This window comes from Bacillus pinisoli (genome assembly GCF_023036475.1).
Taxonomy (GTDB): Bacteria; Bacillota; Bacilli; order Bacillales; family SA4; genus Bacillus_BS; species Bacillus_BS pinisoli.
Window position 1 is genome coordinate 57,672 of sequence record NZ_JAJQKI010000005.1, and the last position, 115,343, is coordinate 173,014.

Here is a 115,343-nt window from a genome sequence, read left to right on the forward strand (position 1 = left end):
CTTGAGGAGAATAGGCTGAGACTAATTCGAACTGCTCTGTCACTCGGGAAGCCTCCTATCGATTCTTTTCTGTTTTCTATTGTAACAATTTACAAGTAAAAAACCAAGAAATATGCGAACGAATATTCGTTTTTATTTTTAATCGGGAATTGTGTTTTGTGCAATTATTTCTTAGTTGTGTGCGATTCTTCTCAGTTTGTGTGCAATAAACTCGACTTACTGTGCAATATCTCTTCGTTACTGTGCAATTCACTATTATCTGGACATAAAAAAACTCGCCTACCCTTAAGGATAGGCGTAAAACTACTTATTTATAGATTCTTTCGCTAAAAATTTGTTTCTTATTTTATCGCTCTGTTAAACCTTGTTGTTGATTTTCGTTCCAGGACACTCGCTTTCCGTGGGCGAGTCCGGGAGCCTCCTCGGCGAAAACCGTGCCTGTGGGGTCTCCCGCGACCCGCTCTCCCACAGGAGTCTCGCGTCCTTCCACTTCAATCAACTCTACTAAAAATCAACACTGTACTCTAACACAGCCTATTTTATAAAAAACTGCCTATTTAAACCTATATTGCTTCTTCTGCCTGAATTTAATGATGAAGAAGAGTGAAATCATGCCGATTAGGGTAAGCGGTAAAATCAGTGAGGCTGAACGTGAATCTTCATTCCCCTTCTGTTCACTTTCTATGCGTTCCATGTTCTGAGTTTCTATTTCTTGTTTCATATCCTCTGGCAAAGTTTGATTGACGTCAACATACAGTGACTCAGGTATACGGCTTGTATCAAAATGTTTAAAACCGTAATCAAATAACGTTTTCGTGTCTTGATAAGGCTGCTTCTTTCCCGTTGCCTTCATGGTCACAGCAATGAGTTGAGTTTCACCTCTTTGCGCAACGGTGACTAACGTAAACCCTGATTTTTGTACATATCCGTTTTTACCACCAATGACTCCTTCATATGGTAGATCTAGCATCATGCGGTGGTGAGTATAGAGAACCGTTTCCCAGCTCTGACCTTTCCAGGGCATTGATTTGATACTAATCAATTTCTTAAATTCTTCATTTTTCATCCCGTACCTCATGATTTGAGCCATATCATAAGCTGTTGTATAATGCTCTTCGTGAAATAAACCATGAGGATTTTTGAAAGAGGTATCTGTGACAACGACCTTTTCCTGAACAAAAGCATTCATATGTTCAGCAAAACCTTCTACTGTTCCATGCATATGCTCGGCGATTGCCACCCCGGCATCATTTCCAGAATTAATCATGAGTCCTTGAAGGAGCTTGTCTACCGTAACAATCTCGCCTTCCTCCAGATACACGCGAGTACCTTCTACGTTTCTAGCATTCTCACTAACTACGACTTCATCGCTAAGATTGCTTTCCTCTATTGCAACGATTGCCGTGACAAGCTTCGTAATACTAGCCGGATACATCTGAACATGACTATTTTTTTCATATAAAACTAAACCGGTTTTGGCATCCAGTAAAATGGCACTTTCACTATGAAGACTTAACTCTTCGGCTTTTGTCGAGACAGGAAATAGGAGCAAGCATTGAAATAATGAAACGATGGTGATAGTTAGTTTAATTGTCTTCATTACAGCCTCCAAATTCAAACAGCACATACTATATATTTCGGTAGAACGGCCCTTTTTTTGAGGACCGCTTTCAAAAAGTAAACAGACTCCTACACGCTGAGTCTGTTTACGTTTCTCTTAATGGTCATCTTTTTACTTAGTAAACTATGAAATACCATTCCCATCACGACAAGCACGACACCCATGAGTGAAATAAACGAAGGCAGTGGAATTGATAAAAAGATCATTTCACCGAGAATAACAAATAATATTTGAGAAGATTGCGTAGCCTCGACTGCTGCTAGTTTTCCTGTATCATCTTTCACCAGTTCTGTGGCAAAAAAGAATAAAAGCGTGGCAATCACACCAGATGAAATCGCAACTAAGAATGTTTGGATTACCTGACTAGTACTTGGTGCTCCTTCTGTCGTATACCCGACTATAGCTAACATAAGCCATAACGGCATCGAAGCAAGTGTCATACCGAGAACACGTTGAAACGTATCAAGCTTCCTAGAGTATAGCTCCATCATTTTCCGATTACCTAACGGATAAGCAAAGGAGGCAATGATGACAGGCAAGACTCCTGTTAAAAGAAGATTCCATGTTAATCCATTTTCAGCATTCTCTAGCTGTATAATGAGGATTCCAAGAAAAATTAAACTTGAAAATAGTAGACTTTTTACCGGAATGGTTCTCCGTAACCCGGTTGAATCGACGAATAGGGGAGTTAATAAAATCCCCGCAATAATGGTAAATTGCCAGGTCCCTGCTACTAACCATCCTGGACCAGAGGAAGCGGCATAGGTGATTGGTCCATAAAATAAGCCAAACCCGATAAAACTCCAGACTAACCAAACGACTGGTTGTTCTTTAAGCTCTTTCCATAATTCCTTTAGATTTCCTCTTAGCGCAACAATGAGAACTAAAAAAGGGACCATAAAAAAGTAACGAAGAGAAGCACTCCAAAGCCAGCTCCCACCTGATAGTTCCATCGCTCTGTTTAAAATAAACGTAAACGCAAAAAAGCACGAAGACAGAATTCCAATCAAGAATGCTTTCATTGATATCGCCCCCCGCTTCCATTTTTCTTTATCATACACTCTGATTCATAAATGTGCGATAGGAAGCAGAGGAGAACTCTATAAAACTAGGTTTCTATCTGGATATATTTGCTGCAGATGGTGTCAAACGGAACCGGTCTTTGATAATAAAAACCTTGACCAATGTGACAACCACTTTCCCTTAAGTATTCATGTTGCTGTTCATTCTCAATTCCTTCTGCCACCACTCCAACTCCAAGCTCATTACTTAATGTAATCATTGCTTTTACGATTGCTTGATCACCCTTGCTCTCTAGTATTTCATTAATGAACACTCTGTCAATCTTTAAGCAATCGATTGGGAGATGCTTGATGTAACTTAGTGACGAATAGCCCGTGCCAAAGTCATCAAGAGCCGTCCATAACCCAGTCTCCTTTAAGCGCGTGATAATCTGTACAGCAATATCCATGTTATTCATGAAGATAGATTCCGTAATTTCAAATTTCAACATACTTGGTTCAAATCCAGATTTCTTAATAATGGCTTGTACTCTCTCAACAAATCGTTTTGATTTAATTTGTTCAGAAGAGATATTGAGGGAAAAATGAACAGGTTGTCCGCCTCTTTCCAACCATTTTACCCCATCTTCACACACTTGTTTTATGACCCATTCCCCAAGCGGAACAATTAAGCCTGTTTCTTCTGCGACGGGAATAAATTCCCCAGGTGAGATCCATCCGTATAGAGGGTGATCCCAGCGAATTAAGGCTTCAAATCCCTTCAGTTTACCTGTTTGCAAATCATATTGAGATTGATAGTGTAAGGTAAACTGATTTCTTTCTAACGCTTTTCGCATCTCATTCTCAATCATTAGCTGCCTCGCTAACGTCTTGCCTTGATGTCGGTCGTACACTTCAATTTTTGTTCCATTTCTTTTCGCTTTGTACATCGCCATATCTGCATTTTTCAACAGTGTTATCATATCTTTTGCATGAAGTGGATAAAGAGAAATTCCTATGCTAACTGAAACCGATAATTCAATCTCCTGAATAAGTATAGGCTCTGAAATAATCGTAATGAATTCCTCAGCCAGCCTTTCCACCTCATAAAGATACTCATTTACGGATAGAGATGCTGCTTTGGGATGGATAATCAACAATTCATCTCCACCCATCCTACACGCAATCCCTTCAGGACCTAGCCTTCTCTCGATTCTCTCTGCGATTTTTACAATAACCTGATCTCCCATATGATGACCATAACTATCATTAATTAGTTTAAAACGGTCAATATCCATATAGATAAGTGCAAAGATTTCATTCTTTTCGTATTCCAGATAGGAAGAAGCAAAATGACGATTGTATAAATTTGTAAGTGTATCCTTTATCAATAATCCTTCCATGATAATGGTCTGTGAGAGAAGATGCCCAAGTGACATTGCCAGACCCATTTGATGTTCTGTAAAAGCATAAGGCTTAGTATCTAAACCACATAACGTTCCAATAATTCGATTATGCTGATCATATAAAGCAATACCAAAAAAACAACCTTCTCCTCCAAGCTTTTGCTTAATTGACTCAAAGGCTGGAGCATTAAACTCAGAAAGCTTTGTAATCATAAGTGGTTCCCGACCACCTTTTGTAACTAAACTTCAGAAAACTGCGTCAAAGGGAAGCGTGGAACCGGCTTCCACTAACGTCTCTTTTTGATTAAAGGTTTCAATAAAGTAATTCGTTTTTCTATCATTAATTGCAATGAAAAAAGTATTAATTTGAATCGTATTCTCTAATAGCTGAAAAACCAATTTAGCGCTTTGCTTCAATGTTTGAAAGTGGGTAACATCTCTTGGATGTAAGAACACTAGGACTTCCTCCTCTCATAAAAACGTATAGTAACTCTATACTATCATTTTGTGTCAAAAGTAAGGGTATGCCTATCACCCTCGCTTCCTATTTTCATAAAAAAATATGATTATTATAGGAATAAATTCCTAGAGAAGGCTACCTAACAATTCGTTTTTTACAACAGATCATAAAAAAAACTTGTGTCAGCGGTTTCCCTACCTACACAAGCTTTTACATTACTTTAGAAAAAGTATTTTCGGTTTTATCTTTTATATTCATTTGGTAGTCTACAAATTGTGGGTAGACCGCTTCAAAGATTGAGCTAAATTCCGCGTTAAATTGCGTACCCATACTATCTAGTACGATCGCTTTCGCCTCTTCAGCACTAAAGGCTTTTCGGTAAGAACGATTGCTCGTTAACGCATCAAAGGTATCTGCAATCGCAATGATTTTGGCATTTAGAGGAGTCTCCTCATCTGTAATGCCTTTTGGATATCCTCTTCCATCAAATCTTTCATGATGATGAAGGATACTTTCAACGATATAACGGGGATAGCCTAGTTCCTTGGCTAGATCCGCTCCATATTGCGAATGCAATTTAATCGTATTATATTCCTCTTCCGTCAGCTTCCCCTCTTTTGACAGAATCTCTTGAGGAATATTTAATTTCCCAATATCATGTAGAATCGAACTAATCCGGAGAGATTCTAGATCAACTTGATAACCAATTGAACTCATATGCTCACCTAACAGCATGGAGTAATCGGAAACCCTGATTGAATGTCCACGAGTATAATCATCCTTCGCTTCTACCGCTAAGATTAACGTGTTTACCGTTTTATCATAAATATAGGAGTTTCTCGTGTAGTTCGTATTGGCTCTTACTACGAAATCAAGAATAATAAGATAGGTAATTAAGAAACTTAGATCTATCACTCCTTGTATCGGAAGAACTTCTACATAATAGTTACGGAAGAACAGTCCATAAATAGTAACCAGAATCGTGAAGACACTACCTATGTAAAATAACCGTTTACTATTGAAAAGAATAGATAGTAAAGGTAGGAAAATCATGCAGAAATAATTATAAAAAGGTAGCAATAGACTTAATGCTGTTATAACAAAACATACACTTAAAAAAAGAAAGTCGCCTCGATATTTCTTCTTTACATAGCGATGGACAATCGTATATGGCAAGAAACCAAGCGTCAAAGTAAAGAGCATATAGAAATATGGTTGAGAAAATTCATCCATAAAAAATACATAGATGGCGTGTAGCATACATGCACCCATCAATGACATCAGCCATAGTATTTTTAAGATCTTCTCAACCCTAAGTTCCATGATGCATCTCCCGTTTTCAGAATATTTAAACTCTACAAATTTCGACATATTTATGTAACTATTTTATACAAAAAAATAGTTTAGAGAAAGGCTTGATTTTTTGTAAACTTACATAATTTAAGAGTTTACTTTTATTCTTCATACATCATTTTAATCGTCATTCCACCATCCACTACCAAATTAATACCTGTGATAAAATCATTTTCCTTAGAAGAGAGGTATAGACACGCTCTCGCAATATCTTCTGGTGTACCAACTCGCTTGGCTGGATGTTGCTCATGATCAATTTTACGTAAATTTTTATAATTACCCGTTTCAATCCACCCCGGGGAAATAGCATTAACCGTAATACGGTCTTCGCCGAGTGAGGTAGCCAGCGCATGTGTAATGGATACAATTCCACCCTTTGTCGCCGCATATGCCTCTGATGAAGGCTCTGACATGATCGCACGAGTTGACGCAATGTTAATAATCGCGCCACCATCCTGATTCTCTCTCATATACTTCGCTGCCTCACGTGAACCGAGAAAAACACTACGTAGATTGGTGTTAATCATATCATCCCACTCGTCTACCGTTAGCTCATAAGGAGAGGTAAACACACTTTTCCCAGCATTGTTAATGAGTACATTAATTTGTTGATAGGTAGCCTTTGCTTTCTTCATAAGCGTAATAATATCTTCTTCTTTTCGTACATCGGTTTTCACAAATATAGCTTCGCCGCCATCGTCTTTTATTTGTTGAACCACTTCTGTTCCAGCAGTTTCATTTATATCGGCGAGAACGACCTTTGCCCCCTTTTTTGCATACATAAGGGTAACTGCCTTTCCAATTCCGTTTGCAGCACCTGTTACAACGACGACCTGGTCAGTAAAAGACATGCTAATCACTCCTTTTTACTTATACGCTAACAGGTTTTAAGGGGTTTCACAAATGATTGAAGTGTGTTTTGGGGTTATTAGGGTGATTTTTTTAGCTTTTCCAGGCCAATTGAGATCGAATTGCACAGTAAATGAAGAAAATCGCACAGTAGTTTGGGATAATTGCACAGTACTTCGAGCGAATTGCACACAAACTCCGATTAATTGCACAAACGTAAAAAATCCCACAGCCAAACCTAGCCGTGGGAGTATCTTATTTTTCATCAGGAGTAGTCGCGTAACTCTGTTCTTGCTCCAGCTCTTTCATATAAGCGTATTTTTGCTCTGCCTTCCACTTTAACTGCTTTGCCATGTATTCAATGACCGGCTTTTTCCATTTCTGTACCCAATCAATTTCAAAAAATAATGCACCCGTTCGCCTAATAAAAAAATCAACCGGTTTATAAGCCATCTCGGACCTGAGACTATATTCGACTTGGACATACACTTCTAAAGGCAATCTGGATTCATGACGATTGTAAGTTGTCGCGATCTCCAGCAGCTCTTCTATATTGGAACCATAACGACGGGCCAGTAACAAGTATTGCTCTTCCGTAAAACCCATCTCTATGGCTTTTTCTACATGGGAAGCAATATAAGTATTTAAATTTTTCGACCCGTTTACATGTCCGCCTGAAATCGGCAGTTGTTTGGTCTGGCACGTTTTTTTTAACGTTGATCTATACTTAAATACAGAGCTTTCCACAATGAGGTCTACTATCATCTCAGCCATTTTTCGATAGCCCGTTAGCTTTCCTCCTGCGATCGTAATAAGACCTGATTCCGACTCCCATACCTCATCCTTACGTGAGATTTCCGACGGGTCTTTCCCTTCTTCATATATAAGAGGCCGAACACCTGCCCAGCTGGACTCCACATCAACTGGACTCACGTCTACTTCAGGAAACATAAAACGAATCGCATCAATGATATAGCATGCATCCTCCTGGGTCATTTTTGGATATCTCGGCTCTTCATCAAAAAAAGTATCTGTTGTTCCGACATACGTTTTCCCATCTCTAGGAATCGCAAAAACCATTCGACCATCAGGTGTGTCAAAATAAACGGCCTGCTTCAGTGGAAATTTCGACTGATCAAAGACAAGATGAACCCCCTTCGTTAGACGAAGGTGTTTACCGTTGTTCGACCGGTCCTGTTTCCTTAACGTATCTACCCACGGTCCCGTTGCATTCACCACTTTTTTCGCACGTATTTCATACCGTTTCTTTGTAATTTGATCTTCAACCTCAGCACCAATGACCTTGCCATTCTTATATAACAACTCAACTACCCGCGCATAATTAATGGCCTGTGCACCGTGGTGAACAGCTTCTTTTAATACCTCGATTGTTAACCTAGCATCATCTGTTCGATACTCCACATAGTATCCGGCACCCTTTAAGCCCTCTTTTTTAATGAGCGGCTCATTCACCAGCGTTTCTTTCACACCTAACATACGTCTACGTTCACTTCTTTTTACACCAGCTAAAAAATCATAGACTCTTAGACCAAGAGAAGTAGACAATCTACCAAACGTCCCTCCTTTATGAAGAGGAAGAAGCATCCACTCGGGTGTTGTCACATGTGGTCCATTTTCATACACGATCTCTCGTTCTTTCCCTACCTCTGCAACCATCTTTACTTCAAACTGCTTTAAGTAACGTAAGCCGCCATGTACGAGCTTCGTCGAACGACTTGACGTACCTGCGGCAAAATCCTGCATGTCGACTAGACCTGTTTTGAAACCACGAGTCGTTGCGTCTAACGCAATTCCACAACCCGTAATTCCTCCACCAACGACTAATACATCAAGCTTGGTTTGAGATAAGCTTTCTAAGGTAAGCTGTCGATCTCGGCTAGAAAAATTCATACGATTACCTCCTATTTCATTTCTACGCGGTAAACGCAAAAAGAGACCAAAACAAACGAACGCGGCATGACTGCCACGTGTTGCGATAGCAGCCTAAATAAAAAACCAACAGCCTAATGCAAGACTGTCGGTTTCGCTTTTAACATGATTTCTAGCTCATCCATGGCTACAGGTCTACTAAAGTAATAGCCTTGCATCTGATCGCAGTTGATAGTTCTCAAGATGTCCTGTTGCTCTTTCGTTTCAACACCCTCGGCAATAACAACCATATCCAAACTGTGGGCAACCTCAATTAATGCTTTGACAATAATCATATCATCGTCATCTTGATCAATTTCCTGAATAAATGCACGGTCTATTTTTAACACATCAACAGGAAGTCGTTTTAAGTAATTTAAAGAAGAATACCCTGTTCCAAAATCATCAAGTGCCAACTCAAGTCCAAGTTCCTTTAATTCCTCAAGCTTGTTAATGACCTGATCTGGCTGTGACATTGCCACACTTTCTGTAATCTCAAGCTTTAGTTGACGAGGAGAAATGCCACTACTGTTAATCGCCTCCGCAACTGACTGTAATAGCTTGCTGTGGAGGAACTGACTCATAGATATATTAACTGACATCGTTAGTTGATCTCCGCCTGTTTGTTGGAAGGTTTTCAAATCTCTACAAGCCTTGTTTAGGATCCATTCCCCGATTGGAATGATTAATCCTGTTTCTTCAGCAATAGGAATAAACGAGCCTGGAGATACAAAACCAAGGGTAGGATGGAACCATCGAACGAGAGCCTCTACTCCTTCAATTTTGCCTGTTTCTAAGTTCACCTGCGGTTGATAATACAGTTCAAGTTGATTTTTCTCAATCGCCTGTCTTAACTCATTTTCAACTTCGACTTTAGAAATAATCTCCAGGTTAATCTCTGAATTATAAAACTTATAATTATTTTTCCCAGATTCCTTCGCTGTGTACATAGCGATATCCGCATTTTTAATTAATGTATTGAGTTGCTTACCATTTTCCGGATAAAGACTAATTCCAATACTTGCCGATAAGAAATATTCACTACCCTTTAGCTTATAAGGTTCACACAAGGATGATGTTATTTGCTTAGCTTTCGATTCAATTTCAGCAAGATCCTGATAATCAGGGATCAGAATGATAAATTCATCTCCACCCATTCTTGATACAATATATTCTTTATTGCTCATTGCCTTGATTCGTTCTGACACTTCGAGTAGTAATACATCTCCTGATTCATGACCTAATGTGTCATTGACAATCTTAAACCGGTCTAGGTCGATAAAAAACAAAGCCATTCTTTGAAACGATTGCTTTTCTTCATTTTCAGAGAAATAATGTTGCAGAAAAGTTTTATTATAAAGCTTGGTTAATTGATCATAATGCGCCAAAAACTCAAGCTTTTGTTTCGCTTCATATACTTCCGTAAACATGTTTCTTAGCTTATGTTCAGTTGTTTTAAAATTACTAACAATATCTCCTAGCTCCATCGTATGCATAGTAGGCCATGTTATGGAATCACTTTCCATAATCTTAGAAGGTAAATTAGTGGTCAAATCGGCTATTTTGGCAAAAGACCGTTGAATCCACTTACTTAATACGAAAGAGATGATTACAGTAACGCCTGAAACGATGAAAACTAAAATAAATAAATTGATAAATTGGTTATACAAATTAGAAACATACTTAGTTAGGGGAACTTTCACATGTATACTCCAAGGAATTTCCTTACTTATCTGTGTTACCTTACTATAAGACAGTGCCGCCCACTCTTGTGGAAAGTTAACTGCGTCTTCAAGGCTAGATCCCTGTTCCGTATTATAAAAGACTTCATTACTACTTATTAGCAGTTTTTGAGAGTCTCTTTGATCATTGTCCTTATTCGTTGCAACAATTTGCTCAAATCGATCAATAATGGTGATATCTACTAGGTCCTTTTTCATGTCAAGAATGGCTTTTTTAAATATGGATGGTTTAATAACCCCAACAACATATCCTTTGATTTGATTTCCATTGAAAACAATAGGTACTGTTAAGGAAACAGTCGGATGTGATGGACTTAACATAAATACATTTGAAAGATAGGGACGTCCTTGTTCATCTGCACTTCCAAAACTATTATTGAAATCAAATTCATAAAAATTATAGGCATTCTTTCCATAGCTTTGGATAACATTACCATTAATATCACTAACATAAATAGCTTCATACATAGGATTTGAGCTCACTATGCCCATTAATTCCGTATATATGTCAGATTTACTCTCTAAACCGTATACATTGATTTTATTCGCGGCCGTATATAAAGAAGTAAGAGAATTTGCGTGGATTTGTTCAATTCTTGTTTTTAACAAATTCGTCGTTTCGTCAATCTCATATTTTATATGTTGTTTTGTCTCTTGTAGCTCATCTTTACCAATGAGTATTAACGCAGAAACAACTGGTATTAAAAAGAAGATGAGTAGCATATTCAGGGTTATTTCTTGAAGAGAGATCCTTCTTCTGGTGTTCGCGATTTTTGTCATTTCTAAAGTAATAATTGCTAGGTTAGCAAGGACAACATTTAGAATTGCGTTAATTCCCTGTTTCAACATAATCATTGTTGAATTCATGTAGTCAAGATGTAGAAAAACCATATTCGTTAAATAAGAAAATGGTATGCCAATTGCTACAAAATACAATAAAGCACATATAACTAAATTTTTTCTAAATTTGTAGTAGAGCATACCCACAATTAAAGCTTCCATAACATAATAAAGCATGCCAAAAAGATGGTCCCACAAAAATATAGTGTAAACCCCTGAAAGAAAGGCTGAAAGAATCGCCCATCTATAGCCGTAATAATGAACGATTAATAGGACAAACACCGAACCGAAGATAAAGTGAATGCCTAGAAAAAGTTCTATATTAAAATAATTCCCTATAATGGCAAGAATGGTAAGAGAAAGATAACCTATCAATTTTCGAGCTCTACTGCCAGAACTAAACATGTCTTAATACCCCACGATGTCTTCTTTCAAGTTTCGACATTATTTGTTTTTTTATTATACATGCTTTAACCGAAGATTTGAGAACTTTTACAAATATTTTACACTCCATATTTAGGCAGTAGCGCTCTCTCGCTTACTATTCTTGTATAGATTTTGCTTTAACCTCCTACCTATTAAAATACCTTTCCGAAAACAGAACGCCCATTTTTCTGTACAGTGGGCAAACACCCACCCGGTACAGGCCAGAGGCACATAGAGTATAACAAACGTACTTGGAGGTGTAATCATGAGTGCAGTTGGTGGATACGGTGCAGGTTTTGCACTAATCGTTGTATTGTTCATTCTGTTAATCATTGTTGGTTCAGCTTACGTTGGATACTAATTTGATTTTTTCACAATAAATTGAAGGAGGAATTTTCATGCACGGATATGGTCATGGTTTCGGTGGTTGTGGTTATACAGCTCCAGTAGCAGGTGCTTATCATGGAGGTAGCACTTTCACATTAATCGTTGTTTTATTCATCTTGTTAATCATTGTTGGTGCCGCTTGGTGCTAATGGTTAGATCATAGAAAAGACTGCTCCCCGGGCAGTCTTTTTTCTAGGTATAAGGAAAACCACGCTAGAAAAACTAGCGTGGTTGCTTTATGTTGCCATACAACTCTTGCATCTTATAGTACGATTTCTTCAATCTCTCTTTAAACTGTGGTACATCCCACTTTTCCCATTGATACATCTTATAGGAACTCTCATCTGTTAGAGTGTTTGGATACCTTTGTAAGACCTCATTGTCGCTTGTGGTATGGACAACTCCTACTCTAATTCCCTCAATAAAGGTACTTGGAATGTCCAAGGCAGTGTTTGAATACAGATCACCAATGATCTCATGTTGAGACGGATCTTTAAAGTTCAACATCATCCAAGGGATTCTGACTTCCACTGTTTTTTGATCGTCGCTTACGGCCAAATCAGTTAGTGAATTGTAGTCATCGTCTTCAGGGTTTGCGTTTCCGAACTGTAGTTTTCCAGTTTCGACATACTCTAATGGAATCACCTTCTTAGTCCCATCACCTTGAGTTCTAACGGTTTCAAAATTTAGGACTAATCGAATTGGGGAGTAGATTCCGTTGTTCTTCATTTCAATGGCTGGATTCTCTTCAAGCATATTGGATTCAACAGCGAATTCATGATAAAAAGGATCATAATAGCTGTCCACTACAAGTCTTGAGATATCCTCACCAGTCAACTCTAATACAAAATCAACACCTGTTGCTTCCTGCTCTACTCCATTTGCAACGGAAGATTGCCCTTGATTCGGTATCGTATTTAATAAAACGTATGAGCGTTCTTTCTTCCAATCCATTGGATTTTCATATTCAAGTTTTACATACACATAACGCTCATCGTGATCCATCGCCACACTGTTGATAGGCCCTTTCCCTTCATTCTCGTATAGAAAGCCAGAAGTATTAACCCATTCTTCTGAATTTCCGTCCACCCTAATTTTAAAGCCTTTTTCACTAGGGTCAAAGCTCAGTAGCCCATAATTCTGCTCACTAGTCTGGATATTAGACCAGAAAGGACGACGATCTGGATTATCATATCGCATGGTGTTCCATGTTCGTTTAAACCATTCATCTTGCCAAATAAATACCATTCCACCCGCTAACTTCTCTTGAACGATATCTTCGAATAATTCAACTACCATTTCCCCCTGTTCCTGCTCAGAATGTCCACCTTGATCCTTGCCATGTACATTTAGATGGGTAATGCCTCGTGAGCCAGGTACACCGAATTCGGCCACAACTAGTGGCATCGAATGAACACGTTTCATTTCATTTAGATAGCCAGCATAATTGTTTTTTTCGCCTCGATGATCCACATAATTGACATAGTTCTCTTGATGATTGAGGAACTCAGGATAGTAAGGGTAAATATGATAAGAAGCAAATTGGCCAGCCTTAAACTGATCCGTTGAATGAATAACATTTGGATTAATCGACACCATATCTTCTGTCAAATCTGTCTCACTCGGATGTTTAAGCAAATCAGTTGTTACCCAGTTTGTAAAGCTCATCGAATGCTGCCAGTCATATTTCTCCATCTCATATGCAATGGTAAACTCCATCATTTCAGCAAGCCAAATCTCAAAAGGATTAGCAAGTTGGGTGTATATATATTTACCAGTGAAATCCTTTTTAGATGGATGTTTCTCGTTCGTACTCAAAACAAATTGAGGATCCCACTCAACCCCTAATATATAACCAAGGACATACGGAGATAGATCAAAATGATATTCTCCACTAGCATGACCTGATTTTTCAGGCAGAGTGGCTTGACCATGTAATAAATCAACAGTACGTTCTATTTCCTCCTTGAAAGATTTCACAGTGGTTTCTAGATATGCGTCTCCCGTCTTAAAAACTTCCTCATTCAGCCAAACACCATGAAATAAGTAAATAGGTTCATCCGCCGTTTGGTTATACTCATATAAGGCTTCGTAAAATCCAGGTGGATGAACGGTGTAAACACGAATTGAGTTAGCATTCATATCACCGATTTGCTTGAACCATCTTGCATATTCCTGCTTGGTAATAGCGGCTTCGCCAGGGAACGTACCGGGTTTTGCAATCCCCATATTTACCCCTTTAATTAAGAGGTCCTCCCATTTTCCGTCACGATAAACCTGTAAATATTGTTCACCGGATTTCCCAACTAGTTTTACACCTTCGTCGTTCTTCACTTCTTGGCTTGGCTTGGCTTTTGCTTCCTCTGACGACTTGTTGATCATTTGCTGTAGAATACCGTCCATCATCGGCACGTATACCTTCCAATAAAAAGGCACGGTACTTCCTTCAGGGTCTGAGGAGAAATGTTCTCGCCATTTCTTTAGTCCGATTGTCTGATATAAAGACGGAACCTCATCTTGATCAGCATAATCTCCGGCAAAATAGTACGTCTGAATACTGGAATTTTGATGGATAACAGCCGGAAACACTTCAGGTATATTATAGTCCTGTAGCTGCTTTTTCCCTTCACCGTTTAATGGGAGGGTATAAGTAGCTAGCACCTCCTCTTCATTGTAGGCTGTCACAATATCAAACCAGTAATTATACGTCTCTTCTCCTTTACCCTTTAACTGCTTATAGCCATTTTCTGTATAGTTAAAAAGCACGCCGCCTTCTTGTAGACCGTTTTGATCAATGACCACGATTTTATCTTTTTCATCGGCAAATACTAAGCCACTTCCAGTGTAGTCCCAAGTCCGGTCATTTTGGGTTTGATAGTTCGTCTTCACCCAAACAGGTACCTCTTCATTACTTAAATCTACAAAATAACGACCGATCCAACCGCTCCATCTCAGATTTAGTAATTCATAGAATTCCTCTCTAACCTTTGGCTCGGTAGGATTAGCAAATGTATTAAACTCGACGATTAATGGCGTATTATGTTTTGTCACAGCATTTTTTATCGCGGCCACTTCGTCACTCGTCATACCTCCATATAAGCTTTCAGACCGAGCTCCTTGCTGATTGGAGCCATAAAACTCTTCTTCATACACGCCATATCCATCTGTAATATACAAAAGATCATAGCCTGACATGTCTTCTGGCAATTCTTTAATGTCATATGCTTGTCCTTCTTTTGGATGAAAGCCGACATAATCTGTTGAATAATCATAGTTCGTTTGATCTGCTTGCTGATACTTATTTTGATTTAAAACCCAAGTAAATCCTTTATGTTCACGATGTGAAAAATCAGGAACTGTCTTATCTACAATTAACACATTAAATTCTGTTTCTGCTTTTATGTACCACAGCCAAAAAGGCGAGGTAATAACCGCAACAATTCCAAACATCACGAAAAAATAAATATAAAGCCGTATTCTACTTTTCACGTTCTCTTCCATTTCAACACCCTTTATCTATGTAACATTTCGAGAGTGACAATCGAGAATTCTTTTGTCAAATTTCTCTCTTATTCTACTTCTTATCATCCCATATTGCACGTGGATTTTCCAACGTAATATATTGCCACGCGGTGCTTGCAACTGCTGGCCAGACATAGAACTGGTATGGTGTTTCAGCAATCCTTTCGTTACTGTAAACAATCCCTCCAAATGGATCTGCCTCTTGCATGGCAAACATGGAATGTAGTAGGTCATCGACGGGCTGATTTTCCCTCATGAGAAGGTTAATCACTCCCCATGTCCCCTCAGTCCAGACGATGCTCGGTGGTTGATCGTAGCCTTTACCATATGGTTTGTACCCCATTAAGGGATGATTGGTTGAATAGGCCCTATTATAGGTGGATAGGTTGGAACTAGACAACATTGTGGCATTTTCAACCTTAAAGGTATCTATGTAATTTATAGCTAATTCTACTAAGTCTTCCCTACCAATAGCTTGTAAAAAGATAGCACCCCATGAGTTGGCATCAAGTGCTTCAGCCAAATCATCAATCCCTTGATTAAATCTCTCTTCGTCTTCATTCCAATGGTGTTGTAATAGTGCCTGTTTAATGTCCTTTGCGATTTCAGCATATTGATTCTCTCCGGTTAAGCTGGCGAAATCTCTAAAGAAGAAATAGGCATCAATATTATGCTCGGTTGAATACCAATCTGTATCAGGACCACCCTTTATACTTCCTGTCTCAGGATTCTGTTGAGTATATAGAAACGCAGCAATCGCCTCTGCCATATGGCGATAAGAGGAATCTCCAAAAGCTGCTTCATACTTAACTACCGCATCACCCATCCACGCAATCGATCCACTTCGCTTCGTTTCATCCAAGACACCATCATACACATCAAAAGCAAACCCAAAAGAACCATCCGCATTCTGTAACTTCTCTAAGCTTTTTAGAATAGACTCGGCTCGTTCCTGGTCAGCCGCTAACGAAAAAGAAATGACAGCCAAGGCATTATCATAAAGCCAGCTTCTTCGCGCAATTCCCGTTCTACTCATCGGGTCATCTGTAGGAACAAAATAAGAACGGATTAATGGATAAAGTGTGACCTCAGTCGTCCCTACCATCAAGCCACTCTTCTTTTCCACCACTCTCGCAATCTTCTTTCCTTTGGCAGACCAACCCGATTCGAAGGTGCCATCTTGCCGTATCGACAGCTTTTCTTGAAGCTCCGGCAAAACAGGTTCAAGCGCTTGTTTAGAAGCCAAAGAATAAATCCACACCTCATAATCAGCAAGATTCACCTCAGCAGAGTCTTCCTTACTAGCAAACAGAGACTCAAGTGCCACCCTTCCTTCTATACGACCTGAATAATCTACATCATATCTATCAATAAACTCAATCTGCACCGGATAAACAATAGGATCCAACTGCCGCGCCAACCAACTCAACGCCAGCTCCCTTCGTTCCTCCAACTCAGCCTCCGAATAACTACTTCTCACACTGCCATCCCAGCTAGAACTAAAACCAATAACACACCCCAAAACCAACAAACCAAACATCCCCCACACAAACCTAGCTCTCATAAACGCACCTATTTTTCATCAGTTACTTTATCCCTTCACCGCACCGGGGGCCTGGCCCCCACTCCTTTAATGTGTTGAAGCATTTTTGTTTCTTTATGCATTTTTGTTTCCTTATGCATTATTTTTTCCTTTTGCATCTTGTTTCCTTATTCATAGAGTTACCTCTCTAGAGGGTGATTAAACGTTGGAGTGTAATTGAGCACATCTCAAATGGTGCAAAAGGGGGCTTTTTAGGAAAAAAATGATGAAAAGTCGTAAAAAATGATAGTTAAGTGATGTTTTTTTGAGGTAAGTTTCCCAATAAACAATTTTGTCGAATTATGCTACTGTTACTATATAACTATTTTTCAGATAAGAATTGTCAAAAACAGGACAAAACTCCTAACGAGGTACTTCGGTTGCTCTTTTATTAAGGCTCTTTTCTGTGAAAAAAATCTTCATTTAAGAAGGTAGCTAATTTTCATATATGGGTTGAGAGCAGTTGCTCATGAATGTTTTCTAAGACTTTGTTGTTTTCTAACCTACCTGTTCTGAGATATAACTCTCCGGCTTTTGGAATTTTTACGAAAGCAACAATAATACGAAATAAGATTTTATAAAAGAGAATTTCTGCAAATGTAAATGTAAAATTAATGGGGTCCAGACTATGAAGATAGGCGAAATTGTCGTTTATAATGATAAACTTTATAAGATTGTTTTTATTTATGATTCAGGGAATGTTGAGCTATACCCGCTTGAAGCATTGGACGGTAGGTTTGCAAAAGTCATTTTGGCTCGATTGGATGATGTGAAAAAGCAAAATTGAAGTCCTGCCATCCTATAATAGGTGGTATTTACGACCTACTTCAATGCTAGTTCTCTTCCATTAATTCCTTAACATACATGAAAAAACCTATGAACAGTTCGTCCATAGGTTGTGAGTATTTAGTTTGTACAAGCGGAAACTAGTAAGTTGCGGTTTCACTCGGTCGCGTCTCTACAGAATATGACTACCTACAACATACGACGATTTCGCGACAGCTGACACTTCTTTATTAATGGTGTAATGAAAACGCTCAAGCATATCACGATCGTAGTAAATCCCACTATATCGCTTTAACTCTCCAATAGCATCCTCTTTCGTTAACGGTTTTCTATAAGGTCTAATTCCCGTCATTGCCTCATAGCTATCTATAATCCTAATAAGCTTTGTGTTATATGAAATGTTGGTAGATTTTAAACCGACTGGATAACCTGTCCCATCTTCATTTTCATGATGATGTCGGATCATTTGAAAATCTATTTCATCTGGTGAGAAAAGTGAATGAAGAATATCGAAGCTATCACTTGCATGATTCTTCATCAGTGTCCATTCTTCCTCATTTAACTTAGCGTTTTTATCCAAGATATGAGTAGGAATTCTGAGTTTACCAATATCGTGTAATAATGCCGAACGAGTTATCAATTCAACATTAGGTAGCTCCCATTCTACGCATATAAAATGGACAATGTTTGCAACACGGACTGAATGCCTGTAGGTAACCAAATCTTTTTCCCTCAAAATGAGCAGTAAGTTTTTTACCCGCTTATCTAATTTTAAAGAATCAATCAAGCTCCCTCCGCCTCCATCCTCTACTTTCGTCGATTATGCTGCTCCTTATATAATAATTGAAACTACACCATTACAGTTTATTACAGATGGAAATGTAATGATGTGCACATGAATTGTCGAATTTTAGTTACTAACGGTTAACCAAGAACACTTGCTTTTCGGAATAAGAGCTCAAACTCTTTAACCATTGCCATCTTAGCTCTTTACTTCTGATTCAGAACCGACAACACTGTCTTAATAGAGGTTCGTGAAACCGGGATTCTTGTATCTTGATCCTCTCTTAACACAATATTGTAAGCTCCGTTCATCCATGGTCTAATCTCATTAATATGGTCAATATTAACCAAGTAGCTACGATGAGGTTTTAAAAACTGTTGATTTTTATTGAAGGAATCCTCAAATTGTTGAATAGACATTCTGGTTTTTACTTTTCGCTTACCTGTATGAATAATGAGATGTTTTTCATCCTTTTCAGCAAAAATAATATCCTTTGGTTCAAGAATAATAATATTTTCTCCTTCTTCCACCACAATTCGATCAATCCCAGGTGCTGGACTAGTTTGCGCGTGAATGGAATGGTATCGTTCTCTTACACGTTTTAAACATTCTTTTAGTCTTAATACCTCATAAGGCTTTAAAAGATAATCGACGGCATTTAATCCAAATGCCTCTAGAGCGAATTGTTCAAAAGCCGTACAAAACACGATTAAGGGGCCACCACCTGGTTTAGAGCTAAGCAGCGCTGCCGCTTTTGTTCCTTCCATTTCCGGCATACGAACGTCCATAAAAATAACATCAGGATGATGCTCATCGACTAAAGCTAAAAGCTCTTTCCCATCACCCGCACTTGGTAACAACTGAAGATCAGATTCTTGTTTAAGTAAGTACTCCAACTCATCACGTGCCAGTCTCTCATCCTCGGCAATCATGACCTTAATCATACTGCTTCCATCCTTTCGTTTTTTATTGGTAAAAAGAAGGTAATTGAAGTACCGCGACCTTCCTCAGACGATATAGCTAGCCCCGATTCTCCTCCAAGCAGCATGACCAAACGCTGATTGACGTTGTATACTCCGACTCCGTTACCATCTTTACTTGACACCCTAACATGTCCTAACTGCTTTATTATTTCGTCCTTTATTCCAGTTCCGTTATCCTTAATTGAAGCCTCTATTCCTCCATTTTTAGGAGTTAACGAGATGGAAATGACTCCTCCCTCACGCCTTGTCGATAATCCATGTTCAATACTATTTTCAACAAGTGGCTGAAGGGTAAACGGCGGTATAAAAACATCTTTGTAGTCATCTGGACTCAGCCCATCCACCACAATCTTAATTTTTTCTCCAAAACGAATAGTAATGATTTCTAAATACGCTTGAAGATGCTCGAGTTCCTTTGATAATGGAACTAAATCTACTTCTGTATGCTGCACATTTAGTCTCATATAGTTAGCGAGTTGTACGGTAATATGCCTTGCACAATCTGGTTGGACACGAATTAAACTAACAATGGAGTTCAACGTGTTAAATAAGAAATGAGGGTGAATCTGAGATTGTAATACTCGTAGTTCGGCATCCTTCAATAAGTGTGAAATCTCCATCTCTCTTGCTTTCGTCGTGTCTTCCGCAATACAAAGAATATAAGGTTCCGCATCACTTTCGGAAAGTGAGATCAAGGAAATCGTCAGCTTCCCCCATCTTGGTGAACCATCTTTATGACTAAACTGTTGTTCAATTTGGAAAAATTGACCTTTAGGAAGCAATTTTTTCATCGCTGCAGGAAATACCTTTTTAAAAAAGTACTTTTGACTTTTCTCATTGAGTTCTTCAATAGAAAATCCAAGCATCTCCTCAATAACTGGATTGGCCTCCAATATAGTAGCCTGAAAATCTAATAACAAAATGCCAAATGAAGTATTTTTGTACATCGCTTCAATCTTGCTTTTTTTCTCAAAAAGCTCAATCTCCTGGCTCCGCTTCTCGGTAATATCCGAAAATGAAATGATTACTTCTTGCACCTCACCAGCTTTATTAAAATAAGGAGAGCCGTTCATTGTTAGTAATACAGGATGTTGGAACTTTTTCTGATAAATTAATTCATAATTAGAAATGGAGCGCTTCGTTTGCTTAATTAAATTATATAGCCGTTGATCAAATGCTACCGGTTCTCCATTTGGCAAATAAAAGTCCCATAGTGGTGAGTGAAACTTTTTCCCGGCGATTTCTTTGTCTGATAATGATAGAATTTTTTTCCCTAATTCATTAATAAACGTAATATCACCATTTGCACTAAATACAGCTATTCCGTTTTGAATGGATTCGAGTATGGTGGTGAGGTGAGCATTTGCTTCTTCTACAGTCGTATTTTCTGCTACCTTCTCTGCATATTTCCGGTCAAGGTAAGCAACGTATAATAAAACCATCATTAAAATTAAAATAATCGAGTAAATAATCCCGAGCACTACTGCTGTACTTTCCGTAATGTCAGAATCATTAGTAATAAACTGATGGGCATGAATGGATGCCATACTGTAGTAATGAAGAGTAATCGTACCAATCGAAAATAATAGACTCCCTACTAAACTACGCTTAATGACAGTTCCCGCCCTTTGTCCATAAAAAACAAGTCCCGTCAAAGTAAAAGGAAGCAAGGCTCCAAAAAATAACGTCGTACCATTTATGTGGTATAGGATCGTAACGGGGGCAATCGCTTCTAATGCCATTACATGAAGCGCATAAACACCTAATCCTAATGTCAATCCTCCTAATACCAAAACAAACTTTCTCTCTTTTCCTATCTTTATTAAAAATAAACCTACATACGAAAATAGAATGGAAGTGATGATAGAAAGGTGCAAGTAATCTACATTGTAGGTAATATCGTGGTTATGAATCGTCAGCATCCCCACAAAGTGCATGCAGGTGATACTTAATCCCTGTGTAACAGAAGCCGCTATCAACCAAATCTTAGAATGTTGTGCACGTCTAAAAAGTAAAAAGGCAGCAAAAACACCCAAAAATATAATAATAAAAGATATAAGTATAAAACTATTAGACGACAACCCAGCCACCCCATAAAACCATTATTTCTACTATTATCGACAAATTTCGCACCTTTTTAATGGAATCACCGTAGTAATATTTGGCTATTTAATTACATATAGGTACAAAAAATAAATACAAAGAAAAAATACAAAGAAAGAGTTAGGTTCATGAACCTAACTCTTTCTATATACTCGTGGAACAATTACTGTGAAACAAGAAAATTCGGGTGGTGACAGGCACCACCCGAATTTATTTTAACGTAGTGAAACGACTTCTTCTGTCTCCGGGTAAAAAATGTAAGTGTCATAAATAGAAACACGACCTGTATCCACTACTTTAGATACTTGATAGAGTAGCCCTCCATCTTCCTCGTATGCATAATGGATTTCGTATCCTTCTTCCCAGTCAGGTTCATCTCCTATTGTTTCTCTTACTCTCTGCTTACCCAATTCGATTAGGTCCTCATCAATAGCAAGCTCCTGTGACGCACCTGCATAGACTTTGGACAAAGAATAAAAATCACCTTCGTAATCAGCTGATTCATTCGAAAAATAATCGGGATGAAGTATTAATCCTAGACCTGAGATATATGTTTTAGAGGGTCCAAACATTCCTGTTGCTTTATATACTTTTGAGATGGACACATTCTTAGAGAACATGTCGTTTTTCTCATTCAATAGTGTCTCGTCTACTTCTATATATGAAAAGAAATCTGGTTCTTGGTCCAAGCTGGTAATTTCATATGAGTTCCCGTATGAATCATCCCATTTACTCCCAACCTCTAATGGATATCTTATTAATAAAATTCGGTCTTTTTCTTTTACAGCCTCAATCCTGTTCTCTAAGTGCTCTCCATCCGTATACATTACTTGATAAAATCCATCTTCGTCTTCATAGTAAAATTCGGTACTTTTTTCTCCATTTGGATCAGTAACTAGGATTTGCGTAAATCCATCTTCTTCAAATAAAACTTCTCTCACAATCTTCTCGTTCAGCCAGGTTCCTTCTGAACTGTATTTTTCATATACATAGGTGTAGCCTGTTCGAGGTGAGTAAACCTTTTCTATTACCGCTTGTTTTGTTTTCTTTTCTTCTCGTTCAAGTTCTTTTTTACCTACTGCATTTTCATTCTCTGTCTGATTAGATTTCTTAGATTCCTCACCTAAACTACTTGTATCAGATGTGTCAGTTTCCTTTTCATGAGTACCTGTACCACAAGCAGCGGTAAAAAATATAGATAAACCCATTAAAGCATATAAGATTTTTTTCATTACCGTTCACTCCTCTCAACATTTTAACTCTATTAAAGACATAAATACGTTCAAATTAAATAGAAAGTCACTACATCTAAGTAATGACTTTCATTATCGTTAGTTATGACGCGGTTCCCAGCATGGTGACTCTAAATAACAGACGTCCTACTCGTAAAATCAACACCCGGATAATACAAATTCTTCACGAGTATATTAGGACCTAAACACTTAACAGATGGACAATGACAATTTAGAGATTTAGCAATGTCTGTCTGTTGCCATTTGTCATATGAATCTAGTAAACGGTCATTCTGGATATTACCTAATGGCGGGGTATCTCCGAAGTCGGTGACAATTACATCACCCGTGAACACATTAACATTTAATCTCGTGCGTCCGTCTGGGTCATTTCGTACGGTAACGTTTTTAGCATTTCTTAATCGATGTAAGAAATCAATGTCTTCTTTATCTTGATTACAAGGATAAAAAGGCAACGTACCAAACAGCATCCACGTATCCTCATTTCGAGTTGTAAGTAAGCGATCAATACCCTCGCGTATCTCATTCAATGTTAAAGATTCTAGTGAACTCGCGTAGTCACTTGGGTACATAGGATGAACTTCGTGTCGCCCGCACTCCATCTCATCGACAATTTGCTTATGAATCGACTCTAAATAAGGAAAGGTTCTCTTATTTAACATCGTTTCTGCAGATACCATGACCCCTGAACGAGATAATGCCTTGCTATTTTCTATCATTCTAGTAAATAGCCTTTCCCTTTGGACCAAGGACGGCTTTTTATCCATCTTTGCAAAGCCCACTTCCATAAAATCCTCAACTGTACCCCAGTTATGAGAAATATGTAATACATCTAAATAAGGTATTAGCTTCTCATATTTTTCAAGCTCGATTGTTAAATTGGAATTCATTTGCGTGTACACATCACGTTCATGTGCGTATTTTAACAAAGGCATGACATACTCTTTTACCGAGCTCTTTGACAGCATGGGTTCTCCACCTGTAATGCTGATACATCGCAGATTCGGTATTTCATCTAGCCTTTTAAGAATCAAGTCTATTGGCAATCCTTTACTTTCCTTCGTTGTTAGCGTATATCCAACTGCACAATGCTCACAGCGCATATTGCATAAGGTTGTTGTGGTAAACTCGACATTTGTTAATTGCAGAGCCCCTCTTTCTTCCAATTCAAGATAGCCTTCCCACGGGTCAAACATGGGTGTAATTTTCTTTTTCATATAAAACTTCCTTTTTTTGAATTTCAACCACCATTATACTATTCATCTATCAATATTTATACTCTAGAAAATGGCTATCCATATCCGAATAACAACAAAAAAGACAATATTAATAAAAATTAACATTGTCTTCAACCTATATGTTCATAACGCAAGTAGTATTCCGAAAAAACATCAACCTACCTGCTCTACCTTACCAACCTTCTCATCCTGTACAAACAACATCCCTAACTCATGATGTTCACCGTCGTATAGTGCACGTTGTACGAGGCGGAGCTCTCCGTTATGGTCCACGACTTCTAGCTTAACGAAGGCTGCATTCTTTTGTAAGGCGTAGTAAAACTCTTCTACACTTTTTACTTGGCTTCCGTTCACTTTTGTAATGAATTCTCCTACTTGTAGAGCCATTTTTTCAGCTGGTGATTTAGGGATAATTCCGAGAATAACCAATCCTTGATCTCGTCTTGAAAAGTAATGGTGATCGTCATCTTGCACGCGCTGTTGAATCGTGAGAAGCTCTCTACCAATCATCGCTAATAACGCAACAGCAATGGACATCATAGGAAGCCAATACGTGGTGACGGCAAGGATCGCCATAAACATTCCTAAAGCCATAACTCGCTTACCTGTATAGACAATGGCTCCTTTTGGTAAACTTCCACGTGTCTTCTGGAAGAATCCAATTCCAAATGGCAACAGGCAGAGTGCAAAAGATTGCTGACCTACTGACAATAATGGCCACCAAGGGAACACAGATGTAACGGGTGCGCCAGGTAATAGGATAAAAACAGGTAGCATCCATAATAAATTAGATAGATGCGAACCGATCATTCTTCCCCGCTTACTTGTTTCAAGTCTAGGTGTACTAATCCGTGAACCATCTTTCATAATCAAGAACCCTTCAGCAATGAGAAGAAGCGCGAGCAATCCACTTAGCGTAGTAGGATGAATTATCTCAAGCTCCGCAATAAGTACATCTACTATAGCATGTCCTGTTTGCCACTCAGGAAGAATCATCGACAGTAAAATCACAAGTCCCATAACATAGGCAGGGGATAGTAACCGTAGACGGAATGTTAATCCGAGCACTAGTGTAACAGCGGCAATCAGGACCACTCCACCGACTGGAAGAACAAACCCAACACCAATCGTCAAAAGCGAGATGACTAATCCAGCAAATAACCCGGCTGTTAGCATGAGCTTCGTTTCACTAATCGTATCAAAAATACGTACATGAAAAAAACTACGTTCCTTTTTCACCCGTCGATACCCCATTACCACTGTAAGCAAAAGAAAGAAGTAAAATAAGGGATGTACGAAAAATACACCAATCCCCTTCAAAATATCCACCAACCAGTTTTCCACGTTTCCCACCACCTTGTCCATTACCGACCTATATAATATTTTATTTTATCAAATTATTGACAAATAGTAATTGTTTTTTATTGCCATAAGACCAAAAGGCGCAAGCGCCCCGTTTAGCCCCGAAAAACAAATGTTCCTTTGACAAAGAAAAGGCGGTGTTTCCTTTTATTTGTCAAAGGGTTATTTGACTCGAGGGGCTGAGTGCTGGAGCCGGATTAATATGCACAAGCCCCTTATGTTTTCCTATTAAAGAAGGCTGTTTTCGTATAGATTGTTATAAAAATCCCAAAAGCCGATTTTTACTTATTAGTATAAAATCTCTGCTTTAAATTTAGAGAGTTCCTCTTTTCTAAGCTTTAAAAAATCAGTGTAGTCATATTAAATATGGCGAAATTGCTAAAATTTAAGAATGAAAAGCAACAAAGTTTTAGAAAAGAGCCTTAAAAAAAGTATACCCCGATTGAGGTATACTTTCGACAATTTTCTATGAAAATCCTGCTATTATTTGAATAAGACTTTTAAAGCTGTCTCTAACTGACGATCGTTTTCTGGTTCACGCACTTTTTCAACAAGTGTCTGTTGAAGCTTTCCTGCCGTCTCTTTAGAAATAACGCCCGTTTGCTCTAAGCCAACAGATTGTTGGAACGCCTTAACAGCTGTCTCTGTTTCCTTGCTGAAGTATCCGTCCTCACGACCTGGCTCAAATCCTAGTCCTTTTAACATCACTTGAGCGTTCTTCACTTGCTCGTTATTCATATCAAATGTTAATTCTTTTTCAATCGAAATTGGATTTGCATAGAAATACGATGGTTGATCAACTGGAATCGTTGGCTCAATTCCTGTTTCATGAATCCAGTTTCCATCAGACGTTAACCATTTGAAGTAGGTCAGCTTAATATTACTTCCATCCCCCATTGGTACCGCTTGTTGAACTGTTCCCTTACCAAACGTCTTCTTACCAACGAGTTCATAGCCTCCCGCTTCCTTCATCGCGCCCGCCAAAATTTCTGAAGCAGATGCACTACCTTCATCAATTAAGACCGAAATTGGATAAGGTTTCTTTTCAGTAATAGAAGAGAAATAACGCTCTTTTTCACCATTTCGTTGTTCAATTTGAACGTAAGGCTTATCTTTTGTGATGAACATCTTCAACATTTGTTCAACACTTTGTAAATAACCACCTGGGTTACCACGTACGTCAATAACTAGCCCTTCCATTCCTTTATCTTCAAGGTCTTCCACAGCCTTTTCAAAATCAGGAGCCGTGTCTTCACCGAAGGATGTTACTTCAATATAACCAATCTTTTTACCTTGAAACTCCTTCATTTCCGGATATACGGTTTCAAGTGGAATCTCGTCTCTAATCACATCTATTGAGATTACTTCCGTTGAGCCTGGACGAAGGATATCAAGCTTAACTGTCGTCCCTTTTTCACCACGGATTTTCAAAACCGCTTCATACAAGTCTAGGCCTTCAATACTCTCACCATCAACTTTAATGACTTGGTCATTCGGTTTTAAACCTGCTTTTTCAGCTGGTGAATCTTTAAACGGCGCCACAATCGTTACTTTACCATCCATCATACTAACTTCAGCACCAATTCCTTCAAAGGAGGATTCTAATGTTTGGTTGAACTGATCAGCTGTTTCCTTATCCATATAAACTGAATACGGATCCTTTAAAGTGCTAATCATCCCTTGGATGGCACCTTCAATCAGCTCAGTACTATCCACTTCTTCCACATAATTATCTGAGATCAAATCATAGGCTTGCTTTACTTTTTCAAGACCCGCAGCAGATGTAGCCTCACCTTGAACACCTTCACTTGCTTCCTCTTTCCCCAGCTGGATGCTTGTTTGACTAGGCTGTCCAAACTGATCTAGGACAAAATAAGTGGCTCCACTGCCGACAATTAGAGATATTGCCATCAATAATGCTGTAATTCGTTTATTCATCTAAATCCTCCTCACCCATGATCCAAGATACACGTTATGTATTATTTTAAGCTTTTTAGAAAAACTTGGCTAGCATCAAGTCATTTTGCTTAGAAAAAGCGAGCTAGCAGAAGTTTTTCCAAGCTAAACTTACATGTAGGCTGTCTATGTATAGATTATACAAGTATATGTAAAAAAGAGCTTTCTTGTAAAATTCACCTACTTCAGTATTCTTATGCAAAGCTTGTACTGAATATGAGTCTGTTATCAAAATTATGTCCGGACTATGAAAATAGCACTGCCTCTACAGACAGTGCCAATCCATTAGGATACGGTAAACTTTTGGATTTCGGTGTTCATTTCTCTTGCATGATTTTCTAGTTCAAAGGCTAGCTGATTAAGCTGTTCCATTGATGCCGTAGTCTCCTCAATTGAAGCAGATACTTGTTGTGTTCCTGCTGCCGTCTCTTGGCTAATGGATGATAACTCGCTTGCATGGACGACTAGCGTGTCTTTATCCTTCACCATTTCTCCCATTGATTCCAAAATTGAAGCGACAAATGTTCGACTCGCTGAAATAGCTGCTGAAATAGAGGTAAAGGCATTCTCCGTTTCCGTCACCGCTTTTCCTTGTTGTTGCATAGAGTCATTCGTTTGAGTGATCAGGGTTACTGTTTTTCTCGTCTCAGTCTGCATCTTTTCTATTATAGTAGAAATATCTTTAAGAGACCCTTCCGTTTGTTCTGCTAGCTTTCGTACCTCTTCTGCTACAACGGCAAATCCCTTACCAGCTTCACCGGCACGTGCGGCTTCAATAGCTGCATTTAACGCAAGTAAATTCGTTTGAGAGGCAATCTTAGCAATACTCTTTACAATCTCACTAATCGAGCTTGAATTTTCATCTAGTGAACGTACTGCATCTACCATCTCATTAGAACGCTTTGTCGTTTCATCAAATTGTTCCTTTAATAGTTGCACTCTCTTCATTCCATCTACAGAAGAAAGCGTCATAGATTCCGAATTCACTCGGATTTCTTCTGCCTGTTCTTCAACTTGCTTCATTTTCTTAGCTAACGAAGAAATGGATTCTTGATTTGCCTCAAATAACTCCGTTTGTTTTGACGCTCCACCTGCAATTTGCTCCATCGTCGTCGCAACCTCATTGGAAGCAGCCGTATTTTCTTCAGCCGATGCTACAAGGGTTTGAGAAGCATCTGTTACTTCAGTAGAGATCGAACGGACTCTACTAATTACACCGTTCATCTGATGAACCATGTTATTAAAACTTTGCGACAGTTGCCCTATCTCATCTTGGCGATTGACAGATACTTGTAAAGCAAGATTTCCTTCTTCTACTTCCTTCATACTCGTTTGAAGGAGCTGAATTGGCTTTGTGATTCGTCTTGAAAGAAGTAAAGAAATAATGGTTGCAATAACCATAATGACTATAAATGTGATCAAAATTGGGTATAAAATAGCCGTACCTTTCTTTGCTAGCTCTTCTTTATAAGCCGTTCCTGCAATTTCCCATCCAGTCTTTTCGTTTTCGACAAACGCCATTACTTTATCTTGACCCTCAAATTGATACTCAATGACGCCATGATCACCTAATCTCTGAATCTCTTTATAATAATCCTCTTGTGTAAGATCCTCTCCGATATATGCTCTATTTGGATGCACTAAATATTTTCCTGATTTATCAATTAAAATAGCATAGCCCGTTTCGCCAATTTTCTCTTTATTGATTAAGTTAGCAAGCGTTTCAAGAGAAATATCAATAGACATAACGCCTATAAGTGTCGAACCATTATAGACAGCTCGTGCCGCACTCACAATCGCTTCCTGTGTAGCAGTATCGATATAAGGCTCCGTCCATATAACCTGATCTGGGTTATTCACAGCGTCTTGATACCATGGACGACTGGTAGGATCATAGTCTGCAGGTAGGTCAGTAGGAGGGTATAAAATCATATCTTTATTAGCAGTTCCTAAATAAACATTGGCAATAGATTCCTCAGCTTCTGCTGTCTCTCCGAAGCTCTTTAGTAAAATCTCTTCATTCCCCGTGTAATTTTGAACTTCTTCTTGATTAACAAACCGGTTGATTACATTCTCATGCTGAGTGAAAAATAAGTCAAACGTGCTATTCAAAGCGTACATTTGCTTTTGAACATTTGTCGTCAGCTCATCCGTTACAATAGAAACCGTTGAACGATATAAAACAAAAGATAAGACTAAAATGGCAACCACAATTAATGATAAAAAAGGTACTAAAATCTGACGCTGTAATGTTCTTGTTATAAAGCTACCATTCTTTTCTCTTTCTTTTTCAAGTATCTCTCCCCCTTTTTCCTAATTATCGCAAATTTCTACAAATTTTGACACTATTTTTTATATGGAAAAAAACAACAAAAAAAGCAAGGAAAATTTCCCTGCCCTACACGGTAGTAGTCGCCATCATCACTCGATTTCGACCATTCTGCTTTGCTTTATAGAGTGCATCGTCTGCTTGTTGATATAAATAATCAGTGTCGCTTATATCGTCTGTCTGATCATGAACCGCAATTCCTGCTGAAACGGTCAACTTTATTCTGTCCCGATTAGGTAATGTGAACCATCTGGATTCTGCCGTCATACGAATTCTTTCTGCAATCTCTTCTGCTTTTAAAAGCGAACAGCCTGGCAGCAAGACCGAAAATTCCTCCCCACCATTTCGAGAAACAATATCGCCATTTCTTGTTAATTGACTGAGGAGCAAGGCAAATTGTTTAATCACTTCATCTCCTGCAGGATGACCATGCGTATCATTAATCTGCTTAAAATAATCAATATCAAACAAACATATAGCGCAATTTTCATGATTGCTTTTAGCTTCTGCAAGCATGGAATTATAGTAACGATCAAAAGACCGAACATTATAAAGTCCTGTTAACGAATCACGCTCCGAATTTTCCTTATATAAATTAAAGAGTTCCGTATTTCGCCTAATATATAAAACAAAGTAAAACGTTAAGATACCACCTATAATCGTACTAATAATATGAAAAAAAGCATAATTCAATACCGCCTGATAATCCGTCACGACAATATATAAGGCAACAGAAAAACAGAACTGACTAAAGAATAATAAAATCATCCACTTCTTCCAATTAGATGCTTTTACCTTATATGAAATGAGACTAGCCCCTATCGCTACAATAATCATCATACCTAATGACACAAAGGCAGAAAGGTTATAGCTAATGAAAAAACGTCCAATTGAGATAACAAACGCTGCAACAATAGTTGGTAAAAAGCCCCCAAAAAACGAAACAAGAATAACCGGAATATGTCTAAGGTCTAATATTGTATCAGCGTTCACCTGTATGCTGTAATGCATCAAGATGATTCCTAGTAGTCCTGCAATTAATCCATCTAGCACTTTAATCAAAATGGGAGATTGAAAGGTCAAACGATTATTCTGAAATATTTGATGCCATATAAACGTAAATGACATAAGAATCGCTATATTTACTATTAAGTCACTAATCATCTTAAAACCAGATCCTTTTGCTTATTCATTTCTAGAAGATTGTATCATAAAAAGTATGGTAGGAGGAGAAAGCTAAGTAGGATTACAATTAACTTCCTTATTTCATTAAATATATACTACACTCTCAGGAGGAGTTATAAATGAGTGATGAACAACGCCTTGATGAAGCCAGAGACGCAATTATTAGTGCGATCGCACAAACAATGGTCATCTATGGGGTTACTCCCTCTGTAGGGCGTATTTATGGCGTCCTCTATTTCGCAACTGAACCTTTGTCCCTTGATGAAATCAAGGACCAGGTTGCGATGAGTAAAGCTAGTGTTAGTCATGGCATTCGTGAACTATTAGAAACAGATATGGTCACAAAAGTATGGAAAAAAGGTGACAGAAAAGATCACTATATCGCTGAAAAGGATTTTCTACGGAACTTTATTCATTTTCTCGTAAAAAAGATAAGACAAGAACGAAATATCATTCACAAGGCCTATGTACAAACAAAGCCGCTATTAGAAGAACTTGCCCATTCTTCAAAGGACCAAAAAGTAAAAGATTCAGCTGTAAAGGACCTTGAATACATAGACAATTTAGAGAACTACTTGAAATGGACGATGCAATTAGCCAATACAATGGAGTCTGGCGAAATATTTAAGCATTTCCCAAAACACTAGATAAACAGTAAACTTTCTTCACTTACGTAAACACTTTGCAAAATGAAAAGATGGACTTACAAAGAAGTCCATCTTTCGTTTACACTTTAAATTTACTTATTAATTTTTGTAGATCTTCAGCCAGTCCTGAAAGCGAGTTAGCAGAAGCAGAGATTTCTTCCATTGAAGCTAATTGCTCTTCTGCAGAGGCTGCTACATTTTGAGAATGCATCGATGTATCTTGTGAGATCTTTGTGATACCAGCTACGGTAGCCGTTACTTCTTCTGAACTTGCAGAAATTTGTTCCGCTGTAGCCGCCATATCATCAATTTGAGCCGCAACCTGTTCCATTGATTCCAGAATTTCTTGGAAGCTTGTTTCCGTCTTTTGGATAATTTCTAAGCCCTCATGGACATCGACCGTAACTTGGTTAATCGATTGGTTAGAACGAACCATATCCTTTTGAATATCAACAATCAATCCAGATATTTGGGAAGAAGACTGCTGAGATTGCTCAGCAAGCTTACGAACCTCATCCGCTACCACCGCAAAACCTTTTCCATGCTCACCCGCTCTTGCCGCTTCAATTGCCGCATTCAAAGCAAGAAGATTCGTCTGTTCAGCAATCGCAGAGATCACCTTCGTAATTTCTCCAATTTCTTTTGAACGCTGATCAAGTGATTTGATAACCTCTCCACTTTCATTTACAGAACGGCTAATCGCATGAATTTGCTGTACAGTTTGTCCAACTAGTTCTCCACCTGATTTCGCCTTATTCGTTGTTTGCGCGCCAACCTCTGAAATAGATGAAGCATTTTCAGCAATTGATTGTATACCTTTTGTCACTTCTTCTAAAGCAGTTGCTGTTTCCTCTACACTTGCAGTAGAATGCTCAGCCCCACTTGCCACCTGCTGAATTGATTCTGTAATCGTTTCTGTTGCCTTACTAGTTTGTTCAGCACTTGCTGTCAGTTGTTGTGATGAAGCAGCAACTTGTTCAGAATTACTTCTTACTTCATCCATCATTTTACGCAAGTTTTCCGCCATACGGTTAAAGCTGTTAGATAAATCACTTAGCTCATCACCTGCTTTGTCACTTACCGTTGATGTAAAATCACCTTCGCCAGCAAGTTCTAATGCAGCCGTAATGTTTGTTAAACGTTTCTTTATTCGACGAGTAAACCATAATGTTATAGCAACAGCCACCACAATCATAATCAAGATTGTAACTAAAAACTGCTTCGTAAACGCAGAGATAATACTATTAATTTTTGCTTGGGAAGCTCCCACATAGAAAATACCTATAACTTCGCCTTTTGCATCCTTAATTGGCATATAAGCCGTTTGGTACATATTACCGGCTACATCTGCTTCACCGTAGAAATTTTCACCTTTTTTAAGCACTACATCTGCCACTTCTGCCGAAATTTGAGTTCCTACAGCACGTTGTCCTTCTTTCATTACGTTCGTAGCAATACGAGTATCACCTTGGAAAATCGTTACAGTATCTCCTGTATCTTCACCGATTTTATCGACGATTCCATAGTTTTCATTCATGACAGTCAAACCTTTATACAACTTGTCATTAACGATTTGCCAATCACCAGCATATTTATTATCTATATAACTATAAGCAAGACTTAAATCTCCCTTTGCTTTTTCAATTGCAAATTCCTTTACACCGTTGGTAATCTCTCTTGTTACAATCACACCAATTACTGCAGAAAGTGCAAGTATAATAGATAATACAATTAGATTAATCTTTGTCCCTAGTTTTAGCTTCATGATGGTCACCTCTACCTTGATTATTTAATCTTTATATCGACGTGCTACGTAAAAATATTAGCTCCATAACAAGTTTGGATAGATTTGGAGGAAAAGTCTTTGTGCATATACGTAAATTTATCCATATCAAAAGAAAATTCTTATTTTTCATTAAAATTATAACTAGTAGAGGGCTCGGATTAAATAGGAATAGGTTCCTATTTAAATGGTACTAATAGGAATATGACCTAAATATAGACAAATAAAAAGCTAGACAATCATGATGATTATCTAGCATCTAATAAGTATAAAGGTTCTTTTTTAGTAAGGCTCTTTTCTATCATTCTATTGTTCTCTTTCCTTAAGGGCCTTGCATATCATCATCTTTTGCCAGTTGTAAACAGGGGTTAAATGTAATGTCTGATTGGCAATGGTCTATGATTATTTTTGAACCATTCTAAGTTTAACTTTGCTGCTGAGTCCTCGCTTTTCAAGCTCTTCCGCTAGCATTGTAATAAATTCATGGTCTAACGCTAATTCTACTGCACTTTGATAGGCTTCGATTAATTCTTGATCTGTTATCTTCAACTTACATTTACCCCTTCTTTAATAATCTATTAACTGCTCAAGAAAATGATTAAAAAGTTCCTTATTACTTTTGTTCCTTTAATAAGGAGATTGCCTGGGTTAGGCAATGTTGATAATAGTCTTCTTTTCCATCTAGTCCTTTTCCTTGAATCACTTGTTGGATCCTGACAAAGTTGTCAATGATGTGCTCTGACTTCATCCCTCGACTTGTTAACAGACTATTGAGCCATTTCGTATAGTCTAAAAAGACAACAGGATTGTTTAAAGTATAGGCCAGTTCTAGATGATGAAAATGATGTTGATTATCTTCACGACATTTTTTCCTACCGTTTTCTCCAAAGCGTTCTAACAGTTCCGGGTAGGCATTGTATATATCTATAACGACTTCATCAATCATAAATTCAATTTCTTGAGTCATGTAGCTACCACCTCAAACTGCTCAACTTTCGGAACAATTTGGGCAAGCTCTTGGTCTGGGTATTTCTTCTCCAGCTCATGGATTCGTTTAAAATCTTCGCTGGTCACCCATTTCATGTAGTGTTCCTTTGATTCCCAAGATATTTGAACCGTTAAGAAATTAGGCTTCTTTTGGTTTTGCAATAACTGGAAGTGCAGAAAGCCTTCTGCCTGATCTACTAATTTAGATCGATTTTTATATATCTGTATCACTTCATCTACCTTCTCAATTACCGGAATCTCAAAAGTTGAATGAACAATAAACAATGAAGACAACTCCAATTCTAATCTAGTGGTAAAACGATCGTGAAAGTAGTTCCCTCACCCAATGAACTCTTTGTTTCAATAACTCCACCGTGGTTCTGAACAATTTTTAAACATACCGATAAACCAATACCAATTCCTTTATCCTTTGTTGTGAAAAACGGCGTGAAAATTTTACGCACCGTCTCTTTATCCATTCCTTTACCATTATCCTGGACAGAGATTTCAACTGTGTCTTGGTTAAGCTTTGTTTTAATTAGGATGCTACCTTGATTTTTGTTGGGGCTTGCTTGGATCGCATCCATCCCATTTTTAATGAGGTTAAGTAAAACCTGCTTAATTTGTAAAGGATCAATATCAATGACCGGTAAAATTTGCTCTTTACTATATTTCACCTGACAATTATGACGAGCGGACTCATTTTTCGTGCTAGTAATAACGTCAGACACAATTTTTTGTATATTCGCTTGTTTTTTCTCAGGTTCAGCTGGAACAGTTGTACTTAAGTATTGATAGATTAAATTATTGGCATGATTAATTTCGTCTAAGGCAATATCTGCATAATGAGCTTTTCCCACCTCCACTAAATGAGGTTTAATCAGCTGCAGGAATCCTCTGACACTTAATAGTGGACGCTTTAGATCATTAGCAATTGTGTTGGCAACTCTACCAAAATTGGTTAAGTTATCATGATCCATTACAATTTTCTCCATCTTCTTTAGAGTAAGTTCCATCTGGTCATGCTTCTCGAGTAGAGTTAAGTTTTCATTTTCTATTTGATTTTGAAGTTTTTGAATGATTTCTTGGATTTGCTGTATACTCTCCTGTTTTTGAACACAGAAAACGTAGATGCGTTCAGTATTCTCCCATTGAGTATATACATCATACAACGTCAGCCTATTTTCCTTATTAATTAAATTCAACTCTATTTTCGTCTTTGCAAATACTGGCTTCATAAAGCGCTGTGCTTTTTTACGACTACCAAAATCAACAAGTTCTAGAAAGTTTTCAACAGGTGGAAAGTGATCATAGGTTTCCTCAGATACGTGCAAGATTGAGAAGTCAGCATCAATAATAAAAAGTGGAAAAGGAATGAGGTTAATAGATTGGTCAACTGATAACATGTAATTCCTTACACAACTCGTTATGTTGAAGCATATGATTTAAACTGTCTAATTCTTTTACGATACGAATATTTTTTGGTAGGTGACTTTCTAATTCAAACAATGTTGTGATTCTCCCTCCTACTAATATTTCGGGACGATAATCTAGCTTGTCCATCTCCGATAAAAACTCCATAAGCTTAGGGAGATTATAGATAATTGACAACGAGACTCCTATTATCTCTGGCCTCCATTTAGTAGCATAAATAACGGCATCCTTCACTGGAAGGTTGGCACCAAGATATCGTGTATTCCAACCATACTCCTTAAAAAGGGAAGTAACCATTCTAATTCCTAGTGAATGCTCTTCACCTTCAATGCAGAAGAACATTCCTTTTAAAGAAGACTCTGTTGTATGATCTTCAAGCCGATTACTAATCTCAACATGGTAACGGGCAATTAATAAGTTACACACATTAGAGGCAATATGTTCATCAGCAACTGTAATCTCATTGAGTTCCCATAGTTCACCGACGTAACGCATAGCTTCAGCAAGGGCATACTCATAGAAGAATAAACTATCTTCTCGTTCATTCATCCAACTAGAAATAAGCTGCCAAGCCTTGTTGTCATTAGCTTCAAGCATTAATTCTACTAACTTTTTCAATTGAAATTCATGTAAATGAAATCCATTCATGATGTATGTCACGCACCTTTATATTTTTTATATAAAGGACAATAATATCCAAGTATAAGCCAATTATTTTATTATAAAGTAAGTTAAGAGACTAGTAAACTACTATTAGAGTAACACTTATTGGTAGAAGGTATCAAGTGAACATAAAAACACAGCCTGGTTATGTAAGTTACCAGGCTGTGTTTACGTTAATTAGAAGTTAATATAGTTTCGTGGGTTGACTGAATTAGATTTTGAGCCGTTCCAGCCACCTTTATGAAGCTCAAAGTGTAAATGAGGACCAGTAGAACGACCTGTGTTCCCCATATAACCTACACGTTGACCTTGTTGAACCGTTTGACCAGCAGATACTTCTCTATTTTCTAGATGAGCATAGACCGTTGTCCACATTTGACCGTTCACACTGTGTGCAATAAAAACAACATTTCCATAGCTGGAAGAATAGTAAGAGCTGATGACTGTCCCAGATGCAACGGAAACAACAGGAACACTACTACCTCTTTTCCCGATGTCAATTCCAGCGTGAAGGCGTCCCCATCTTGAACCGTAGTTAGAGGTTACTGGCCCTTCTGATGGTCTAATGAAATCTCCTGATGCAGCAGGGGCAGAGGAAGATTGATCGGATTGACCAGATTTCCCTGACTTAGCCGCTTCCTCTTGCTCTTTCTTTTTACGAGCAGCTTCTTCAGCTTCAGCTTTTTTAATACGCTCAAGTTCTTTTGCAATAGCAGCTGATTGTGCCGCGATAATTTCCGCTTCATTTTCTAGTTCATGTATTTCATGTTGAAGCTCTTCTTGTTGCGTTTCAAGTTTCGACATTAGCTGTTGTTTACTTTGCTCTTGCGCTTTTTGTTTCGCTAACATCGTTTCAAGCTCAGCAAGTTTTGATTCTAGTGCCTCTAAAGCTGTTTGTAGCTCCGATTGCTTTTGCTCTAATAACAGCTTGTCCTCTTGATGCTTTGTAAGAATTTCCTTATCTGCTTTAAAAATAGTCGTAACGGCTGTCATGCGATCAATAAAATCACTAAAGTCTTGTGAACCAAGAATGACTTCTAAGTATTGAACCACTCCACCTGTTGCTTGTAAGGAGCGAACACGTTCTTTTAAAAGGTCATTTCGTTCTGCAATACGCTCTTGTACCACTACAATTTCTTCTTGAAGAGTAGTAATTTCTTGCTTAACAGACTCAATGCTACTTTGCTGCTCACGAATTTGGCTATTCGTTTCGGCTTGAGCTAAATCAAGTGCTTTAATTTCTTTGTCTAGTTGACTAATTTCACCTTCAAGCTGATCGTACTCATCTTCCACGACTGCCTTTTCAGAATTAATTTCTGATTTCTTCTTGTTTAATTCTTTCTTTTGATCATTTAATTCTGACTTCGTACTGGCAAAAACAGTGTCTAAATGTAAAAGCGTTCCACCTAGAACGGTGGTGACAACCATAAGTAACACAACAACTTTTCTCCTCAACGTTTCGTTCCTCCTCATCTCTCTATCTATTAAACTTTTAAAAATTTACGAACAGATAATAAGCTTCCCCATACCCCGATAAAAGCACCGATTAATAATAGAATTCCGCTTAGTTGGAAAATAAACGGCGTTACCGGTAGTAGCTGGAAAAAAGTATCCTCAAGCTTTGGATTGGCAGTTTCGTATAAATAGTTGTAGCTAAACACGGTAATTAAAATTGGTAGAATTGATCCAATAACACCTAGTAAGAGACCTTCGATGAAAAATGGCCAGCGAATGAACCAATTTGTCGCTCCAACAAGTTTCATAATCTCGATCTCTTTACGTCTAGCGATAATCGTAATTTTAATCGTATTTGAAATTAGGAACATAGCCGTAAATAATAGACCGAATATAATACCGATTCCAATATTACGAGCAATACCAATACCTTTAAATAGCTTTTCTATCGTTCCTTTTCCATATAAAACTTTTTCAGCCTGACTGAAGCGTTCAATCTGAGTAGCTACTTTGATAACATCAGTTGGCTCTTTCGTTTTAACAATAAACACATCATTTAATGGGTTGTCCTGTTTAAATAAAGAGAAAGATTCCCCTTCTTCTCCCATACTTTCAATTAAACTTTGAAGCTGTTGATCCTTTGAAGAGAATGTTACGGTTTCAACTTCTGGAATTCGTTTAATACTTGCCTCAAGTCCCGCTCGGTCTGACTCCGTGGCTTCTAACGAGATGTGAACACTTATTTCAACATCGTCTTCAATGGATTTCGCAAATTGATTAAGGTTCATCATAATGGCGAGAAAACTACCGACAAGAAGTAACGTCACCGTTACTGCACTGACAGAAGCAAACGTCATCCAGCCATTTCTAAATATATTCTTAACACCTTCACGGAGGTGGCGGACCATTGTTCTAAGAGTCATAGCCGTATTCACCCCTTAATTCATCGCGTGCAATTTTACCGTTCTCAATCGCAATGACACGTTTTCGAACTGTATTTACAATTTCACGGTTGTGAGTCGCCATGACAATCGTTGTGCCTCTATTATTAATTTCCTCAAAGATATTCATGATTTCCCAAGATGTTTCCGGATCAAGATTCCCCGTAGGCTCGTCCGCTATCATCACCTTTGGATTATTTACAATAGAGCGTGCGATAGATACACGTTGCTGCTCTCCACCAGATAATTCATGGGGAAGAAAGCGTGCTTTATGCTTTAAACGTACTAGATCCAAAACATCCATGACGCGTCTTTTTATATTCTTCGGTTGCTCCTGAATCACTTCGAGGGCAAATGCAACATTTTCATAAACCGTTAATGTAGGTAAGAGCTTAAAGTCTTGGAATACAACGCCAATATTTCTACGTAGGTATGGAACTTTACTTTCTTTTAACTTTGCTAGATTTATATCATTAATCGTAATAGTTCCTTTAGAAGGCTTTTCTTCACGATACATCATCTTAATGAACGTTGATTTACCTGCCCCGCTCGGACCCACTACATAGACAAATTCACCTTGATTTATTTTAACGGAGATTCCATTAACCGCTAGAACACCATTCGGATATGTTTTATATACATCCTTTAATTCGATCATGTTAATTTATCACCCGACTTTTTCATTATGTTAAGTTAAAGCTCTATTAATAGGGTTGATTTTCGTTACAGGACACTCGCTTTCCGCGGGCGGGTTCAGGAGCCTCCTCGGCGTTTCTCGCCTGCGGGGTCTCCCTTACCGCGCTTTTCCCGCAGGAGTCTCGCGTCCCTCCACTTCAATCAACACTGCAAAAACAAAAGAGCATAATTAAAATGTATATTTAAGAACAACTTTCTCATTATAATATAGGATTCTACTAGATTCGACATTTATTGTGTAAATAACGAAATTTGCCATATATCGTTGGCAACCTTTTATACTTTCTCTATTATAACACCATATAACGTCATTTTTTGACGTTTTTTTATTACAATTGTGTTTCAAGGGTAAGAAGTTTGTATTATTGCGCAGGAAATAGGAGATTTTGGTAGTTGATGCCGGTATTTGCTGGTGAGGTTGCTGGTGTTTTTGGGGAGTTGCTGTAGGTGGGTGATTTGTGCAGAAATTTGGATTTTCGTGCAGAAAGTGGATAAAAGCGTGCACAAAGTTGGATTTCCGTGCAAAAAGACGAGGAACCGTGCATAAAATTATATTTTAATGCAATTCCTCTGTAGATCGCCAACTTGTAAATTATTAAACTAAAGTAAATAGCTAGACCTAATAAAAAAATGCGCCATTTCAGCGCATTTTCTTATTTCATTGATGATAACCAAGCGGCAACAGCGTCAGCATCTGCACCTTGCAGGATACCTTTTGGCATAGAGCCTTGACCTTCGTGGATAATATGTAAGATTTCCTCTTCAGAATACTTGCTTCCGACCTTTTGAAGTGCTGGTCCGATATTACCTTGCAAGTTCCCACCGTGACAATTTGCACAACTTTGTTGATAAAGCTTTTCACCATCTGAAACTTCAGTTGTACCACCAGCCGTAGCTCCTGTCGTCTCCTCTTGAGCCGTATCGTCTCCACCGCCACAAGCTGTTAAAGTAAGCACTGCCCCAAACAAAACAACCATAATTTTACTTTTCATGTAAAATCCTCCTAGAGTCATCATAGAACTATTTTATCCTAGAAGACTCTATTTATGTACGTTTAAAGCCTTCCCCCAGAACTTCTGATGCATTCATAACGACAACAAATGCAGATGGATCAATGCTTTTTACCAGTTGTTTCAATTTTGTGAACTCCGTTTGGTTAACCACACACATGAGCACCGGACGCTCTTGATCTGTATATCCACCGAATGCTGATAACTTTGTAACGCCTCGGTCAATTTTTGTTAAGATAGCTTTTCTAACCTCAGTTTCGTTAGATGTAATAATAATGGCCATCTTTGAATAACCAATTCCTACTTGAACCAAGTCGATTGTCTTACTCGTTACAAATAAGGCAATTAACGCATACATCCCGCGTTCTAAATCAAACACAACCGCAGCCGTTAACACGACCATTCCGTCAATAATAGCTACACAAGTCCCGAGTGATAATCCTGTGTACTTATTAATAATCTGTGCCGCTAAATCTACTCCACCAGTCGACGCCTTCCCACGGAACACAATCCCAAGCCCTAGACCGACTCCCACTCCTCCAAAAAGAGCTCCAAGAAGAGGATCTAACGTGGCAGCTTCCATATCCCTAGAAAGAAACACGACTAGTGGTAAAAATATAGTACCAACAAGACTCTTCAAACCAAACGAACGACCAAGAAACACAATGCCAGCAATAAACAATGGTACATTCAGTGCCATCTGTACAAATGCCGGCTCCCAGCCCAAAACAGCATCCGTAATCGTACTGATCCCACTAACCCCACCAGAAGCAATCCGATTAGGTAATAAAAACAAATTAAACGCAAGCGCCACAACCGCAGAACCAACTAACACATATATGTATTCCAGCAATGTCTCAACCCGAGGGCTAAGCAGCACTTCTTTTCGATTTTTCCCCATACAACATCTGACCTCCCTAACTTTACCGCTTTAAAGCTATGGGGGCCAGGCCCCCATAGCTTTAAAGCGCCGAAGTGAGTATATCATGGTGATTTTGTTTTGTGAATGGTATTCAAGTAGTGTGGTAAAGGGGTAAATTAATGATTTATTAATGTTAGTTTGTGACAGAGGAGATGGTTTAATCCTATCTGTTTGCCACCTTATAAAGCTATATAAGTAACAGCTATTTCTATAAAATTGTAAATTATAATCTTTTTTTACATTTTTCTACAATAATAGTGTATAATTACCATGTTATTATTACATTTTTTGTATTAGGAGGAAGAAATTTGTCGTTACTAAAAAAGCAAGACTTAACAAGTGAAGATCTTCAACTACTTAGTTCAGAAATGAGCAAAAAGCAAAAATCTAGTGGAACAACATGGCTACTTTGGTTTTTCCTTGGTGCCGCTGGTGGTCACCGTTTCTACTTAGGAAAGACAGGAACAGCTGTAGGTATGTTACTTACTTTAGGTGGTTTAGGAATTTGGACTTTTATTGATCTTTTTCTAATTAATAGTATGGTTAAACAAACTAATGAACAAACAGAGAATGAACTGCTTTCTGAGATTCGTACAATCAAGCAAGCAAGAGCAAACTCTGAAGTAGCAGCTTCACTTAAGTAAAACTTATGATTAATGAAAAAAAACAATTAACATTAGAAGAACTTGGTATTCTTGAATCTGAAATGTTTAAAAAGAGCAAAAGCAAAGAGGCAGCATGGGGATTATGGGCAGGGTTATCTTTTTTTGGGGCACACCGATTCTATACAGAAGATTTTAAGATCGGAAGTATTATGCTATGTACTACTGTCTTTCCATTATTCTTATTTTGCTTGGTTCTTTATTACTCACTCTCGGATTTTCTTTTTTATCTCTCGCTTTTTTTTATAATTAGTTCTGTCATTTGGAGCTGGATTGATGCTTTTTTCTTAAATAAAAGGATTGATTCACTAAATGATGAAATAGAACGGAAAATACTTATTACAATAAAAAAAACTGAGTTGCTTTAAGCTCTCAGTTTTTTGCTATTTTGTAAAAGTATTTTGTTACGTTTTTAATTAATACTAGGATTACTTTATATAGACCATATAAACCTTTCACCTTTTTACTAGTTAAGATGCTAAAAATTACATAATTATAATTTAGATCGTAAGTAGGCATCGATGAACGAATCAAGGTCTCCGTCCATAACACTTTGCGTGTTCCCCACTTCGTAGTTCGTACGGTGGTCCTTTACGAGTGAATATGGATGGAAGACGTAGGAACGAATTTGGCTTCCCCAGCTGATGTCTTTTTGTTCTCCACGAATTTCGTCAAGCTGCGCTTGTTGCTCTTCAATTTTACGTTGATATAGCTTGGCTTGAAGCATTTTCATGGCACGTTCACGATTTTTAATTTGAGAACGTTCCGTTTGACATGTAACGACTGTGTTTGTCGGAAGGTGGGTAATACGAACGGCAGAATCTGTCGTATTAATATGCTGTCCACCCGCTCCACTTGCACGGTACGTATCAATTTTCAAATCTTCCGTTCTGATATCGATGTCGATTTCTTCATTGAACTCTGGTAGGACATCACAAGATACGAATGACGTATGACGACGTCCGGATGCATCAAAAGGAGAAATACGGACTAAACGGTGTACCCCTTTTTCTGCTTTCAAGTATCCATAGGCATTGTGACCCTTAATTAATAACGATACACTCTTAATCCCCGCCTCATCTCCAGGCAAGTAATCAAGTGTTTCCACTTTAAAGCCTTTACGTTCAGCCCATCTCGTGTACATACGAAGTAGCATAGAACCCCAGTCTTGTGATTCTGTACCACCAGCTCCTGGGTGTAGCTCAAGAATGGCATTGTTCTTATCATATGGTTCACTTAAAAGTAATTGAAGCTCAAAGTCGTTAAACTCTTTTGTGACAGATTTAATTTCAGACTCTAACTCTGTCATTAAGTCAGCGTCATTTTCTTCCCTTAACAACTCATAAGTAACGTCTAAATTTTCATAGGCATCTTGGAGCTCATTAAACTGATTAACGAGTTCCTTTAGTCCGTTCGCTTCATTAATAACGGTTTGAGCTTCTTGCTGTTTATCCCAGAAGTCTGGCTCTGCCATACGCTCATCTAGTTCGCGAATGCGTGCCTCTTTTTCTTCTAAGTCAAAGAGACCCCCTAAAGTCTTCTAGTCTCTTTTCCATCTTTTCAAGTTCATGTCTGATTTCTGCTAATTCCATTTTGTCACCTCGTGTGTATTTTCAGCAAAAAGCCTATGCCTTATCAAAGACATAAGCTTTTTAAATGTACTATTTATTAATATGCTACTGACCGCAGCACTGCTTATATTTCTTACCACTTCCGCAATAGCAAGGATCATTACGGCCGATTTGAACATCTTTCACAACCGGCTTCTTCTTCGGCTTTTCACCTTCAGAATTTGGAATGACCGCTTGACCCTTAGCTACTTCTTGACGCTCTAAGTTATTGCGAATTTGTGCCTTCATCACATACTTCGCAACGTCCTCTTCGATCGCAGCAATCATGGCTTCAAACATTGCGAAGCCTTCCATTTGGTATTCACGAAGTGGATCAATTTGACCATATGCACGTAAATGGATACCTTGACGAAGCTGATCCATCGCGTCAATATGATCCATCCACTTACTATCTACCGCGCGAAGTACGATAACTTTTTCAAACTCACGCATTTGTTCTGGCTCAAGCTGTGATTCCTTTTCATCATAACGAGCCTTCACCTTTTCATAAATAAGTTCAGAAATCTCTTCTGCTACCTTGCCAAGAAGTTCGCTCTCAGAAAGATCTCCTTCTGATAAAAGGTTAGCCTCTGTGAAATCAACGATAGCTTTAAGATTCCATTCCTCTTGCTCTTCGTTACCAGGACAATGTGCCTCTACAGTACGATCAATCGTAGATTTAATCATCCCTTCTACGACTTCACGAAGGTTTTCAGAAGCTAGTACGTCATAACGTTGACCATAAATAACTTCACGTTGCTGACGTAACACATCGTCATACTGTAAAAGCTGTTTACGTGCATCAAAGTTATTACCCTCAACACGCTTTTGCGCAGATTCTACCGCACGAGAAACAATCTTACTTTCAATCGGCTGTGAATCATCCATACCAAGACGATCCATCATAGCTCTCATGTTATCCGAGCCAAAGCGGCGCATTAAGTCATCTTCCATGGATAAATAGAACTGCGTCACACCTGGATCCCCTTGACGACCAGAACGTCCACGAAGCTGGTTATCAATACGTCTACTCTCATGACGCTCTGTACCCACAACTGCAAGTCCACCGATCTCTTTTACACCTTCACCAAGCTTAATATCCGTACCACGACCAGCCATGTTTGTCGCAATCGTCACGGCCCCACGCTGACCAGCATCCGCAATGATTTCTGCTTCACGCTCATGGTTTTTCGCGTTTAAGACATTATGTTTAATTCCTTTTTTCGCTAAGTACTTAGCAATTAATTCAGACGTTTCAACGGCAACCGTACCTACAAGAACTGGTTGTCCTTTTTGGTGGAATTCGGCAATCTGCTCGACCACTGCACGGAACTTTCCATCTATTGTTTTGAAAATCAAATCTGGTCTGTCATCACGAGCAATCGGTAAGTTTGTCGGTATCGCCACAACACTCATATTGTAAATATTGCGGAACTCCTCTTCCTCCGTCTTCGCGGTACCAGTCATACCAGAAAGCTTTTCATACATACGGAAATAGTTCTGGAACGTAATCGTAGCAAGCGTCATACTTTCATTTTGAATCTCCAGTCCTTCTTTTGCCTCGATCGCCTGGTGAAGACCATCGCTATAACGACGCCCCTTCATTAAACGACCAGTGAACGAATCTACGATTACCACTTCATCATCCTGCACCACATAATCCGTATCACGGTGCATACTCGCATGTGCCTTTAAGCTCTGGTTAATATGATGTAAAATTGTTACGTTTTGAAGATCAAACAGGTTCTCAATGTTGAAAACTTTCTCAGCCTTTGTAATCCCTTCTTCAGTCAGCTGAACAGCCTTCGTCTTCACGTCATACGTATAGTCCTCTTCTACCTTTAACGTACGAACAAACCCATTTGCTTGTAAATAAAGCCCCGTAGACTTACGTGCAGATCCAGAAATAATTAACGGAGTACGTGCTTCATCAATCAAAATTGAGTCGACCTCGTCAATGACTGCAAAATGAAGTGGACGCTGTACCATCTGCTCTTTATAAAGAACCATGTTATCACGTAAATAGTCAAAGCCTAATTCATTGTTTGTGCTATATGTAATATCTTTTGCATACTCTTCAATCTTTTGCTCACGAGTTAATCCGTTTAAGTTTAACCCCACAGATAATCCTAAAAACTCATAAAGCTTACCCATCTCCGTCGCGTCACGAGTCGCTAGGTATTCGTTAACCGTTACAATGTGAACACCTTTTCCAGAAATGGCATTTAAGTAAACAGGCATAGTAGACGTTAACGTCTTCCCTTCCCCTGTTTTCATCTCTGCAATATTACCCTCATGTAAAGCAACAGCCCCCATGATTTGAACAGGGAATGGACGCATGCCTAATACACGAGTCGCCGCTTCACGAACAACTGCGAATGCTTCAGGTAAAATCTCATCAACTGACTCACCCGCTTCGAGTCTCCCTTTAAATTCAGCTGTCTTTAAACGTAGTTCTTCGTCTGAAGCTTTATGTAGATCAGGACCAAGCGCCTCAACTTGATCGGCTATCTTTTGATATTTATTGATCTGACGTTGATTTCCATCAAACACCTTTTTTAACATTCCAAGCATCGAAAAACGCTCCTCTTTTCTTTATTCCCATAAAGGTTAAAGATGCTACTTATCTATATGTATCCACTTTTAATATTACCATTAACTGAGAACGGATGCCAATACTTACAGGAAAAGATAAAAGCAGCCGATAAAGCGGCTGCATGACTAGTTAACTTGGTTCAATAATTCCGTATTTTCCATCGCTACGTTTATACACAACATTAGTGTTATTCGTAGAGGCATTCGTATAAACGAAGAAGTTGTGACCAAGCATATTCATCTGTAAAATGGCTTCTTCACTATCCATCGGCTTCAGGTTAAAGCGTTTCGTACGAACCACTTCTTCCTCTTCGTCATCCTCAAAATTCCTAGGTTCCACGCCATTCGTGAACATGAACTTTGGAGATCCTGCGTCACGTAACTTACGATTGACCCTTGTCTTATGCTTTCGAATTTGACGTTCTAATTTATCGGTTACTAAATCAATCGCCGCGTATAAATCATCATGCGACTCCTCAGCACGCAATGTTAACTGCGTCATCGGAATTGTAACCTCTATCTTTTGCTTGTTATTGTAAACTTTTAGGTTCACATTGACATTAGCGTTAAGTCCATCCTCAAAATAGCGATCCAACTTCCCAACCTTTTGCTCAACAAACTCACGTAATGCTGGAGTTACCTCAATGTTTTCACCACGAATGTTAAATTTCATATATGAAACTCCTCCTTTGTACAAGCTATGCTTACATAATTCTACAATACCCTAGACAAGTCCTTCTTAAACATCTGAAATATTTGAATTTTTTGTGAATTATGTTTATGTGAGGAAAAGGGGTTTCATGACAATTATCCATTTATTTATGCTCAACTTAGTTAATTATTTCCTATCTAACACACTTAAATACATATCACATAAACCTGACATATTAATAAAACATTCTGGATAATGAGTGGCAGAGCCAATTCTTTTTGCGGTTATTAGTAAGCTCCTGGCTATATCGACTTGATTAAGGTTTATACAAACCCTAGCAAATAGGTATAGGATATCACTATAAGTAATATCCTGTTCTATAGATTGGTTACATATCTTAATTATATCTTCATATTTATCGAGTTCGATTAAAGTTAGCAATAACCACTTTGTTGCTACCAATTGCTCTTTACTACTTAAACTCTGAAATTGATGCTTTATAAGGTGAATGCAATTATCGAATTTACTATTAATATAATTCAACTTAACTTCACTTAACCATCTGCTCTGAAAATAAGGTTCAGAACCGTGGTTTATTTCTAGTGGTAAGCAATACACACTATCATCAATTTCAGTTTGTCCTTTTTTAAAAACTCTATTTTCTTTCAAGACTATTGAATGGCCTGATATAACATCCGGATAAATAACATTGATTTTATACTGATTAAATAAACTAGTATTAATAACCCTGTTTAGGCATTCTTGTGATTCCTTATTGAATACTTCACCCTCAATTAAAAAGAAAATCCATTCACTTTTCATATTTCTCCTTGATTCATCTATTCTTTCCTGGGCTTCATAATAATTGAGAGTTGCTGGTAGTGTAATTACTTCTAATGAGCTAGACCGATTAACATAGGATTTGTTCCAGTAACTTATCGCTCCAAATAAATAGTCTTCCCAAATACTTATTACTTTCTCCCAACTATATTTTTCAGCAGTTTTATACCCATTTAAGACGAGTTCTTTTCTTAATTCTTGATTATCTAATAATTTTATTATTTTAGTTGCAATACTTTGAGGATCACCTATACTTCCTAATAGACAATTATAACCATCAACTCCATACTCTTTGATTCCTAAGTTGTCTGTGGAAATTACTGCACAACCGCAGGTCATGGCTTCTAATGGGGGCAATGGAAACGATTCATAAAAGGATCCAGAAACAAAAATATCGCAATTACGATATACATTGCCTAATTCTCTCTGAGATGGATTGACCACTAGTGTACCGTTAAAGTCTGAATTAGGAGTATTTTGAGTAACCCAAATCTCATTAAAATCTCTGCCCGTATTTCTTACTATTCTCAGTGCTTCCCTTATGATTTTTATACCTTTAAAATGATTATCTTCTTGCCCTACAAATAAAATATTAACAGGTTCACTATTATAATTATGAACAGGGTCACTTGAAAAAAAGCACTGCCTATCTAAAGCATTATGTAATATATAACTATTTCTATTGAAATTTTGTTGTAATTTATCCTTCAATGCTTTAGATACTGCCACTATAGGAACAGGTAATGACCAAATTTTTCTATAAAATTCCTTTCTGGATTCTTCCAGTGAATCATACTCGTATATATAAACATCACCTTGTTCAAATAAAATACACGGTGCTTTCTGCGACAAAAATACTTCTGGCATTTGATCTGCTACAGTACAGACTATAACATCAACTTCAGGTAGATTCTCTAGAAAGCTAGTATGTGGAGAAATATGAATATAATTTGCTTTTATCTCTTTCCATTCAGGTTTTGGATCCCTACTTAGAATAAAAACTTCATGTCCATTTTTAGAAAGTGCGTCTGTATGCTCTAATAAAATCTTTACTCCTCCACACACTCTACTATGATTCATTAAATAAGCAATACGTAATCTTCTTACATTTTTCGGTGTATTAATATAACTTATATTGTCAAACTCTTTAGCATTTTTACTTTTATCAACTCTACTTATAATAGAAAACATTCTTTCTATTGAATTTTCTCTTAGCCGATGTTCTATGTTAATTTCCATTTATTTCACCTAATTATTTTTTATTAATTCGTTATATGCAGCTATCATTCTCTCTTCGGCATGTTCAATAATGACTTGGTTAATTCGATTTCTATTATGGAGCAAAACAGAGTATGTCTTTATTGCTTGATAAAGGTTACCTTCAACCTGATAGAGTAATCCCATCCAGAAATAACTTTCAGGACATAACGATTTATCTATTTCTTCTAAGACTCTAATACTTTCCTCATAATTTTTGTTATTAATTTGCTCATAAGCTTCAACTAAATACATATTATTTTCAAGTAATTCATTTAACCTTATATCTATTGAAGTAATATCAATGCTTTGTGATTCATAATTAGATAGAAAGGAAAATGTTCTTCTCATTTTCAATGTATTTAACTTTAATATTGCCTTATCCAGTGAATTTAGTTTATTTTCCTGCACTTGATTATTAGAACAAGCATAAATGATTACAAAACCATCTTCACCTTTTACTATGTTATTTGGGCATTGAGTAAAGGATTCAAGAATGTTAAATCCATTCTTTTTTAATAAATTCCTAAGCTCTATTGGAGTATAGTGTTTATAATGGTGAGGATTTTTACCTCCTTCATAGAATGGATTGTCTAAACAAGGAATTACATCCTCGTTTGGGGATGAAATCAGAAGTATTCCACCCGGCTTTAATAATGAAAATAATCTATTAATAAATTCCATGTCCTGATTAATATGTTCAATGGTTTCAAAACAAGTGATAACATCAAATTTTTCTACTGGTAAGTTTATAGAAAAATTAGTGAGTAGATCTTCTCTAATAAAAGTGACCTTCTCGGAAGAAAAATATTTTTTAGCCCATTCTAGTGCATGATCATTTATATCTACTCCTACGACTCTTTCACATGCGGTGTTGACACTCATATAATAAGCACCATATCCAACCCCAGTAGCCACGTCCAGTATTGAGTCCCCATTTTTTATGTAATTTAAAGCCAGTTGATATCTCTCTTTATGATCAGGAGCAGCTTCATTAAAAGCTTTAGGATATATCCTTTCCCCCGCGTTAATTTCCTGTTCATTTTGTTCCAAATATGACATTTATTGCACCCCATTTTTATTCTATTCTTTCTTTATCATATCTTATTTTAAATGAAACAATCCAAATTTGTTATTAAAATTCATGAATGTTATCACTCTTTAATTAGGTAGTATTTATAAAATTGAGATAACATGACAAACCCATTAGGACTATTAAACTTTCCCTTTTTAGTTCCGACTTCAAAAAAAAGTACTCCACCTAAAAAGATGGAGTACTTTTTTATTACTCTATTACTATGCTCTATAGAAAGCTGTTCTACATTAGTAGACGTCTATTGTAATTAGAGATTAAAGCTTAGTTACGTTAGAAGCTTGTGGTCCACGGTTTCCTTCAACGATTTCGAATTCAACAGCTTGACCTTCTTCTAAAGTCTTGAATCCATCAGTTTGGATTGCTGAGAAATGAACGAATACATCGTCTCCGTCTTCGCGCTCGATGAATCCAAAACCTTTTTCTGCGTTAAACCATTTTACTTTACCTTGCATTGATACAACATTCCCTTCAAATCATATAATGTGAACCATGTCCACACTTCGAATATACCGAATTTTACCCAGTTTAGTCAAATTTAACTTGTCGTGGTTTTGTGGGGAAATTCGACAAAATTAAGAACATTGAAAAACCCTGTAGTCTAGTGTCTACAGGGTTCTTGGTAATTATTTTTTTTTGTCGAAAAAAGTGCCATCCGTAGATAGATTTTTATAAGGATTTATATATTTTTCGTTGGATACTTTTTGTCTTTTAATATTAATCAGATCCGACTGAATAAGAGACTTTAGATAATCCAATTTTTCGTCTATAATTTTATTCATGTTTACAATTTCTTTGCCTATTTGATGGTCCTTAGCCGAAAAAAATCCATCTAGATCTTCAAGTAATAATTGACGTTCGCTAAGTAGCTCCTCAATTTGCTCGATTACAACATCACGTTGATTATCATTTTTTTTTGTAGATGAAACCAATTGATATAATCTATTAGTCAGATCATAGATTTCTTGGATTAGATTCATTAAACCCTACCAGTTCCTGTGTATTGCTTTTGGCGATTTATTTGAATAACTTGTTTCCAAGTGTCGCGAAATTCAATTAAATAACCCTCTACCTCTTTTATTGCATCAAGGTCATTCTTAATATTGGCATCGATTAAACGACGGTTTATATAGTCATACATAGACATAAATTGTTGTGAGACAGCTAAATCCATATTTAAAGTAACCATCAGCTCTTGAACAATATTTTGTGCTTTTAATAAATTAGTATTCTTTAATTCAATATTTCGATCCTCAATTCCAATTCTTGCAAGATTAATGAATTTTAAACAACCATTATATAACATCAGTGTAAGCTCTCCTGGAGAAGCTGTGTTTACTGCATTTTGTTGATAGGATTGATATGGATTTGTTAGAGCCATTAATATTCACTCCTTAATAATTATTATACCCCACTATTAAATGCATTCAGTAAGAAAGCCGATTGTTGATTTGAACGTTGTACTGCTTTTTCCATAGCAGTGAATTGTCTCCAATAACGATCTTCCACTGTTGTTAAACGATCCTCAAATCGATTAATTTGACTATCTATGGTAGTAAGAGTACGCCCAATGGAGAATTGCGAATTAGTCCTTAATGGGTTACCAGCTTTTTCTTCAACTTTAGTTATTGTCTGCTTAATTGAATCCCTTAGTCTTTTTGCAATACCAGTTGTTTCATAGGTGGTCCCCGCATTGTTAAACATCTGATAGATTGCATCGGGGTCTGAATTAATTGCTGATCTGAGTTTGGTTTCATCAATTAAGAGCTTACCATTTTCTAGGTAGTTCCTAGAAGTTGTAATGCCAATCTCAGCTAACTGGGAGAAACCTGCAATACCTTCAACTTTGTTAAAGACCCCCAATCTCATTGCATTCAAACCACTAGATAGAATGGAATCATTTCTAATTAAGCCACTCTTTGCTTTTTGTTCCCACTGTTCAATCTGCTTATCAGATAAAGAATCTTTTTGCTCATCAGTAAGCGGTTGATAACTTCGAAACTTAGATTCAGAAATTTTACCGTTAACCTTACTAATAATGTCATTATATTTACCAACAAAATCTACAATATTTTTAAGTATAGCCTCTGTGTCATTGGATATTGAAATTGTAACTGGGTTTCCTATAGATGTTGGCTGCTTTAAGGTATAATTTACATTATTTATTGTAAATGTATTAGTTGTTCGAGACGACTCTAAACCATTTATAATAAATGTAGCATCTGTCCCTACTGTTTTAGGTGTAAGTTCTCCTGGTCCAGACATATTTGTAAATCCCAATTGCTGAAAAAAAGTCACTGTATCTGCATCGTCAAGAGAAAGAGATGAAGCTGATCCAGTCTCATTTTTCGTAACTACTACTTTATCCGTTTGAGGATCGTGAAACACAGTGATACCAAGCTTTTTCTCCTCATTTATTTTTTTTAATACATCACTTAAATTATCTGTAGAAAGAATAGGAATTATTATATTACTATTTGTAGAACCGTCGCCATTTACAACACTCACACTTATATTTCTAGCTCCAGGGACAAAATCTTCTGTACCATTAGAAACCCATGATGCAGCTTTTGCTAGGGCTTTAACTTCTATATTGGTGCTAATATTAGAAGCACTAGCATTTGCAGAAGCTGTTACTGACAATTCATTTGAACTAGTAACGCTTTTTTTTGTTAAGTTGCTTTGGAGACTAACTCCGTCAAAAATGAAGGTATCTAGTTCCTTTAATAAAGTATTCATTTCTCGGTAACTATCTCTTTGCCACTCCATCGTCTGTTTTTTTTGCTTAATTTTATCTAGTGGAATTCGTTCAACCTTCATAAGCTCACTAACTAGGCTATCTATATCCATGCCACTTGCGAGTCCACCTATTCTCAAGTCGATCACCTCTAATCTTATATTTTTTTATCTACGACTAGTCCTAAAAATTCAGTCATGGCGGCGTACACATCTAACAGTTTTTTAGAGGGAATCTCACGTACAACCTCTTTTGTTACGTCATCTACTATGCTTACATGATATTCTTTTAATCCTTCATGCAGTTCAAATTTTAGAGACGTTTGGCTTGGTTGAAGGAATTGGTTCATACCTTTAATGACTTCCGTTAACTTATCCTTGGTTATTTGTATTTCTTGTGGGTAACCGCCCACTGCGCTCTGCGCTTCCGCTGGTAAAAATGTTTGTGGTGGGCCTATCTTTATAAACTCTGACGGTTTTATAGGCAATTTGTTAGAAGATAAATGATCTATAGACATATTAATTCCTCCTACACCCCATAACTTATCAAATTCTATCCCTATTATCGGCACAATTAGATTAATTTTTTAGTATATTTTTCAGAAAACCTCTCCTGAATTTATATTTCTCTAAAAGTTTCTCTTTTAGGAAAAGTTAATTACCAATTATATACTAGTTTAAATAGAACAAAAAAGACCTCGTTTTCAAACAAGGTCAATTCTTAATTTTTTGCATAAATTAATATTTATTACTAAGGTAAGTTATTTAAGTATTCACTATCAGAAAAAATCTCTCTAGCTCTTTTAAGTGTATTACTAAATAGATTTGCATCTGGTGTATTCTCTAAAATTATTTTATATAGCCTAAAATCTTGATCAAAAACTGAGATAGCATAGCTAGCGATATCAACTGAGTCAGCGATTCTATTCGTTTGAACAACACTAATAATATTTAAGAAATCTTGGACATCTAATAACCCCCAATCAACTTTCTCATAGAGTTTTATGGCCTCTATCTTGTAACCATTAGAAAATAATAGAGCTGCTACTTTAGGTATTCCATTATCCTCGATACATTCTAGCTTATTCAACAACTTACTAACGAAAGACGTTTTACTATAATTAAGGAATGTTTGCAAAGCAAACACATACAAGTTTGCATCAATTTTTTTATCAATCGATTCTTCATCTAACATTTCCAATAATCCTCTAAAGTTTGGATCTTCATTAAAGCTGTTAACAATCTCAGTAATTTTAAGGTTATCAAGAAGAACTTGTTCTAATAAGAAGATATCTATATAATTCAACAAATTTTGCGAAATAAGCTTTCGAAAAACTTGATAATCCAAAATTTCATTTATTTTATTAATTTCTTGTATGTTTGCTTCTGAGTAAATACAAATTTTCTTAATTAATCCAACTCTATATAATAGTTGATTATCATTAATCTTATTTTCTAATAAGGATAACGCCAAATCAGGGTTACCCAAATAAAAACTTACTTTTATATACTCCTCAATATTTTTATTGGAGATTAATTCTTTTGTTTTTAAAAAACTGTTAATTTCATCAGGGGAATGAAATTTGTTTAAAATATAAATTACCCTTCCTATAGCATCAGCATTATATTTATTTACATTTAGCACGCTAGTATAGTGATATATTGCATTCTGAAAATTCTCTTCATAAAAATATATTTCCCCCAATCTAGTGTGAGGAATTTGATCTTTAAAGTCTGGCCTAACGAGTACGTGATTATAATGTTCTAGATTGTTTACAATTTGTAAAAACGTATTTCTAGAGTCATCTACCTGACCTTTCTGAAAAAATATTTCACCTTTTAGGTATGGTAAATCTGGTGAGTTAGGATAGATACTTTCGGCATCTCTTATAACATTTAATGCATCATTATATCTTTTTAAATTTATTAAACATATAATAATTTGGACTAGAGTAACTGAAACCCAAGAAATTTGAGGATTAGAGTTTAGCTTATAAGCTGTTACATAATTTTCTAATGCAGTATCATAATCTCCCATTGAATAGGACTCATTGCCAAAGTTAAACTTTTCGAAAGCCAAATTATTACCTTCACCCATCTCTTCAGTTAAAAGTTTATTATTTCTTTTATGCTTGTCCTTTTCATTTACTGTCCGGTCAAGATATCCTGAATGAAAGATTAACAAGCTTGAATTTTTAATTTTAATTGAGTCACCATTACAGTGGGTTAGTTGTTCATGGATTTTACGATTATATTTAATTAAACCATTGTTTTTATAAAAACGAGCATGAAAATTTTGAATTAATTTCTCACCTGAGTTTCCAGTGAAATTTATTATCTTCGCACTATATGTATCGTATTTACCGTTATCATCTCTAACCTCTTTTAAAAAAGCTTTTAAATTATTTTCATCAATATATTCGTCAGCATCTAGAACCAAGATCCATTCTCCAGTAGCTTTTGACGCTGCGTAATTACGTGCAGCTGAGAAATCATCTACCCATTTAAACTCAAATAGGTTAGAAGTGAACTCCAATGCAACCTCTTTTGTTTGATCCTTTGAACCTGTATCTACAATTACTATTTCATCAACAAGATGTACAACTGATGACAAACAACGTTTAAGAACACTCTCTTCATCCTTAACAATCATACAAAGCGAAACAAAACGATTCAATTTAACTACCACCTTCATATAAAAAATGCAAAAAATATCGTGCATTAATTATAATGCACGATACTTCTAAAAATCTTACTATTTATTATTAACGTAGTAGTTGTAATACACCTTGAGGTTGTTGGTTAGCTTGAGCAAGCATAGATTGAGCTGCTTGAGAAAGAATAGAGTTCTTTGTTTGTGTCATCATTTCTTTCGCCATATCTACGTCACGGATACGAGATTCAGCAGCAGTTAAGTTTTCACTTGCTGTACCTAGGTTGTTAATAGTATGCTCTAAGCGATTTTGGTAAGCCCCAAGATTTGAACGTACATCTGAGATTTTTTGGATTGCTGCATCAATTGATACAATCGCTGTACTAACGTTAGCAGTTGTATCGATTGAAATACCATTGACACCAAGACCTGTTGCATCTAAATCTGATCCAATTGCAACGTTAATAACTTGACCATTGTTAGCACCGATTTGAAGAGTTGCAGATAAAGTTCCGTCTAATAACTTCTTAGTGTTAAATTCAGTTGTATCGGAAATTCTAGTAATTTCTGCATTTAACTGATCAACTTCTGCTTTTAATGCAGTACGGTCGTTTGTATTGTTAGTATCATTACCAGCCTGCACAGCAAGTTCACGCATACGTTGTAAAATTGCATGAGTTTCATTAAGAGCACCTTCTGCTGTTTGGATCATAGAGATACCATCTTGAGAGTTTTTACTAGCCATATCTAATCCACGAATTTGTCCACGCATTTTTTCGGAGATTGCTAAACCAGCTGCATCATCACCTGCACGATTAATACGTAAACCTGAAGATAATTTCTCCATAGACTTAGATTGAGCGTTAGCTGCGCTATTTAATTGACGGTGTGTGTTAAGAGCTGCAATATTGTGATTAATTCTCATTGTTAATTTCCTCCTTGAATTTGGATTCCACATCCTTGTGGAATATAGTTTTATAGTTAAACAGTTTCTAAAGTCGGCCGCCTTTAGTAGCTGTTTGCCTTACATACTATATATCGACAGGTTACAAAAATATTTAATAGTTTTTTAGTTTTTTTTTATTTTTATCTAAGGCATATCTAAACCCTTATATATCAACAATACTTATGAATACCCACAAAAAAACCAGACAAAATTGAGTGTCTGGTAAAGCATTTATTTAGATTTTATCCACTTTTCATTCAACATCTTCATAACATCTAGTGGAGATTGAATCGCTTGATTATTCTCATTTTGGATAGACAGATATACTTCTTTACGATGAATCTCAACATCCTTCGGTGCATTTATTCCAATTTTAATCTGATCACCGCTAATAGCCAAAATCGTAATTTCAATATCGTTCCCTATTTGAATAGATTCCTTTACTTTTCTCGTTAATACAAGCAAGTCTCCACCTCCTATTTAGCTACTGGCTCAAAGATAGAATGCTTAGTCGTATATTCCGTACCAGTAAGAATAACTTGTTTACCGAGTTTTCTTTCAACATTAACAATAACAGGCGCTTGTAAATTGGCAGTTGTCTTTTGAAAAGGCTCATGTAGAGTTAATATGACATATACACCTACATTCTTCTCTGTTGTTAACTCAAGTACATCCGTAACTTGATCTTCTAGTGTAAAATCATACTCTTTGAAAAACACAAATGGATCTGCGATAACAAAAGCAAGTTCCACTGACACTGCGGACTGAAGAATGAAAAAGACAGATTCTTCACTATAAGGAAGAATAATAAATTCCTTTTCTTCATTGAAACCTGGAATTCCATTTTCAAAACGAATGATTTCTTTTTCATCAATTTCCAGTTCACCATGGTATTTGGTCTTTATTCTCAGTTTCATCACAACCTCGTTACATGATATTTTTTCTAGTTTATCCTAAATCTTACTATTTAACAAAATCAATCTGTAGGCTCGGATAGCTCTCCATCATATACTCCACTTTTCCTGGAGCATATGTCAATATTGGTTTGTTCGGCTGTACCTCAATAATTGGTTTTTGTGTGTCAAATTGTATAGTAACTTTTTTAGGAGTATAGTCAATGTTGACACTTCCATGAGACGGAATCCAACCTATATTGAATTGGTACTCTTTTGTACTATTTTGCTTAGCAATCGAAGAGATTGGATTTCTCTTATGCTCGATTTGCATTAATTGATCTCCTTCAGAGGCTCTCCTTGCTATTCCTTCAAGAAAATCTTGTTTACCACGCTGAGCTGCTTCTTCTGTTCGCTTAAAAATACTTTTCAAATCAACATCTTCTCTGGCTTTTGTTTGATTAATGGTCAATTTACTCGGGCTAGAAGAAATATTTAACTTGGGCCGAGGTTGTTCTATAGATACATCAGCTTTAGGTTGTTCAATCGTTACTTGGGCATGATGTGTTTTAATACCTAATCTGGCTTTTGTGGATTCTATCCTAATTTGCGGAATATCCATACCAATCAGTCTCCTTATGTATTTGAAAATGGCTATCTTTCTTTGAAGAAAGATAGCCATATAGATTTATCTTAAAAAATCTAATAATGAAGGTTGGACAATTCTGGCTCCCACTCCAAGTGCTGCACGATGTACACTTTCTTGTGTTGTTAGATCCGTAATAACTCTTTCTAAATCAGCATCTTCATTATCTGACAGTATTCGAGTTGAGAAAACTTCTTGAGTCATCAATCGCTCTTCCATTAGTTCAACTCGATTTTTTCTAGCCCCTACATCTGCTCTAGTCGATACGATATTGTTAATATTGGCATCTAGTTTAGCAAGGTAACTATCAATTGAATTTCCAGGAGTACCGGCTGCATTATTCAAGTCATCAATAAGTGCTGAAATATCACCGAATAAATTAGTACCACCCGTTGCACTATTGTCCCCAAATAATCCTTGAGCGTTAGCATTTACTTGTAACTGAACTCCATCAAACACCTCAATAGATAATGGATTAGTATTAATATTTGCAGCTGGATTGTTTGGATTGGTTTTATCTAATGGCGGACTCGTTGTAGACGTCCCGTTAAAAATATATTTACCAGCAACCTTTGAATTTCCAACATCAATTAACTGTTCGCGTAACTGATTAATTTCGGCAGCTATGCTTTTTCTTTCATCATTTGTATAAACACCATTACTTGCATTAACAGTCAACTCTCTTATTCTCTGCAAAGCACTAGTCGCTTGATCCAACGCCACATCTGTACTATCTAGAAAGTTATTAACCTCCGCTATATTACGTTGATACTGCTCAATATTATTAAGGTCCCCACGGAAGCTAATACCTCTCATCGCCACAACCGGATCATCAGATGGCTTGGTAATTTTCTTACCAGTTGCTAACTGGTTTTGAATAGCATCAAGTCTGTTAAAGCTTTGATTTAAGTTACGAAGCATACTATTTGTTAAGATACCTTGGGTTATACGCATTAGCTATTCACCTCTTACCTTCCACCAGTTCCAAGACCGTTGATAATTTTATCTAGCATTTCATCTATAATTGTAATATTTCTTGCAGATGCATTGTAGGCATGCTGGAATTTAATCATGTTTGTCATTTCTTCATCAATGGATACTCCAGTAACTGATTGACGATTATTATCAACTGTCGTAATTAATACTTCAGAATTAAGCTTTAATCGCTTGGATTCTTGTGCTTCAACCGCCATGGCTCCAATCATTCCTTCGTAGAATGAATTGAGATTCCCAGTTATGCCAGTTACGGAAGCTTGATCTGCGAACGTGCTCACTTCTTTACTCATAACCGCTGCAAGCTCTAGAGCATTAGATCCATCTCCTGCACTATTGTCCTGTTTTGCAGCAGCAATTAATGCTGGGTTAGTAAAGATAGCCGGGTTCATCTTTATTGTTTTTGCAGAAGTAATATCATTGAAAAAGGATGGTGCATTTAAATTGCTATTGTATTGTTTTCCACTCTCATGAACACTATTAAACTCTTTAGCAAAAGCATTGGCTAGCTTATCTAAATCATTCAACATTCTCATGTATGACCCTGTAACTTCACCATTTGCATTTTTATATCCGAATGATTCAACAAGTCCATTAAGCTTTCCGAAGAAGTCATAGCTTGTTACAGTTGTTCCACCTTGAATAGTAACACCACTAATATATTCTACGCTGTTACCATTTACCGTTTCAGTGGCATAAGTCACTCCCACTGGGTTGACAGTAAAATTGGTTCCATCAACTAACGTACCATAAGATGTCGTATTCGTACGGTCCATCAGTTCAATTTTATAAGTTCCTTCAGCAATTGCTAAAGCGTTCCCGTAGTTTGCTGGCTTTTCCTTTGTGACTCTAACGTTGACAAGGTTGGATAATTGATCAACTAAACTGTCTCTTTGGTCATATAAATCATTCGGTAAATAACCATGAGGTTCAATTTCTGAGATTTGTTTATTTAAGCTATTAATTTGTGTTAGTAGCGTGTTGACAGAATTCGTGGTGACATCAATCTCAGATTTTAGATCGTATTTAATAGTTGATAGAGTAGTAGATAAATAGTTAAAAGTATCAGCCACTGCTTGTCCACGTTGAGCAACTACAAGGCGTGCCCCATCATCTTCAGGGTTAGTTGCTAGATCTTGAAGTGAATTCCAAAAACGATTCATCGTGTTTGCGAGCCCATCATCTGATGGTTCATTCATAATCTGTTCCATTTTATATAAAGCTTCACTCTTTGAGCTGTAATAACCATTTTTCATATTTTCGCCACGATACTGAATATCTAAAAACTGCTCACGTACTCTGGCAATTGAACCAGCTTCCACCCCAGTTCCTAGTGTACCTGGCATCATCGGACGATTAACCGAAGCAGCAGGATAAGCTTCTGTTTGCTGAAAGTTAACCACTTGTCTAGAGTAACCCGGTGTATTAGCATTCGAGATATTATGACCCGTCACATATAAAGCGGACTGCTGGGTAACCATTCCTCTTCTTGCTGTTTCTAATCCATGAAATGTAGATCGCATTCCTCTTTCCTCCGATTCTATGCTTTCGAGTCAAACACAGAACGCTTAACGTGTTCTACTTGACCTTTATTGACTGGTTTATTGTAGTTTACATTTTGTGGCCTTGGCATTAGTAGATCTAGTGAATAATTAACGAATTGAAGTGAAGAATACACTAGTTCTTGGTTTAGTGCATTTAAAGCTTTTAGTTTCTCAAGTTGAGTGGTAAGCTCATTTTTAATAACATCTAACTTTTCAGCTTCTTGCGGAGATAAGATGTTGATTACATCTGATAGTGTAGGTTCATCACCTGTTAGAGCATGTCCACTCAATAACCGAGCGACAATCCCCTTCCGCTCTTCCTCTAACTTACTAATCGCCATCACATGTTTATTTTCATCCTTAAGAATAGAAGAGAGAGCTTCAATGTCACCCTTCTTAATGATTTCAGTTTTAGCTGTTCCTAGCTTATATAGGCTTTGGTGAAGAGCTAAAAGCTTGTTTAACGTTTCAATCAACTTCTCAGTGTGCATTTCCACTCACCTCTCTATAACAAAAATGAAGGACTTGAGTCGGCCCAAATCCTACATAAACATCTTAGTTTTTTGAAAAATATTGAATGACGCTTTTTGCTACTGCTTCAGCATCTACTTGATATGTTCCGGCTTCAATTTGTTGCTTTAATGCCTGAACTTTATCAAGACGCTCCGTTGCAACCTTAGAAGTTACCTGCATTTCTTTAGCAGCTGAAGAAATTTCTACTTTATCTGTTCTATCCGCAGCTTTTCCACTGCTTTGAACCTTATTAAGATTCTTTTTATATGGATTTACATTTAATGAATTAATATTATTTATCTTCATTTGTTACGCACTCCTTCACACTCCGATAAGAGCTTCTTACCTATAGTATCGGATGAAAAGGAAAAAAGTTTACATTATTACCTTAAAATTTTCTCAAGAATGTTGAAGTCTTCTCTTTTTTTAGACGATCTTCCTCTTCCTGTAAATGCTTCAAATCTTGTTGTAGACCTTTTGCACACTGATCGCAGATTTTCCCTTGTCTTATCAGAGTTTTACATTTCTCACATGGATATCCTAAGTTCGGAAACTGAGCCAGCTTTAATTTCCCAGTTCTTATCCACTTAATGACAAGCGTTTCTTCTACATCGGTTGCTTCTGCTACCTCCGGAAGCGTAGCCATTCGGTTTTCTTTTTTACGAATATAGTTATATACAGTTTCAAAAAGTTGTTGTTCTTCTTTATAACAAGTAGGACAGACATCCTGAGCAGGTGTAGCTACAAACAATTTATCACATTTTGGGCAATTCGCTAATTCTCCCATAAATTAACACCATTCCTTTATCTTCTATGCTACTTATTATATCGACAAAGTTCGTCATAGTTAAAGTGCAAATGTTTGGGAATGTTTAGCTTCTGATGAGGGTTAGTGAGGATACCTTGGAGGCACCATTTTCAAGGAGGAGTTTCGCTGCGTGACGGATGGTTGTTCCAGTGGTATAGATGTCATCGATTAGAAGAATATGTTGAGCGGTTATATTTACGTTTAATCGTAGTTGAAAAGGATTGTCTCCTGTTAATCGTTCTTGTCTAGTTTTTTTACTTTGTTTGGTTTCATTTTTCTTTAGTAAGGTAGGCTCTATTTTCCGGGGGATATGTTTAGCTAAAATCTCTGCTTGATTAAACCCTCTTTCATATAGTCTTTCCTCACTTAAGGGGATAAAGCTAATCATTGATACAGAAGTAAACTCTTTTATAAAAAATTCTCTTATCTCTTTTGAAAATACCTTACCAAGCTCAAAATCTCCACGAAATTTAAATTGATTAAAGATTGTCTTGATCCCCTCATTATATTGATAAATAGAACGGTTAATCATCTCATTTTCCTTCCAACACGGATCCATGCTCCACCGTAAACAGTCTTTACATAATGGCTCGAATTCTCCTGGCCTTCCACACCCCTGGCAAATCGCCCCATTTATTTTCACCAGCTCTCGACTACACTGAAAGCAAAGCAATGGTTCTTCCACCATCAAGACTGCTTTCCAACCAATAGTAGAAACCTTCTCATGGCACATCAAGCATTGACTCACTTTAACATCCCCTTTTTCAAAGCGGCTTTATTCATGCTCTCTAATTGTTTCTTTGCATCAAGCATCGCTTTTGTTTTTCCAAAATGAAAAAATAAGATTTCACCTGTAGGATCAGCAGCACTTCTACCTACCCTTCCCGCGATTTGCACGAGAGCACTTTCGGTAAACACTGGATCGTCTGCTCCAAGTACAGCAACTTCCGTGCTAGGAACGGTCACTCCCCGCTCTAATATCGTCGTCGTGAGCAATATCGGTATATGACCAGCTCGAAAGCTTGACACTTTTTCTTTCCGTAGTGGGTCCCGTGAATGAACCCCCTCAATTTTTTCAGAAACCTCTTTGACCAAGGGAAGAATCTTTTCAAGCAAATCAATCGAAGGGATAAATAGAAAGGCTTGCCGGTTATTTCGCAGCTTCTTTACGAGCCAGTCCTCTAAAATCGGGGGAAGCTTCTTATTATTGATGTACTTCTTCCAATTTCCAATCCAGGCGAGCTCTGGCACTGGTAACGGATGTCCGTGAAAGCGAGCCGGTATAGTTACAGCTTGTATTTGCTTCTTCTCAATCTTCCTTTTCCAATTAGGAGTGGGGGTTGCAGTTAAATATATAGTGGAGGAATGTTCTTTCTTCGCCTGCTGAACAGCGCGCTGGAGCATGGCATCAAAGGAATAGGGGAAAGCATCTACTTCATCCACAATGATGACGTCAAACGCTTTATAAAATCGAAGTAATTGGTGGGTGGTGGCAATTGTAACCGGTGCTAATGTTCGAGGATCTTGACTACCGCCATATAAGGTTTGAATCTCAACTTCAGGAAAAGCCTTTTTTATTCTTGGAGCCAGTTCAATCACAACATCGGTTCTTGGTGTAGCTAAGCAAATATATTTTCCAGTCCTTAAAGCAGCTTCAATACCTTCAAATAGAACTTCAGTCTTGCCGGCTCCACATACTGCCCAAATCAATAAATCCGAATGTTTAGTAACCGTTTCAACCATTTCAAACGAAGCAGCAGCCTGTGCTTTTGACAATTGCCCATCCCATTCTAGTGAATTTTCATATACAAAATTACTAACTGGACCCTCCCAACTAACCAAAGGCGTACACTCACTCACCCTTCCCATCGCAATACATTTGCGACAGTAAGTACAGTTCATTTTACACCTAGCACAATCAAAACTAGCAAATAAATTCTGGGTACCACATCTTTTACAAGTAATTAGTCCTTTTACTTTGTTAACGCCATAATGATACTTTACATAACCTTGTTCAAAATGCTCTTGAATTACTTCAATAGGAAAGGGAATTCCATCAATAAGTAGTAGTCTTCCTTGGAGAAACTGCTGGAGATCATAAGAGAAGTTAAAAGAGGTATTCAGAGGTTGTTCAAGAATTGTATGTTCACTAATGCGTGAACCATGTTTCGACGGAACTAATTTATTATTTATTACTTCGAATAGCATATTTCCTCCTTTATCTTAAAAAGGGCTCCAATTAAGGAGCCTCTATTCTTTATACCAGCCTAATCCAATCGCACCTTCACCAAGATGCGTTCCAATCACCGGCCCAAAGTTACTAGTTGTTACTTCAGCATTCGGGTATTTTCCTTCTAATTCACTCTTAAGCTCATAGGCTTCATCTATGCGATTCGCATGAATGACTGTTGCCTTAATAGGTTGCCCACTCTTTGCCTCTTCATCAAAAAGCTCAAAAATACGCTTTATTGCTTTTTTACGAGTACGAATTTTTTCAAAAGGGACAATCTTCTTATCTTCAAAATGTAACACAGGTTTTACTTGTAATAGACTCCCAACGAAAGCTTGAGCACTACTTAAGCGGCCTCCACGTTGAAGATGAGAAAGATCATCGACCATGAAGTAAGCTCTCATTGATCGCTTCATCTCGTCCAGTCTAGCAATAATCTCTTCAGGTCCTTTGCCCTCTTCAGCAAGCCTTGCTGCTTCTAAAACATAGAACCCTTGTGGCATCGCACTAATCTCTGAGTCGTAAGCAAATAGCTTTATACCTTCTACCATGTTACCTGCAGCTACAGCCCCTTGGAACGTCCCGCTAATTCCACTTGATAGATGAATACTAATGACAGCATCGTAATCTTTAGCCAGTTCGCTGAACAAGTCCACACATAACCCAATGGCTGGTTGTGAGGTTTTAGGTAGATCTCCTCCACCACTTACTCTTTTATAAAAATCTTCTGTTGAAATCTCTACTTCCTCTTGATAAGATTCGTTTCCGAACACCACATTTAAAGGAAGCATATGTATATTCCATTTTTCACGTAATTCCTTCGGTATGTAGGCAGTACTATCCGTCACTACAGCTGTTTTCATTTTTTTACCTTCCTTACTGAGAAGTTTTACCATGATACCTATCATACCATGATATTTGTCATATGTGGACATGTATATTTATCATATTCTGTTATAAAGAATTTTAGAATAATAAAATAGAGCTACCAGTTAAACAAACGTTTAATTAAACATCAACCATGATTCAATAAGGATAAGGTCCGTATGTCCCTGACAAAAATTAACTTCTCACCATCTCTAAAAACTATTATTTAACAAAAACAAAAAAGATAACCAAGGTTTCCCCAGATTATCCTTTCATTCCTATCTTACCTCAACCCAGCCATTTTTAATCGATACAACAACAGCTTGAGTACGGTCGTTTACATTCATCTTCGTAAGTATATTACTTACATGGTTCTTAACCGTTTTTTCACTAATAAACAAAATCTCACCAATATTACGGTTACTCTTCCCATCCGCTAGAAGCTGTAATACCTCACACTCACGGCGAGTTAATAAATGAAGCGGTCTTCTCACTTCAACTTCCTTCTTAATGGTTCCAGCATTACTTGTAGCAAGACGGCGGTATTCCTTGACCAAATTATGAGTAACCTTAGGGTGTAAATAAGAACCACCATCAGCAACCACTTTTACTGCCTCAACTAGCTGCTCTGAGTCCATTTCTTTTAGTAAATAACCCCTAGCTCCCGTTTTTAAAGCGTGAGTTACATAGTTTTCATCATCATGTATGGATAATATAATTACCTTTGTATCTGGATATTGATCAATTAACTGCCCTGTCGCTTCCACTCCATTTAGAGTTGGCATATTGATGTCCATAATGACGACATCTGGTTGGTGTGCCTCAACAAGACCTACTGCTTGAGAACCATCGTCACCTTCTGCCACTACCTCAAAATTTGTTTCAAAATCCAAGATTCTTTTTACTCCTTCACGGAATAACTGATGATCATCAATAATTATGATTCTTGTCTTCTCCAAAAATTTCGCCTCCCACAGCTAATCAACTAAGCATTTAACGGAATCTTCATCATAATGGTGGTTCCAGCATTAAGCTTAGAATCAATTGAGAGCTGTCCCTCTAGTATATCTATTCTTTCTCTCATTCCGATTAATCCAAAAGACTTTTCCTTCTTCTCTTCTATATTAAATCCTTTTCCATTATCTTTGACAACTACTATTATTTGTTCTGGTTTAATTTCTAGTTTAACCGTAATTTCTGATGCTTCTGCATGCTTACAGGCATTTTGAACAGATTCTTGGATTAAACGGAATAATGCCACTTCTAACTTAGATGAAAGCCTTTTTTCAATCCCTAGATGAACAAATCGAATTTCAGCCTTCTTATTATAGTCTTCGATCGTATCTAGGTATTTTTTGAGGGTTGGAATTAACCCTAGGTCATCTAATGCCATTGGCCTAAGATCATATATGATCCGTCTAACCTCATACAGCGCGTTTCTAACCATTGATCTCAGGTTTTTAATCTCAAGGATGGCTTCATCCCCACCACGCTCGCGGTATATCTTATCAATCAAATCCGATCTCATCATTACATTAGCAAGCATTTGAGCTGGTCCGTCATGAATCTCACGAGATAAGCGTTTGCGTTCTTCTTCTTGCGCCTCAATAATCTTTAATCCATAATCCTGCTTTTGTTTCGCATCTTCTACCATATCGCCAAATGCTCGCAAATCACTATCCAAGTAATTAAGTACAACCGAAATCTGACCTACTAATGCATCTGCTCGTTCAATCGTTTCAGTTAGTCCAATAAGACGTCTTTCAATTTCATCCCGACGGTCCCTGAGTTGCTTTTCCTTTGAACGAATAACGGTAAGCTCCATTTGTAGGTTATGTGCTTTTTCATAGGCGTCACGAATTTCTTCTTCTGTATAGCTTTTAAAATGCTTACTAACATCAGAAAGTCTTTTCCTTGCATACTTCGCATGAATCTCTAGCTTGTCCCCTTCATCAATAATAGAAAGGACCTGGACTCTAAGCGACTTTAACTCCTGAGATAAAGATTCAAATTCCTGGCGAGACTGCTCTCCAATACGAAAAATCTCATCTTTACTAATCTCAACGGTTTCCACCATTTTCTCTAAAATCTGATCTAACATCTTACTATCTAGTTTTGGCTTCTTCTTCGCAGGCATTTGAATTCCCCCAAATTAACAGTACAAAAACCATCACCGTATTTCTAGCAACTTCGTACCCATTTATTGTTACTTCTATTATAGGACAAAAGAGCTAAGGATGACCAATAAAATATAATTGTAATATTAATTAAATAATTTTGTATTTTTACCTAAATTTCTTCTCTATTCTTTATTATTTTTCTGTAGTACTAATAAAAGGCTTATTTTTAATATCTTTTTATGGGAAAAATAAATAATTGAACGAATTATGTTGTCGAATTATAATAGGAAGAGTATGTTCTAATGTGGGGGATTTCCTAATACAAATATATCGGTTAACCTCGCTAATTTAAGGGAGGGCCAAGCTATGCTACTAAGCTACAAAACGATTAAGGGCTATGGAGAATTTGAGATTAACATACAAAAATCACGCTTTATTTGTTATGTAGAGAGAGCTACTACAGAGGAACAAGCCCAGGAATTTATACAAAAAATAAAAAAGCTCCACCGGGATGCAAATCATAGTTGCTCTGCTTATTTAATTGGTGAGTACAACCAAATTCAAAAAGCAAACGATGATGGGGAGCCGAGTGGTACAGCTGGAGTTCCGATTTTAGAAGTATTAAAGAAAAAGGAACTTAAGGACACTGTTGTTGTAGTAACAAGATACTTTGGTGGGATAAAGCTTGGTGCTGGTGGGTTAATTCGTGCTTATGGTTCGGCCACATCTGATGGAATAAATTCTGTCGGTATTGTTGAACGTAAGCTTATGAGGTTAATGAATGTTAAAGTTGATTATACTTGGGTTGGGAAAATTGAGAATGAATTGAAATCATCTGACTACCTACTTAAAGGTATTCAATATACGGATATTGTTGAATTTAAAATATATGTAGAAGAAAGTCGGACAGATTCATTTGTTGAATGGATTACAGAATTGACAAATGGGCAGGGGAAACTTAATAAAGGAGATAATGAGTTCCTAGAAATTCAAATATAAGGAGTAATTATGGATAGAACAACCTTTAGAAAGCAACATAAGAAAGGCAGAAAGTTATTATTTATTCTGGTGCCAATTTTAACAATTATTTTATTAGTAGTTTGTTACGGAGTATACCTTACATTTAAAGTAGCAGATGCAACTTCAGAGGCACAGCAAGAACTCAAAAGAGGGAATAAATCCGAAAAGCGTGCAGTACCAATTGACCCATCAAAAGACAATTTTTCTGTACTATTGGTTGGTGTTGATGAAAGAGAAGGGGAAACAAATAGTCGATCTGACGCATTAATATTGGCAACATTTAACAAAACTGAAAAAACAGTGAAAATGGTTAGTATACCTAGGGATACTAGGGTTGACATACCCGAGCATGATAAAGACAAAATAAATCACGCCCACGCTTTTGGAGGTATTGATTTAACTATAGAAACCGTTGAGGAACTTTTTGATATCCCTGTTGATTACTATGTAAAATTAAACTTCGATGCCTTCGTTGAGATTATTGATGCCCTTGGAGGTGTGACTGTCGAAGTTCCTAAAACGTTCTCTGAACAAAATAGCAAAGATGAACAGGATGCTATTACTCTGTATGAGGGAATACAAACACTTAATGGCGAAGAAGCATTAGCCTTTGTTCGAATGCGTAAGGATGACCCAACTGGAGATATTGGTAGGGGCGAGCGTCAAAAACAAGTAATTAAAGCGATTATTGAAAAATCAGCATCATTAACTTCTGTTACAAAGTATGATGATGTTATAGATAGCATTGGAAGTAATTTAGTTACTAATTTAAGTTTTGGTAACTTAGTTGCCCTTCAAAGTTACTCTAAAGCATTAAATTCAATTGAATCCTTAAAGCTTGTCGGAAACGATTCCCGTATACGGGGCTTATATTATTACGAATTAGAAGAACAATCCCTTCTTGATATCTCGAGTCAATTAAAGCAACACCTAGATATTTTAGAACAATAAACAATTTTTACTCACACCCCCTAAAGAAAATGGGGGTTATTTTTTTGCAGTCTGCCCATAACTGACACTAAACTAGTCACTTTCTAAATTAAATATACTACGAACTATTGAAAAAAGAAAAAATTCAATTGTTGACTTTATCATCGTTACTTCAGGATCTATATTCTAGTTCCCCGCCCTTTTCACAGCAAAAACCTAATTTAAATATTAATTTATTGTCCTAATTATAATAGATAATAACATTTAAAATCTGGAATTTTTCTCACATGGTATACAATTAAAAAGGACCATTACCTATTAAGGTAATGGCCTCTCATTTACATTTTCATATTGATATTTTGTATACCCCTTACCATTTTTAGCAAAGGTCTATAGTTCGTCCCGATTAATCCTATTTTTTCAACAGTTAATTCAATTGCCAAAATTAAAATAGTTATAACTAGAAATGATCCCCACATTGTCGTCTTTGATAGTAAAATTGCTGCGATTCCAAAGATTGCACTCATCCCATAAATAATTAAAACTGTAGTCCTATGGCTGTATCCAACATTTAACAGACAATGGTGTAGATGGGATTTATCTGGTGCTGATAATGGTTGTTTATTTACAAGTCTTCTAACTATAGCAAAAACTGTATCAGATATTGGAACACCTAATATAATAATAGGGACAATGAACGAAATAACTGTAACATTTTTGAATCCTAAAAGGGATAGAACAGAAATCATAAATCCTAAAAATAGAGCACCCGTATCCCCCATAAAGATTTTAGCTGGGTGAAAATTATAAAACAAGAAGCCTAAAGTGCTAAAAAGTAAAATTAACCCGATGCTGACAACAAAAACATTCCCCATAATGATAGCCATTACTGAAACAGTAATAAGGGCAATAGAGGAAACCCCTGCTGCTAATCCATCTAATCCATCTATTAGGTTAATGGCATTTGTAATACCAACAATCCAAAGAATCGTCAGCGGGATACTAAAAAGCCCAAACTCTAGCTTTGCTCCAAAAGGGAGATTAATGAAGTCAACTTGCAGACCACCTAAGACAACTACTAATGCAGCAACTACTTGACCCATTAGTTTTACCTTTGCTGAAAGTTCAATCATATCGTCAAGTATACCCGTAATTAATATAATTCCACTACCTATAAGTATAGGAATTAGCAAGCTATGCTCAGGTCGTACAATGACTACTCCTATTATAAAACTAATATATATAGCTAAACCACCAAGACGAGGCATAACCTTCTGATGAACCTTTCTTTGGTTCGGTTTATCAGTTGCTCCAATTTTAAAGGCTAGCTTCTTAATTAAAGGTGTAATACCTATCGTTATTAGTAAACATATTAAACAGGCCAAATAAAGCATAAAGACCCTCCTAGTTTAGTTACATATAATTTGAAAAACAAAAGCCAAAGTAACTCATAAATGGGATTATATCATACCAATTAAATATGAGATACAGTTATTTTCACCCAAAATCATTACAGAATTTTAAGAAAAATCATATAATATTTGACCTGATTTATTCACGTTCATATTAAAATGACGTTAGTAAAGAGATGAAAGTTTCAAGAATTTTTAATCCACTTCTAAAACTTTCGATAATATCTATTTTCTTTAGAGGGTCTAAAAAAAAAACAAACAGCAATTATTTGCTATTTGTTAACATTAATTTATTAGAGACCCTATTAAGTATGACAGCCATTTGAGCTCTAGTTATTGGTTCACTCGGTCGAAATGTCCCATCATTAAATCCAGAGAAAATTCCTAAGTTATGCATTGCTAAAATATCTTGATATGACCACCTACTTGTTAAAACATCTTTGAATGGTGAAGTCGAAATCTCCATTTGCTCATTACCTTTTATCGCCCTATGAATAATTGCTGCTAACTGTTCCCTGCTCACAAAATCATTAGCATTAAATTTACCTTTTTCATCCCCAACCATTAAATTATGCTGTTTAATAATTTCAATTTCGGTTTTTGCCCAATAATCTGAAGGAACATCAACTGTTGAACTTGATATTTTAGTTAACGGCTTAAGTTGTAGTGCTCGAACTAATATTACTGCTGCCTCAGCCCTTGTTATAGAATCATTGGGTGAAAAGATAGCTGGTGTTTTCCCTTTCATCCATCCTTGTTCGTATACCATTTTTATATCATATTTTGCCCAGTGATTTTGTACATCAATTATTTGAGAAAACGGATTCTCACTGTGCCCCCTTACCCATGAACCATATTCTTTCCATATCTCTATGTTTTCTTGGCCAAGGCTCCAACTCCCTGTACCACCTAGGTTATATTTATGAACCAAATTAACTTTGGCCTCTATAGATTTATTATTCTCATACCAAATATGATAGGTTCCAGGACCCAGAACTTTCCCTCCAAAAGTTTGTTTTACATCATTATCATCAATATCAATAATTGCCATAGGTGATTGATAGTTCTCATCATAAATTACTTTTCCATCATATAAATTTAGCATTTCACTGACTTTTGATTGAGATACACCATATCCACCAAAAGTTTGGCCGCTTATCCAATACCTCCCATAAAAAGGTATACCAAGGATTATTTTATTATTTTCAACCCCTTGTCTAATTGCATATTGAATTGATTTCTCAACCCATGGTAGACTTGCAACTGGTCCTTCTGGCCCACCTGTGTAGCTTTCGTCGTATGCCATAATAACAAGGTAATCCGAATACTGGGCAAGCTTATTGTAATCATATGAACCATGCCAACCTTTGGTCCAGCCATTTGGATTTGCTGCGACAGCCACAGATACAACTTTGTCTTTGGGAATCTTTTCACTTAGTAGTCTAACAAAATTGGTATATTCTTCTCGATCTAAGTCTGTTACATTTTCTATATCTACATTAATACCATCTAGGTTATATTTTTCAATGGCATTTGCAATCTGTGTGGAGAGCAACTCACTATTTCCTAAAGCAACCCTTCCTAATTCACGGTCCCAGTGATTACTTAAAAACGGAGTAACCTTTATCCCTTTTGAATGCATCTCTTTTATAAAATTTGTATCTATTTGATGAGTTAATCTAAGCGAGCCATCGCTATTAAGGTCAAAGTAACTCGGTGAAATTGTATTTAAATTGCCTCCTGCTCTTTCCACCTGATATGAAAAGGAACTAGAACTACCAAAATATAAATAGGACATATTAACTTCTATATCATGGGCTTCTACCTTTTGATAAGGGTAGTAAGCAAATAAAAGTGAACCCATTACTAATTTAACCGTAATTATCTTTTTGTTTGGAATTTGTTCACTGATGTATTTCGAAATGATTTTCTTTAAAGATGTGTTATTTCCTACTGATTTGGCAAAAAACTCAGTAGAGAATTCAGTAAATACATGATTTAAATGTATAACAAGAACACATCCATTTTCCGTTTCTTGAATCTCATGTCTTAAAATTATATCATTCATTTAACTCAATCCTATTTTTATATTTATACCTCATTATTTATCGAGCCCTTGTAATATATACCCATATTTATGAGTTGGATTTTTCTAACAAAAAAACTGCCCCCAATTATTTGAGGACAGTCTTAATACTAATATGAACTATAAATTTTCCAAACACCATTTAATTTTCGAAGTAGTAGATCACCGTTTGCATCAACAACATCTTTATAAACTTCACTACCTTTAGTTTGAGTAACTTCATAATATACATTTGATATCCTAACTACTGCAAAACTATTACTTTTAGAAATAACTTCTATAACTGGCTCACTCTTTCTCAGGAATGAGTAGGAATAACCATTATCCTCCACATTATATAGAAGAACACTATTACCTTCATTAACACCTGCTAAATAAAAACCAGTTGTATATTTTTGTGCAATATCAAATACTCTATAATAATCAGCATCTAAATATGCTTGATACACTTCGTTCTCATTATTGAGTACAATGGTTTGTAACTCATTATCAGTTGGTAATGCTGTTGACTCTAAACGAGTAGAGCGATGTAACATTACTACTGCTTCTGCACGGGAAGCTGAGGCTTTTGGACTAAATTTACCATTATTACCAACAACAATCCCAACTTGACTTGCTTTATTTATATCTCCAATAGCCCAATATCCACTAGGAACATCAGTAAACGATGTCGGAGTTCCTGAGAAGTTTACAGTAGTTCCAAACGCACGTACAATTATAGCAGCTAGTTCCGCTCTTGTAATTTGCTTTTTAGGCGCAAATTCTGTAGGAGTAACACCACCAACTATTCCTAAAGCACTTGCAGTTTGAATATCACCATATGCCCAGTGATTAATAGGAACATCAGTAAACGCTTTTCCTGGAGTGGTTGATTTAAGTTCCAACGTTCGTACTAAAAGTGCAACGAATTCAGCTCGGGTTATAGCATCTTTTGGCTTTACATATAAATTACCCTGTTGATCTATAACACCTTTTAAAATATCCGCGTCGATAAAATCGTTTAGTATTCCTTCTCCCCAGTGCCCACTAACATCCATTGGGACATAAGAATTAATGTCAGTCGCTTGGACATTTCTCTCTAAAAATGGAATTAAGAAAATCATCAAACAAATAATAACTATTACTTTTTTCTTCATAAAATGCTCCCCCCTTTTATATTGAAACAAGATAAATTATATAGTAAAAAAAGAGTATTGTCTTCATGATTTTTTCTAACTTAAACCAAACACGATATTAGAAAAAATCAACTTTTTAGAATAATGTAACCACAAACAAAAAACTACACTTAGATTAGTTAAGTGTAGCTTCTCGGTGATATATTTACTAATTTCATTAGTCTGAAGATTCTTCAGTACTTGGCTCTACCAAAACATTTGTTTCCCCACTTGAATCCGAATTAACAGTGTTTTGACTAGTAACAATCTCTTCATTTTTTGTAGTCGTAATAAAAACAGTATTTGTTGCACTATCCCATTGAACTAACCCATTTAAAGCTTCAGAGATAAACCTAAGAGGAACTAAAGTTCTGCCATTTAGGATCATAACCGAATGTTCCAGAGGAATCTCTTTACCATTTAGTATCGCTACATTAGAACCATGCGTTAACAATATTCGAATGTTTGTAGAATTTATAGTAAGCTCATGTTCAAGCCATTTAAACTCAGCATTATGGCCTTGCAATGCTCCTCTTATCGGTATCATGGTAGTTTTATTATCCTTCAATATAGCTGGCTGATCATATTTTTGAGGAACACCATCAATTACGATATTTACAACCTTATGACCAGAGGATGTTTCCGTTTGATTGACTGGACCTGTTTCAATACTAGCTTTGAATCCGATTTCATCCCAGCTTATTTTTGCCCCTAGAGATTCACCGATAAATCTCAATGGCACCATGGTTCGATTATTTATTAAATTAGCTGGGACGTCTAATACTACCTTTTCACTATTAACATAGGCTTCTTTTGAACCAATTTTCAATCTGATGGTATGATTATCCTTTTTAATAGTTATGACATTATTCGCATCAACTGTAATTGTTGACCCTAAATTTTCAAATACTCCACGCAAAGGAACTAGTGTTCTTCCATCCTTAATCAATGAAGGGGTGTCGAAGTTTAGGATATTACCATTAATGTAAAGCTTCGGATAAGGATTCCTCTCTCTAAATAGTTTATATCCTTCCTGTGCTACATAAAGTCCGACCAGCTTATTTTCTTCCCATGTCCTAGTGAACTCTGAAATTGGCAGATTCGTCTCCCCAGGATAATTACCAATTTCCGGTGTGAAGGCAGGTCTTTTATATTTAATGATAAACCAATCCGTATAACCACCACCTGATGGATTAGGACCAGGGTAAACCAAAGAATAATTAGTATAAGAACTAATTTTTTTTGCATATTCTAAATCTCTCTTATACCAATCTCCTGTTTGGTGAAAGTTCCAGAATAAAATTTTACCTGCACTATGGTAGGAAACAGCAATTTCAGGGTTTATTTGTGTTGTGAAATTCACAATTGTTTTTGTTTCTACGGCTGAAATTGGAGCTGCTCCTTTATGATGACTCCATCTTGGGTAGGAAAAATTATTTTTAATATTGTCCCAATGTGCGGGGTATTGTCTATTGAGGTCAACACCCTTTGCATTAGCCTTCCATCTTCTAAAATCATTACTACCTTCGTTCATTTTTATTAATGAAGAATGAAGGCTCACTGGAAAAGCATTCAAGCCTTCTTGTTGTAAAGTTACACCATCCGGATTTACCATTGGCACAAACCAAATTTTTGTTTGATCTAATATTCTCTTTACAGGATACCCACCAAATGTTTGATTTGATGTATACATTTGTGCATATTTATCTAGCATATACATATTCAAGTTCGTGGTTAACCACTCTCTTGCGTGGTGAGATCCATTAAAAAAAACTGTTGACTCACCTTTCCCCAAAGCTACGGCGTAAATATTTCTTCCGTATTCACTTTTTCCTATTACTTTATAAGATACAATGTCTGGATACTTTTCTGCCAAAAGTTTAATATCGTTCTCCATATCTTCATAATTATATAACCTTAAAGGATTAACGACATCAGTAGCATGTACTTTAGAACTAGCATTAGTCAGACTAAAGAAAACAAGTACTAGTAAAAAAGTAACAAAGGAGACTCTAAGACTCATTTTATACATTTCTTCTATATTCCTCCTAAATAACAAATTCCTATACTGGTAGATTAGGTGGCTAGAACAAATATGTCAACCTTGGTATGATAGATTTATAGAACAAACTTTTTCCATTAATTTAAAAGGAGCTTATAACAATGAATAAATACTTTATAACTTTGATTTTCATTATTTTAGTTACAATATCAGGCTGTGGGACTAAAGAGATTGAATTAGAAAGGGAACGTTCATCTGGGTTGCCAATAGCTTCAAATCAAGAAACTGAATTTACAAAACAAGAATTGATGAAGTTAGAAGAGGTATTATTAGAAATTGGAGATGCTCCAAAAGAAATCATTAGTGTTCATCCTATCTCTATAAAGAAAGTTAATAATGGGTTGCAGGTTACTGCATTATTACAAAATGGGTTTAGTGAATCAATTCAGAACCTTTCAGGTAATGTTAAACTTTTAGTAGCAGGTGAAATTGTTAGTAGTAAGGATTTTTCACTTAAAAAAGAAGAGTTTGGGGTGCTAGAGTCTGGACAATCAAAGCCCTGGAACTTCTTATTTCCTGAAGTACAGTTAGGAGACAAAGCTGATATTAGCGACTTTTCATTGGCTGTTGGTTTTTCATATGATATACAATAGTCATATAACTTATGACAATATTAAAGTAGTGAGTGAGGTCGGTTCACTCACTACTTTTAGTGTTTAAGTAAAAGAAGCCTTATAGATCTTGTAAGTTTAGCTACCACTTTGTCGTATAAATAATCTCCAAATGCTATCCATTATAAACCAATCAACAAGTAACCTAGTATTTGATATACTAAACTAATAAAACTGAGTTATTAAAAGGGGGATAAGATTGAAAACATCGATCTTACTTATTTGTAGTGTATTAATGATGACTTTATATCCTATAAAATATACCGCCTTTCCTTTAGTTCCAAAAACAAGTGTGATCATTAGTTTTCAAGATAAAATTGATACTGAAATTATCGAAATCAACGGCGGCACTATTCAGTTTTATTACGAAAGTATTTCAGCAGTTTCTGCCATTATGCCAGAATCTAATATTCCGACTCTTTCAGCCCATCCTTCCATACTGAAAATTGAATTAGATAGATCATTTAAAGTTGATGGTCAAGTCTCCGATTGGGGATTGTTAAAAATTAAACCTTCATTGGCTAAAAATCAAAGCATTTATACAGGGAAGGGTGTTAAAATTGCTGTTCTAGATACAGGTATAGATAAGGAGCACACAGACCTTAAAATAAAAAGTGGAGTTTCGTTTATTACTAGTGAGCCAGACTTTGATGATTATAACGGCCATGGAACACACGTAGCTGGTATTATTGCTGCGCTTAATAACAACATGGGTGTATTAGGAGTATCTCCTGACGCAGAGTTATACGCTATTAAGGTGTTGGATCAAAGTGGTTCTGGAAATGAGTCTAGTGTTATAGCAGGTATTCAATGGGCAATAGATAATGATATTGATATTGTAAATTTAAGTCTTGCTAGCCCGCAAGGATCCTCTGCTCTAAAATCTATTGTTGATAAAGCGTATAATAGCGGCATGTTACTAGTTGGAGCCTCTGGAAATTCAGCTAATCAAGTTATAGATCGCTACAATGTACAGTATCCAGCTAAGTTCGAATCTGTTATAGCAGTCGGTGCTACCGATAATAATGATCAACTTGCTAATTTTACTATGTACGGGAATTCATTGGAACTTGTAGCACCTGGTGTAGATATATCAAGTACCTACAAGGACAATACATTTGCTTACAGTAGTGGCACATCAATGGCAACACCTTTTGTTGCAGGTGTTTTGGCCCTCTATAAACAAGCTTTTCCAACAAAAACGAACAAAGAATTAAGAATCATGTTACAAGAGCGAGCTCTTGACTTAGGCGATTCAGGCAGGGATCCATATTTTGGATTTGGAATGGTTCAGGAGCCTAAACTCCCAAACTTCTCAGACATTCAGGGTAATGAGTGGTATGCAGCTGATATCCAATATCTTAAAGACAATAAAATGATTAATGGTTATCCTGATGGAACGTTTAAACCAAATGAGATTATTACTAGAGCCGAAGCCCTTACCATGATTGGAAATGCAATTAACTTAGATGGTACATCACGTCTTACAAACTTTTCTGATGTACCAATTAATTACTATGCAGCTGGTTACATACAATCAGCTTTTGAACTGCGGATTGCATCTGGTTTTCCCGATGGGACATTTAAACCAAAGAGTCCGATAACAAGAGGAGATGCGGCACAGTTTTTTGTTCGTTCCTTCAACTATCCACTTGTACAAGAGCAATATTTTAAAGATGTGATGCCTAACTACTATGGTTTTAGCGGGATAAATGGACTAAGAAAAGCTAATATAACCGCGGGATATCCTGATGGAACATTCAGACCTTTTGATAATATAACCAGAGCAGAATTAGCTGTGCTTTTAACAAGATCGGTAAAATAATAAAAAAATTTTATCTCAATCTATAAAAATATTATCGAAAATAGTAACTTTTCACCTAAATTTGGAAAAATAGATAAATAGTTGCTAGAATTTTGTCATTTTTTTTGTTACTTTTAATAGATAGAATACTAGAAAGGAAGGTTTGATTAATGCGACAACTGTTCCCTAAAGTATTAGTAGTGCTGTTAATTGTGTTTTCATTTGCAAACCCATTACCCACAGCTAATGCAAGCGATATATCAGGACACTTAATGGAAAGTGAAGTAAAATATCTAGATAGTATTGGGGTAATGAAAGGGGATGGACAAGGAAATTATTTTCCAGAACGTAATGTTTCGAGGCAAGAATTTGCCGCATTTATTGTTCGTGCATTAAAGCTTAATGACGAAATTGCCGGAACGTTTACAGATGTTAAAACTACTAATATCTTCTACTCCGATATCCATAAAGCAGCTGCTGCAAACCTTATTGCGGGTTATCCTGATGGAACGTATAAACCTACTCAAAATATAACAAGAGAAGAAATGGCTACAATCATGTACAGAATTTTAAGACATAAAGGGATTGAGATGACAGAAGAACCAATTTCTTTTAAGGATACTAATACAATCCAAAAAGGAATGGTCGTCCCTATCCAAAACATATCCTCTGTAAAATTGATTTCAGGGTTTGAAGATAATACATTCCGTCCAAAAGCGTATACAGTCCGTGCACATGCGGCAGCATTAATTTCTAGAATGTTGCAGATAACTACAGCACCTACTACCACCCTAGAGTATAGTGTTTCTAACATAGACAGTACTGGAGAACTTAAAGAAGTAAGACGCTATTCTACTTTTACAGATGCTAGAAACGCAATCACATCTCCCAACTCACAAGTAGTAATGCATGGAAAGCAAGTAGCTTGGATGAGTAGCGGGATTGCATATGCAGGAAAAGTAGCAACTATCTATACAAGCTCATCATTTAAATCATCTTTAACATATGTATCAACGGGAACGGAAATGATTTACCATGATGCAACTAAAGATTGGGTTAAGGTAACAATTGCAAATTTAACTGGTTATGCTAAAGCGGCTGATATTATTTTAACACCTAGCCAGCTGCAAGAAGGGCGCTCCTTTTATTCTGTTAGTTCAGGTGATCTTGTCCATAGTATATATCAGCATGCATTGAACAATTATGTGTCTTATAAGTACGGTAAAGCACCATCGTTTATGGTTGCAGGGCAAAAGTATTATAGTTGGGATGGCAACCAATTCTATTCATCAAATGGTACAAAAGTAGGGAATGCTTACCAATACTATAATTATTTACCATTATATTCACCAACCAAATACACTGCAGAAGATCTTAATAGATTCGTAAAACACTTTAAACCAGATAGCCCCTTTATTAATTTAGGACAAGCTTTTAAGGATGCTGAAACTAAATACGGAGTTAATGCCTTGTATTTACTTGCAAATGCTATTCATGAAAGTAATTGGGGATTAAGTAATCTAGCTAAAGAAAAAAATAATCTATTTGGTTGGAGCGCTTATGATTCCAGTCCACTTGAAAGCGGTAAGGATTTTGAGTCTATGGAAGCATGTATTGAACAGTTCGCTAGAGATTTCATCTCTAAAAAATACCTTGTTCCTGGTTCGTTTCAATATAACGGTCCACTACTTGGGAATAAAGAAATTGGTATGAATGTTCGTTATGCGTCTGATCCATATTGGGGACAGAAAATTGCTGGCCATATGTATCGTGCCGCACAATATCTAGGCAATGGAGATTTAGGACATTACACTCTAGGTGCAGGAACTCAAGCTGTTAATATGAGATCAGAAGCACTAGTATCTAATCCATCAAGCGCTAACGTTCTTTATCAATTGGAGAAAGTCAACTATACAGTGGCAATTCTAGAAGAAGTAAGCCAAACTGATGGCGTTTGGTATAAAGTAACTCCTCGTAATTTAAACGGAAATTCTTATCCAGCTGTATATATATTTGGAAACGGTACACATGGTACACTTGTAACAAAACTACCAGTAGCAAAATAATGTTTACGTTAATAGGGGAATACACCACTTACTTTGGTGTATTCCCCTATGTTATATTATAGTAGAAATTAAGTTTAGATATTAAGGAGCAATGTATACAATGGTTTTTAAAAAAGTCAATATTCTAGGGGTACCTTTTATCCATGCCTCAATGGAACAGTTCATCAATCAATTACACTTACATATTATAAATAATGAAAAAGTAACAGTAGTTACTGCAAATCCAGAGATAGTTATGAAAGCAAAAGAAGATTCATACTACATGACTCTTTTGAGAAATGCAAACTATGTTACCCCTGATGGTATTGGAATTGTTAAAGCAGCACAGCTATTAGGGAGTCCACTTCCAGAAAGAGTAGCTGGCTTTGACACAATGATAGAATTGTTAAAACTAGGAAATATACATAATTACAATATTTATTTATTAGGAGCAAAAGAGGAAGTATTAGAAGGTGCCAAACAAAAAATCAAGAAAGACTATCCAAATGTAAATGTAGTTGGGTCACACAACGGCTTTTTTGATTGGACAAATGAAGAAATACCAAACCAAATCAAATCACTAGAACCTGACCTTGTCTTTGTTGCTCTCGGAATGCCTAGACAGGAAGAATGGATTTTTTCACAGATTGAAAAATTTGAGAAAGGGATTTTTATGGGAGTAGGTGGTAGCTTTGATGTTTTGTCGGGCACTGTAAATAGGGCACCTGAAATTTGGCAAAAACTTAATATCGAATGGCTATACAGATTAGTCAAGCAACCTTCAAGGGCAGTAAGAATGATGGCACTCCCCCGCTTCGCTTTAGAAATTTTCAAAAAGAAAGTACTTCCAAAATGAGTAATAAGTTAGTTAAAGGTACATTAATACTATCAATAGCTACACTACTATCTAAAATTTTAGGAAGCGCTTTTCGGATTCCTTTACAAAATATTGCAGGGGATTCCGTATTAGGGATATTTACATTAGTCTACCCTTTCTATATGGTGGGATTAATTCTATCTGTAGCGGGTATTCCAATTGCTATTTCTAAATTAATTTCTGATGCTCGTACATCGAATGATCATATTAAAGTAAGTAATATATTTAAAACAGCAAGAATATTAGCAATGCTCTTTGGTATCATCAGTTTTACTTTATTTTTTAGTTTTTCTGACTATATAGCTTTTCTATTAGGAGGTAAAGAAACAAAATTATCTATTTTAATTGTTTCAATTACCTTGTTAATTGCTCCTTATATGGCAGTGTATAGAGGTTTCTTTCAAGGGTTGGAAGATATGAGACCTACTGCTGTTTCTCAAGTACTTGAACAGCTGTCTCGTGTCATTTTGATACTATTTATAGCTTATTTTATGGTGCAGCTCGGCTATAATAGTTCTCAAATTTCTGGTGGAATTATGATTGCTTCCATAATAGGAGCAATTATATCTTTAGTCTACTTAAGAAGACTTTTTGTAAATTCTAAAGATAGGCCATTCTCTTACAAACTCACCAAACAAACCTTTTTTTTTACAAGCAAATCAATTTTAACAATTTCAATCCCTATAGCGTTTGGGGCTATTTCCATGGCATTATTTAACTTAGCAGATTCTTTATCAGTTCCACTAAGCCTTAGGAATTTAAATTTTACATCTCTTGAAATTACTCAAGCTTACGGTATATATGGAAGAGGCTTATCGTTAGTGCAAATTACAACTATATTCGCTAGTTCCATTATTCTACCTCTCATACCTTTAATAGGTAAGCATGTAGCAAACGCAGAATTAGAAACAGTAAAGAGCACAGTAGAAAAGTCTTTATCTTTAACTCACTTATTATCTTGGCCGGGAGCTATTGGACTATTTTCATTAGCCATTCCTATTAACTTAACATTATTCTCAGACCTCCAAGGAACTGCTGTTTTAGCTGTAGTAGGAATTAGCTCAATATTTACTTCATTAACTGTGCTAGGTATAGGTATCTTACAAGGCTTAGGTGAAGAAAAAAAAGCGGCATATGTCGTTTTAATAGCCTTCGTAATGAAAATCATGATAAATATTGTAATTATTAAATATTTAGGTATTTTGGGGGCAGCTATATCAACCTTAATTATTTACTTTATTAGTTATTGCATAAACTCCTTTATCATCCACAAGAAAATTGGTATTGCTTATATTAAAAAGCAGACTATTGTTTCTTTTATATCTTCTATTATAATGGGAATACTAATTGGATTACCCACTCTTTTTATTGATTTTGTAGAGTTTGGGAGGTTTTTATCTTTTATCTATACTTCTATCTCCATACTCTTTGGTGGAACTATTTACTTAGGACTCTTGATCATTTTTAAAGGACTAACTATCAAAGAGTTAATGGAATTATTAGGGAGGAAATCCTTATTAAGGGAAAAGTAATTGTAAGGAGTAAATATATGTTCCTTGTAAAAAATAGAGAATAAACAAAATCCACAATTGGGGTGTCAACTTATGCTATATTTGACATTAGTCATTTGTTCTCTATTTTCTTTTGTCATTACACCTAAGATAAAAACTTTAGCCATTAAAATTGGAGCAACAGATCAGCCTAATCACAGAAAAGTTCATCTATCAAGCATGCCACGTCTTGGGGGCTTAGCCATTTTTTTTTCAACACTATTAGGTCTGTTTATACTAAAGCCCATTCATCCCGCACTGATCTCAATGCTAATAGGAAGCTTTATTATAATTTTGACTGGTGTTCTAGACGATTTATATGAAATTAGTGCGAAGTATAAGTTATTAGGTCAGCTTATTGCAGCAATTGTAGTAATTTACGGTGGGGTAATTGTTAAATTCATCAATTTACCACTGGGTATTCAATTGGAGCTTGGACTATTTAGTATACCTCTAACACTTTTATGGATTATTGTTGTTACTAATGCCATTAATCTTATTGATGGTCTAGATGGTTTAGCTGCTGGTATCTCTTCCATAGTTCTATTCACCATATCTATTATGGCAATGATTAATGGTAATGAGTTTGTTATGACTGTCTCCTTGATTATCTTAGCAAGTACCTTAGGCTTTTTACCTTTTAATTTTCATCCTGCTAAAATATTTATGGGTGATACTGGTGCATTATTTCTTGGTTTTATCATTTCTGTGATATCATTACTGGGGTTTAAAAATATCACATTGTTTTCACTTTTAGTTCCCATTATTATATTAGGGGTACCACTATCGGATACGTTTTTTGCAATTGTAAGGAGATTAATCAAAAGGCAACCACTATCTACTCCTGATAAATCTCACTTTCATCATTGTTTAATTAGGTTAGGTTTCTCCCACCAATCATCGGTTTTACTGATGTATCTTTTGAGTACAATTTTTGCAGTTGCTGCTTTGATTTTTGAACAGACTACACTGTGGGGTTCATACTTGGTAATCATTACTCTTATACTCTTTACAGAGATCCTTGTAGAGGTAATCGGATTAGTTGATAAAGATTATAAGCCAATCCTTAATTTAATCAGAAAAGTACTAAATACACGCTGATGTAGTCATAACTGCATCAGCTTATCATCATTGTAAAAGTGAAAGGAAGCACAAATATGAAAAAATGGTTGTGGATTATTGTCGTTCTATCTATCATACTAACCACTCCTTCAATTCTACAAAGGAATAAGGTTGAACTTGAAAATAATCAATATGAAATTATTATCCCTTATCATGAAATTATGCAATTAGTAGATGAGGGTCTACAAAAAGATTTCGTTCTTGATAAACTTAAAGGTGCTGGACTAACATCAATTAGCTTAGAAGCTGAAACGTTAGAGTTACTAGAATATTTCGGTCACATCACAATACTAGATCGTGATTCGTTTCAAGAGGCACTCCTAACAGAAAATTTTAGCTTTAGTTCAATTCCTACTACTCGTGGGTTATACATACATAATAATAACCAAGAGTATTATGATATTGCGCCAGTAATAAAAGATATTTTTCAGGATGTGGAATTAATAAACTATAACAACCAATCTTACTTTTTTATTCCAGGAAATCCTGAATACATCAAAAGACTCCCATTAGGATATTCTGACCAAGCCATAAAGGAGATTACCTTAGGAGGCTTTAATTTAGTACCTCGTTTACCTGAAGGATCAAAGGTAAATGATGAAAATGAGATTCTAATGAAACAATTAATTAGTATGGATTCAAACTTAACAGCTAAGTTTTTACCTTCTGGCAAACAAATGGTTGGGTATCCAGATGATTTAGTTAAATGGGGACAACTCCTAGGCGAGAAAAAAAATACACTATTGTTAACTGAATTCAATGAACAAAAAGGATTTACTTCATATGCTTACTCTATGGACTTAAATGTAGTTCGTTTACATAGCTTAAATATGGAAACTAGTCCTCCCCCACAGCTTGTTGAAACAGCGGTAAGGGCTGTGAAAGAGAGAAACATAAGGGCTTTATTTATTCATATTTATTTTAAAGATTCAGCAGAAAGAAATCTTAGTAAAAGTATAGCTGTATTAGAAATGTTGACTAAAAACATGCCAGCTCAATTTGAATTAGGGAAAAGTGAACCACATAAACTAAACACCCAATCCATGCTACAGGTTCTATTCGTGTTGATAGGTAGTTTTGCATTTATCTCCATATCACTTTTAACATTGCTAAATAGAAAGTTAGCTTTATTAGGAGTTAGCATTACCCTTTTAATAGGATTACTCACTATAACAGGTGACCTTTTTACAAAAATATTAGCATTAGAACTTGCAATTATAACTGCAATAATTGCCACTATACCTTCAAATAACTTGATCAGTAAAAGGTCAATGCTTGCTAATTATTTTCGCTCAATTGGTCTTGCCTTTATTGGGATTTGGTTCATTGTAACGCTTCTTTACGGAACGGAGTATCTTCTTCATATCGGAGCAGGCTTTAGAGGGGTAAAAGCTCTTTATGTTTTCCCAATGTTATTCGTACTTGGATATGTGATTATAAATCAAACACAAAGACTTAACTTTAAACAACTTGTTAAATGGGTTGCAGCGCCTGTTAAATATTGGCACCTTATCGCCATCGGAGTTTTAGGGATAACGTTACTATATTATATTAGTAGAACGGGTAATGCTGGTAGCGTAAGCGTCTACGAATTATTGGTAAGACAGAAGTTAGAGGAGCTACTATATGTTCGACCAAGAACTAAGGAGTTCTTAATTGGTTTTCCTTTCTTTGTACTTGCCTTATACTTATTGCAAACAAGTAGAAAAATTGGACTATTCTTCCTGATACCTGGTTCAATCGGTTGGTTATCACTTGTTAATACATTTACCCATTTACATATCCCTTTACACATCTCATTGTTAAGAAGCTTTTATAGCTTAGTATTAGGATATGTAATCGGCTTACTATTTATCTTTATTTACAAACTTACAGTTCGATATTACTTGAAGTTAAGGACAAGGTGGTAAAATGAGGATTGTTATATCTGGATATTATGGATTTCATAACATTGGTGATGAAGCGATTTTATATTCAATCATCCAATCATTAAAGAGTTATGAACAAAATGTTAAGATTACGGTTTTATCGAATGATCCTGAGTTTACGAGACATACGTATGGGGTTGATGCTGTAAACAGATGGAATATAAAAGAGGTATTACACTCACTCAAAAAAAGCGATGGATTGATTAGTGGTGGAGGGAGTCTCTTACAAGACCAAACTGGGTGGAAAAGTATCCCTTACTATACGGGGATTATGGCACTAGCAAAAATCGCTAAAAAACCAATTTTTGTCTATGCACAAGGAATGGGACCAATAAACAAGGTATTTAGTAAAAGAATTGTTAATTTAGCTTTAAATAGAGTTAGTGCTATTACTGTAAGGGATGAACGATCAAAAGAATTACTTAAATCGTTAAATGTAATCAAACCGATTGGTCTTGTACCAGATCCCGTCTTAGGATTATCTGTTGGGGCTACAGAAAGTGAATGGATTAACAGTTTGAATACTTCAAAGCAGTTCATTGTGGTATCTGTCCGTGACTGGCAAACAAAGTATGCTTATCTAAAGAATATTGCAGATTCTTTATCTATGTTCATAGAAGACTATCAGGTCATCCTCCTCCCCATGCATGGAAAGCATGACGAGGAAACATCAAAGAAATTAAATGAAATGTTGGACAACAAAGCTCTTATTGCTCCCTATGAAGCATCCATACAAGAGAAAATTGCAATTATCGGAAATGGTGCTCTACTAATTGGTATGAGATTACATGCATTAATCTTTGCTGCAATCACGAACACACCTTTTATTGCCTTGTCATATGATCCTAAGATTGATGTTTTTACAGAGCAAGCAAATCAAGTAGTAGCAGGACATGTTGAAATAAATAACTGGAGCGCTCAAACTTTAGCAGATGAAATCACAAAGGTGCTTCATCAATCAACCGTTTATAAAGAACGTTTAGAAAAGGCAACAGCGACCCTAAAATCTGAAGCAATACAGACCGCATCACAAGCTATTCAAGTATTTCGAAATCAGGATTAAAATTAAATTTTTAATTACTAACCTTTAATTAAGATCTCTAGCCTCATTCTTGAGGTCTTTTTTATGGGGTTAGTAAAACTACAAAGGCAAAAAAAATAAGATCTCTTTATCGAGATCTTATTTTCTGTTAAAAAGGTTTAAATGGTTCAGGTCTTGATTCCGATCTGCCAAAGTAGTGAAGTATGGATTGCACAATTCGATATGACGCAAGTCCATCACCATAAGGGTTAGAGGCATTGGACATTTTCTTATAAGCTGCTTTGTCATTAAGTAAGGAGTGAGTCATTTCATAAGTTGTCTCTTCTTCTGTTCCAGCAAGTCTTAACGTCCCTGCCTCAATTCCTTCTGGGCGTTCAGTAGTATCCCTTAGGACTAAAACTGGAACTCCTAGTGATGGTGCCTCCTCCTGAACTCCTCCAGAGTCGGTTAAGATTAAGAATGATCTAGATGCAAAATTGTGAAAATCCAATACACCTAGCGGCTCAATCAGATGTACTCTCTCTTCGCTTCCAAATATCTCATTAGCAACCTCTCTAACTGCAAGATTTAAGTGTACTGGATAAACAACATGAACATCATCATGTTCATTAACAATCCGCTTAATCGCTCTAAACATTCCAAGCATTGTTTCTCCTACTAATACTAAGTCGGGCTTTACTTCCTTCATAATTAAATCTAATCCTTTTAGTGCCTTAGTTGTAATCCCTGCAAAGGTTTGGCGATCCTTCATAATATCAAAATCATAGTCAGACTTGATTTTGAATACCTCAAGCACCTGGTCTAACATTTGTCGATGTTGAGCTATTACAGTAACAGTTGATCACCTCCATTGGTTTCGGTGGCTTGAACTTGGTAAAAACTTAGCATTTGAAAACAGAGTAGAACAAATGCTTATTTCAACTTGTCAGAAATTGAATAAAAGTAAGGTTGAAATGTTAAGAAGTGCATAAAGAAGACCTCAATAATATGAGGTAATCATTCTTCTGCAATCTCCAACTTTTTGTAGTAATTATCTACAATCGGATGAATGTCTGGGTTTGAATCATAATAGGTATTATAAATTTCATTTAGGGTAAATTTAAAATCTTTTTTACCATCAAAAAGGGCAATGCCGTACCGCCATCCAGAACGTTTTTCTTGATTGTTTTGCGGAGTAAATTCTATATCTTTGATCAGTGATAAAAATTCATCAATTTGTTCTTGCTTAGTTATCTTTTTTGAAGCACCAGTCGAACCATCTTGAATGATGACTTTATCTACATTTTCAATTTTGGCATCCTTATAAAATCCTTCTAATGATTGCGTTTTTCCATTTGTACAAGCAGTTATAAAAAACAGACTTACCAATAGAGTTAGGAATAAAATTTTTTTCATTAAATCACCTACAATAAATTAATTCAATTACCTATTAGACGAATTAGATTACAAGAAGTTACACTATAAAAATTTGGCATAGGTAGTAACCCATTCAATTATATTGAGTATTCTAACAAAAAATTTAACCACCGTCGGTAGTAGCTTTTGTACCCTTTGTAACTTTTAATTTCTAACATGGAAAGATTTTAGTTGTTTTTAGTTTATTAATCGTCTCCAATTCTTTTATAGACATACCATTCTTTTTGGCAATGGCATAGAGCATATCACCTTTTTCAACCTGAACTTGGCTATACTGAGTTCCTTTAGCTTCTGCTCCATCTAAGTTAGTAAATCCAATAAAGCTTGCAATTCCAAGTGACAACACCATCATTCTTATAAGGTTTTTTTCATCTGTTATTCCTCCAAATTGTAACTTAATGGAATAAATGGCCAATTGATTCTTTCCAATATGTTAGTCGAGGATTGCTCCAAAAGGTTACAGGCAATCACAAAGATTCTCAAAAAAATAAAGTGAGTGTAATTAAGCTCACTTTACTTCGATATATACCCTTTTTAAGTCCCCATTATAATCAACTCTTGCACCTAGCGCTTCGCTGACAAAACGAACGGGTATGAGTGTCCGATTGTTCATGATGATTGGTTCAACATCTAAAAAATGCTCTACTCCATTTATGCTTGTCTTTTTGCTTCCAATGGTTAATCTTATTTTAATATTATCTTTATTAATACTGACAGATTTGTTTGATGGTATATAGTCTACATCTGCTCCTAGATACTCAAATAATCCCCTTAAAGGCAATAGTGTTCTTGAGTTATGAAGAACAGGAGCTTGGTCCGTAAATAACTTGTTATGGTTTACTAGAACCATTAGCTCATTAATTTTAGTAACATTTGCACTTATTGTTTCATTCACTTCGTTTTCTAAACTAGTAACTACTACTGGTTTCTTTGTTGGATCTAACTTGGCCATTAATAAAAGAAGATGAGGCTGTGACATCGCTATACACCCAAGAGTCGGACTAGTATCACTCCTCCAACTGTGAAGAAAGATTGCACTTCCTTTACCCGGAATAATAGGATTCATATTATAATCAACAACGATTACGTATTGATATAATGGATGATTAAGTTGCTCATAAGAATTCCATCTTACTACTGGATTTCCTGTATAGTGCACCATTTTATTGTAATCGCTAGACTGAACATCATCAATCCAGAAATAATGGCTGGTTACCTTAGTATAAGGTAATTCTACATCGCTTGGTTTAGCTTCAGTACCAAACGAGCTCTCCAAGCCAAATAACCCAATTGGTGTTCTACCGTCCCCTTCAGCTTTTTCTTTTGATAGTCCATTCTTACCAAAAACCACCCCAACATTCTCTATTGTTTTTACCCATGTCCCATCTAGATTTTCGTATAGTACTAAATTTCCCTTGGTAGAATTTATATGATCACCAGTTACTACAACAATTTGTTTTGTTTGATTAAATAAACTAAAAGAATTTACATAATCATCTTCTTCGATATTGGCAGCATAAATGCTTTTAATATCTAATAAAAAGATAAAAGTAAAAGACAAAATAGTTAATAGTTTTATAGTTTTCAATGTCTTCCCCCTTAGAAGTATTGCTCTTACATCCTAACATATTACTACTATTATCTCACCAAAATAAGGAGTAGAAAAGTGTCGAAATATCATTCGATTATATTACATATTTTTACAATAAATACACCTTTATTCCTATATAATTAATCCTAATTGTATATAGTGAGGAGTACTAGTAAAATGAAAAAATTATTTATTTTATTAACAACTATTTTTTTAATTGCAACTTTTGGGTCATCAGCAGAAGCAAGTTCAAAGAATCAAATTATCATTATTAATAAAGCAGTAAACCAACTAGCATTCTACAACAATGGTAAATTAGTAAAAACATTTCCGGTCGCTACAGGAAAGAAAAGATCCTATACACCTGAAGGGACCTTTAAGATTGTAAATAAAATAAAGAATAGACCTTATTATACTGGTAAGGTTCCAGGTGGAGATCCAAGAAATCCCCTTGGAAATAGGTGGCTAGGTTTGGAGGCAAGAGGAACATATGGAACAACTTATGGGATCCATGGTAATAATAATGAGGCCACTATTGGAAAATATGTAAGCTCAGGTTGTGTTAGGATGCATAATAAAGATATTAACTGGTTATTTGATCAAGTCCACAATCATACAAAGGTTGTAATTACTCATACTAATAAATCATTTGATATAATAGCATCCTCAAGTGGATATAAAGTAGAAGTCATTCCAGTAACTAAGCCAGTAGTAAAAGCTCCAGATTATACTCCATTAGGCCTTGATATCTTTGTCAATAATAATAAGGTGAACTTTGACCAACAACCAGTTTTAAAATCAAATCGAACTTTGGCTCCGATTAGAGCTATTTTTGAACAGTTAGGAGCAAGTGTACACTATGACTCAACAACTCGTGTCATTACCATTACAAAGGCTGAAACCACTATAAAACTAACAATGGATAAAAAAGAGGCAATAAAAAATAATGAAGAAGTTCTGTTGGATGTCGAGCCAATGATTATAAATAATCGTACCCTTCTTCCAGTTCGTTTTATTAGTGAGTCCATTGGTGCAAGTGTTCAGCATGATGCAAAAAAAGGTATATATATAACGGTTAATTAAGGATTATTAGATGAGGTGAGTCTTCCCCCACTCCCTTTTTTTTGCTGGAATTTTATATTAAAGTCAATAATTGAACCGTATGTCAGCTCAACAAATTTTCATTTTTTAAGATAGTCTCTAAAGACAACATAAAAAGACCCGAATATGACTTTTTATAAGCCTCATTATTCGGGACTACGATCAATACTCAGTAGTTATATTCTTTAAATCAGATTGAAAGTTAAAAATTATTCAACAGCAATCTTCGGCTCTAAACTAATATCAAAGAGTCTTTTCCAAGGGAAATCGAAATATACCTCTTCTAATTCTTTTGCGATTATGTATTTCGATTCATTTGTTTGATATACAAATTTTTCATTCTTTAAAGAGTTAAACCAAAAGTGTGTACGATTAATAACCTTATCTTTAGAAAAGTTATATGTTTGCTCATAGTGATCATCCAAATCTAAATAATCACCATTTATGTTGGTAACATATTGTTTTATTTCATCATGCAAGTCATTTTTATAACCTTCGTCCTTAGCCAATCTACTTAATAAAAATTCAATGTGTGATTTGGTAGCACTTTTGAGTATCGTCTCATTCATATTTAGATTGTTATTTAGCATAGAAAAACGAGTGGAAGAATGAGATATAGCAATACCAATTGTGTTTCCGATTGTATTCCAGCTTGAGAAACCATAGAGTTGGGAGATATCAACATTTTCTTTCAAGTAGGTCATAAAACGATCATCTCTTGTTTTTACATCAGCATCGATGATAGAGACAGGTTTTTTTTCCTTTAAAAGGGCATTAATCTTCTTAGTTGCAGCCATAAATTTTGCAGATTTTTCACCTTTAACTATGGTGTTAATAAATAAATGAATATCTGCATCTGCTTCAGAGTCAGTAATTACTCCATTTATTGCGGTAATATGTTTTTCTATATTTTCTTGCGTTGTCATTGACTCAAAATAACCAGTTGAGGTAGGACCTTCCTTGTCTACATAATGGAGATAGTGTTTTGGTTTTATATTATAATAACTGTTAATATACCTTGATATTAGAATCAAACTATCCTCGTCAGTCCCGCTAAAAAAAACAAGTTGATTTTCTGACAGGTTCAGAGCTTTTGATTTCTCTTTTAATAACTCGGTCTCAAATCGATGAAGTCCTGTTTTAGAGGCATCGTCTTGGGATAAGATTAAATAATCAATATAGCCTTCGGACAACCATTCAATCATTGTAATGTTGATCAAATGATTTCTTTCTCTAGCATCCAAATACTTAGTGAGAATTTCCTTTGGTATTGTTTTCTCTAGATTTTTTAGTGCATTTTCTTTTTCCTTCATATTTAAATTATAAACCTCGTCATACAAAATGGCCCAATTTCTAATGCTCCAATAAATGTCTAAGGATTCTTTTTCACTAACTGTAACAGCAAGTCTTTGAACTGCATTAAAAACATAAATTGGTTTATCCGGATATTTTATTTTTAATTCTTTGATTATTTCTATGTTTTTTAGCGCTTTCTCTTTACTAGTTTGTAATGTTCTGGATGCTACTAACCCCCCAAAGCCAATCATATCAATGGATATGATAAATCCGTCAACATCCTCTCCATGATTAATTAACCAGTTCCTTAAGTTTTCTGTATTTCCAGGGTTTTGGAAGTTACCCAAATCCTCCCTTTTTGGAAATATTGTATTTATTCCTCCTATTTCTGCTATTTTTTGAGCATCATATACATTTATAGGTCGGTCATCTAATGGGACAATAGCAAGGGTTGGAATATTTTCTTTACTTTGAGCGAAGAAAAACAAAACTAAAATAAACACACTTATAGTAATAAATATCAATAATTTAAATTTAAACATTACTTTATATTAACTCCTATTTTTTAGGATTATAGATTAAACATTCTTCATTCGGTGAGAATCTCTCATAAAAGCTGGTATTTGTTCAATATAGTAATCAGGCAAGAAGGATGTCTTTATAAATTATAATATAATTGACTACAATAAGTTGCAACTCGATAATTTAGACGTTCCTTTCGTACTTCTTTTAAGATTAAGAACTTACATAGATAATCCTTTAATAAGAGTAACCGCCTAATTTTTTTATATATTATTTACTTATTTTATGAATGTATTTACTGACTTCGTCTCTCAGATCATCCCTCTTCAGCGCAAAGTCAATTGTAGCTTTAATAAAACCAAATTTATCACCGACATCATACCTAGTCCCATCAAAATTATATGCATATACAGCTTGTTTTTCCGTTAGTTTGCAAATGGCGTCAGTAAGTTGTACTTCTCCCCCTGCGCCAGGGGGTAGTTTCTCTAGTATTTCAAATATTTCTGGTCTTAGTATGTACCTACCCATTATGGCAAAGTTAGAGGGGGCATCATGTACTGCTGGCTTTTCAACCAAAGTATCCACCTTATAAAGATTTCTTTCTAATTCATATTTATTATAATCTACAATTCCATATTTAGAGACATCTTGGTCTGGAACAAGCTGACCACCTATAACACTTGTTTGGTATCGATTAAACACATCAATCATCTGCAGTAAACACGGCTTCTCAGAGAGGACAATGTCATCTCCAAGCATTACTGCAAAGGGTTCATTTCCGATAAAACGACGCGCACAATATATCGCATGACCTAAACCATTTGGCTCTTTTTGTCGAACATAGTGAATATTTGCTAAATTAGAGATCGCCTTTACTTGTTCTAGACTCTCCCATTTTTCTTTGCTCGTAAGTACTTCTTCAAGTTCATAGGATTTATCAAAATGGTCTTCAATAGCTCTTTTTCCCCGACCACTTATAATCATTATATCTTCTATCCCTGAAGCAACTGCTTCCTCTACAATATATTGAATAGTAGGTTTATCTACAATCGGTAGCATTTCTTTTGGTTGAGCCTTCGTGGCCGGCAAGAATCGAGTACCCAAACCTGCAGCAGGAATAACTGCTTTGCGGATTTTCATGTTAACACCACCTAACTTATTTAACTAATGTTAGCCAACAAACTTTTGACCTTTTGTCTTTGAAAATAGTGTATATAGTTGAGTTATTATAATAAAGAAATATTAGTTAATGTTATGATTACATACTGTTCTTTTATACTAACATAATGTTATTTAGAACAGTCTTATATAAATAGTTAGATTAATAATTGTATGACTTTAATAATTTTCAAAGCTAATATAAAATTCATTATATACTAAAAGATTTAAGTACAGGGCTATGGTGATTTGTAGTAAAGTTCCTCTTTTTTTCCTGAATTTTATAACTATCCCTTAGCATTCAGTTGGGTTATAATCTATAAGGTTAAAGAAAAATTATTAGAAACCACACAGAAAGAGGACAAAGAAAGATGAGTAAAAGTTCTTTACAAATAAAGAAAAAACCAAAGAAGTGGCTATGGATTTTACTGAGTGTTATAGGTGCCTTAATAATTGGCATATCCGCCTATGTCTATTCGATTTATCATTCTGTGCAGCAAACTGCTAATCAGATGTTTGAACAGCCCAAACGTGAACGATCTGAAAAACGATTGGAGAAAGTTGAATTTGTGGAAAAAGATCCGATTTCAGTATTAATTATGGGTGTCGATGAAAGAGCAAATGACCGAGGGCGTTCAGATACTATGATCGTCATGACTGTAAATCCTGAACTACAATCAATGCAAATGGTCAGCATTCCTCGTGATACGAGAACCGAAATAATCGGAAAAGGAATTCAAGACAAGATCAATCACGCTTATGCTTTTGGCGGAACAGATATGGCTGTTGAAACTGTCGAAAATTTCTTAGATATTCCTATTGATTACTATGTCAAAGTCAATATGGAAAGCTTTAAAGAGATTGTTGATGCGGTTGGGGGAGTAACAGTAAATAATCCTTTTGAATTTAAGGAAGGTGGCCTCACATTTATTAAAGGCGAAATAAATCTTAATGGGGAACAAGCCCTTGCGTATGCTAGGATGCGAAAGCAGGATCCTAGAGGTGATTTTGGTCGACAGGACCGTCAAAAGCAAATCATTATGGGTGTTATTCAAAAAGGAGCAAGTTTCTCTACATTAGGAAAACATGATGATATTCTAGCTGTTCTAGGTAAGAATATTAAAACTAATTTAACCTTTGAACAAATGGTTGACCTTCAAGCTAATTATAAAGAGGCACGCCATAATCTTGAGCAATTCCAGATTAATGGTGGTGGACAAACTATTAATAGAATCTATTATTATGTGGTGCCTGAAACCGAGAGGTTAAGTTTATCTGAGAAATTAAATAAACATTTGAATTTAGTCCCATAATTAATATTTTAAAAAAACCGTGAAGAGATTAACTCTTTACGGTTTTTTATTCAATAAAATTTTACGGAAAGTATACCAATAACATATTCGGAGCAAGTGACTTACGCATTCGTTGCGTTGAAACACTATAAATTTTTCGGCCCTTCATGAAATCATTTCATTCTATGGCTTCTGCTAACTTCTTGAGACTAACCGTTTTCCGACTGTACTCACTGTACATCCGCAAGATCTACCAGGGTAATACAACTTTCTTCCCTCTTTTACTTGTCTGATTTCCTCTATAGAGTTAGGCACGCCTTTTGGACTTCGACTTGTTGTGGAGTCTTATATCTTTACAGAGACTTAGTATCAGATTTCTGTTCGTCGAGCCAAGATTTTATTCCATGCTTCCTCCATCCCTTACCTCACTATAAGCACCTTGCGCTTCCTTAGTGGTTGGTCGATGTATACCCCCACAGTGGACTTTCACCACGTAGATAGTTGCAAAAAAAAACAGATTTCATCACCTACCCTGAAATCCAAGAGTCTTTTCAATAACAATTTAGCTTCAACTTTCCTTAAATCAAATAACGGAAAGTCTCAGTTGCTATTATAAATTTTGTACAAAACTATAATTCCCCATTATTTTCAACATAAAATAACAATATTTTCTTCCATTCCATCTTAATATAATATTAAGCTCAAAACTTAAAGGAGGGTGATGAAAATGTTACAAAAAAAGGGATTATGTATAAGGGATAATACAGTTCTGAAGGAAACATTGAAGATTGCTTTAGAAGTAACTACTACTGATTTAAGCTTAGTGCAAATAGAGTTGCTAAAAAGGCTTGCAAATAGAATCTCATTGGATTCTGAACTTCAAATAACCATGGAAGAAGTAAATAATTTAAAAATATGTTTAAACATTTTTAAGACGAGTAGAACATGGTATTGGTTAAGAGAAGATTTTAAAATTGGAATTAATGACTCTTTATATTTTCTTAGTAAATATTAATAAATAGATAAAAAGGAAGTATGGAATTACATACTTCCTTCTACACTATCATAATTGATTAAAAGTTTTATGACTTTTTTATTTCTGCTAATCGATTAGATATAGTTTCGTTTAGTATCAGTTCTATTTCATTCAATTGCTTTATATTTGCATCCTGCTTTATATAACGAATAGTTTTTTTTATAGTTTTAGGAAGCTCGTCAAATCTCTTCATAAGTTATCTCCATATCATGCTTTTTAAGAAAAAACGAAAATAAAAAAATTCTTAAATGGCACTCCATCTCCCTAATTCAAAAATCCGAAGGGCGTTCGTCTCTAAAACCAAAATGATAAAGAATTGCTTCAACGATTCTTCTTGATGCATGCCCATCTCCATAAGGATTTGAAGCCTTAGACATTGTTGAATAGACATCCTCTTCTGTCAACAATTCTTTTGTCAAGTTATAGATTGTTTCTTCGTCTGTTCCAGCTAACTTTAGAGTACCTGCCTCAATACCTTCTGGACGCTCAGTTGTATCACGTAAAACTAATACTGGCTTCCCAAGTGAAGGAGCCTCTTCTTGAACTCCGCCAGAGTCTGTAAGGATAATATGGGCTCTCGACGCAAAGTTATGGAAATCAATAACATCTAATGGATTAATAAGGTGAATTCGTGAGTGATTACCTAAAATAGTTGCTGCTGCTTCTTGGACAACTGGATTTAAGTGAACTGGATAGACCACTTGGACATCTTGATGCTCATCAACAATTTTTCTTATTGCTTTAAACATGTTTTCCATTGGTGTCCCTAAGTTTTCACGTCTATGGGCAGTTAGAAGAATCATTCGATCATTTTCTAACTTTTCAAGAATCTCATGAGTATACTCTTCTTTTACAGTCGTTTTAAGTGCATCAATTGCAGTATTACCAGTTATAAAAATATCGTTTTTATTTTTGTTCTCCGTTTCAAGATTAAGAGCTGATTTACTAGTGGGTGCAAAATGTAAATCTGATAGAACTCCTGTCAACTGACGATTCATTTCTTCTGGAAAAGGTGAATATTTATCCCATGTACGAAGTCCAGCTTCTACATGGCCAACCTTGGTTTGATTATAAAAAGATGCCAATGAAGCTACAAAGGTAGTAGTAGTATCTCCGTGTACTAAAACTATATCAGGCTTTACTTTACTGATTATTTCATTTAATCCCGTTAATACTCTATTCGTAATATCAACCAAAGTCTGTCTAGACTTCATAATGTTTAAATCATGATCCGGTATAACTTCAAAAATCTCTAAAACTTGATCTAACATTTCTCTATGTTGTGCAGTAACAGTTACAATAGATTCAATTTCATCTGGGTATTTCTCTAATTCTTTAACTAGTGGTGCCATCTTAATGGCCTCTGGGCGGGTTCCGAATACAGTCATTACTTTTATTTTACTCAATGAGTGGCCTCCTTTATTTTCAGGGTTATATAGTATTAATTAAGTCAAAATTGCAGTATGTATACTGTATTGTTAATCGTTATTTTATATTCTACTCAATTTTATTGTTCTCATCATTTTCTTTAAAGATGATCGTGCCTCTATTTTTATCCACCCAGACATCAAACCCTTGAATTTTTAAATAATATAAAGATTTATCATCTGATGAAAAGTGAGAGGAAGCTAATATATCATTTAAACGTTCATCATTGCTATCAATTTCATGGACTTTAATTGCAGTAGAGACGTTTTGATGATTAAAAAGATAAGTTAGGTATTCTTCTTGATAAAATAAGGTATTATTTCCTTCCTTATCTTTTTCTTCTGCTGTTAATCCTCTAAGCTGTCCCTTGATTGCCTCATAGTCAACACCTAAAAAGGCTAATGTATATTGATAGGAATCAACAAAATAATCTGGTAAGAAAGGTAGAAAGGCATTTATGGTTATATCTAATGGTTCCATTAAAGGCTTCTTTATTTCTACGTCATCTTCGTTGACATATCCTGTTAATACCTCCCCTACTCTCACCTTGTAAACATTACCTTTTTTTTCTTCTAAATATATTGAGGAAGCGAAGGGTAGTGTTTCCCCCTCCACTGTTAGTTCCTCATCTTTAAAGATAACTATAATCTCATTTTTAACCATTGCATCTTTTTGTATGATTTCAATTGGAGTGCTTTCTATCTCAATGGATGCAACTTCTTCATCATTTACTACTTCCTCAACCTTTTTTACAGTTGGGTTAATGAAGAAATTAGTAATACTATCAAATGGTTTATCAATAAACATAAACAAAATACTCACTATAAAGAATGCAAAGAGTACACTTGCTTGTAATGTTAAGGATAAGTTTGCTTTTCTCTTTTGCTTTAATTGATTTTTTGTTGCCCTTTTACCATGTAAATGCGCCTCTATCATAGGGGTAGCTGTAACTTGCGCTTCAATCATTTCGTTTCTATAGTTTTTCTTTTCTTCAGGTTTTATACTACTAAACCATTTTATAAAAGAAGCATACTTTTCTAGCACTAAGTCAGTTTTATCAAACATTTCTACCTTACCGAAATTGATCCATAGAACTTTGTCAGATATTGATTTTATCTGAGATAAGTTATGACTAATGAAGAATATAGTTTTTCCCTGTGATTTAAAATCATTAATTTTGTCTATACATTTATCATAAAAGGTTTGATCACCAACAGACAAAGCCTCGTCAACCACAAGTATATCTGGATTTGTGTGGACACTTATCGCAAACCCTAACCTAGATTTCATTCCACTTGAATAGCTTTTTACTGGTTGATTGATAAAATCTCCAATTTCTGCAAATTCAATAATATCTGCAGTTAATTCGTGGATTTCCTCCATTTTTAAACCATGCATTAAACATTTCACTTTTATATTTTCAATACCTGTTAGCTGATTATTCAAACCAGCGGATATTGCTACTAGTGATGTTTCTCCGTTTATATCTATTTCACCAGATGTTGGAGGAACAATTTGTGCTAAAAGGTTTGATAGTGTTGACTTTCCAGAACCATTCACACCAATGACACCAATTGTTTCTCCTTCATATACATTAAAAGAAACATCTTTTAATGCATAAAAATTCCGTTTATTCTTTTTCATAAAAAACATATCTAATAATTTATCAGAGTTTGTTTTGTATAAGTCATATTTTTTTGTTACAGCTTTAAATGTCACTTTTGGCTTCATACAAATTAAGCCTCCATATATTTACAAGTAATCGACAAACTTTTTTCTAAAATGGACATGTAAACTAGCCCCTATAAATAAAATGACAAAGTTACAAATCCAGAAATAAAAAGTGTATCTCCAATCTAAAAAGAACCAACTTTCTCCTAATAACATATATCTATATCCTTCTACTAAATAATACATTGGGTTAAGTTTTAAGATTTTTTCAAGTGTGGGTAAGTTACTTGGGTCCCACAATATAGGAGTTAGGTATAGCATAATTCTCATAATAGACTGTAATAATAATTGAAAATCGCGTGCAATAATTGATATAGTTGAACACAAAAGTGTAATAGCAAAAAGAAAAAAAACTGTGGCAAAGAGGAAATACGGCAATTGCAATAAATAAAATCCAGCAAATACATTATTAAAATACAAGACAATGATGACAGCAATTAACATGATAAAAAAATTAAATAGGTTACTTACAATTGTAATCGAAGGTAATATACTTACTGGGAATTTCATTTTTGATACTAGATTAACTTTAGCATAGACACTATTCGAGCCTTGGGTAATAGATGGACTGATAAATAAAAAAGGTATCAGTCCAACGATTAACCATATAAAATATGAATCCCCTTCTACTGCCCTATCTCCCCGTAATCCTAAACCAAAAACGAGCCAGTATACTGTCACTAGAAGTAGCGGATTCAAGAATTGCCAAATTACTCCCAAATAATGCATTTGATAGCTACTTTTAATCTCATAAGAAGCTAAACGAAATATTAAACTTAGATTTAATATTTGCTCTTTTACTACTTCAAAGACAAATTTCATACAGTAATTGCTTCCTTCTTTAATGCATGATATAGGTTACCAAAGTTTATATACTCAACTTCATTAGAACGATTATTCACTACATCTTTTGTATCAAAAATTCTTTTGTTATTCATAGAAGATAGTGCAGCCATATTAATTTCCTTAAACTCATTGTGATCAGTTAAAATAACAATTAAATCACTATTTGAAGTTGCTTTTTGAAGGTCCTTAATGACAAAATCTTGATCTACATGTGGATCATATGCTCTAATTTCATATTTCCCCTCTGCCTTTAAAATATCCATAATTTCCATTGCTGGACTTTCACGAATATCATCAACATTTCCTTTATAGGTTAACCCAAATAAGGTAATCGTTTTACCAGCCGATTTTTCCATAAGCTTATTAATATTATCTACCACATAATGAGGCATGGATGTATTAATCGATCTTGCTAGATTAATAAGCTGCGCTGTTTCAGGAGCTTTAGCAACAATAAAATATGGGTCAACTGCTAAACAATGTCCTCCTACACCAGGACCAGGTGTATGCAGGTTAACTCTTGGGTGTTTATTAGCCATTTTGATTACTTCTAATGAATCAATTTCAAGCTCATTACACACTTTAGTCAGTTCATTTGCAAGTGCAATGTTCACGTCTCTAAAAGTATTTTCCATTAATTTAGACATCTCAGCGGTTTTTGCATTCGTTTTTATAATTTCACCTTGAACAAACGTACTATAAACTAGTGCACCAGCTTCTGTACATTCTGGTGTAATACCACCTACGATTCTATTATTATGAATTAATTCATGCAGAATCTGTCCAGGTAGAACACGTTCAGGGCAATGAACTAAAAAGATATCTTTACCTATTTCAAAACCAGCACTCTCTACTAAAGGCTTCACATAGTCATCCATAGATCTTGGTGCTATTGTAGACTCCACAATTAATACATTTCCTTTTTTAAGGTGCGGCATAGCTGATTTAACTGCACTTAGAACATAGCTTAAGTCACAAGACTTGTGCAAATCATCATTATTTGGTGTTGGAACTGCAATAATAAAAACATCAGCTGGCTCTGGAGTTAAAGAAGCTCTAAAATGTCCACTTTCAACTACTTCTGACAGTACTTCTTGCAATCCTGGTTCTTCAATGTGAATTTTTCCAGAGTTTAATGATTCAATAACCTCAGGTCTAATATCTACACCAATAACATTCACGTTATGCTTAGCAAACATAACTGAAGTTGGTAATCCGATATATCCTAACCCTATTGTGCAAAGTTTCATAAGTAATTTCCCCCCATTTTATAATAGTCTTTAAAATTATTGATAGATATATAGACATCCTATTATAAGGACTTTTATTTTCTTTTTATCTCTAAAAATTGCTTATCCGTTTGTTAATTCATCGAGTTGTAACAAAAAAGCATGATAATAGACATCTTCAAAGTGGTAAGGAGCTAACCCCCATTTATGTGTTTCAGATGATAGATATCCACCTTCTGACATATCTATTACTTTAATAGTTGGCTCAGTTTTTTCGATATATTCATAGTATTGCTTTAGGATCTGATTATGATGTTGTATCTCAGCTATATTTTTAAAAGAATGTTGTTCTCCATTCCGATTGTAGTAACGTTCTCTCCACAGAGTTTTGTGCAAGACTATTTGTTCTGGCTTATAAGTTTCAAACAATTTCTTAAAGAATGAATCTGTAGATTTTTTCCACAGAGGGTAAAGCTGCTCGTTTCTTTTAATCTCACTTTTTTTTTGTAAGTCCTTTTCAATCTGAGATCCTACAAACTCATTGGATTTTGTAAGGTAACTCTCTCCTGTTTTAATTAAGTTGAAACGCTCATCTATAAGGTCAATAACAATATAATCCGTTTTATTCTCATTCGTATCGTGAAAGAAGCGTTTGGATATATCATTATATACACAACGCCTTTGAAAATTAGATTCTAACTGAATAGAATCTTCTTTCATATCAAGAGGTGGTGACATTAAGCTAACAAAAGATGTTCGAGCAAAGTAATTTTTAATTTCATATTTACCAAAAGTAAATTCGAGTGTATCTCTTGTAGCACAACTACCTAGTATCGTTAAGGATCGCATGCTATCTACTCCTTAATTTATCCTTGTTTAGTTTTCTCTAACTGACTTTCCGTCCATGTACCCTATCCATCTAGTAAGAATTTCTTTAATCTTCGGGTCTTTTTCGATAGAGTTGATCGCCATCAATTGATGAACATGTGTTGCATGATAGCCCCATCTGGCGACATTAGGGAATGTTCCATCGGAAGTATAATGGGTTAAGTCATATGCTGTTCGGTTCCCTAAATCATAGAGTGGTAGCATTCGTTTAAGTGTCCGAATCCCTTCAGAATAGTATCGTTTTACTGATTTATTATGAGTTACCATGGATAAATCATAAAGACCAAATAATGAAAATATAAAGCCATTCAATACATAACTTGCTGGTTCCGTAGGATATTCTTCGTAAAACCAATACTTATCCTCGAACTTTCTAAAGGTTCCACCTTTTTTTACAGGGATCGTATATAACTTAAATCCTTTCATTGCCGATTTTATATAGATATCTTTGCCCGTCGTGTGAAAGGCTCGTACAAGTAATGAAATAATTAAGCCCTGTGCTAATGAAGAATGCCAAGGTGATTTCATTACTTGTGTTCGTCCTTTATAATACATGTGTTCAAACAGCGAAGGCCAACCTCCTTTAGAGGTTTGATTCTTCACGAACCAATCTGATACTTTTAAAAAGATCTCTTTATTGGAAATCTCATTATTTAGAACAAATAAAGCATGATGTTGGAGTCCATAATGGGCAATAGTTATTGGATAGTAATGCTTCCCCCACCTGAAGTTATTTATGGGGATCCCATCCTCACCAAAATCAACATTCCAGTCTTCTACTCTAATTTTGTCAAAGTTGAGATATATAGTTTGAGGATTATAATCCTTCATCTCTCTTAGTTTCGCGTTCGTGAATTTCACCTTATATAAATTAGGTTCTTTTGCCCATGAGCCATACCATTTTAGCTCATTGAAAAGTTCTTCCGCTTCCACATATAACTTTTCTTCGACAAGTTTCCCCTCTAGTAATCTATTGTTACTATTAAGAATTATCTTTACATCTTTCATCAAAGTAATCAGCCCTCGTTAATTTTGTAGTGCCCATTCTCCTCTAAAACAGACTTTTAAACTGTTCACAAACCTTTTCCAGCCCATAATTTTCTTTCGGAAATTCTTTTAATGATTCCACTGTTTTTTTGTTAAATCGTGCTTTTTTAATATATTTTGCAGCATCAGATAGAGAGTCATGAATATATTCACTTGGAAAGATGGTATTAACTCCTTCTCTTCTTAACACCACCGGAAATGCACCGGAGGCCATTCCTTCAATTGGGGCCATATGGAAACTTTCATAATCACTAACCGAGAGAACGAATCCGATATTTTGCAACCACTCAGAAACATCTCCCCAACCTTCGAAATGTACACGATCCTTGTACTTGTCAATGCGTTTGAATGCTTCTTCATAATGGGTTCTTTGCTCAACATCGTTCCAAACCCATCCAAAATCTTTAGGGTGCTTTCCTTTAATGAATAGTTTGTAACGTTGATCATGTTCTAATAATTCCTCAAAGATATCTAAAGCACGATCAATCCTCTTTAACTTAGGGACAATTCCAATAATGCCAATGTTGAATTCAGTATCTTTGTTTTTAGGTTTTTTAAACCGCTCAGTATCTACTGCATTGTAAATGACAGTCATTTTTTCTCTTGGTACCTTAGCAACTCTATGAAATTCCTCAAATATATAAGGTGAAATCGCAATTAGTTTGTCAATTTTTTCATAGTCGAACATTGATGGATATTTCGTGTTCATCTCAAAACGATGAAGGCGTACAAAAAGCTCTTGATGTTCTTTTTTATGTTGTTGATACCAAACAACATTTCCTAATCCCCACTCACAGAATAAGATATCTGCCCAATCAACAATCTCTTTGCTTTTCTGAACGTTATGTGCCTCATGGCCTGTCCATTCATCAATCTTAACTTCAAAGGAATCTTTAAGGGAGTCAATAATGTGTTGTATGAATTTGAGGTCATGTCCAATGAATGCAATCTTCTTCATAATCTCCACCTCCATTAAAGATTTATGCTTTCAGTATCGAAATCTCTATCTTTGTAGTTTAATACAATGTTGAACTCATCAATGTTAAAAAATTTATGTCCATATTTAAACCAGTTCTCAAAAAATAATTTATCTTCCAAATTATTTATAAACTCAACTGGAGTCAATAATTTTGTTGATGTTTTCGGTAGAAGAGAAAGGTCGAACTTGCCGTTAGAAACATAAGTGTATTCTTCCCCTTCTTGTTTTACAATGATTGTCTCGTCGGTATAGAGAGTAGACAGAATCATGTCCTTTAAATAATTAGGTCCATAATAATTCTCTAGATGTAATGGTGCAAAATAATCTGTCTGGATGATATCGTTAATGCTATCATAATGATGAATGTAATCTAACAAGTAAGTTTTAACATCTTTGTTATTCTCTCTATTAAAAATCTCGAGATAACCATCAAATATATCTAGTAAAATAACCAACTTCTTATTCTTAAATGTTTGACGATTGTACTGTTCCAATAACTCTTTGTAGTCTTCATGACTACGTACGATCGCTACAGCTGTAACAGCTAAATCATCTAATAAAAATGGATAGCCCATATTGTTAAACATTTCTTCTACACGAACTTTATAACTATGTTCTTCTAAGACTTTGCGCAACGATTGAAGTCGTATCTTTTTAAAGTAAAGTTCATCATTGAAAAGTAAATCTATACGTTCTTTTAATTTATCAAAGTCAGAAGTTGCAATTACTAAATCACCTAATAGATTTTCAATCCCTAGTGATTCTGAGCTGACAACTGGTGTGTTGGATGCAAGAATTTCGAACACTCTACGAGAGAACATCGTTGGTGAGTCCACAATGCTATTAACATTTAGTGACACTTTGTATCCCTTGTAAGCTCGTTCTATCTGATCCCCTTTTAAAGTACCTACAATATGTTGTTTGAAACGTTCTGGGAATTGGTTAGGTGAACTAGGGTTATTATAATTCCGGTCATATATATCAATCCCATGCTTACCTGATATCTCAATCATGTTGTCCATCGCCCTAGTTCGCTCAGGGAACTTATCTCCATAATATGCACCTGCAAACACGACCTTATTTTGACGATTGTATTTTTCAATTGGATTGTGATATTTAGGCTGAGCAGCAAACGGGAATGTGAAGACGTTCGGACAACCATCATCTTTATATTTGGCAACTGAATTAGCGTCAGTTGTAAATACATAATCAAAATATTTCGCGGTTTCTACAAATGCATTGTAATGAAATGGATCTTCTTTGTTCCAGAAAATTGTAGGGATGCCTCTCTCTTGGCACCATTGCACTAATTCTAAGACGATTGAATTATCTCTTGGTCCGCCAGTACCTACTTTATTTGTCCATAAACCATTATTTCCTTGCCAAGCTGATTCACAGAAGAAAAGGTCAGGATTCATCCCTGATAATTCTTCCTCCCAGTTACCAGGAGAAACTTTAATTGCCTTAAATTCAGAGTCGAATGAACGAGTCGTGAACTCATCTGCAATAAAAATTACATTCATGTCTTTAATTTTTTTTGGTTTCTTCGTAACCGAAAAGGCATTGTTTATCTGTTTGGGCTTCACAACGTTAAGGTAAGGATTGTGAAGATAGATGGTTCCGCTATCTTTTACACGAGCTGTTAATTTAATCTGTTTAATTTCTTCATCTTCTAATACAGTAAAAGAAATTTGTTCGCCTAAATTCACCTTCTGTACTACCCTAGTTTCGTCAGTTTTAATTAATATTAAATGTATTTCTACATGACAAGAACCTATAGAATATCCAGGGCAGTGTAAAGTGAATTGTTCATTATTATGTTGTTGAAAGTAACCAATTAGAGAGTCAAGGACCTCATTGTTGATAAAGTATACGTAACGATGTTCATCAGCCTTTAAGGAAGAATGTAATAGGACTCCCCTTACTTGATCCGAACTTTCTAACTCTTTCGTTAGAGATGTATTGTTTAAAGGTATTTGGAATGTTTCAACAGCAACTTTAGTTAAGTCCTCTGTCGGACTTATGGTTTTAAGTTTCTTTTTATATTGGCTTTTTTCGTGTGCGATGGATTCAAGCCTTCTGGATAATAGTTTCTCCATTTGTTACTTCCCCCTTTTTGCCCACTTTTTAGCAATTTTCCAGTATTCAACGGTTAACTTTCCAAGCTTTGAACTGCTTAAAGCATTGTATTTTTTCAATAATTCATTATTTTTTTTAATTAGTTGATTGTACTGTTTATTAATTTGTTCTTTTTCATGTTCTAGTTTCTTATTTTTAATCACTTCATGTTCTAGCTTCAGGATAAACTCTTCTTCTTTGCTTAATAAGTTAATCTTATCTATCATTTCATCTCTAAGGTCTTTTTCAAGATTTACCTTCTGAGCCATTAAATCACCAATCTGATTGGTTAAATTGCTTACTTGTGCTTTTGAAGCACTCATCTGCGCGTTCAAAGCATCTATTTGTAGAGACTTGTCCTTTAAAATCTTTTCAGTGTTCTTTAATTGCTCCAATTGTTCTTCTAAGCGCTTTGTTAATATAGCTTTATGTTTACCTAAGTTAACATTGTGCTCCTCTGCTTGAGCAATCCTTTCTTGTATTTGAGCAAGTTTGTATTTTAGATCTGTTATCTCTTGGTCTTTTTTCTCTGTATTAGCCGCAATCTCTAGTTTTAATTTCAATGTACTTACTTCTTCTTTTTTTGCATAATACTCATCTTTTAAGCAATTCTTATCTTCTTGTAGCGTTTTAATTTCTGCTTGGAGTTTAAGAATATTGGAGATAATATCTCCTTCTCCTCCTAAGAAGGCTAATATATTTCGTCTTTCCATTTCTAAAAGAGCAATTTTGACTTTAAGATCAGAGATGATTCCTAGATGTTCGTTTTCTAGTTTCACTAATTTTAATTGGTGCTGATACTCACTATTCTTCTTTAGAGCCTCTTCTTCTTTTGTTTCTTGGCTTTGAGTCATTAGTTCGTTAATCTTTTGGTTTAACTCAACATTTTGTTCTTTTACTTTTTGGTAGTTATTATTCGATTGCTCTAACATTTTATTTAATTCACCAACACGAGTCGTGACATTTCTATACTTTCGGTTAGTTATTTTAGATTGTTCTGTAAAGCGATGTAAAGGACGTTTTTTGAAACCATTTACATATCTTAATAATTCATCGCTGTCGTTTGGATTTACATAAATAAAATTTTCATACCAACGGTCAATCTGGATATATCCTAATGAATATAATAAGCTATCCACTTCTTGATAGTTACCCTCAAAAATCTCAATCCAAATTACCGGTTTTGTTTCTTTTAGTAATTTTGTAGCACCACTTAGAACTTGATATTCAAAGCCTTCTACATCAATCTTCATAAAATCGGGTGAAGGTAAATCCAAAGAATCTAATGAAACTACTTCAATATCACCTTCATCACTTAAAGTTAAGAAAGATGCTCCCATATTTTCTTTGTTCGCGACTAAAGTCGCTTTGCTTGTTTTATTTCCAACACCCAGATTAAGTGCTTGTACATTCTTTAATTGATTGCGTTTAATATTTTCATCTAATAGTTTATAAGTTTCTTTAGAAGGTTCAAAAGCAAAAATTTTCTCTGCATTTGTATATTTTGAGAAATATAGAGTGTGATTTCCGATATTTGCCCCTAAATCATAAATAACTGCAGATACCGGAATATAATCAATGAAAAATTCAAGAACATTCTTCTCGTAATAGCTTTTGCTATCTTTAATAATTTTACCTATATAATCATCGAATGAATTTAAAATACTTCCATCCTCTAATGTTGTCTCAATCCATTGATCCTTTGTGACCAGCATTTGAATCACACTCCTACATATTCATTATATATACTTAGTAAATTAATCTTCTCGTTTTCCCAATTATATTTATCTCTTGCACTCAACGTATTTTGTTGACAAGTAAGGTACAGTTCTTTATTAGTTAATAATGTGTTAACTGCTTCTGCTATTTCTTCGTGATTATGTGAATCGATACACAATCCAACTTGTTCACCTTCTACGACTCGTTTGATTTCAGGGAAATCACATGCTACCACTGGTACACTAGCCATCATATATTCAAATAACTTATTGGAAGAGGCTGAATAATGGTTAAAACATACATTATTCAGGACTTGAAAGCCAAGGTACGCATTTCTTGTGTAGTTAGGTAATTCCAAAACTGGTACCTTTGATAGGAACTTAACTTTCTCTTCTAAACCCATTTCATTAACCATTCTTTGGAGTTTGGGCTTAATCTTCCCATCACCGATAAAGACTAGGGTACCTTCGTTGAAAAATGGAGCTGCTTGCACTAAGTTCTCTAAGCCACGACCCGTTTGAATTCCACCTTGATACAATAGAATTTTTTCATCCTTATCTATACCAAGTAGTTGATGAAGAGGAGCTAATTCTTTATTATTTTCATTATTTTGTTTAAAAGGGTAATTGTGTATTACTTCTGGATAAAAACCATATAGGTCTTCGTTGTATTTTGCTCTAGTATGATTTTCAACAATCATCGTATCTATTTGTTTTATATAAAAACCTTCCAATATTCCATAAATCTTACTATCATAGCCCGTTCTACTTGTTTGAACCTCATGCGAATCGTAAACTAGTTTCTTTTGTTTAAACCTTATTTTTGCACAAATAAAACCCTGAGGTAATGTATTTAGATCATTGGAATGGTATATGTCATAGTGATTTTTCAGTCCATGTAAGATCATACGAAATAAAATACCACCTCTTATTACCATTACCTTTAATTTTGTTTTCAACATCAAGAAGGCCATTATACTAACTAAACCAGTAATAAGTGGAGAATTATACATAGATACGGACCAAAGCACTAGAGCAATGCTGCCAATTAATTTATTTTTTATACATAAGCGATAAAATTTTTGAAGTACTTCCAATATTACAGGATATCTTCTTACTCGATATACTCTAAAGTTTGGGTTTCTTTCTTCAAATCTCGGGAGGCCTTGATCGGTTGGGTCATGAATACAAATTAGATCAACACTATACTTATCTTCTGATAGTGCTGTACATTCACGTAATACTCTCGCATCATTTGTAAAATGATTCCAAACAAACATACAAACTTTTTTTCTCATTAAATTTTTCACTCCACCATGCATATAATTAACCAAATATGGACACAAAGACAGAGAGAACAATTTAACTCTCCTAGAAAACCTCTGCCTTTTCTAATTTAAAGTTCTTATTTTCAATAATATTAATCAAATCATGACAATTTTTTTCCCATAAAAAATACTCATTTATAAATCTAGTACAATTACTACAAATCTCATTATATAGATTAGGAGATTTGTATAAAGTTAAAATAAATTCCAATAGTTCCGAAGCATCTCGAGTTGTTGAGACAAATCCAACTCGTTCTTTCTCTATTAAATCTTTAGTATTACCAGAAACAGCCGCAACAATAGGAACTCGACACGTCATATAATCAATTACTTTACCTGGCAGTACAGTTTTGAATACTTCACTTTCATTTAACGTCACTATTCCTACTTGATGTTGTGAAATAATATTTAAGCATTCTTTTCTTGTTTTCGGTTTTATTATTTTGACGTTAGAAAGCTTATTTTCATTTACAAAATCCACTAATTCTTTTCTCTTCATACCATAACTAATAATACTTAAATTTATTTCGTGTTTATTAAGTTCGTATGCTAAATTCATTAGAACATTAGCATCTTGAGCAAGTCCAATATTGCCTGCATAGACGACATTAAACCCTAAGGTTTCTTCGTCCTTGGATACAACTTCACTTTCTCTTGCAGCATTTGGTATATACGTAATTTTTTTTAGAGAAATTCCAGCATTTTGCATATACAAGATAAAGCCTCGACTATTTACGATAATTTGTGTGGATTTTTTGTATAAAATTAATTCAATTTGCTTAAAAATATATATAATAAAAGGGTAATTGAACACTCCCACACCTTTAAGTGATTCCGGCCATAGATCACGAATATCTAAGATTAATTTACATCGGTAACGGACGCTAGCTAACAAACCTACCATTGCTATGAAGATTGGTGGTGAAGTAACAAATACATAGTCATAATTACCACGATTAAATAAGATATAAAAGATCATTTTTATGGCCATCTCTATATAATAAAACAATCGATTTATTATACTTCTTGAGTACTTTCTATTTTTAACCTTAACTCGTATAATTTTCTCCGTATGTTGGTTCATAGAATCGTCGTCCCAGAAAGCTTGATCCTCATAAATATTTTTATTTGGATAGGTTGGTTCAGTTGTTATAACCTTTACATCGTATCCTTGGTCGATTAATAACTGAAATATATTTTTCATACGATTTCCAGCACTACCAATTTCAGGATAAAAATTTTGTGTAATAACCAGTATTTTTTTAGACATCTATCTCTTCACCAACACTTTAATTAATTTGGTTTTACTTTATCTATCCCTTATAAATAAACATAGGACATTTGCATTACTTTTAAATTATAAGGAAAACTAGTTGCCAATTCTACAATTTATAACAAATAATTAATACCAATATATGCATCTGACACCATTCGACAAACTTTTTCACTAAAATCTTAAATATAATACCGCAATTGTCGACAGTTTTGGAATATGCTCTTCTGTACCCAAATATTTAAATAATAGTAGTGACAAATTAAGATTTTAAGATTGTTAATTGTTGTAAATCAACAAAATCTTAATACTTTTAGAAAATAACTTATATGTGAGTGTTTTAATATAAAGTCATTTCAATACTTTTATATAATGCGTTGATATTATACTCCAAAAATAATTTTTAATCTCATTATTACATTATGCCATTATTCAACAAATGCCTTCAAATATTTTTTCGATATTTGACAATACCTCTCAAATAAATACAAAAATCGACAATATTTTACCCATATTAAAAAGAATCTATAAACATTTTCTTGGACTTCTCTTATAACAACTTTTAACTGCAAAAAAAAAAAAAACACAAACTATCCAAACTTTTATACTTGAATTGTTCAAAAACAAGCATAGCTTGGAGTTTACGTGTATGTAATTTACCCTTAAAGAGCTGCCTCTTATAACTTATCCGATTAAAATTAATTCACTTCTTTACTGTTACGATCATTTAAAGGTACACCTCTTTTATTTCTAATCAACTTTTTAGAAAAGTAACCCAATGCCTTACCCAGTAGATACAAAAAGAAAAAAATTAAGAATCCATAAATCCCAATCACAGCATCTGCAAACTCCATGTTACCTCTACCGGTAATTTTCTGTTGTATTTCTATCGTAAAAACTATCACTACTATTACAGTAAATGTATATATGAACGATATTAACGTAATACTCCATTTTGCCAATAATTTAAATAAAATTTGTACATTAAAGAAGATAAATATTCCTATTATACCCATAACCCATAAATGGAGTTGTTTATCTGTTAGATTTAAGCCTAAAGTTAAGGATAGTTCCATTATAATGTCATGTGTATCGTTAACTAAGTTAGCAATAGATCTAATAATTTCTTTCATATCATTCACCTTCACCTTATTTCTTCTAACAAGGAATCTTAGCGTTAAGACCTTTAGTCTCTTATACTAACACTTTTATATTTTGAACTCTCCTCATAACCAACTGGATTTTCTGGTCACATTTCATTTCCAAAAATCAGCGCACAATACTATATCTTTTTCTGCTTCCCAGCCAAACTCTAGTTTTTCCTTAGTTGATTAGCATAACATACTGAAATGTCACCTGGACTTCTAACGACAGTTTGGCATAGAACCTTTCTACCTGGATCATCCTAAAATGGATTTTAACTTATTATAAATACTTTGCAATAATCAATATTTACTTTATAATTCTTACGTTTCTAAACATAATTGTTCTGTAAAAAAAAGCTTGCTCTCCTTTACTCAAGATACAAGATACCCACAATAAATTTATTAACTGCTATGGTTAAAATAAACTCTTCCTTCTAATCTCATAAATGATCTTCTCATTCTATAATAAATTATATAACTATCCTACAAAAATACCTAAGGCAAAAAGTATTGATTTAAATACCAGAGTTAGTCTAGCTTATGTAAACTTTAAAATAATTTAGCACCAACTAATTGTTGGTGCTAAAAATACTGAATCTTGTCTATGATGACCAATTAAATTAAAATAGTTTAGTCAAGAGACCTATTAACCAAATCTAAACCTAACTATTCTTAATTTCTAATTACCAGTTTATTAAAAGAATTAAAAGTTTATTTAAAGTCTCCTACTCTATAATCAAAACCCGTTGTTAATCGACCGTAATCTCCATAGTTCCACATCGGCCAATTTGTCCTAGCGCTGTTAAAGTTAAATTCTACTTCATAACGAACCGAATACCATGTGTTAGGATTCCATCCTTCGATCTTAGAACCATTAGCACTTGTATACTTTAAGCTTAGGATTTGACTCACAACATATCCTCCACGAGTAGGATGAATAAAGATATCCTGAATATTGTAGTTAAATGAAGGAGTTATAATCAATTGGTGTTCCTTCACTTTATTGAAGATTGCGTTGTAGAACGCTTCAGTTGTTAAGCTAGAATTATCATACCAATACTTTCCTGCCCTAAATGCTAAGAAATTAGCTCGATTATTTTGGTTACGATAGTCCCAATCAAAAGAACCTTGTATGTACTTACCGAACTCTCTATTGAGTTGCTCTATATAATACTGATTCTCGTAATCCACCATTGAGTCAGTATGTTCTTTTAAACGTTGTTCAGCAGTTAATCCACTAGCTGGCCTCATTTGAAATAGATTATTAATTTTAATAGTTTTCCCTGGTGGTTTAAAGCTGTCATCTAAAACCCTTGCAACTGTAACCGAAAACTCAGCCCTTGTAATTGTGTTATTTGGTCGAAATGTACCATCTGGATAGCCTGCAGTAATTCTGTTTGTTGCTAAAGCTTTTATGTACTGGGTTGCCCAAGAAGCTTTTGCTAAGTCAGAGAAATTGGCATCGGTTCCGGAGAGCCCATAAGCAACAGCAATAATTTTCGCAGTAGCTGCTCTCGTAATCGGTTCTTTAGGCCTAAAGGTACCATCCGGAAATCCACCAAAAATATTATTGTCTTTAGCGACAGCAAGAGCATTGTAATAAGGACTGTCTGATTTAACATCAGTATACGTTAATTTGGTTGTGCTTTTTTCATTAGGATATAGTTCCCTTACTAAAATTGCTGCTGCTTGTTCACGAGTTATTTTATCATTTGGTCCAAATTTCCCATTTCCATAACCACCGAGGATACCTTGGTCACTTAAATAATAAATTGCTTCTTTAGCCCAAGGTGTACTGGTTAAATCGTTAAACTGTTGATTAGCGCTAACTTTATTCATACTCTCAAACGTTAAAAATGAATTAAAATATAGAAATATATTTATTGCTAGAAAACCAGTTAGCAATTTTAATAAAACATATCTATTCATACTTATTAAGCCTCCGACTAGTAAACTATATTAATAATTATGAGTTAACACAAAAATTACATTCTCTGAATTAAACTGGATTTATTGCGTTTAAAAAAAGTGAAATCTACCCAAAAAGATGAGTAGGTTTAACATCTGTTGATCTACATCTCTAGAATAAAATGATTATAAGGTTACCTTTACGACCTTCTTAAAATTAAGATAAAAGTAATAGTAATAATAGTAATCAAAAGCAAGAATTCAATAAAATGAAGATAACTAAAAATAAACTCTACGAGAGAAAGCAATATAATTTTAATAAAAGAAATATTCGTAAAAAGTGCAATAAAAACAAACAAAAATATTATAGAAACCATGACAATATACATTAAGAAACTGGTTTTTTTATTTATAACTTTGAATAATTTAAAACTTACTAAAAGAGGAATAATTGTTATGGCTATAATTCCCAAAATAACAATAGGCAAAAACGTAATATCATCCCCAGAATCTGTACTCATTACTGCAATAAATCCAACGATCGCATACATTGGACTAAGTAATAAAATGGAAAGTATATAAAAAATGAAAAGCTTAGTAATATTTTTAATCATAATTCTACTCCTTTTGAAAGTTTAACGTATACTTCGCTTCTATAATATCTTTCAATGAAACCACTAACATTACCTTATTAACACTTATCCTCACCTATAAAAATTCTTTAGCCTCGTGTTAATTATATAGAAAGATGTCTTACTAGAAGTTATTGAGGCTTTATTACTTCTACTTTTTCAAACAACCTCAAATCTTCTGTAGTAGTTAAGCTTGAGAACGCTTTTTCAGGGATAAGATAATGGTAATAGTAATATAATTCTGTGGATTCTACAGTTACTGTAGCTGTTATCTCATCGACAAGAATATTTTCCTGCTTAATAAATTCAATTATTTCTTGAAGTGTCTTAATTACTTCTTTTCGATCAATTTCATCAGAAACTTGTTTGTCTGAGACAACCAATTTTGGATTTATAGGTATATTATTCAGCTTAGGTAATGATTCTTGAAAATTAAATTTTTTCTCTTTTAATTTTTCTTTATTGAAGAACAACTTAATATTAAGATGTTCTTTTTCTTTTAGATATGGATAAGCCTCAACTGCTAAATCAATTTCTCTTTTGTAAATCTCTCCAAGAAAATTATCTTCAAAAGTTTTATCAGCAATTTTTTCTACATCAAAGATATAGGACGATTCTATTGTGGGATAGGCTGAGATTTCTGTACCTGCTCCTAAACTATTAATTTTTACATCTATATTAAATTCCATTTGATATTTTTCCTCTAAATATACCTCAACTTCTTT

Annotated in this window: 100 protein-coding genes and 3 pseudogenes (2 of these 103 cut by a window edge); 20 read left to right on the forward strand and 83 right to left on the reverse strand. The window is 35.4% G+C overall.

Annotated features, from left to right (window positions below; all coding sequences use genetic code 11):
* The 9 genes from uvrB to LT143_RS09390 form a co-directional block, all read right to left on the reverse strand.
* Window positions 1-43 carry the beginning of an excinuclease ABC subunit UvrB gene (uvrB, locus tag LT143_RS09350; protein ID WP_246942640.1) on the reverse strand. Its footprint begins 1,940 nt before the window's first position, so only the first 43 of its 1,983 coding nucleotides appear in the window; its start codon is at window positions 41-43; its stop codon lies off the left edge, out of view.
* Window positions 44-553: 510 nt separating this feature from the next.
* Complete coding sequence (locus tag LT143_RS09355) at window positions 554-1,600, reverse strand: D-alanyl-D-alanine carboxypeptidase family protein (protein ID WP_246942642.1); 1,047 nt, start codon at window positions 1,598-1,600, stop codon at window positions 554-556.
* Between the two features lie 89 nt (window positions 1,601-1,689).
* The gene (locus LT143_RS09360; protein ID WP_246942645.1) at window positions 1,690-2,643 is read right to left on the reverse strand and encodes a DMT family transporter; all 954 of its coding nucleotides are present in this window, start codon (window positions 2,641-2,643) and stop codon (window positions 1,690-1,692) included.
* An 86-nt stretch (window positions 2,644-2,729) separates the two neighbouring features.
* The gene (locus LT143_RS09365; RefSeq protein ID WP_246942646.1) at window positions 2,730-4,241 is read right to left on the reverse strand and encodes a putative bifunctional diguanylate cyclase/phosphodiesterase; all 1,512 of its coding nucleotides are present in this window, start codon (window positions 4,239-4,241) and stop codon (window positions 2,730-2,732) included.
* Window positions 4,242-4,274: 33 nt separating this feature from the next.
* On the reverse strand, window positions 4,275-4,484 hold the full coding sequence (locus LT143_RS09370; protein WP_246942649.1) for a hypothetical protein: 210 nt from the start codon (window positions 4,482-4,484) through the stop codon (window positions 4,275-4,277).
* Between the two features lie 214 nt (window positions 4,485-4,698).
* A complete protein-coding gene (locus tag LT143_RS09375; RefSeq protein ID WP_246942651.1) occupies window positions 4,699-5,811 on the reverse strand; it encodes an HD-GYP domain-containing protein in 1,113 nt (370 codons plus the stop codon).
* Window positions 5,812-5,942: 131 nt separating this feature from the next.
* Window positions 5,943-6,692: an SDR family NAD(P)-dependent oxidoreductase gene (locus LT143_RS09380; protein WP_246942654.1), complete on the reverse strand. Its 750-nt coding sequence runs from the start codon at window positions 6,690-6,692 to the stop codon at window positions 5,943-5,945.
* A 253-nt stretch (window positions 6,693-6,945) separates the two neighbouring features.
* Window positions 6,946-8,601, reverse strand: a complete 1,656-nt coding sequence (locus LT143_RS09385; protein ID WP_246942656.1) for a glycerol-3-phosphate dehydrogenase/oxidase — start codon at window positions 8,599-8,601, stop codon at window positions 6,946-6,948.
* 113 nt (window positions 8,602-8,714) lie between these two features.
* Window positions 8,715-11,606: an EAL domain-containing protein gene (locus tag LT143_RS09390; RefSeq protein WP_246942658.1), complete on the reverse strand. Its 2,892-nt coding sequence runs from the start codon at window positions 11,604-11,606 to the stop codon at window positions 8,715-8,717.
* 286 nt (window positions 11,607-11,892) lie between these two features.
* Here LT143_RS09390 and LT143_RS09395 point away from each other — a divergent pair, with 286 nt between their 5' ends.
* Window positions 11,893-11,988, forward strand: a complete 96-nt coding sequence (locus LT143_RS09395) for a YjcZ family sporulation protein (protein ID WP_246942660.1) — start codon at window positions 11,893-11,895, stop codon at window positions 11,986-11,988.
* Window positions 11,989-12,025: 37 nt separating this feature from the next.
* Window positions 12,026-12,163, forward strand: a complete 138-nt coding sequence (locus LT143_RS09400) for a YjcZ family sporulation protein (protein ID WP_246942662.1) — start codon at window positions 12,026-12,028, stop codon at window positions 12,161-12,163.
* A gap of 73 nt (window positions 12,164-12,236) precedes the next feature.
* Here LT143_RS09400 and LT143_RS09405 read toward each other — a convergent pair whose 3' ends face one another.
* Window positions 12,237-15,515, reverse strand: a complete 3,279-nt coding sequence (locus tag LT143_RS09405; RefSeq protein ID WP_246942665.1) for a hypothetical protein — start codon at window positions 15,513-15,515, stop codon at window positions 12,237-12,239.
* A gap of 73 nt (window positions 15,516-15,588) precedes the next feature.
* On the reverse strand, window positions 15,589-16,989 hold the full coding sequence (locus tag LT143_RS09410) for an AGE family epimerase/isomerase (RefSeq protein ID WP_246942667.1): 1,401 nt from the start codon (window positions 16,987-16,989) through the stop codon (window positions 15,589-15,591).
* Window positions 16,990-17,746: 757 nt separating this feature from the next.
* Between LT143_RS09410 and LT143_RS09415 the strand changes: the two genes are divergently transcribed.
* Window positions 17,747-17,905, forward strand: coding sequence for a hypothetical protein (locus LT143_RS09415; protein ID WP_246942669.1), 159 nt, complete (start codon window positions 17,747-17,749; stop codon window positions 17,903-17,905).
* Window positions 17,906-18,076: 171 nt separating this feature from the next.
* Here LT143_RS09415 and LT143_RS09420 read toward each other — a convergent pair whose 3' ends face one another.
* The 10 genes and pseudogenes from LT143_RS09420 to LT143_RS09460 form a co-directional block, all read right to left on the reverse strand.
* Entirely contained in the window at window positions 18,077-18,691 is a 615-nt protein-coding gene (locus LT143_RS09420; protein WP_246942671.1) for an HD-GYP domain-containing protein, read from the reverse strand.
* A 203-nt stretch (window positions 18,692-18,894) separates the two neighbouring features.
* Window positions 18,895-19,632: a LytR/AlgR family response regulator transcription factor gene (locus tag LT143_RS09425; RefSeq protein WP_246942674.1), complete on the reverse strand. Its 738-nt coding sequence runs from the start codon at window positions 19,630-19,632 to the stop codon at window positions 18,895-18,897.
* Window positions 19,629-21,752 (reverse strand): histidine kinase, encoded by a 2,124-nt coding sequence (locus LT143_RS09430; RefSeq protein ID WP_246942676.1) that lies wholly within the window; start codon window positions 21,750-21,752, stop codon window positions 19,629-19,631. The genes LT143_RS09425 and LT143_RS09430 overlap by 4 nt, the downstream gene beginning before the upstream one ends.
* 237 nt (window positions 21,753-21,989) lie before the next feature.
* Window positions 21,990-23,006, reverse strand: a complete 1,017-nt coding sequence (locus tag LT143_RS09435) for a hypothetical protein (RefSeq protein WP_246942678.1) — start codon at window positions 23,004-23,006, stop codon at window positions 21,990-21,992.
* Window positions 23,007-23,137: 131 nt separating this feature from the next.
* Window positions 23,138-24,244 carry a radical SAM/CxCxxxxC motif protein YfkAB gene (gene yfkAB, locus LT143_RS09440; RefSeq protein WP_246942680.1) on the reverse strand — a complete coding sequence of 369 codons (1,107 nt, stop codon included), beginning with the start codon at window positions 24,242-24,244 and terminating at the stop codon, window positions 23,138-23,140.
* Between the two features lie 174 nt (window positions 24,245-24,418).
* The gene (locus tag LT143_RS20560; RefSeq protein ID WP_246942682.1) at window positions 24,419-25,609 is read right to left on the reverse strand and encodes a PDZ domain-containing protein; all 1,191 of its coding nucleotides are present in this window, start codon (window positions 25,607-25,609) and stop codon (window positions 24,419-24,421) included.
* Between the two features lie 501 nt (window positions 25,610-26,110).
* A complete protein-coding gene (locus LT143_RS09450) occupies window positions 26,111-27,565 on the reverse strand; it encodes a S41 family peptidase (RefSeq protein ID WP_246942684.1) in 1,455 nt (484 codons plus the stop codon).
* 303 nt (window positions 27,566-27,868) lie between these two features.
* Window positions 27,869-28,819, reverse strand: coding sequence for a methyl-accepting chemotaxis protein (locus tag LT143_RS20735; RefSeq protein ID WP_418909824.1), 951 nt, complete (start codon window positions 28,817-28,819; stop codon window positions 27,869-27,871).
* Window positions 28,817-29,794 (reverse strand): annotated as a pseudogene (locus LT143_RS20740) (cache domain-containing protein); the annotation flags it as partial. The pseudogene LT143_RS20740 and the gene LT143_RS20735, both read right to left, overlap by 3 nt.
* 187 nt (window positions 29,795-29,981) lie before the next feature.
* Complete coding sequence (locus LT143_RS09460) at window positions 29,982-31,040, reverse strand: GGDEF domain-containing protein (RefSeq protein ID WP_246942690.1); 1,059 nt, start codon at window positions 31,038-31,040, stop codon at window positions 29,982-29,984.
* Window positions 31,041-31,216: 176 nt separating this feature from the next.
* Here LT143_RS09460 and LT143_RS09465 point away from each other — a divergent pair, with 176 nt between their 5' ends.
* Window positions 31,217-31,744, forward strand: coding sequence for a GbsR/MarR family transcriptional regulator (locus tag LT143_RS09465; protein ID WP_246942692.1), 528 nt, complete (start codon window positions 31,217-31,219; stop codon window positions 31,742-31,744).
* A 79-nt stretch (window positions 31,745-31,823) separates the two neighbouring features.
* Here the strand turns inward: LT143_RS09465 and LT143_RS09470 are convergent, their stop codons facing one another.
* From LT143_RS09470 to LT143_RS09520, 11 genes are all read right to left on the reverse strand, one after another.
* A complete protein-coding gene (locus LT143_RS09470) occupies window positions 31,824-33,509 on the reverse strand; it encodes a methyl-accepting chemotaxis protein (protein WP_246942695.1) in 1,686 nt (561 codons plus the stop codon).
* A gap of 420 nt (window positions 33,510-33,929) precedes the next feature.
* Window positions 33,930-34,076: a sporulation histidine kinase inhibitor Sda gene (gene sda / locus LT143_RS09475; RefSeq protein ID WP_246942697.1), complete on the reverse strand. Its 147-nt coding sequence runs from the start codon at window positions 34,074-34,076 to the stop codon at window positions 33,930-33,932.
* Between the two features lie 64 nt (window positions 34,077-34,140).
* Window positions 34,141-34,494 (reverse strand): hypothetical protein, encoded by a 354-nt coding sequence (locus LT143_RS09480; RefSeq protein WP_246942700.1) that lies wholly within the window; start codon window positions 34,492-34,494, stop codon window positions 34,141-34,143.
* Entirely contained in the window at window positions 34,491-34,799 is a 309-nt protein-coding gene (locus LT143_RS09485; protein ID WP_246942701.1) for an antibiotic biosynthesis monooxygenase family protein, read from the reverse strand. Before LT143_RS09485 ends, LT143_RS09480 begins: the two co-directional genes overlap by 4 nt.
* 17 nt (window positions 34,800-34,816) lie before the next feature.
* Entirely contained in the window at window positions 34,817-35,920 is a 1,104-nt protein-coding gene (locus tag LT143_RS09490) for a two-component system sensor histidine kinase NtrB (RefSeq protein ID WP_246942704.1), read from the reverse strand.
* Window positions 35,907-36,596 (reverse strand): cobalamin B12-binding domain-containing protein, encoded by a 690-nt coding sequence (locus LT143_RS09495; protein ID WP_246942707.1) that lies wholly within the window; start codon window positions 36,594-36,596, stop codon window positions 35,907-35,909. Before LT143_RS09495 ends, LT143_RS09490 begins: the two co-directional genes overlap by 14 nt.
* 192 nt (window positions 36,597-36,788) lie before the next feature.
* Entirely contained in the window at window positions 36,789-38,066 is a 1,278-nt protein-coding gene (locus tag LT143_RS09500) for a murein hydrolase activator EnvC family protein (protein WP_246942709.1), read from the reverse strand.
* A gap of 29 nt (window positions 38,067-38,095) precedes the next feature.
* Window positions 38,096-38,989: a permease-like cell division protein FtsX gene (gene ftsX, locus LT143_RS09505; protein ID WP_246942711.1), complete on the reverse strand. Its 894-nt coding sequence runs from the start codon at window positions 38,987-38,989 to the stop codon at window positions 38,096-38,098.
* The gene (gene ftsE / locus LT143_RS09510) at window positions 38,979-39,665 is read right to left on the reverse strand and encodes a cell division ATP-binding protein FtsE (protein WP_246942713.1); all 687 of its coding nucleotides are present in this window, start codon (window positions 39,663-39,665) and stop codon (window positions 38,979-38,981) included. The genes ftsX and ftsE overlap by 11 nt, the downstream gene beginning before the upstream one ends.
* Before the next feature lie 691 nt (window positions 39,666-40,356).
* Window positions 40,357-40,695, reverse strand: a complete 339-nt coding sequence (cccB, locus tag LT143_RS09515; RefSeq protein ID WP_246942715.1) for a cytochrome c551 — start codon at window positions 40,693-40,695, stop codon at window positions 40,357-40,359.
* 52 nt (window positions 40,696-40,747) lie between these two features.
* A complete protein-coding gene (locus LT143_RS09520; RefSeq protein ID WP_246942717.1) occupies window positions 40,748-41,614 on the reverse strand; it encodes a YitT family protein in 867 nt (288 codons plus the stop codon).
* A gap of 329 nt (window positions 41,615-41,943) precedes the next feature.
* Here LT143_RS09520 and LT143_RS09525 point away from each other — a divergent pair, with 329 nt between their 5' ends.
* Complete coding sequence (locus LT143_RS09525; RefSeq protein WP_246942719.1) at window positions 41,944-42,279, forward strand: TM2 domain-containing protein; 336 nt, start codon at window positions 41,944-41,946, stop codon at window positions 42,277-42,279.
* A gap of 5 nt (window positions 42,280-42,284) precedes the next feature.
* Window positions 42,285-42,665, forward strand: a complete 381-nt coding sequence (locus tag LT143_RS09530) for an NINE protein (protein WP_246942721.1) — start codon at window positions 42,285-42,287, stop codon at window positions 42,663-42,665.
* 125 nt (window positions 42,666-42,790) lie between these two features.
* Here the strand turns inward: LT143_RS09530 and prfB are convergent.
* The 25 genes from prfB to LT143_RS09655 all read right to left on the reverse strand — a co-directional run bounded on the left by prfB (window position 42,791) and on the right by LT143_RS09655 (window position 67,310).
* Window positions 42,791-43,889 (reverse strand): peptide chain release factor 2 gene (gene prfB, locus LT143_RS09535; RefSeq protein WP_246942722.1). Its coding sequence is split into 2 segments (ribosomal slippage): window positions 42,791-43,825 and window positions 43,827-43,889, totalling 1,098 coding nucleotides; the frame shifts between segments, so codons are not numbered across the junction.
* 84 nt (window positions 43,890-43,973) lie between these two features.
* On the reverse strand, window positions 43,974-46,481 hold the full coding sequence (gene secA, locus LT143_RS09540) for a preprotein translocase subunit SecA (protein ID WP_246942724.1): 2,508 nt from the start codon (window positions 46,479-46,481) through the stop codon (window positions 43,974-43,976).
* A 151-nt stretch (window positions 46,482-46,632) separates the two neighbouring features.
* The gene (gene hpf, locus LT143_RS09545; protein ID WP_246942726.1) at window positions 46,633-47,175 is read right to left on the reverse strand and encodes a ribosome hibernation-promoting factor, HPF/YfiA family; all 543 of its coding nucleotides are present in this window, start codon (window positions 47,173-47,175) and stop codon (window positions 46,633-46,635) included.
* 165 nt (window positions 47,176-47,340) lie between these two features.
* The gene (locus LT143_RS09550; protein WP_246942728.1) at window positions 47,341-49,233 is read right to left on the reverse strand and encodes a glycosyltransferase family 4 protein; all 1,893 of its coding nucleotides are present in this window, start codon (window positions 49,231-49,233) and stop codon (window positions 47,341-47,343) included.
* A gap of 9 nt (window positions 49,234-49,242) precedes the next feature.
* Window positions 49,243-50,304 carry a class I SAM-dependent methyltransferase gene (locus LT143_RS09555; protein ID WP_246942729.1) on the reverse strand — a complete coding sequence of 354 codons (1,062 nt, stop codon included), beginning with the start codon at window positions 50,302-50,304 and terminating at the stop codon, window positions 49,243-49,245.
* Window positions 50,305-50,601: 297 nt separating this feature from the next.
* Window positions 50,602-50,799, reverse strand: a complete 198-nt coding sequence (cspD, locus tag LT143_RS09560; RefSeq protein WP_246942731.1) for a cold-shock protein CspD — start codon at window positions 50,797-50,799, stop codon at window positions 50,602-50,604.
* Between the two features lie 171 nt (window positions 50,800-50,970).
* Window positions 50,971-51,324, reverse strand: a complete 354-nt coding sequence (fliT, locus tag LT143_RS09565; RefSeq protein ID WP_246942733.1) for a flagellar protein FliT — start codon at window positions 51,322-51,324, stop codon at window positions 50,971-50,973.
* The gene (fliS, locus tag LT143_RS09570; protein WP_246942735.1) at window positions 51,324-51,725 is read right to left on the reverse strand and encodes a flagellar export chaperone FliS; all 402 of its coding nucleotides are present in this window, start codon (window positions 51,723-51,725) and stop codon (window positions 51,324-51,326) included. The genes fliT and fliS overlap by 1 nt, the downstream gene beginning before the upstream one ends.
* Before the next feature lie 23 nt (window positions 51,726-51,748).
* The gene (locus LT143_RS09575; protein ID WP_272495753.1) at window positions 51,749-53,221 is read right to left on the reverse strand and encodes a flagellar hook-associated protein 2; all 1,473 of its coding nucleotides are present in this window, start codon (window positions 53,219-53,221) and stop codon (window positions 51,749-51,751) included.
* Window positions 53,222-53,238: 17 nt separating this feature from the next.
* Window positions 53,239-53,598 (reverse strand): flagellar protein FlaG, encoded by a 360-nt coding sequence (flaG, locus tag LT143_RS09580; RefSeq protein WP_246942736.1) that lies wholly within the window; start codon window positions 53,596-53,598, stop codon window positions 53,239-53,241.
* A 233-nt stretch (window positions 53,599-53,831) separates the two neighbouring features.
* Window positions 53,832-55,757: a tetratricopeptide repeat-containing glycosyltransferase family 2 protein gene (locus LT143_RS09585; RefSeq protein ID WP_246942738.1), complete on the reverse strand. Its 1,926-nt coding sequence runs from the start codon at window positions 55,755-55,757 to the stop codon at window positions 53,832-53,834.
* Window positions 55,758-55,845: 88 nt separating this feature from the next.
* Entirely contained in the window at window positions 55,846-56,658 is an 813-nt protein-coding gene (locus LT143_RS09590) for a flagellin N-terminal helical domain-containing protein (RefSeq protein WP_246942740.1), read from the reverse strand.
* 252 nt (window positions 56,659-56,910) lie between these two features.
* On the reverse strand, window positions 56,911-57,144 hold the full coding sequence (csrA, locus tag LT143_RS09595; RefSeq protein ID WP_246942742.1) for a carbon storage regulator CsrA: 234 nt from the start codon (window positions 57,142-57,144) through the stop codon (window positions 56,911-56,913).
* A gap of 11 nt (window positions 57,145-57,155) precedes the next feature.
* Entirely contained in the window at window positions 57,156-57,590 is a 435-nt protein-coding gene (gene fliW, locus LT143_RS09600; RefSeq protein WP_246942868.1) for a flagellar assembly protein FliW, read from the reverse strand.
* Between the two features lie 52 nt (window positions 57,591-57,642).
* Window positions 57,643-58,194, reverse strand: coding sequence for a DUF6470 family protein (locus LT143_RS09605; protein ID WP_246942744.1), 552 nt, complete (start codon window positions 58,192-58,194; stop codon window positions 57,643-57,645).
* Between the two features lie 66 nt (window positions 58,195-58,260).
* Window positions 58,261-59,172: a flagellar hook-associated protein FlgL gene (gene flgL, locus LT143_RS09610; RefSeq protein ID WP_246942746.1), complete on the reverse strand. Its 912-nt coding sequence runs from the start codon at window positions 59,170-59,172 to the stop codon at window positions 58,261-58,263.
* A gap of 14 nt (window positions 59,173-59,186) precedes the next feature.
* On the reverse strand, window positions 59,187-60,734 hold the full coding sequence (flgK, locus tag LT143_RS09615) for a flagellar hook-associated protein FlgK (RefSeq protein ID WP_246942748.1): 1,548 nt from the start codon (window positions 60,732-60,734) through the stop codon (window positions 59,187-59,189).
* Window positions 60,735-60,751: 17 nt separating this feature from the next.
* On the reverse strand, window positions 60,752-61,246 hold the full coding sequence (locus LT143_RS09620; protein ID WP_246942751.1) for a flagellar protein FlgN: 495 nt from the start codon (window positions 61,244-61,246) through the stop codon (window positions 60,752-60,754).
* Between the two features lie 64 nt (window positions 61,247-61,310).
* Window positions 61,311-61,574 (reverse strand): flagellar biosynthesis anti-sigma factor FlgM, encoded by a 264-nt coding sequence (gene flgM, locus LT143_RS09625; RefSeq protein ID WP_246942753.1) that lies wholly within the window; start codon window positions 61,572-61,574, stop codon window positions 61,311-61,313.
* 82 nt (window positions 61,575-61,656) lie between these two features.
* The gene (locus LT143_RS09630; protein ID WP_246942755.1) at window positions 61,657-62,055 is read right to left on the reverse strand and encodes a TIGR03826 family flagellar region protein; all 399 of its coding nucleotides are present in this window, start codon (window positions 62,053-62,055) and stop codon (window positions 61,657-61,659) included.
* Between the two features lie 85 nt (window positions 62,056-62,140).
* Window positions 62,141-62,824: a ComF family protein gene (locus LT143_RS09635; protein WP_246942758.1), complete on the reverse strand. Its 684-nt coding sequence runs from the start codon at window positions 62,822-62,824 to the stop codon at window positions 62,141-62,143.
* On the reverse strand, window positions 62,821-64,284 hold the full coding sequence (locus tag LT143_RS09640; protein WP_246942760.1) for an ATP-dependent helicase ComFA: 1,464 nt from the start codon (window positions 64,282-64,284) through the stop codon (window positions 62,821-62,823). Before LT143_RS09640 ends, LT143_RS09635 begins: the two co-directional genes overlap by 4 nt.
* A gap of 42 nt (window positions 64,285-64,326) precedes the next feature.
* The gene (locus LT143_RS09645; protein WP_246942762.1) at window positions 64,327-65,169 is read right to left on the reverse strand and encodes a DegV family protein; all 843 of its coding nucleotides are present in this window, start codon (window positions 65,167-65,169) and stop codon (window positions 64,327-64,329) included.
* A 282-nt stretch (window positions 65,170-65,451) separates the two neighbouring features.
* Window positions 65,452-66,132 carry a response regulator gene (locus LT143_RS09650; protein ID WP_246942764.1) on the reverse strand — a complete coding sequence of 227 codons (681 nt, stop codon included), beginning with the start codon at window positions 66,130-66,132 and terminating at the stop codon, window positions 65,452-65,454.
* 26 nt (window positions 66,133-66,158) lie between these two features.
* Window positions 66,159-67,310, reverse strand: coding sequence for a sensor histidine kinase (locus tag LT143_RS09655; RefSeq protein WP_246942766.1), 1,152 nt, complete (start codon window positions 67,308-67,310; stop codon window positions 66,159-66,161).
* A gap of 349 nt (window positions 67,311-67,659) precedes the next feature.
* Between LT143_RS09655 and LT143_RS09660 the strand changes: the two genes are divergently transcribed.
* Window positions 67,660-68,292, forward strand: a complete 633-nt coding sequence (locus tag LT143_RS09660; protein ID WP_246942768.1) for a YigZ family protein — start codon at window positions 67,660-67,662, stop codon at window positions 68,290-68,292.
* A gap of 9 nt (window positions 68,293-68,301) precedes the next feature.
* Window positions 68,302-69,264, forward strand: coding sequence for an LCP family protein (locus tag LT143_RS09665; protein ID WP_246942770.1), 963 nt, complete (start codon window positions 68,302-68,304; stop codon window positions 69,262-69,264).
* Window positions 69,265-69,581: 317 nt separating this feature from the next.
* Here the strand turns inward: LT143_RS09665 and LT143_RS09670 are convergent, their stop codons facing one another.
* The 4 genes from LT143_RS09670 to LT143_RS09685 all read right to left on the reverse strand — a co-directional run bounded on the left by LT143_RS09670 (window position 69,582) and on the right by LT143_RS09685 (window position 75,927).
* Window positions 69,582-70,637, reverse strand: coding sequence for a glycosyltransferase family 4 protein (locus tag LT143_RS09670; protein ID WP_246942772.1), 1,056 nt, complete (start codon window positions 70,635-70,637; stop codon window positions 69,582-69,584).
* A gap of 283 nt (window positions 70,638-70,920) precedes the next feature.
* The gene (locus LT143_RS09675) at window positions 70,921-72,723 is read right to left on the reverse strand and encodes a glycosyl hydrolase family 18 protein (RefSeq protein WP_246942773.1); all 1,803 of its coding nucleotides are present in this window, start codon (window positions 72,721-72,723) and stop codon (window positions 70,921-70,923) included.
* Window positions 72,724-72,851: 128 nt separating this feature from the next.
* The gene (locus LT143_RS09680) at window positions 72,852-73,877 is read right to left on the reverse strand and encodes an S-layer homology domain-containing protein (protein ID WP_246942774.1); all 1,026 of its coding nucleotides are present in this window, start codon (window positions 73,875-73,877) and stop codon (window positions 72,852-72,854) included.
* Between the two features lie 196 nt (window positions 73,878-74,073).
* Window positions 74,074-75,927, reverse strand: a complete 1,854-nt coding sequence (locus LT143_RS09685; protein ID WP_246942775.1) for a stalk domain-containing protein — start codon at window positions 75,925-75,927, stop codon at window positions 74,074-74,076.
* Window positions 75,928-76,058: 131 nt separating this feature from the next.
* Here LT143_RS09685 and LT143_RS09690 point away from each other — a divergent pair, with 131 nt between their 5' ends.
* The 8 genes from LT143_RS09690 to csaB all read left to right on the forward strand — a co-directional run bounded on the left by LT143_RS09690 (window position 76,059) and on the right by csaB (window position 86,957).
* Window positions 76,059-76,550, forward strand: a complete 492-nt coding sequence (locus LT143_RS09690; protein ID WP_246942776.1) for an SLAP domain-containing protein — start codon at window positions 76,059-76,061, stop codon at window positions 76,548-76,550.
* Between the two features lie 217 nt (window positions 76,551-76,767).
* Window positions 76,768-78,393, forward strand: a complete 1,626-nt coding sequence (locus tag LT143_RS09695; RefSeq protein WP_246942777.1) for a S8 family peptidase — start codon at window positions 76,768-76,770, stop codon at window positions 78,391-78,393.
* 149 nt (window positions 78,394-78,542) lie between these two features.
* Window positions 78,543-80,438: an S-layer homology domain-containing protein gene (locus LT143_RS09700; RefSeq protein WP_246942778.1), complete on the forward strand. Its 1,896-nt coding sequence runs from the start codon at window positions 78,543-78,545 to the stop codon at window positions 80,436-80,438.
* Window positions 80,439-80,538: 100 nt separating this feature from the next.
* Entirely contained in the window at window positions 80,539-81,273 is a 735-nt protein-coding gene (locus LT143_RS09705) for a WecB/TagA/CpsF family glycosyltransferase (protein ID WP_246942779.1), read from the forward strand.
* Entirely contained in the window at window positions 81,270-82,826 is a 1,557-nt protein-coding gene (locus LT143_RS09710) for a putative polysaccharide biosynthesis protein (RefSeq protein WP_246942780.1), read from the forward strand. The genes LT143_RS09705 and LT143_RS09710 overlap by 4 nt, the downstream gene beginning before the upstream one ends.
* A gap of 72 nt (window positions 82,827-82,898) precedes the next feature.
* On the forward strand, window positions 82,899-83,945 hold the full coding sequence (locus LT143_RS09715; RefSeq protein WP_246942781.1) for an MraY family glycosyltransferase: 1,047 nt from the start codon (window positions 82,899-82,901) through the stop codon (window positions 83,943-83,945).
* A gap of 56 nt (window positions 83,946-84,001) precedes the next feature.
* On the forward strand, window positions 84,002-85,876 hold the full coding sequence (locus tag LT143_RS09720) for a DUF5693 family protein (RefSeq protein WP_246942782.1): 1,875 nt from the start codon (window positions 84,002-84,004) through the stop codon (window positions 85,874-85,876).
* Between the two features lies 1 nt (window position 85,877).
* Complete coding sequence (gene csaB / locus LT143_RS09725) at window positions 85,878-86,957, forward strand: polysaccharide pyruvyl transferase CsaB (RefSeq protein ID WP_246942783.1); 1,080 nt, start codon at window positions 85,878-85,880, stop codon at window positions 86,955-86,957.
* 127 nt (window positions 86,958-87,084) lie between these two features.
* Here csaB and LT143_RS09730 read toward each other — a convergent pair.
* Window positions 87,085-87,771: pseudogene (locus LT143_RS09730) on the reverse strand (UDP-N-acetylglucosamine 2-epimerase); the annotation flags it as partial.
* Between the two features lie 4 nt (window positions 87,772-87,775).
* On the opposite strand from LT143_RS09730, the pseudogene LT143_RS09735 reads away from it, so the two are divergent.
* Window positions 87,776-87,907, forward strand: a pseudogene (locus tag LT143_RS09735) (IS1595 family transposase); the annotation flags it as partial.
* A 25-nt stretch (window positions 87,908-87,932) separates the two neighbouring features.
* Here the strand turns inward: LT143_RS09735 and LT143_RS09740 are convergent.
* From LT143_RS09740 to LT143_RS09750, 3 genes are all read right to left on the reverse strand, one after another.
* Complete coding sequence (locus LT143_RS09740; RefSeq protein ID WP_246942784.1) at window positions 87,933-88,331, reverse strand: hypothetical protein; 399 nt, start codon at window positions 88,329-88,331, stop codon at window positions 87,933-87,935.
* Between the two features lie 172 nt (window positions 88,332-88,503).
* On the reverse strand, window positions 88,504-88,767 hold the full coding sequence (locus LT143_RS09745) for a LysM peptidoglycan-binding domain-containing protein (protein WP_246942785.1): 264 nt from the start codon (window positions 88,765-88,767) through the stop codon (window positions 88,504-88,506).
* A gap of 93 nt (window positions 88,768-88,860) precedes the next feature.
* The gene (locus tag LT143_RS09750; RefSeq protein WP_246942786.1) at window positions 88,861-89,940 is read right to left on the reverse strand and encodes a stalk domain-containing protein; all 1,080 of its coding nucleotides are present in this window, start codon (window positions 89,938-89,940) and stop codon (window positions 88,861-88,863) included.
* Between the two features lie 180 nt (window positions 89,941-90,120).
* Here LT143_RS09750 and LT143_RS09755 point away from each other — a divergent pair, with 180 nt between their 5' ends.
* Window positions 90,121-91,026, forward strand: coding sequence for a stalk domain-containing protein (locus LT143_RS09755; RefSeq protein WP_246942787.1), 906 nt, complete (start codon window positions 90,121-90,123; stop codon window positions 91,024-91,026).
* Between the two features lie 227 nt (window positions 91,027-91,253).
* Here the strand turns inward: LT143_RS09755 and LT143_RS09760 are convergent, their stop codons facing one another.
* Both LT143_RS09760 and galU read right to left on the reverse strand, forming a co-directional pair.
* On the reverse strand, window positions 91,254-92,882 hold the full coding sequence (locus tag LT143_RS09760) for a DUF4127 family protein (protein ID WP_246942788.1): 1,629 nt from the start codon (window positions 92,880-92,882) through the stop codon (window positions 91,254-91,256).
* 250 nt (window positions 92,883-93,132) lie between these two features.
* Window positions 93,133-94,002, reverse strand: coding sequence for a UTP--glucose-1-phosphate uridylyltransferase GalU (gene galU, locus LT143_RS09765; protein WP_246942789.1), 870 nt, complete (start codon window positions 94,000-94,002; stop codon window positions 93,133-93,135).
* A gap of 389 nt (window positions 94,003-94,391) precedes the next feature.
* Between galU and tagU the strand changes: the two genes are divergently transcribed.
* Entirely contained in the window at window positions 94,392-95,333 is a 942-nt protein-coding gene (gene tagU / locus LT143_RS09770; RefSeq protein WP_246942790.1) for a polyisoprenyl-teichoic acid--peptidoglycan teichoic acid transferase TagU, read from the forward strand.
* A gap of 706 nt (window positions 95,334-96,039) precedes the next feature.
* Window positions 96,040-96,327 carry a hypothetical protein gene (locus LT143_RS09775; protein WP_246942791.1) on the forward strand — a complete coding sequence of 96 codons (288 nt, stop codon included), beginning with the start codon at window positions 96,040-96,042 and terminating at the stop codon, window positions 96,325-96,327.
* Window positions 96,328-96,394: 67 nt separating this feature from the next.
* Here the strand turns inward: LT143_RS09775 and LT143_RS09780 are convergent, their stop codons facing one another.
* The 16 genes from LT143_RS09780 to LT143_RS09855 form a co-directional block, all read right to left on the reverse strand.
* Window positions 96,395-96,541 carry a hypothetical protein gene (locus tag LT143_RS09780; RefSeq protein ID WP_246942792.1) on the reverse strand — a complete coding sequence of 49 codons (147 nt, stop codon included), beginning with the start codon at window positions 96,539-96,541 and terminating at the stop codon, window positions 96,395-96,397.
* A gap of 76 nt (window positions 96,542-96,617) precedes the next feature.
* Window positions 96,618-97,736, reverse strand: a complete 1,119-nt coding sequence (gene wecB / locus LT143_RS09785) for a non-hydrolyzing UDP-N-acetylglucosamine 2-epimerase (protein ID WP_246942869.1) — start codon at window positions 97,734-97,736, stop codon at window positions 96,618-96,620.
* Window positions 97,737-97,845: 109 nt separating this feature from the next.
* Entirely contained in the window at window positions 97,846-99,507 is a 1,662-nt protein-coding gene (gene tagH, locus LT143_RS09790; RefSeq protein WP_246942793.1) for a teichoic acids export ABC transporter ATP-binding subunit TagH, read from the reverse strand.
* 21 nt (window positions 99,508-99,528) lie between these two features.
* A complete protein-coding gene (locus tag LT143_RS09795; protein ID WP_246942794.1) occupies window positions 99,529-100,329 on the reverse strand; it encodes an ABC transporter permease in 801 nt (266 codons plus the stop codon).
* A complete protein-coding gene (locus LT143_RS09800) occupies window positions 100,326-101,603 on the reverse strand; it encodes a nucleotide sugar dehydrogenase (RefSeq protein ID WP_246942795.1) in 1,278 nt (425 codons plus the stop codon). The genes LT143_RS09795 and LT143_RS09800 overlap by 4 nt, the downstream gene beginning before the upstream one ends.
* A gap of 102 nt (window positions 101,604-101,705) precedes the next feature.
* The gene (locus tag LT143_RS09805; RefSeq protein WP_246942796.1) at window positions 101,706-102,431 is read right to left on the reverse strand and encodes a DUF6270 domain-containing protein; all 726 of its coding nucleotides are present in this window, start codon (window positions 102,429-102,431) and stop codon (window positions 101,706-101,708) included.
* 27 nt (window positions 102,432-102,458) lie between these two features.
* Window positions 102,459-103,478 (reverse strand): D-glucuronyl C5-epimerase family protein, encoded by a 1,020-nt coding sequence (locus tag LT143_RS09810; RefSeq protein ID WP_246942870.1) that lies wholly within the window; start codon window positions 103,476-103,478, stop codon window positions 102,459-102,461.
* A gap of 43 nt (window positions 103,479-103,521) precedes the next feature.
* On the reverse strand, window positions 103,522-104,475 hold the full coding sequence (locus tag LT143_RS09815; protein WP_246942797.1) for a glycosyltransferase family 4 protein: 954 nt from the start codon (window positions 104,473-104,475) through the stop codon (window positions 103,522-103,524).
* 14 nt (window positions 104,476-104,489) lie between these two features.
* Window positions 104,490-106,595: a CgeB family protein gene (locus tag LT143_RS09820; protein ID WP_246942798.1), complete on the reverse strand. Its 2,106-nt coding sequence runs from the start codon at window positions 106,593-106,595 to the stop codon at window positions 104,490-104,492.
* Between the two features lie 3 nt (window positions 106,596-106,598).
* Window positions 106,599-108,329 (reverse strand): FkbM family methyltransferase, encoded by a 1,731-nt coding sequence (locus tag LT143_RS09825; RefSeq protein WP_246942871.1) that lies wholly within the window; start codon window positions 108,327-108,329, stop codon window positions 106,599-106,601.
* A gap of 5 nt (window positions 108,330-108,334) precedes the next feature.
* Window positions 108,335-109,630 carry a glycosyltransferase gene (locus LT143_RS09830; RefSeq protein ID WP_246942799.1) on the reverse strand — a complete coding sequence of 432 codons (1,296 nt, stop codon included), beginning with the start codon at window positions 109,628-109,630 and terminating at the stop codon, window positions 108,335-108,337.
* A gap of 73 nt (window positions 109,631-109,703) precedes the next feature.
* Window positions 109,704-110,930 (reverse strand): glycosyltransferase family 4 protein, encoded by a 1,227-nt coding sequence (locus tag LT143_RS09835; RefSeq protein ID WP_246942800.1) that lies wholly within the window; start codon window positions 110,928-110,930, stop codon window positions 109,704-109,706.
* A 701-nt stretch (window positions 110,931-111,631) separates the two neighbouring features.
* A complete protein-coding gene (locus LT143_RS09840; RefSeq protein ID WP_246942801.1) occupies window positions 111,632-112,066 on the reverse strand; it encodes a hypothetical protein in 435 nt (144 codons plus the stop codon).
* A 723-nt stretch (window positions 112,067-112,789) separates the two neighbouring features.
* Window positions 112,790-114,007, reverse strand: a complete 1,218-nt coding sequence (locus LT143_RS09845) for an S-layer homology domain-containing protein (protein ID WP_246942802.1) — start codon at window positions 114,005-114,007, stop codon at window positions 112,790-112,792.
* Between the two features lie 179 nt (window positions 114,008-114,186).
* Window positions 114,187-114,600, reverse strand: a complete 414-nt coding sequence (locus LT143_RS09850; protein WP_246942803.1) for a hypothetical protein — start codon at window positions 114,598-114,600, stop codon at window positions 114,187-114,189.
* A gap of 149 nt (window positions 114,601-114,749) precedes the next feature.
* Window positions 114,750-115,343, reverse strand: partial view of a hypothetical protein gene (locus tag LT143_RS09855; protein WP_246942804.1) — the 3' portion only. The gene runs 138 nt beyond the window's last position; only the last 594 of its 732 coding nucleotides appear in the window; its start codon lies beyond the right edge, outside the window; it ends in the stop codon at window positions 114,750-114,752.

Coding starts and splice junctions, on each gene's coding strand:
- LT143_RS09355 (WP_246942642.1), bottom strand. CDS start 1,600: ATGAAGACAATTAAACTAACTATCACCATCGTTTCATTATTTCAATGC.
- LT143_RS09360 (WP_246942645.1), bottom strand. CDS start 2,643: ATGAAAGCATTCTTGATTGGAATTCTGTCTTCGTGCTTTTTTGCGTTT.
- LT143_RS09365 (WP_246942646.1), bottom strand. CDS start 4,241: ATGATTACAAAGCTTTCTGAGTTTAATGCTCCAGCCTTTGAGTCAATT.
- LT143_RS09375 (WP_246942651.1), bottom strand. CDS start 5,811: ATGGAACTTAGGGTTGAGAAGATCTTAAAAATACTATGGCTGATGTCA.
- LT143_RS09380 (WP_246942654.1), bottom strand. CDS start 6,692: ATGTCTTTTACTGACCAGGTCGTCGTTGTAACAGGTGCTGCAAACGGA.
- LT143_RS09385 (WP_246942656.1), bottom strand. CDS start 8,601: ATGAATTTTTCTAGCCGAGATCGACAGCTTACCTTAGAAAGCTTATCT.
- LT143_RS09390 (WP_246942658.1), bottom strand. CDS start 11,606: ATGTTTAGTTCTGGCAGTAGAGCTCGAAAATTGATAGGTTATCTTTCT.
- LT143_RS09395 (WP_246942660.1), top strand. CDS start 11,893: ATGAGTGCAGTTGGTGGATACGGTGCAGGTTTTGCACTAATCGTTGTA.
- LT143_RS09400 (WP_246942662.1), top strand. CDS start 12,026: ATGCACGGATATGGTCATGGTTTCGGTGGTTGTGGTTATACAGCTCCA.
- LT143_RS09405 (WP_246942665.1), bottom strand. CDS start 15,515: ATGGAAGAGAACGTGAAAAGTAGAATACGGCTTTATATTTATTTTTTC.
- LT143_RS09415 (WP_246942669.1), top strand. CDS start 17,747: ATGAAGATAGGCGAAATTGTCGTTTATAATGATAAACTTTATAAGATT.
- LT143_RS09425 (WP_246942674.1), bottom strand. CDS start 19,632: ATGATTAAGGTCATGATTGCCGAGGATGAGAGACTGGCACGTGATGAG.
- LT143_RS09435 (WP_246942678.1), bottom strand. CDS start 23,006: ATGAAAAAAATCTTATATGCTTTAATGGGTTTATCTATATTTTTTACC.
- yfkAB (WP_246942680.1), bottom strand. CDS start 24,244: ATGAAAAAGAAAATTACACCCATGTTTGACCCGTGGGAAGGCTATCTT.
- LT143_RS09450 (WP_246942684.1), bottom strand. CDS start 27,565: ATGAATAAACGAATTACAGCATTATTGATGGCAATATCTCTAATTGTC.
- LT143_RS20735 (WP_418909824.1), bottom strand. CDS start 28,819: ATGGTTCATCAGATGAACGGTGTAATTAGTAGAGTCCGTTCGATCTCT.
- LT143_RS09460 (WP_246942690.1), bottom strand. CDS start 31,040: ATGTCATTTACGTTTATATGGCATCAAATATTTCAGAATAATCGTTTG.
- LT143_RS09465 (WP_246942692.1), top strand. CDS start 31,217: ATGAGTGATGAACAACGCCTTGATGAAGCCAGAGACGCAATTATTAGT.
- LT143_RS09470 (WP_246942695.1), bottom strand. CDS start 33,509: ATGAAGCTAAAACTAGGGACAAAGATTAATCTAATTGTATTATCTATT.
- LT143_RS09480 (WP_246942700.1), bottom strand. CDS start 34,494: ATGACTCAAGAAATTGAATTTATGATTGATGAAGTCGTTATAGATATA.
- LT143_RS09490 (WP_246942704.1), bottom strand. CDS start 35,920: ATGTTATCAGTTGACCAATCTATTAACCTCATTCCTTTTCCACTTTTT.
- LT143_RS09495 (WP_246942707.1), bottom strand. CDS start 36,596: ATGAATGGATTTCATTTACATGAATTTCAATTGAAAAAGTTAGTAGAA.
- ftsX (WP_246942711.1), bottom strand. CDS start 38,989: ATGACTCTTAGAACAATGGTCCGCCACCTCCGTGAAGGTGTTAAGAAT.
- ftsE (WP_246942713.1), bottom strand. CDS start 39,665: ATGATCGAATTAAAGGATGTATATAAAACATATCCGAATGGTGTTCTA.
- cccB (WP_246942715.1), bottom strand. CDS start 40,695: ATGAAAAGTAAAATTATGGTTGTTTTGTTTGGGGCAGTGCTTACTTTA.
- LT143_RS09520 (WP_246942717.1), bottom strand. CDS start 41,614: ATGGGGAAAAATCGAAAAGAAGTGCTGCTTAGCCCTCGGGTTGAGACA.
- LT143_RS09530 (WP_246942721.1), top strand. CDS start 42,285: ATGATTAATGAAAAAAAACAATTAACATTAGAAGAACTTGGTATTCTT.
- secA (WP_246942724.1), bottom strand. CDS start 46,481: ATGCTTGGAATGTTAAAAAAGGTGTTTGATGGAAATCAACGTCAGATC.
- hpf (WP_246942726.1), bottom strand. CDS start 47,175: ATGAAATTTAACATTCGTGGTGAAAACATTGAGGTAACTCCAGCATTA.
- LT143_RS09550 (WP_246942728.1), bottom strand. CDS start 49,233: ATGGAAATTAACATAGAACATCGGCTAAGAGAAAATTCAATAGAAAGA.
- cspD (WP_246942731.1), bottom strand. CDS start 50,799: ATGCAAGGTAAAGTAAAATGGTTTAACGCAGAAAAAGGTTTTGGATTC.
- fliT (WP_246942733.1), bottom strand. CDS start 51,324: ATGAATCTAATCCAAGAAATCTATGATCTGACTAATAGATTATATCAA.
- fliS (WP_246942735.1), bottom strand. CDS start 51,725: ATGGCTCTAACAAATCCATATCAATCCTATCAACAAAATGCAGTAAAC.
- flaG (WP_246942736.1), bottom strand. CDS start 53,598: ATGTCTATAGATCATTTATCTTCTAACAAATTGCCTATAAAACCGTCA.
- LT143_RS09590 (WP_246942740.1), bottom strand. CDS start 56,658: ATGAGAATTAATCACAATATTGCAGCTCTTAACACACACCGTCAATTA.
- LT143_RS09605 (WP_246942744.1), bottom strand. CDS start 58,194: ATGGATATTCCGCAAATTAGGATAGAATCCACAAAAGCCAGATTAGGT.
- flgL (WP_246942746.1), bottom strand. CDS start 59,172: ATGCGTATAACCCAAGGTATCTTAACAAATAGTATGCTTCGTAACTTA.
- flgK (WP_246942748.1), bottom strand. CDS start 60,734: ATGCGATCTACATTTCATGGATTAGAAACAGCAAGAAGAGGAATGGTT.
- LT143_RS09620 (WP_246942751.1), bottom strand. CDS start 61,246: ATGCACACTGAGAAGTTGATTGAAACGTTAAACAAGCTTTTAGCTCTT.
- flgM (WP_246942753.1), bottom strand. CDS start 61,574: ATGAAGATAAATAATATTAATTCATTAAATGTAAATCCATATAAAAAG.
- LT143_RS09630 (WP_246942755.1), bottom strand. CDS start 62,055: ATGGGAGAATTAGCGAATTGCCCAAAATGTGATAAATTGTTTGTAGCT.
- LT143_RS09640 (WP_246942760.1), bottom strand. CDS start 64,284: ATGCTATTCGAAGTAATAAATAATAAATTAGTTCCGTCGAAACATGGT.
- LT143_RS09645 (WP_246942762.1), bottom strand. CDS start 65,169: ATGAAAACAGCTGTAGTGACGGATAGTACTGCCTACATACCGAAGGAA.
- LT143_RS09655 (WP_246942766.1), bottom strand. CDS start 67,310: ATGCCTGCGAAGAAGAAGCCAAAACTAGATAGTAAGATGTTAGATCAG.
- LT143_RS09660 (WP_246942768.1), top strand. CDS start 67,660: ATGCTACTAAGCTACAAAACGATTAAGGGCTATGGAGAATTTGAGATT.
- LT143_RS09665 (WP_246942770.1), top strand. CDS start 68,302: ATGGATAGAACAACCTTTAGAAAGCAACATAAGAAAGGCAGAAAGTTA.
- LT143_RS09670 (WP_246942772.1), bottom strand. CDS start 70,637: ATGCTTTATTTGGCCTGTTTAATATGTTTACTAATAACGATAGGTATT.
- LT143_RS09675 (WP_246942773.1), bottom strand. CDS start 72,723: ATGAATGATATAATTTTAAGACATGAGATTCAAGAAACGGAAAATGGA.
- LT143_RS09680 (WP_246942774.1), bottom strand. CDS start 73,877: ATGAAGAAAAAAGTAATAGTTATTATTTGTTTGATGATTTTCTTAATT.
- LT143_RS09685 (WP_246942775.1), bottom strand. CDS start 75,927: ATGTATAAAATGAGTCTTAGAGTCTCCTTTGTTACTTTTTTACTAGTA.
- LT143_RS09690 (WP_246942776.1), top strand. CDS start 76,059: ATGAATAAATACTTTATAACTTTGATTTTCATTATTTTAGTTACAATA.
- LT143_RS09700 (WP_246942778.1), top strand. CDS start 78,543: ATGCGACAACTGTTCCCTAAAGTATTAGTAGTGCTGTTAATTGTGTTT.
- LT143_RS09705 (WP_246942779.1), top strand. CDS start 80,539: ATGGTTTTTAAAAAAGTCAATATTCTAGGGGTACCTTTTATCCATGCC.
- LT143_RS09710 (WP_246942780.1), top strand. CDS start 81,270: ATGAGTAATAAGTTAGTTAAAGGTACATTAATACTATCAATAGCTACA.
- LT143_RS09715 (WP_246942781.1), top strand. CDS start 82,899: ATGCTATATTTGACATTAGTCATTTGTTCTCTATTTTCTTTTGTCATT.
- LT143_RS09720 (WP_246942782.1), top strand. CDS start 84,002: ATGAAAAAATGGTTGTGGATTATTGTCGTTCTATCTATCATACTAACC.
- csaB (WP_246942783.1), top strand. CDS start 85,878: ATGAGGATTGTTATATCTGGATATTATGGATTTCATAACATTGGTGAT.
- LT143_RS09740 (WP_246942784.1), bottom strand. CDS start 88,331: ATGAAAAAAATTTTATTCCTAACTCTATTGGTAAGTCTGTTTTTTATA.
- LT143_RS09755 (WP_246942787.1), top strand. CDS start 90,121: ATGAAAAAATTATTTATTTTATTAACAACTATTTTTTTAATTGCAACT.
- LT143_RS09760 (WP_246942788.1), bottom strand. CDS start 92,882: ATGTTTAAATTTAAATTATTGATATTTATTACTATAAGTGTGTTTATT.
- galU (WP_246942789.1), bottom strand. CDS start 94,002: ATGAAAATCCGCAAAGCAGTTATTCCTGCTGCAGGTTTGGGTACTCGA.
- tagU (WP_246942790.1), top strand. CDS start 94,392: ATGAGTAAAAGTTCTTTACAAATAAAGAAAAAACCAAAGAAGTGGCTA.
- LT143_RS09775 (WP_246942791.1), top strand. CDS start 96,040: ATGTTACAAAAAAAGGGATTATGTATAAGGGATAATACAGTTCTGAAG.
- LT143_RS09780 (WP_246942792.1), bottom strand. CDS start 96,541: ATGAAGAGATTTGACGAGCTTCCTAAAACTATAAAAAAAACTATTCGT.
- wecB (WP_246942869.1), bottom strand. CDS start 97,736: ATGACTGTATTCGGAACCCGCCCAGAGGCCATTAAGATGGCACCACTA.
- tagH (WP_246942793.1), bottom strand. CDS start 99,507: ATGAAGCCAAAAGTGACATTTAAAGCTGTAACAAAAAAATATGACTTA.
- LT143_RS09795 (WP_246942794.1), bottom strand. CDS start 100,329: ATGAAATTTGTCTTTGAAGTAGTAAAAGAGCAAATATTAAATCTAAGT.
- LT143_RS09800 (WP_246942795.1), bottom strand. CDS start 101,603: ATGAAACTTTGCACAATAGGGTTAGGATATATCGGATTACCAACTTCA.
- LT143_RS09805 (WP_246942796.1), bottom strand. CDS start 102,431: ATGCGATCCTTAACGATACTAGGTAGTTGTGCTACAAGAGATACACTC.
- LT143_RS09810 (WP_246942870.1), bottom strand. CDS start 103,478: ATGAAAGATGTAAAGATAATTCTTAATAGTAACAATAGATTACTAGAG.
- LT143_RS09815 (WP_246942797.1), bottom strand. CDS start 104,475: ATGAAGAAGATTGCATTCATTGGACATGACCTCAAATTCATACAACAC.
- LT143_RS09820 (WP_246942798.1), bottom strand. CDS start 106,595: ATGGAGAAACTATTATCCAGAAGGCTTGAATCCATCGCACACGAAAAA.
- LT143_RS09825 (WP_246942871.1), bottom strand. CDS start 108,329: ATGCTGGTCACAAAGGATCAATGGATTGAGACAACATTAGAGGATGGA.
- LT143_RS09830 (WP_246942799.1), bottom strand. CDS start 109,630: ATGAGAAAAAAAGTTTGTATGTTTGTTTGGAATCATTTTACAAATGAT.
- LT143_RS09835 (WP_246942800.1), bottom strand. CDS start 110,930: ATGTCTAAAAAAATACTGGTTATTACACAAAATTTTTATCCTGAAATT.
- LT143_RS09840 (WP_246942801.1), bottom strand. CDS start 112,066: ATGAAAGAAATTATTAGATCTATTGCTAACTTAGTTAACGATACACAT.
- LT143_RS09845 (WP_246942802.1), bottom strand. CDS start 114,007: ATGAATAGATATGTTTTATTAAAATTGCTAACTGGTTTTCTAGCAATA.
- LT143_RS09850 (WP_246942803.1), bottom strand. CDS start 114,600: ATGATTAAAAATATTACTAAGCTTTTCATTTTTTATATACTTTCCATT.